We start from the raw sequence: 115,343 nt of genomic DNA on the forward strand, positions 1-115,343 counted from the left end.
AGCTTTAGTAGCGTACACCCTCATGATTGTATCGGGAATTGTTATTTTCCTTGTTGTATTTAGTGGCCCTATTGAGCAATAAAGGATGTGTAGTCGGTAAATGTTACAAAAGGAACAGTCCATACTAGCATGAAAAGGTGATTGTCAGTGAAAAAAATCCATATTATTTTAATATTTTGTTGCATGAGCATTTTAACAGGGTGTATGTATCCAAGAGAAAATATGAAACAAAGTGCTATTCCTTATGAAGACCAGTTGCAAGTTGTACAAAAAGCCATTAATACATATAAGGAGCAAACGGATGGTTTATTACCAATTAAGACGCGTGATATGAGTACGCCGATTTATCAGAAGTATCCAATTGATTTTCAAAAAATTGCTCCAAGGTACATACAAGAGGCGCCAGGGAATGCGTATGAAAGTGGTGGAGTATATCAATATGTATTAATAGATGTTGAAAAAAATCCGACAGTAAAGTTAATTGATGTGAGAATGGCGGAACAAATTCAAGAAGTGGCATTGAAGCTAAGGATGTATCGGGATGAACATCAATATCCACCTTTTAAAAAAGTGATTACAGATGGTGTTTATGAATTAGACTTCAAAAAACTAGGATATAAAGATGTACCACAAGTGACAAGTCCGTACTCAGGAAAAAGTCTCCCTCTTGTAATCAATGAAAAAGGAGAATTGTTTGTTGATTATAGAATCGACTTATATGAAGTGTTGAAAAAAAATGAAGGGCAATTTAAAGAAGGCGAAGATATCCGGAGTATACTATCGAAGGATTCCCCGTTTGTTCCTGCATATTCTTTGCCGTACACAGTAAAAAATGGAGAACCAATTTTTTTAAAATCATAAGTCATGAACCTTTCTTTTAGTGAATAAGTTCTAGAAGAAAGGTTTTTTATGTTATACAACTTGCGATGCAAACAAAAGGTATTTTTAAATAGTCATATGAAATTGGACAAAATTATATGATATATTGTCCGAACTTCTAGAATACCATTATATTATATCAGATATTATAGGCAACGTTAGAGAAGGTATTAGTTGACTATAAACGTGGAATTATTCCCAAAAATATTGAGGGAGGGAATCACTTGGAAAAGGTAGATATTTTTAAAGATATTGCGGAACGCACAGGCGGTGATATTTATTTTGGAGTTGTAGGAGCTGTTCGAACAGGGAAATCAACATTTATTAAAAAGTTTATGGAACTTGTTGTTATTCCCAATATTGAAAATGAGTCAGACCGTCAAAGAGCGCAGGATGAACTGCCTCAAAGTGCTGCTGGTCGTACAATAATGACGACGGAACCGAAGTTTGTTCCAAACCAAGCGGTTTCTATCGAAGTAGATGAAGGTCTTGAAGTGAATATTCGATTAGTAGATTGTGTTGGATATACGGTTCCAGGAGCAAAAGGCTATGAAGATGAGAATGGTCCGCGCATGATTAATACTCCTTGGTATGAAGAGCCTATTCCATTCCATGAAGCTGCAGAAATCGGAACACGTAAAGTAATTCAAGAGCATTCAACAATAGGTGTCGTTATTACAACAGATGGAACAATTGGTGAAATTCCAAGAAGAGATTATATAGAGGCAGAAGAACGCGTTGTAAATGAGTTAAAAGAAGTAGGAAAGCCTTTCATTATGATTATCAATACTGTACAGCCATATCATCCAGATACGGAGCAGTTACGTCAAAGTTTATCAGAAGAATATGATATCCCAGTAATTGCGATGAGTGTAGAGAGTTTAAGAGAAACAGATGTGTATAACGTACTTCGAGAAGCGTTATTCGAGTTCCCGGTTTTAGAAGTGAATGTAAACCTTCCGAGCTGGGTAATGGTGCTAAATGAAGGACATTGGTTACGCCAAAGTTATCAGGAAGCGGTTCAAGAGACTGTAAAGGATATAAAACGTCTTCGTGATGTGGACCGTGTCGTTTGGCAGTTTAGTCAATATGAATTTATTGATCGAGCAAGTCTAGCTGGCATTGATATGGGGCAAGGTGTGGCAGAGATTGATTTATATGCGCCAGATGAATTGTATGATCAAATTTTAAAAGAAGTAGTAGGAGTAGAGATTCGAGGGAAAGATCATTTATTGAAGCTTATGCTCGATTTATCTCATGCGAAAACAGAGTATGACCAAGTGGCGGATGCCCTGCGGATGGTAAAACAAACCGGATATGGAGTAGCAGCGCCTGCATTAGCTGATATGAGCTTAGATGAACCGGAAATTATTCGTCATGGTTCAAGGTTCGGTGTTAAATTAAAAGCGGTTGCGCCGTCTATTCATATGATTAAAGTGGATGTAGAATCAACATTTGAACCGATTATCGGTACTGAAAAACAAAGTGAAGAACTAGTTCGTTACTTGATGCAAGATTTTGAAGATGACCCGCTATCAATTTGGAATTCTGATATATTTGGGCGCTCTCTTAGCTCTATTGTTAGAGAAGGAATTCAAGCGAAGTTATCACTAATGCCAGAAAACGCTCGTTATAAGTTAAAAGAAACGCTAGAAAGAATTATTAATGAAGGATCTGGCGGATTAATTGCGATTATATTATAAGAAAAAAATCCCTCTAATTGCAGAGGGATTTTTTTCTTTTTGAGTTCGTAATAGAAAAATAAACAGTCATTATCTAATATTTTGTTGTAAATTGTCAAGTTTCATCAGAAATTCACATTTTAAGAGTAACAATTTCCTTAAAAATATTGAATTATAAAGGAGAATCGTATAATATAGGCGTTGATAATGATTTATCTACATCTTTGTAGTATAGAATTTGCAAAAATTGCCTACAAATGAAAGTAAGACTCATTTTATGATCATTATACAGTCTTATCTTTGGGAGGAGGTGAATGGCATGAACAAGACAGATTTAATCAATGCTGTTGCAGAAGCAAGTTCCCTTTCTAAAAAGGACGCAACAAAAGCAGTGGACGCTGTTTTTGATTCTATCTTAGAAGCTTTAAAACAAGGTGATAAAGTACAACTAATCGGATTCGGTAACTTCGAAGTTCGTGAGCGTGCGGCTCGTAAAGGTCGTAACCCACAAACAGGTGAGGAGATTGAAATCGCTGCAAGTAAAGTACCTGCATTCAAACCTGGTAAAGCGTTAAAAGATGCGGTTAAATAATCCTTACATATTAACAGGGAAGAAGAGTTTCCTTTTTGGAAACTCTTCTTTTTGCTTTTAAAAACATAAATATGCTAGAATGTGTTCGTATCACTTTTAGGTTTTTCGGGAGGGCTAGCGGATGGCAAAAGTTAATTTAGAACAAATTGAACATGCAGTACGTCTTATTTTAGAGGCAATCGGAGATGACCCAAATCGCGAGGGAGTACTTGATACACCGAAACGTGTTGCGAAAATGTACGCAGAAGTATTCTCAGGGATGCATGAGGATCCGAAAGAGCATTTACACAAAGTATTCGGAGAAGACCACGAAGAGCTTGTATTAGTAAAAGATATACCATTCTATTCGATGTGTGAGCATCATCTTGTTCCGTTTTATGGAGTTGCTCACGTTGCATATATTCCGCAAGGTGGAAAAGTAACAGGGCTAAGTAAATTAGCCCGTACTGTAGACACAATTGCGCGTCGTCCGCAACTACAGGAACGAATTACATCAACAGTAGCTAACTCTATTATGGAAGTACTAGAGCCGCATGGTGTAATGGTAGTAGTAGAAGCAGAGCATATGTGTATGACGATGCGTGGTGTGAAAAAACCTGGTGCGAAAACAATAACGACTGCGGTGCGCGGCGTGTTAGAAAATGATGCAGCAGCACGTAGTGAAATTTTATCGTTTATTAAGACGAAGTAAAGAAAAGCGGGAAACTGCTTTTCTTTTTTTTATATACAAAAAAATGATATAGTTTTAGTGTTAAAGAGCAAGAATATAAAGGGTGAAAATTACTTCTGCCTTTTGTGGAAATGAATGTTTGTAGTTGTTAGAGACGAAGATAACTCGTATGAATGAAAGGTGAGGCTTTATTCGGGGGCAGTTTGGCAGAAGTAGCCAAGTTTTGATTATAGAAAATAGAATGTATGTGTTATAATAAATTTTATGAATTAGAAAACAAGGGTGATTTTTTGTGTGTGACATCTACGGAGGGTATGCGGGTATTAAAGAGAAATTGATGGAGAAATTACGCCATCCTTATTTTATAAACTATATTGAAGAACCATTTATTGATGAAGAAAAAATAGCGCTGTTATACGGTGCATTAAAAAGTGCAAATATACATAAAGAACAAATTGATCATTATGTAGTAACGATTATGCTTGTACAAATTGCTCTTGATACACATGAAAAAGTATCAAATAAAGCAAACGAAGAGACGAGTGGATTCCATAAGCGTCGTCAATTGACAGTTCTTGCAGGGGATTATTATAGTGGTCTATACTATTACTTATTGTCAATGAATTGTGATATTATCTTAATTCGTGCACTTGCTGAAGGAATTAAGGAGATTAATGAACATAAAATTATGCTATATCAAAAAGCACATGTGGCGATTCAAGACATAATGGAAAGTGTAGTAATAATTGAATCTGCGCTTTTGCAAAAAACATGTGATCATTTTCATTTATCTAATTGGAAACCATATATAACTTATGTGTTAGGAAAAAATCGTCTTCAAAAAGAGTGTCAATTGTATGCGGATAAACAAAATTCACCTGTTTTTCAAGCGGTCCAAAAAATCTCATTGGATGACGATAAAAATCTAGAAACAGTTATTAATGAATGGCTTATGGAAATGAGAAAGCAGGAAGAAAATTTTTTAGAGAATCATACAGAAGTTAATGAGATAATTTCTATGTTAAGAGATAAATCAAGGACATAAGCAACTTTACATTGGAAGAAGGTACGAGCATGCAACAATCAAAAGAAGAAAGAGTACATGACGTATTTGAGAAAATTTCTGATAAATACGATGTGATGAATTCTGTAATTAGTTTTCAAAGGCATAAGGCATGGCGTAAAGAAACGATGCGAATTATGGATGTGAAACCTGGGAGTAAGGCACTTGATGTATGCTGCGGGACGGCAGATTGGACAATTGCACTAGCGGGAGCTGTAGGGGAAGATGGGAAGGTTTACGGTTTAGACTTTAGCGAAAATATGCTAGCTGTCGGTAAACAAAAGGTAGAAGCTTTAGAATTAAAGCAAGTAGAACTTATGCATGGAAATGCAATGGAACTTCCTTATGAAGATAATACATTTGATTATGTAACGATTGGTTTTGGGTTACGTAACGTTCCGGATTACATGCAAGTATTAAAAGAAATGACGCGTGTAGTAAAGCCTGGTGGAAAAGTAATTTGCCTGGAAACATCCCAACCAACGATGATAGGTTTTCGTCAAGGATATGTCTTATACTTTAAATATATCATGCCGTTATTTGGAAAGATGTTTGCGAAAAGTTATAAAGAATATTCATGGCTTCAGGAATCTGCTAGTACATTCCCAGGGATGAAAGAGTTAGCAAATATGTTTGAAGAAGCTGGGCTTAAGAATGTGCAAGTGAAACCATTTACTTTTGGTGTAGCAGCTATGCATTTAGGTATTAAACCAGAATCAAAATAGAAAAAAGAAAAAAGACGTTTTAGGTTAAGGTGAACAATATGAAGTTACAACTTATGTACTCTTTTTTACGATCGGATATTAATGTTATAGAAAAAGAATTGAAGAAGATAGTTGCTTCTGAGCAGCCGTTAGTAGAAGAAGCGGCATTACAGCTTATTGAAGCAGGTGGGAAGCGGATTCGCCCTGTTTTTGTTTTGCTTGCAGGGAAATTTGGGGATTATAAGTTAGATGCAATTAAGCATGTTGCGGTTGCATTAGAACTTATTCATATGGCTTCGCTTGTTCACGATGATGTCATTGATGCTGCGTTTTTACGACGCGGTAGCGCAACAGTGAATGCGAAATGGGGAGATCGTATTGCAATGTATACAGGAGACTACTTGTTTGCGAAGTCTCTTGAATGTATAACAAATATAGAAATTCCAGATGCACATCAAGCGTTGTCTCATACAATTTTAGAAGTTTGTAAAGGTGAAATCGAACAAATTAAAGATAAGTATAACTATGATCAAAATTTAAGAACGTATTTAAGAAGGATAAAACGAAAAACAGCATTGTTAATCGCCGCGAGTTGTCAGTTGGGAGCGATTGCTGCTGGTGCTAATCGTGATACTGTAAATCGTCTATTTTGGTATGGATATTTTGTTGGTATGTCTTATCAAATTATTGATGATATTTTAGATTTCGTATCGACAGAAGAGAAGCTTGGAAAGCCTGCTGGTGGTGATTTATTACAAGGTAACATTACATTACCTGTTTTGTATGCCATGGAAGATCCAGTTCTTCGTCAGAAAATTACATCTGTGCATGAAAATACAACAGCAAGTGAAATGAAAGAAATTATTGATGATATTAAAGCGAGCGAAGCTATTGATAAAGCATTTTCGTTTAGTGAACGTTATTTACATAAAGCATTAGAAATAATAAAACCACTCCCTCGTGGACAGGCGAAGTACGCGTTGCAAAATGTTGCAAAGTATATTGGAAAACGAAAATTTTAGTGATTTTTCTAAAAAATAAAATAATCTCTCTATTTCAAAACTATTGCACAATTGTGATAAGGGTGTTACTATGTGTGTGGGGATATACAATTACATACATAATTCAGAAGTGGAGAGATTTTTTATGGAAAAAACATTTCTAATGGTAAAACCAGACGGTGTACAACGTGCATTCATTGGGGAAATCGTAGCTCGTTTTGAGAAAAAGGGCTTTCAATTAGTTGGTGCAAAATTAATGCAAGTTACTCCGGAAATTGCTGAACAACACTACGGTGAGCATAAAGAAAGACCTTTCTTTGGTGAATTAGTAGACTTTATTACATCTGGCCCTGTATTCGCAATGGTATGGCAAGGTGAAAATGTAGTAGATACAGCACGCAATATGATGGGTAAAACACGCCCACATGAAGCTGATATGGGAACAATTCGCGGAGATTTCGGTGTAACTGTTGCGAAAAACATTATCCACGGTTCGGATTCTTTAGAAAGTGCAGAGCGCGAGATTGCTATTTTCTTTAAGGAAGAAGAATTAGTAGACTACTCAAAATTAATGAATCAATGGATTTACTAATTATTTTGAAATAATTTGTAAACGCTTTAATAACTGTGATAATAGTAAAAAGTGCAAGAAGAATAGGGGTATTCTTCTTGCACTTTTTTTTATTTCGATCAGTTACGAAGTTAGGACTGTTATGATATATTGGTATGTAAAGTAAAAGGTCTATTATTATGAAAATAATAGAATAATTACAAGTAGGGAAAGCAAATACTCGATTTACTATATAATTTCTTTGTATTTTAAAGAGTGATGGAAGATAATATAGTTACTTTATGTAGCGGGATAAATACATATGCGAAAAGAGGAATAACGTATGCGATATATTACAGCTGGTGAATCCCACGGTCCGCAACTTACGACAATTTTAGAAGGTGTTCCGGCAGGATTATCTTTAGTAGCGAATGATATAAATGAAGAATTAGCTAGAAGACAAAAAGGATATGGACGCGGTAGACGCATGCAAATTGAGAAAGACCAAGTGCAAATTGTAAGTGGTGTTAGGCATGGGAAGACGATGGGGTCCCCGATTGCACTTGTTGTTGAAAATCGTGATTTTACACATTGGACAAAGGTTATGGGTGCAGAGCCGTTAACTGAGCAGGAAGAGAAAGAAATGAAAAGGCAAGTTACGAAACCTAGACCTGGACACGCAGATTTAAATGGTGCGATTAAATATGGTCATAGAGATATGAGGAATGTATTAGAACGTTCTTCCGCACGTGAAACGACAGTTCGTGTTGCAGCTGGTGCAGTTGCAAAAAAAATATTAGCGGAATTAGGTGTACAAGTAGCGGGACATGTTGTCGAGATTGGTGGTGTACAGGCAGAAAATATCACATATAACTCTATTGAGGAATTACAAAGTACTACAGAAGTATCTCCTGTACGTTGTTTAGATGAAAAGGCCGGTAAAAAGATGATGCAAGCAATTGATGATGCGAAGGCAAATGGTGATTCTATCGGTGGTATTGTTGAAGTAGTTGTAGAAGGAATGCCAATCGGAGTAGGTAGCTATGTACATTATGATAGAAAATTAGATGCAAAATTAGCAGCGGCAATTATGAGTATTAACGCTTTTAAAGGTGTTGAAATTGGAATTGGTTTTGAAGCAGCACATAGACCCGGAAGTGAAGTACATGATGAAATCCTTTGGGATGAAGTGCAAGGATACAGAAGAAAAACGAACAATGCAGGTGGATTAGAAGGTGGCATGACAACTGGTATGCCGGTTGTTGTGCGCGGTGTTATGAAACCGATACCGACATTGTATAAACCGCTTCAAAGTATTGATATTGATACGAAAGAACCTTTTACAGCGAGTATTGAACGTTCAGATAGTTGTGCAGTACCGGCAGCTAGCGTTGTGGCTGAAGCTGTTGTCGCTTGGGAGCTCGCGACAGCTTTAATTGAACAATTTGGATTGGATCGTATCGATCTTATACGTGAAAATATTGAGAAACATAATGAATATGCGAGGGGATTTTAATGGAGAACATACATATTCAAACGAAATCAAAAGAATATGATGTACATGTTGGAAGGGAGGCGTTGTTACATTTAACAACGCTTATTCAAAAAATGAATCCTGCTGTATCTAACATAATGATTATTTCTGATGAAGCTGTTGCATCACTGCATTTACAGACAGTTGTTGATGCATTGCAAGTAGAGCAAAAAGTATTTTCGTTTGTTGTACCGAGTGGCGAAAAAGAGAAGTCTTTTGAAAATTTCTATGAGGCTCACACTTCGGCTCTTGAAAATAAATTAGATAGAAATTCTTTAATCATCGCACTTGGAGGCGGAATGATTGGAGATTTGGCTGGATTTGTTGCCGCGTCGTTTATGCGTGGTATTCGCTTTGTTCAAGTTCCAACGACTTTATTAGCTCATGATAGCGCAGTAGGCGGGAAAGTAGCAATTAATCATCCACTAGGAAAAAATATGATTGGAGCGTTTCATCAGCCAGAAGCTGTTGTATATCATACGCCATTTTTACATTCACTTCCTGAAAAAGAGTGGCGATCAGGTTATGCAGAAGTGATAAAGCATGCTCTTATTGGTGATGTAGAGCTATATCATTGGTTAAAAGAAGAAGTGCAAACATTAACGGATCTTCGTGATGAAAAGTTAATTCATATATTAACGAAGGCGATTCCTGTGAAAGCGAATATTGTGTCGCAAGACGAAACAGAAAAAGGTGTACGTGCCCATTTAAATTTTGGGCATACGTTAGGACATGCTCTTGAAAAAGAGTTAGGATATGGAAATATTACTCACGGTGATGGAGTAGCGGTTGGTATGCTATTTGCCATGTTTTTAAGTGAGCAAGTGTACAAAATTGATCTTTCTTATGAAGAAATGAAGCAGTGGTTCTTGAAATACGGTTATCCAAAAATGCCAAGTGACTTGAATGTAGAACGTCTCGTTCAGTTGATGAAACAAGATAAAAAAGCAAATGCTGGAACAATTCATATGGTGCTTATGCAGGAATATGGGGGAGTGAATGTCGTATCTATTTCAGATGAGACTGTTCATATTGCGTTAGAGGCATTTCAAAAGGATATGGTCTAAAAAAGTTGGTAGAACAGGTATGAAATGCATATTTAAAGGTATTCTCGTAATGGTGACGGTTATGATGAAAGATGACAGTAAGGAATTATAAATCATATCAATGACTGGGGGAATAAAAGTGAGAGTAAAAGAGCAATTGTTAACTTTGAGAGCATATGTACCTGGGAAAAATATTGAAGAAGTAAAAAGAGAATATGGATTGTCAAAAATTGTGAAGTTAGCATCGAATGAAAATCCGTTTGGCTGCTCTGCGCGTGTGACAGAAGCATTAACTTCGTTAGCCAATCAATATGCACTCTACCCGGACGGGGCGGCTTTTGAGCTTCGTGAGAAAGTAGCAGAGCATTTAAGTGTAAAAGCGGAACAACTTTTATTTGGTAGCGGGTTAGATGAAGTCATTCAAATGATTAGTCGCGCTTTGCTACATAACGGAACAAATGTTGTAATGGCGAATCCTACGTTCTCACAATATTATCATCATGCTGTTATTGAAGGAGCGGAAGTTCGGGAAGTACCACTTGAAAATGGTATTCACAATTTAGATGCAATGTTACAGCAAGTAGATGAGAAAACGAAGATTGTATGGATTTGTAATCCGAATAATCCGACAGGTACATATGTAGAAAAACAAAAATTACTTTCATTTTTAGAATCAGTTCCAAAGTCAGCGCTCGTTATTATGGACGAAGCATATTATGAATATGCTGGGGCAGAAGATTATCCGCAAACATTACCCCTTCTTGAAAAGTACGAAAATCTTATGGTGCTACGCACATTCTCAAAAGCATATGGATTAGCTGCTTTTCGTATTGGATATGCGATTGGGGATGCAAAGCTTATTGGGCAGCTAGAGGTAGCAAGACTACCATTTAACACATCAACTATCGCCCAAGCGGTAGCAGTAGCGGCAATAGAGGATCAACAGTTTTTACAAGAGTGTGTGAAGAAAAATGCCGAAGGATTAAATCAATATTATGCATTTTGTAAGGAATATAACGTATTCTACTATCCATCTCAAACGAATTTCATTTTCTTGAAACTCGGTATACCTGGTAATGAAGCTTTCGAACGATTAATGAAAAAAGGATATATCGTTCGTTCTGGTGCAGCATTTGGTATGCATGATGGTATTCGTATTACTGTTGGATTAAAAGAAGAAAATGATGAGATTATTGAATTACTTACGGAACTTGTAAAAGAACAAGTAAAGAAAGAAGAAACGTATTCTTAAGAAATGGTGAAGGCTCCTGTAACAGGAGCCTTTTTCATTTGAACTGCAATAAGGGGAGTTGTTTGCACGTTCAAGAAAGAAAACGTTACAATAGAAGTAGACGTATAAGAAGAACTATTGTACATATAAACTATTTAAAATGTGAGGAGGATACAGTTTGAAACTAGTAGGACGAAAAAATAGTTTGAATGGGAAAATTGTTGTTCCAGGAGATAAATCTATTTCACATCGCTCTGTTATGTTTGGAGCGATAGCGGAAGGGACGACGAAAGTATCAAATTTTTTATTAGGAGAAGATTGTTTAAGTACAATTGCATGTTTTCAAAAACTAGGTGTCCAGATTGAACAGAGTGGGAACGATGTCACGATTTATGGTAAAGGATTAGCAAATTTGCAAGAACCGAAAGAAGTATTAGATGTGGGAAATTCAGGGACGACTATTCGTCTGATGCTTGGAATTTTAGCAAATACGCCGTTCCATAGTACGATAATTGGGGATGCATCAATTGGAAAACGTCCTATGAAACGTGTTACAGACCCGCTTAGTAAGATGAATGCTCAAATTGATGGTAGAGAAAACGGACAATATACACCTTTATCTATTCGCGGTGGTAAGGTAAAAGGTATGCATTATCATTCACCAGTAGCGAGTGCACAAGTGAAGTCAGCAGTTTTACTTGCGGGTTTGCAAGGGGAAGGCGTAACTACAGTAACAGAGCCTATGCAATCTCGTGATCATACGGAAAGAATGTTACGTGCATTTGGTTGTACCGTAGATGTTAATGGACGGACTGTTTCATTACAAGGCGGACAACAACTTAAAGGTGCAGACATAGAAGTTCCAGGAGATGTTTCTTCGGCGGCATTTTTCTTAGTAGCTGGTGCAATTGTCCAAAATAGTAAGCTTGTATTGGAAAACGTTGGTTTAAATCCGACGAGAACAGGGATTTTAGATGTATTAACAAAGATGGGTGCACTTATTTCTATCAATCATATTAGAAATGAAGAGTTTGAGCCGTGCGGAGATATTACGATTGAAACATCTAAACTAAAAGGAATAGAAATTGGTGGAACTCTTATTCCAAGATTAATTGATGAAATTCCTGTAATTGCTTTATTGGCAACGCAGGCAGAAGGAATTACTGTTATTAAAAACGCTGAGGAGTTAAAAGTAAAAGAAACAAACCGTATCGATACGGTTGTAGATGAATTAGGCAAATTAGGCGCGAAGATTGAACCTACACCAGATGGTATGATTATATATGGTAAACAAAGTTTAAAAGGAAATACTGTTAATAGTCACGGCGATCATCGTATTGGGATGATGCTTGCAATCGCATCGTGTATTATAGATGGAGAAGTGAAAATAGAGAATAGTGATGCGGTCGCTGTATCGTATCCGAAATTTTTCGAACAATTAGCTGCGCTATAAGAGCAAATATAGGAAGAGGTAGTTCACTCAAAAGGTTGCGTTCTTACACCTAGTTGCTTATGATAAATGAACAGAAGAGAATATTTTTTGAATTAAAGGAGACGTTTATGCAAAAGTTTGAACAAGCTGTTTCTTATATTGAAAACGGTGAAGCCGAAAAAGGATTACAATTATTAAAAGAACAACTACGAGTTGCTAATGATGAAGAGAAGTATGATATCGCTCGTTACTATCATACACTTGGGTTTATGGATGAGGCGTTAGCAATTATTGATGATTTACGCTTGTTATATCCAGAAGAAAGTGAATTTACATTATTTTTAGCAGAATTATATATTGATTTAGATAAAGAAGATGAAGCGATTGAAGTGCTTCATGATATTCCAGAAAATGATGATCTATATGTTCAATCGCTATTACTTGTTGCAGATTTATTCCAAATGCAAGGTTTTGATGATGTAGCAGAACAAAAACTATTAAAGGCGAAAGAAATGATGCCAGACGAACCTGTTATTACGTTTGGATTAGCAGAATTATATAGTAGTAAAGGTGAAGAGAAAAAGGCGATCACTTATTATGAATCGTTACTAGCAGAACATAAAGTTATGGGCGGTGTTGTCATTGCGCTTCGTCTAGCAGAAACTTTAAGTGCTATTGGAAACTGGGAAGAGGCAATCTCTTACTATGAGGCGGGGTTAGAAGAGCAAAAAGATATTCACTCACTATTTGGATATGCCTTCACATTATACCAAGGGGAAGAATATCAAAGAGCAATTGGTGCTTGGCAAGAATTAAAAGAATTAGATCCTGAGTACGCATCGTTATACATGTATTTAGCGAAAAGCTATGAAAAAGAAGGCATGCTTCAAGAAAGCTATGAAACACTTCAAGAAGGAATTAAAGTAGATGAGCTTTCTGTTCCTTTCTATGTAGAATTAGCGAATATTGCGGCGAAATTAGGTAAAATAGCGGAGGCAGAAGAAGTGCTTCAAAAAGCGCTGGAGCTAGATCCGGGACATTTAGGTGCGACATTAAAATATGCGTATATCTTAAAAGAACAAGAGAAATACGAAGAGCTAATTGCAGTTGTAGAGCGTACAATTGACAGTGGAGAACCAGATACACAACTACTTTGGGATCTTGCATTTGCAAAAAAACAATTAGAAATGTATTCGGATGCATTAAAACACTATGAAAGTGCATATACTTCTTTTAAGAATCATCCAGATTTCTTGGAAGAGTACGGTTATTTCTTATTAGAAGAAGGAATGCGAAAAGAGGCGAAAGAAGTATTTACGCAGTTAATACAACTAGACCCGACACAAATTCATATTGAAGAATTGTTATATAATTTAGAGGATTTTTCGTAAGTTGGAAGGAAACTGAATGCCGCTTCTTGAATCTAAAAAGAAAAGAGCAAGACAGAGGAGGGACTTAATCGCTATGAATACCCCTGTTTCTGTAAACGAGAAGAAGGATTTTGTAAAATGGTTTTTGAATAATTACCAACTGAAACAGCGTGAATGTGTATGGATTTTGAATTATTTAATGAGTCACGATCAATTAATGCATAAAGTCCACTTCGTAGAACATGCAAAATATTGTCCGCGTGGCTTAGTAATGTCAGCGAATTGTGTGAAAGACACACCGTTTCACTTTTTTAAACAAAATGTAATGACAACAGATGCAGAAAAGTCGTTTCATGATATTCGTTTGAATCGAGATGAGGATATTTATATTCAGCTTAATTTTAAATCATCGTTCCAAAATGCAAACTATGTAGCTGTATTAGAAGAAAATCCATATTTGCCAAAGCATATTGAAGTGAATGAAAAAGATCGATTGCTTGCAGAACGATTTTTAGAAGAAAGTGTATTCTCATTTAGAAGAGAGCGTCTTTTGAAACAAATTGATGAAGCTTTGGATAAGCAAGATAAGGAAGCATTTCATAGGTTAACAGCAGAGTTGAAAATTTTATAGAATTCATTTTGATTATGTAATCTTTACGAATTTCAGACTTTTTAAGAAAAACTACTTAATAATAGGTAGTTTTTCTTTTTTTACCTCTTTTAGTATGGTTTAATATATATAAAGTGAAAGTTCTGTCATTTAAGGTGGAGGAGGGGAGAAAAGGTGAAATGGATTGTAAAAGATGTGGAACAGTTTGAGCAAGCGAGGGAGTATGTAGATACAGGGATCATCCCCCTTTTGTCTATTTCGGCAGCAAAAGAAATAAAAATGGTTGTAGAGCAAGGTGAATTTATTGAGGCTTTGAGTATGGAGTTGGAAAGGGAGTATAAAGGAAGAGTGCTTTTACTGCCCGCATTTACGTATTTGGTAGAGAGCCAAAAGAATGAAAAAGACCGTTTGCAAGAATGGACAGATCATTTGCAAAGGCAAGGTTTTAAGCATATTGCCTATGTGACAAGTGATTTTTCATGGAAAGAAGATATGCAAGAGTTGCAGGGTGATTTATTTTGGTTTCCATCGTTATCATTAGAGCAATTTAGTGATCAAGCGAAAAGGGAAGTTATTCGTGCTCACATAAAAAATATTATGGTAATGTTGGAAGAAAGATGGATAAGGTAAAAATAAACAGAAAGTTCTTATTATTATGAGTAGTATGATATTGACCTATACAAGAGGGTATTATATCATGATAGTGTCCTAGTATTTATTTTTTATATAATTTTTTCACGAGGGGACAATTTCTGATAGAGGGGGGAAATTTTCGTGAGCGAGAAAGAACATCGTGTGTCAAGAAGACAGTTTTTAAATTACACACTTACAGGGGTAGGAGGCTTTATGGCGGCGGGTATTTTAATGCCGATGACGCGGTTTGCGCTTGATCCGGTGTTAAGAAAAGAAGCGGGAACAGATATGGTTGCTGTTGGACAAGTAAAGGATATTACAACAGAGCCGAAGCGCTTTGATTTTAAGGTGAAGCAGGTTGACGGATGGTACAAGTCTGAAGAGCCAAAATCTGCTTGGGTGCATAAAGATGAAAGCGGAGACATTGTTGCGTTTTCTCCAGTGTGTAAACATTTAGGTTGCACAGTGAACTGGAATTCGGACAAAGCACATCCTAATCAATTCTTTTGCCCGTGTCACGGGGGACGTTACACAAAAGATGGGATGAACATTAAAGGCACACCGCCTCTTGCTCCACTTGACGTATACGAATCCAAAGTAAAAGATGGAACACTTTATTTAGGAAAAGCGAAGCCAAAAGGGGGTGCAAAGTAGATGCTAAATAAAATTTATGATTGGGTGGACGAACGTTTAGATATTACACCGATATGGCGTGATATCGCTGATCATGAAGTACCTGAGCATGTTAACCCGGCGCATCACTTTTCTGCATTCGTCTACTGCTTCGGAGGACTTACCTTTTTCGTTACTGTAATTCAAATTTTGTCTGGAATGTTTTTAACGATGTATTATGTGCCTGATATTAAAAATGCTTGGGAGTCGGTTTACTATTTACAAAATGAAGTGGCGTATGGACAAATTGTTCGTGGTATGCACCACTGGGGTGCCAGTCTCGTAATTGTAATGATGTTTTTACATACACTCAGAGTTTTCTTCCAGGGTGCGTATAAAAAGCCTCGTGAGTTAAACTGGATTGTTGGTGTTCTTATTTTCTTTGTTATGTTAGGTCTTGGTTTTACCGGATATTTATTACCGTGGGATATGAAAGCTTTATTTGCTACGAAAGTAGGGATTCAAATCGCAGAGCAAACGCCGCTCATTGGTCCTTATATTAAAACATTACTCGCTGGTCATTCTGAAATTGTTGGCGCTCAAACATTAACTCGCTTCTTTGCTATTCACGTCTTCTTCTTACCAGCAGCACTTCTAGGTTTAATGGCCTTCCACTTCATCATGATTCGCAAACAAGGTATTTCCGGTCCGCTATAAGAGATTGCTAAATTAAAGGGGAAAGAACAAAAGGAGGGAGATTATGCATCGCGGCAAAGGGATGAAGTTTGTAGGAGATTCTCGGGTACCGGTAGCTCGGAACCCAAATATTCCAAAAGATTATTCTGAATATCCAGGGAAAACAGAAGCGTTTTGGCCGAATTTCTTGTTAAAAGAATGGATGGTTGGTGCAGTTTTTTTAATCGGTTATTTATGTTTAACAGTGGCGCATCCGTCACCGCTTGAGAGAATGGCGGATCCTACAGATGCAGGATATATACCACTTCCAGATTGGTATTTCTTATTCTTGTATCAGTTATTAAAGTATTCGTACGCTTCAGGCTCATTTACTGTAATTGGTGCGTTTATTATGCCGGGGATTGCGTTTGGAGCGTTACTATTAGCTCCGTTTCTAGATCGAGGCCCAGAAAGAGCGCCATTGAAGCGTCCTGTAGCAACAGGGTTTATGCTTTTAGCAATTGCATCGATTATCTTTTTAACTTGGGAATCTGTAGCACACCACGACTGGGAAGCTGCAAAAAAACAAGGAGCAATTGTAAAAACAGCACCAGTTGATAAAAATGATGACGGCTACAAGTTAATGCAAAAAAATACTTGTTTAACGTGTCATGGTGACAATTTACAGGGCGGGGCGGCAGCACCGGCTTTGCAAAACTTAACTTTAAAACCAGAAGAAATCGCTAAAATTGCGAAAGATGGAAAAGGTTCAATGCCTAAAGGGGTATTTAAAGGTACAGATGAGGAACTGAAAAAGCTTTCGGAATTCGTTGCAAAGTATAATAAAAAATAATAGAAAAGCTGACTACAAAATCTGTAGTCAGCTTTTTATTTTGATGACGGAAAGTTTGCTATATAATAGAGTAGAGTTCGATGAAAGAATTACTTTGTTTGAAAGGTGTTGGACATACAGCTTGGTTTACTTGTATGCAATGTTAAGGCAACGTTCGGTACTTTTATTTTTATTGGTTGTTAACATATTAGGTACAATTTACGGATTCATATGGTATGGAAATCAATTAAAAGAAACCTCACCTATATTTTGGCCGTTTGTACCAGATAGCCCTATGGCAAGTCTCTTTTTTGTCTTTGTTTTAATTGCTTTTTTGATGAAGAAGAACTGGGGGGTAATAGAAGCGTTAGCGATAGTTACTTTAATAAAATATGGTATTTGGGCTGTTGTTGTAAATGCAATTATGATTTATGTAAAAGGTCCTATTGGCCTTATGGGATATATGTTAATGTTATCTCATTTTGCGATGGCAGTGCAGGGGATGTTATATGCTCCGTTTTATCGGATAAAAAAATGGCACTTCACTGTAGCTGGCATATGGACATTACATAATGATGCAATTGATTATTTATTTTGGCAAATGCCGAGATACGGGATTATGCATTTGTTTGTAGAGAAAATTGGTTATTTTACGTTTTGGTTAAGTATGGTTGTACTGTGTATTACATATTATTATTGCTTACGTGAGAACCGAAAACAGTTTTCTTTATGATGATGAGGACATTTAGGGGGAGAAAATGAAGAAAAATAAGAGTGGTATAAACATATTGGATCGATTGATCACTTTAGTAGTTTCCTATAGCATAGCATTTTCTGTTTTCGCTCTCGCGGCAACGATAGTTGTATATGGAAAATGGTTGTATTATTTAGAAATTGATTTTTTAAATATTCCAGATTTAGCGGATATGACGAAAGATGAAATTAAGAGAAACTATGACGTGCTTATTACATATTTATCGCCGTTTTATGAAGGTGCATTACAATTGCCGACATTAGATATGTCCACAAATGGCCGCATTCATTTTGTGGATGTTAAAAATATTTTAGTAAAGATTCAATATATAATGTATGGAACGATTGTAATTGCTGTATTAGGAGGAGCGTATTTATTAAAAAAGAAAAAAGAAAAGTTTTTACTTCACGGAGCGATTCTTACAATTATTTTTCCAATAGCTCTTACGTTACCAATTGCTATTAATTTTGAAAAGAGTTTCGTATTATTTCACAAGCTTTTATTTAGCAATGATTATTGGATGTTTGATATTGAAACAGATCCGGTTATTTTAATGTTACCGGAAGAATTCTTTATGCATGCTGCATGTGTTATTTTATTATTGATTTTAGGCGGTAGCATACTTTGTTACGGTGTGTATAAATATTTAGTGAAAAAGAAAAGGGTTTCAAAGAAAAAATTCTCTGTTTAAAGAGAATTTTTTTGTTTTCATAGAGATAATATATTTTTTGATTTTGTTCTGTTCTATTCTTGTCCAATTCCACATATTTTGTACTAGTAGTTATAGGGGGGACCGGGATGAAGAGAACATTAATTGGACTGATAGCATTTCTAATTATAATGTTTCCAGTACGTATATATGCTGAAGAGTGGAGTGAACTAACTGGATTGCTAGATGACTCTTTGCAGTTAGTGAAGAAAAAAGAAGATGATAAGGCAATACAAGTACTGCATCATTTCTCAGAGCAGTTTCTATCAAAGGAAAATGAAAATAATTCAAAAGTAACTCCGGGACAAATTAGAGTCGTTTCTTTAGCATACGATAAGGCGAAACAATCTCTCGCGGAAGATTTAGATAGGCAAGTTAAAGTTGATAATATGTTAGCGTTACAACTTGCTGTTGATGCACAAGTATCTAAATATCAGCCACTTTGGATGGAAAGAGAAAGAAAGATAATGAATGCTTTTTCTCAAGTAGAAAAAGCGATGGAAAAAGACGATGATGGACAGTTCCAACAGACGCTAAATACACTTTTAAATGAATTTAATATTATTTATCCTAGTTTAATGATTACCCTGCCAGAAAACGAAGCACAGCGTGTAAATGCACATTTATCTTATTTGGATGAATTTCGTAACGTTATGTTAAAAACGAAAGGTGGACAAATGCAACTAGGAATTATTAAAGGTGATTTGCAAAAAATATTTCATACAGTAAAAAAAGATGAGATTGCTCCCTCTCTCATTTGGTTTATGACAATTACTGGAGGACTTATTTTGTTCACTTTAACGTATGTTGGATGGAGAAAGTATAAAGGGGAGAGAGAGAAGCGGAGAAGTAACTTGCATTCTAAAGATAGATAATGCGTATAAATAAAGATACGGATTGTAAGGTTTATTTATTGACAACGGTGGAAGAAAAAAATAGAATGAGAAGTACTATAATTAAAACTTCAATGGAGGTTTATGATGTTTTATTTAATTTACTTCGCGATCATTTTGATCATACCGTTGTATGCACAGTCCAAAGTACGTAGTGCCTATAGCAAGTATTCACAAGTTTATTCAACATCAGGTATGACAGGAGCGGAAGTGGCTCGGAAAATTTTAGATGAAAATGGATTGTACAATGTAGCTGTAGAAGAAACGCCAGGTCATTTGTCAGATCATTATGACCCGCGTGTAAAGACGGTTAGATTATCGACAGATAACTACTATGGTCATTCAGTTGCTGGTACAGCTGTAGCAGCACATGAAGTAGGACACGCAATTCAAGATGCGAAAGATTATAACTTCATGCGTGTACGCCATTCGTTAGTGCCAGTTGCTAATTTTGGTTCAAACATGTCATGGGTTTTTGTCCTAATTGGTGTATTTGCACAAATGTCTGGTTTGTTGTTACTAGGAATTATTTTAATGGCAGCAGGTGTTATTTTCCAACTTGTTACATTACCAGTTGAGTTTGATGCATCAAAACGTGCAATGCAACAAATTGAAGCACTTGGTATCGTATCGACAGATGAGTACGGTCAAGCTCGTAAAGTATTAAATGCGGCAGCATTAACATATGTAGCAGCAGCTGCTGTAGCAGTATTTGAATTATTACGTCTCGTATTAATTTATACTGGTATGCAGCGTAGCGACGATTAAAGACTATCAATTATGATAGTCTTTTTTTGTTTTGTGGATTGAATCTTATAATATGTTACAAATGGAAATAATAGAGAGAATATGGGGTATAGAACTAATTAAAATAAAGATAAGTATGGAATGATGAAAGAAGGTGACAGACATAGAATATCCAGATCATTTAGTTAAACAAGTGAGGGAGCGAAGTGCTACATACCAATTAGAAGGTTTTTTAAGTGGACAGGGCCCTAGAAATCCGAAATTAATGCTTGTTGGAGAAGCACCTGGTGAAACAGAAATTCATAATGGGATTCCGTTTAGCGGGAGAGCAGGAAAGCATTTAATGGAGTTTTTAGAACGTATTCACGTTACAAGGGAAGAAGTATATATTACGAGTGCGGTGCGGAGTAGACCTTATAAATGGAGAGAGAAAAGGGAACGAAATGGCGAAATAATACAGAAAAGGTATAATAGAACGCCAAATCAAGGAGAAATACTTGCCCATGCACCTTTGTTAGATTATGAGTTGGAACTTATACAGCCGCCTGTTATTGTTACACTTGGTAATATTGCATTACAGCGTTTAGTTGGTAAAAATAATAAAATTACGGATGTTCATGGCGAATTGTTAAAGCAACCCGTGCAGCAATTGAAAGATAGTAGCGGTACAGAATTCATATGGACTGAAAAAGAATATAATATATTTCCTACTTTTCATCCAGCTTCAATTTTTTATAATCGTAGTTTATTGGAGCTCATTTATGAGGATTTGGAGAAACTGAAAAGATATGTAATAAAAAACTAGAAAAGCTAAAGAGCTTTTCTAGTTGAATTTAATTATGTAACGGATTTTTATTTTCATCTAATGTAAATCCTTCGCCAACAACATCGTGTACATCACTTACAGCGACAAAGGCGTGAGGGTCTACAGAAGTAATGATATTTTTTAATTTCACGATTTCGTTTTTTGCAACAACACAATATAGTACATTTCGTTCAACTTTTGTATAGGATCCAACTGCTTTTAAAAAGGTTGCTCCGCGCTCCATTTCTGATAAAATTTTTGAAGCAATTTCATCATTTTTATCAGAAATAATAGTTGCTCCTTTTGCTGCATAAGCTCCTTCTTGCATAAAATCAATAACCTTAGCCCCGATAAATACAGCAACTAACGTATACATGCCTTCACGATATGATAAATATGTAAGAATAGAGACAATGATAACGATGGCATCAAACATAAACATCGTTTTTCCCATACTCCAGCCAACATATTTGTGAGCTAGTCTTGCGATAATATCAACACCGCCAGTAGTCCCGCCGTATTTAAATATAATTCCAAGTCCTATACCGATAAATGCCCCAGCGAATAAAGCAGCCAGTGTCATATCATTTTGCAAGTTTAAATGTAAGTTGAGTACTTCGTAGCGTTGGAAAATCCATAGGAATAAAGAGACGCTAAATGTACCGATTAATGTATATAAAAATGTTGTTCGGCCGAGTAACTTCCAGCCAATAAAAAATATAGGGATATTTAAAATTAAGTTTGTATAGGAAGGGTCAAGCGAAAATAGAAAATATAATAATAGCGTAATACCGGTAAACCCACCCTCTGCAAGATGGTTTTCAATATTGATATTTACAATGCCGAAAGAAAAAATAGCGGAACCGATTAAAATGAAAATGATATTTCGAATCTTCAAATTTGCTTTCATATAGAAATCCCCCTAGTTATGTAATGATTGGAATTGCTCCGCTTAAACGGTAAGACATAATAATAAGTTATTTCTAGTTGCTAGTAAAAATAGAGAATAGTATAAGGGCCTAATTAGTTCAGGCTGACCTTTTGCAAAAATCACGCAAAAGAAGTTTCACTTTACCCCGCTCAAACGGCTGGTAGGAGATAAAGCAGAGAAGACAGAGCAAACTAGCCGTAAGAGCCCGATTGGTTCAACTAATCTTTTGCAGAAAAACATTGCAAAAGAAAGTTTCACTTTACCCCGTCCCAACGGCTGGTAGAGGGAAAAGCAAAGAAGAAAAGGGCGAACCAGCCGTAGGGACCCGATTGGTTCAACTAATCTTTTGCAGAAAAACATTGCAAAAGAAGTTTCACTTTACCCCGTCCCAACGGCTGGTAGAGGGAAAAGCAAAGAAGAAAAGGGCGAACCAGCCGTAGGGACCCGATTGGTTCAACTAATCTTTTGCAGAAAAACATTGCAAAAGAAGTTTCACTTTATTATAGTCTATCCAAAAAAGAGTCGTAAATAGGGATATGAGAGAATAATATTTGTCAAATCGCGATGAATTGGCTAACATGAAAGAGGAAGGAATAGAGGTGACAAGTATGGAAGCAAAAACGATGAAAGATATGCAGAAAGAAGTAGATGCATATATCGGTCAATTTAAAGAAGGTTATTTTAGTCCGCTTGCAATGATGGCCCGTTTAACTGAAGAAATGGGAGAGCTTGCAAGAGAGGTTAACCATTATTATGGTGAGAAGCCGAAGAAAACGACTGAGATAGAACGAAGTATTGAGGAAGAGCTTGGAGATGTGTTATTTGTTATGATTTGTATGGCAAATAGTTTAAATATTGATTTAGAAACAGCGCATAACATTGTAATGAATAAATTTAATACACGTGATAAAGATCGCTGGACACGTATTGATGAGGGAGAGAAAGAAGCATGAAAGAAATTAAAGTAATCATCGCTGGACCAAGAGGACGTATGGGACAGGAAGCAGTCCTTTTAATGGAAAGAACAGAACATTTCAATTTAGTAGCAGCAATTGATTATAAGCATGGCGGAGAGAAAATCGCTGATTTACCTGGAATGCCAGCGCTAGATGCACCTATTTATGCGGATTTACATACTTGTTTAGATGAAGTAGAAGCAGATGTATTGTTAGATTTAACAACACCAGAAGTTGGAAAGAAACATGTGACACTTGCAGTTGAACGTGGACTTCGATCTGTTATTGGTACAACTGGATTTACTGAAGAAGAACTAAAGCAATTAACAGAAAATGCAAAAGAAAAAGAAGTAGGAACAATTATCGCTCCAAACTTTGCAATTGGTGCAGTTCTTATGATGAAATTTTCACAAATGGCAGCAAAGTACTTCCAAGATGTTGAAGTAATTGAATTACACCATGATCAAAAATTAGACGCACCATCTGGTACAGCTGTAAAAACAGTAGAATTAATCCGTCAAAATCGTGTACCAAAAGAGCAAGGACACCCTAATGAAACGGAACAATTAGAAGGAGCACGTGGTGCAAATGTGGATGGTATTCACATTCATAGCGTACGTCTACCAGGGCTTATTGCACACCAAGAAGTAATGTTCGGCGGAGATGGACAAATGTTAACAGTTCGTCATGATTCATTCAACCGTGCATCATTTATGTCAGGTGTAAAACTATCAATTGAAACAGTAATGAACCTTGATCATCTTGTGTATGGTTTAGAAAACATTATCGACTAAAGGGGAGACAACGGATGAAAATTGCCTTAATCGCACATGACAAAAAGAAAGATGATATGGTTTCGTTCGCGTACGCATATAAACCAATCTTTGAAAAACATGAACTTTTTGCAACAGGAACGACAGGACTTCGTATTATGGAGGCAACTGGTTTAGTTGTAACAAGATATCAATCTGGTCCTCTTGGTGGCGATCAAGAAATTGGTGCAATGATTGCAAAAAATGAGATGGATATGGTGATTTTTTTCCGGGACCCACTAACAGCGCAGCCGCATGAACCTGATGTCAATGCGTTACTTCGTTTATGTGATGTATACGCCATCCCACTAGCAACGAATATGGCAAGTGCTGAAATGCTAATGCATGCATTAGAGCGGGGAGATTTAGATTACCGAAAGTTAAGAAAATGAGGGGAACAATTATGAGTGGATTACATATATTAGCGTTTGGTGCTCATGCCGATGATGTGGAAATTGGCATGGCAGGTACCATTGCAAAGTATACGAAACAAGGATATGAAGTAGGCATTTGCGATTTAACAGAAGCTGATCTTTCTTCAAATGGAACGGTAGAACTAAGAAAAGAAGAAGCAAAGGCTGCAGCTCGTATTATGGGAGTAAAAACGAGAATTAATTTAGCGATGCCAGACCGTGGTTTGTATATGAAAGAAGAGTATATACGTGAAATTGTAAAGATTATTCGTACATATAAACCAACACTAATTTTCGCACCATATTACGAAGATCGTCATCCAGACCATGCTAATTGCGCGAAACTTGTGGAAGAAGCTATCTTTTCAGCGGGAATTCGTAAATATATGCCTGAACTTCCGCCGCACCGTGTAGAGTCTTTTTATAATTATATAATTAATGGTTTTCATAAACCGAATTTTTGTATAGATATTAGTGAATACCTTTCTAAAAAGGTGGAAGCGTTAGAAGCGTATGAAAGTCAGTTTTCAACAGGGAGTGATGGTGTTAAGACGCCATTAACCGAAGGATACGTTGAAACTGTAATCACTCGGGAGAAGATGTTTGGGAAAGAAGTTGGAGTGCTGTATGCCGAAGGATTTATGAGTAAGAAGCCGGTTTTATTACATGCTGATTTAATAGGGGGATGTAAATGAAATTGAAAATAGGTATTACATGTTATCCTTCTGTAGGTGGTTCTGGGGTTGTTGGGACAGAGTTAGGAAAGCAATTGGCGGAACGCGGACATGAAATTCATTTTATTACATCGGGTGTACCATTTCGGTTGAATAAAGTGTACCCGAACATTTATTTTCACGAAGTAACAGTAAATCAATATTCTGTTTTTCAATATCCACCTTACGATTTAGCATTAGCGAGTAAAATGGCAGAGGTTGCTCAAAGAGAAAACCTTGATATTTTACATGTGCATTATGCAATCCCTCATGCTATTTGTGCATATTTAGCAAAACAAATGATTGGGGAGCGTATTAAAATTGTTACAACCTTACATGGAACGGATATTACTGTGTTAGGTTCCGACCCTTCGTTAAATAATTTAATTCGCTTTGGTATTGAACAATCTGATGTTGTTACAGCTGTGTCACATTCGTTAATTGAAGAAACGAATGAACTTGTAAAACCAGATAAAGAAATTGAGACGGTATACAATTTTGTAGACGAACGTGTTTATTTCAAGCGTGATATGTCTCAATTAAAAAAAGAATATGGTATACGAGAAAATGAAAAAGTGTTGATTCATATTTCAAATTTCCGAAAGGTTAAGCGTGTACAAGATGTTGTGCAGTCATTTGCCAAAATTGTAAAGGAAGTAGATGCGAAATTGCTTCTTGTTGGTGATGGACCAGAGTTCTGTACTATTTTACAATTGGTGAAAAGTTTACATATTGAGGAACGTGTCTTATTCCTAGGAAAGCAAGATAATGTTGCAGAGCTTCTTGCGATGAGTGATTTAATGCTACTTTTATCAGAAAAGGAAAGTTTTGGTCTCGTTATATTAGAAGCGATGGCGTGTGGTGTGCCTAGTATCGGAACGAGGGTTGGGGGCATTCCAGAGGTCATTCAACATGGTGAGACAGGATATATATGTGAAGTTGGAGATACAGATGGAATAGCTAAGCAAGCAATTCAACTACTAGAAAATGAAGAACTTCACCGTAATATGGGAGAGCGAGCGATGAAATCTGTATATGAGCAGTTTCGTTCGGAAAAAATCGTTTCACAGTATGAGGCGATTTATTATGACATACTAAGGGATGACAAGAATGGAAAGATTTAAAAAAGCTAGTTCAATTATTGAGATATTAAAACAGCACGGACATGAGGCTTACTTCGTTGGTGGAAGTGTACGCGATCTTATTATCGATAGACCGATTGGAGATATCGATATCGCAACATCTGCTTTACCAGAAGAAGTAATGGCTATTTTCCCAAGACATGTTCCGGTTGGTCTTGAGCATGGAACTGTAATTGTTGTAGAAAATGGTGAACCGTATGAGGTAACTACTTTTCGAACAGAAAGCGAATATGAAGATTTTCGGAGACCTAGTAGTGTTCAATTTGTCCGTTCATTAGAAGAGGATTTAAAACGACGTGATTTCACGATGAATGCAATTGCAATGACAGAGGAAGGCGAAATGGTTGATTTATTTGCTGGAAAAGAAGCGATTCGTCTGAAGGAAATTACAACGGTTGGAGATGCTGCAGACCGTTTTCAAGAAGATGCACTGCGAATGATGCGTGGTATTCGGTTCGTAAGTACGTTAGGTTTCTCTTTGGAAATAAAGACGAAACAAGCAATTGAAACGTATGGGCATTTGCTCGAACATATAGCGATTGAAAGAATTACAGTTGAATTTGAAAAATTGTTGACCGGTACATATTGTGTGAATGGTCTTCAAGAGTTAGTAGAAACGAAGCTATTTTCTCATCTGCCATATTTGCAAATGTCAGAAGAAAGACTCTTGAAAGCTACGCAGTATAAATGGGATTCTTTCGAAACAGACGTTGAGGCGTGGGCATTTTTCTTATATTGTATCGGAGAAGAGCATCCATCTGTCTTTTTACGTCAATGGAAGTTCTCGAATAAAAAGATTAAAGATATCGTAGCGGTTTTATTAGCAATTCGTTCTAGAAAGGAGAAGGAGTGGGATACAATCCTTCTTTATAAAACTGGAATTCGCATCGCTGAGATGGCGGAAAGAGTATATGAAGCGATAATAGAAAGTTATAATAGTGCGTCTGTTAAGCAAGTACAATCATTATTTCATGCATTGCCGATAAAAAATCGTCAAGAAATGAATGTGACTGGTAATGATTTATTAAGCTGGGCAGATAAAAAGCCAGGTCCGTGGGTTGCCGAAATGCTTCAAAATATTGAAGAAGCAATCGTACAAGGAGATTTAGTTAATAAGAAAGAGAATATAAGGGAGTGGCTACAAAGATGCAATCTACTATAAGAAAGCAGTTATTACAAGTTTTTTCTGAAGCAGATGGTGCATTTGTATCTGGTCAAACACTTAGTGACAAACTTGGCTGTTCGAGAACCGCTGTATGGAAGCATATGGAGGACCTTCGTAATGAAGGGTATGAACTAGAAGCTGTACGCCGCTTAGGGTATCGAATTGCTAGTAAACCAGATAAAGTAACTGCTAATGAGATTCAATTAGGATTACAAACAGAGCGTATCGGTAGAACGGTTTATTTTGAAGAATCGGTTGAATCTACTCAGCATATTGCAGCGAGACTTGCTTATGAAGGCGCAGAAGAGGGAACAATTGTCGTTGCTGAAGAACAAACAGCAGGTAGAGGACGTTTAAGTAGAAAATGGTATTCTCCAAAAGGAACAGGAATTTGGATGAGTATTATTTTGCGTCCATCTATTCCAGTTCATCATGCACCACAGCTTACTTTATTAGCAGCTGTTAGCGTAGCGCAAGCAATTGAAAAATGTACCGGTGTAAACGTAGGGATTAAATGGCCAAATGATATTTTAATTCAAGGTAAAAAAGCTGTCGGTATATTAACAGAGATGCAAGCTGATCCAGATAAAATTAATGCTGTTATTATGGGGATTGGCATTAATGCAAATCAGAAACAAGAACATTTTGATGAGGAAATTCAGCAAATTGCAACTTCATTAGCAATTGAATCGGATAAGCCGATTGTTCGTGCGGAACTTATGCAACAAATTTTCTTGCAACTAGAGAAATTGTATGAAGAGTATTTAAAAAATGGCTTCTCTGTTATTAAAATTCTTTGGGAAAGTTACGCAGTAAGTATCGGAAAAGAAATTACAGCTCGAACGATGAAGGAAACTATTAATGGGCTAGCAAAAGGGATTACGGAGGATGGTGTATTGTTACTTGAGGATCATCAAGGAAAAGTGCACCACATTCATTCTGCTGATATAGAAATTAAGTAAAAGAAGTTCCTATTTTGGAGCTTCTTTTTGTTATTTAGATACTAATAAATTTCACATACCGTAATAGGGATAGAAAATTATTTTTTCGAAAAAATGTAGCAATTCCTTTTCAGAGTTTGCTATAATTAGTTCGAATATGGGCAGTATCAAAGCGAACTGCACCATTATTTCACGCAGTATGAAAAAATAATAATTTGGATTCTGCCTTGATCCAATAACGGACTGGGACAGAGGGATGAATAATGCCGACTAACACACAACCCTTCTGCCCTTTTATGGCCAGAGGGGTTTTTTATATGATTTCGGCCATCTCCTCTCTCCTGCATAAAGGAGGAGTAGTTTTTGAAAACAAAAACAGATTTTTTGAAAATGAAAGAGCAAGGTGAGCCGATTACAATGCTAACGGCGTATGATTATCCATCTGCTAAATTAGCAGAAGAAGCTAAAGTCGATATGATTTTAGTGGGTGATTCTCTAGGAATGGTTGTACTTGGGTATGATTCAACAGTTCCAGTAACTGTAGAGGATATGATTCATCATACGAAAGCTGTACGCCGCGGAGCGAAAGAGACGTTTATTGTAACTGATATGCCATTTATGTCTTATCATGTCTCATTGCAAGATACGATGGTTAATGCACGTCGCATTGTTCAAGAGAGCGGGGCACATGCATTAAAGGTAGAAGGTGCTGGAGAAGTTATATCAACTATTCACTACTTAACGAATGCGGGAATTCCCGTTGTGGCGCATTTAGGTTTAACTCCTCAATCTGTAGGAGTGCTAGGTGGGTATAAAGTACAAGGGAAAGATGCTGAAAGTGCAAAAAAATTAATAGAAGATGCAAAGAAATGTGAGGAAGCTGGTGCGATAGCACTTGTGTTAGAGTGTGTGCCAATGCAATTAGCAGAACTTATTTCAGAGCAGTTAACAATTCCGATAATCGGAATTGGAGCAGGACAAAAAGTAGATGGGCAAGTTCTTGTATATCATGATCTTATCTCGTACGGCGTAAATCGTGTTCCGAAATTTGTGAAGCAATATACGTCTGTTCAAGAGGAGATTGTGCGAGGGATTTCGCAATACGTTACTGAAGTAAAGACAGGGCAATTTCCTGAAGAAAAACATTCATTCACAATGAAAGAGGAAGAGTGCTTAGCGTTATACGGAGGAAAACAATAATGAAAATCATAACTACAGTGCAAGAGATGCAGCAAATTACAAACGACCTTCGTACAAGTGGAAAAAGTATCGGTTTTGTTCCAACGATGGGGTATTTACACGAAGGCCATGCTACGTTACTACGTAAGGCAAGGGAAGAAAATGAAATTGTAGTGTTAAGTGTATTTGTAAATCCACTACAATTTGGACCAAATGAAGATTTAGATCGATACCCACGTGATATTGATAGAGATGAAAATGTAGCAAAAGAAAATGGTATTGATTATTTATTTTATCCGAGTGTAGAAGAGATGTATCCAGCAGAACAAACGACAACAGTAGAAGTTGTGAAGCGTACCGACGTATTATGTGGTAAACAAAGACCTGGTCATTTCGCTGGTGTTGCGACTGTACTAATGAAACTATTTAATATTACATTGCCAACGCATGCTTATTTCGGTATGAAAGATGCACAGCAAGTAGCTGTAATTGAAGGATTCGTAACTGATTTTAATATTCCCGTTACGATCGTACCAGTTGATATTGTAAGGGAAGAAGATGGATTAGCGAAAAGTTCTCGTAATGTGTATTTATCACTAGAAGAACGCGAAGAGGCTCCTCATTTATACCGCAGTCTATGTATAGCGAAAGAACGAATTGAGGCAGGCGAACGTAATCCAGAAATCATTATGAATCTTGTGAAAGAGCATATTGAGAAGTATACGAAAGGCACTGTAGATTATGCTGATTTATATGCATATCCTTCATTAAAAGCAATAGATAAAATTGAAGGAAGAATCATTTTAGCGATTGCAGTTAAGTTTGAACATGTACGATTAATTGACAATATAACATTAATGGGGAAATAAGGGGGAGCATCTATGTTTCGCACAATGATGAGAGCGAAGTTACATCGCGCAACTGTAACAGAAGCAAATTTAAATTATGTAGGTAGTATTACAATTGATGAAGATTTAATGGATGCGGTAAATATTGTAGAAAATGAAAAAGTACAAATTGTAAATAACAACAATGGAGCTCGCTTAGAGACATATGTTATTAAAGGAGAGCGCGGTAGCGGTGTTGTGTGTTTAAATGGTGCAGCTGCAAGACTTGTACAACCGGGTGATAGAATTATTATTATTTGCTATGGTTTAGTGGCAGAAGAAAATATTCATAAACAAGAGCCGAAAATTGCAGTATTAGACGATGATAATCAAATTATTGAAATGTTAGGTGCTGAAAAAGCTGGCACGATATTATAAGTAGGAAGGCTATCTCTAATTAAGGAGATAGCTTTTTTGTGCATCTTTTCATTAAGATGAGGTAAAACGTGGTATAGTAACATTATATAATTTTTGTGTTTGATAGGTAAGAAATTGAGGTGTTACATATATGAGTAAGCGTTATGTCGTTGTTGATTTAGAGACGACAGGGAACTCCTGGAAGGATGGGAAGGATAAAATCACCCAAATTGCAGCTGTTGTAGTGGAAGATGGAGAGATATTAGAGATTTTTTCATCTTTTATTAATCCGAAGAGAGAGATTCCCCTATTTATTACAGAATTAACTGGGATTGATGAAGATCTTGTAAAGCAAGCCCCGTTATTTCGAGATGTAGCCCCGATGATTGTTGAGCTATTACAAGGTGCGGCTTTTGTTGCACATAACGTTCACTTTGATTGGAATTTTTTAAATGAAGAATTAAGGCAGGCTGGATATACAGAAGTACATTGTCCTAAAATTGATACAGTTGAATTGGCACAAATTCTTTTGCCGACAGCTGATAGTTATAAATTACGTGATTTAGCTAAGCAGCATGAGCTAGAGCACGATCAACCACATCGTGCGGATAGTGATGCTCTTGCAACAGCGGAGTTGTTTTTACAATTTTTAAGTGAAATTGAAAAGTTACCACTTGTCACATTACAATCGCTTTATGAATTAAGTGATGTTTTCCAAAGTGATATAGCGGATGTACTTTCTGAAAATATTTTAAAGAAAATGATGCATGGTAAAGAAAGGGCAGAGGAGTATGAAGTGTATCGAAATATTGCGATTCGAAAGCGGAATTATTCTTTAGGCCTCAGTGAAACATGCGCATCTAAATTTGATGCTTTCTTACATAAGGCAATGGATAAACTTGAATTGAATATGCCAAAGTTTGAAAAAAGAGAAAGCCAACAAATTATGATGAAGGAAATATATACAGCGCTAAGAGATTCTAGGTTTTCACTGATTGAAGCAGGAACAGGTACGGGGAAGACGCTTGCGTATTTACTTCCAAGTATTTATTTCGCAAAGAAAAAAGAAGAACCTGTCATTATAAGTACACAAACTGTACAATTGCAACAACAAATACTGGAAAAAGAAATTCCATTATTACAGAAAATAATGCCATTTTCATTTGAAGTGGCTCTTCTGAAAGGAAGAAAGCATTATCTTTGTCTACATAAATTTGAATATGCTTTGCAAGAAGAAGAGAAAAATTATGATATGGCGCTCACAAAGGCAAAAATTTTAGTATGGTTATTGCAAACGGAAACCGGCGATCGTGATGAATTAAATATTCCTGAGGGCGGAAAGTTACTTTGGAACCGTATTTGTAGTGATGCATATAGTCCAGGCGGGATGCAAAGTAACTGGTTTAGTCGTTGTTTTTATCAACGAGCGAAGAATAAAGCATTGTTTGCAGATATTGTTATTACAAATCATGCGTTATTATTTCAAGATTTTTCAAGTGAAGAACCACTGTTTGCTTCATGTGAACATATTATTTTTGATGAAGCCCATCATATCGAGGAAGCGGCGAGTAGAACATTCGGTGAACAGTTCTCATGTATGTATTTTCAATTAGCTTTATCTCGTCTTGGTACGTTAGAAACAGATGATGTGCTTTCTAAAGTATATAAAATGATGAAAAAATCAGAGCAAGCCTCTCGTTCGACTTTCCGTATGGTGAGTCATAGTTTGAAGGAACTTAAATTTGATGCGGATGAACTATTCCAAATGTTACGTGCTTTCATATTTAAACAAACAAAGCAGGAACAAGGGATGAGCAATATGCCGCTCATTTATCGATATAACACGGAAGTAGAGACAGGTAAGTTATGGGATAGTATTACCGAGTTAACAAATCGTTTTGTATATGATGTAAGAAAATTAGTAACTACACTTGAGAAGCAAGTTGATATATTGCAAAGTAAATTAGAATGGGAGATGCATGTTGTTACAGGTGAATTTATGCACTTAATTGAGTTGTTGAGAAAGATGGTACAATCTTTACAATTACTCATTTTAGAAAAAAATTCATACGTGACATGGATGGAGACTGAAACGAAGGGAACGATTCATTCAACAGTTTTATATGCGCAGCCTGTTCATATTAGTGAAAGATTTGCTGATGAATTTTTAACAGAAAAAAAGAGTGTTATTTTCACATCAGCAACGTTAACAGTTAGTGATTCATTCGACTATATAAAAGAAGAGCTAGGTTTGCATGATTTTGCGCCCAATACATTAAAGGTTCCATCACCATTTCGTTTTGAAGAACAAATGAAATTAATGGTTTCAACTGATGTGCCTTTTATTAAGCAAGCAAGTAATGAGGAATATATTGAGTCTGTATCGGCACATATTGCGAAAATAGCGAAAGCTACAAAAGGTAGAATGCTTGTTTTATTTACTTCGTATGAAATGTTGAAAGAAGCGTATACGAATTTGAAAAGTGATGATGCATTAGAAGGATATTTATTATTAACACAAAGTGTGAATAATAAGAGCCGAAGTCGCCTCATTCGTAAATTTCAAGAGTTCGACAAATCGATTTTGTTAGGAACAAGTAGTTTTTGGGAAGGGATAGATATACCTGGAGATGCTCTGAGTTGCCTTGTCATTGTCCGTCTGCCCTTTACGCCTCCTAATCAGCCGATGATGGAAGCAAAAGGAGAGTGGCTAAAAAATCAAGGAGAAGACGTATTCGCTAAGTTAGCGCTCCCACAAGCGATATTACGTTTCAAACAAGGATTCGGTCGTCTTATTAGAACAAATACAGATACGGGAACGGTATTTGTTCTAGATCGCCGTTTGACAAGTTCTTCCTATGGAAAACGTTTTTTACAATCAATCCCAACTGTCCCGCTCTATGAGGGACCGTTAGAAGAATTGTTAGAGCAATTAAAGGAACGACCAAATAAATAAAATTGGAAGAAAAATACGCCTGAAGTACACTTAAACTTCAGGCGTAAAAAATGTGGGTAGGAGGAATTTTATTTTTCTTACTTCTTGTATACAAAATATATTGCTTTTCGATTTGAAACCTTTTTTTGCTGTACATGTCCTGCTATAATAGATGGGTGATGAAGCAGGGGTTGTAAAGAATGTACTCTTATTGTAACCGTATTGTGTTCTTCTATAATTAGAAATTTTTGTGTAACGGAGGAGTTTTTTCATGGATAAGAAAATCGAAGTCCTATCAACGACGCGTATTAAATATTCGTCTGACTTGTATAAAATTGTTGATAGCTTGAATCGTACGTTAAAAGAGCAGGACCTCATGTTCGGATTAGCATTAGACGAAAAAGATAAAGAAATAGCTGTATTTACGATTTACAGAACGTAGTGATACAATGAAAAAGTGGATCTTTGCAATCATTATCGTTATCGTTGCTAGCGGAATATATGGGGCGTATGTTTATAATAAAGCAATGGAAAAGAAAATTCCAAAAGAGTCAAAGTCTGTAGAAATTGCAAAAGAAAAGGCAAAGCTTACAAAGGTAAATGCTGTTGATTATTATAACGGAAAATCTTCATATACAGTCGTGCAAGGTGTAGATGAAAAAGGAGAACAAATTATTGTTTGGGTGCCTGATAAAAAAGGAAATGTCCTTGTGAAGAAAAAGAGTGAAGGTATTTCTGAAAAAGAAGCTTTGCAAAAATTGGCTGAACAGGCGACTGGAGAAGGTGCTGAACCTAAGCCGAAGCCAAAACAAATTGTAAAAGTAAAATTAGGTGCTGAAAACGATATTCCGTTGTGGGAAATTACATATATTGATCAGGAAGATCGTTATACGTATTATTATCTAGAAGTTCAAAATGGTGCATATGCTGGACACTACAGCATTGAAAAATAGATGTAGGGGGAACTACAAATGAAATTAGCAAAGCGAGTAGCTGCTTTAACACCGTCTTCAACTTTAGAAATTACAGCAAAGGCACAAGCATTAAAAGCAGAAGGTCATGATGTAATTGCGTTAGGGGCAGGGGAACCTGACTTTAATACACCAGAACATATTATGGATGCCGCGCATAAAGCGATGTTAGAAGGACATACGAAGTATACACCAACAGGTGGATTACAAGCGTTAAAACAAGAAATTGTGAAGAAATTTACTCGCGATCAAGGAATTGCGTATGATCCATCTGAAATTATTGTATGTAATGGTGCCAAGCATGCATTATATACATTATTCCAAGTGTTACTTGATGAAGGAGATGAAGTTATCATCCCAACTCCTTACTGGGTAAGTTATCCTGAACAAGTAAAACTCGCTGGTGGTAACCCAGTTTATGTAGAAGGTCTAGAAGGTAATGAGTACAAAATTACAGCAAAGCAGCTGCGTGGGGCAATTACAGAGAAAACGAAAGCAGTTATTATTAATTCACCGAGCAATCCAACAGGAATGATTTACAGCAAAGAAGAATTACAACAGCTTGGAGAAGTGTGTTTAGAACATAATATCTTAATCGTTTCAGATGAAATTTATGAAAAATTAATTTATAGTGCTGCAGAATATACTTCAATTGCCCAGCTTTCTAATGCATTAAAAGAACAAACACTTATTATTAATGGTGTATCTAAATCACATTCTATGACAGGATGGCGCATTGGATATGCAGCAGGAAATAAGCAGCTTATTAAAGCGATGACGAACTTAGCGAGTCATAGTACGTCAAACCCTACTTCAATTGCTCAATACGGTGCAATTGCTGCGTATGCAGGCTCACAAGAACCTGTAGAAACAATGCGTCAAGCGTTTGAAGAAAGATTGAACATTATTTATGATAAATTAATTCAAATCCCTGGTTTCACTTGTATCAAACCACAAGGTGCTTTTTACTTATTCCCAAATGTAAAAGAAGCCGTAGCGTTAGCTGGGTATGATACAGTTGATGAGTGGGCAAAAGCATTATTAGAAGAGGAAAAAGTAGCTCTTGTTCCTGGTACAGGATTTGGTGCACCAAATAACGTTCGATTATCGTATGCGACATCTCTTGAGCAAGTAGAGAAAGCATTAGAACGAATTCATACGTTCATGAAAAGCAAAGTACAGGCGTAATCTTCTGTCTTTTGTAGTAAATGGCAAGTAACCTCCCTATATATAGGGAGGTTTTTTTGACGAATTGTGGCAAAAAGAAATGGCTGAAGGTGTGTTATACTAGAGAACGAGGTGTTTGGTGATGAAAAAGAAAATGATGTTACAATGGTTTGAACAGGGAAGCATAGCAATTCCTAAATTGCTTATGATGCATTATAAAAAGCTAGGCTTAAATGAAACGGAATTTATGGTGGTACTTCATGTACACACATTTTTAGAATCAGGTAATTCGTTCCCGACTCCTTCAGAGATTTCAGAGCGGATGACGATAACAGAAATGAAATGTATGGAAGTGATTCAGACATTAATCCAAAAAGGTTTTTTAGCGCTAGAAGGTGGACCAAGATCAGAAGCGATGATGTGTGAAAGTTATTCTTTACAACCACTTTGGGAAAAAATATTGCATTTTTTAATGGATGAATCAATAGAGGAAGAACAGCAAGAAAAAAAGAAACTTCAAGTAAATTTATATACAGTATTTGAAAAAGAATTTGGAAGACCGCTCTCACCGTTTGAATGTGAAACATTAGGAATGTGGGAAGATCAAGATCAACATCATCCGAATTTAATTCAAGCTGCTCTCAGAGAAGCTGTTATGAGTGGTAAACTTAATTTCCGGTATATTGATCGTATTTTATTTGAGTGGAAAAAGAACGGAATTAAAACGGTAGAGCAAGCGCAAAATCAAGGCCAAAAATTTAGAGCGAATCAGCAACGTACACAACAAACAACAAAACAAGAAACAAAATTTACTGGGAAAGTGCCTTTTTACAATTGGTTGGAGCAGTAATGTAGGAGGAAAGACATGTTGAATAAAACGCAAATTCGCTATTGTTTAGATACAATGGCGGATATGTATCCAGAAGCGCATTGTGAATTAATTCATGATAATCCATTTGAACTTGTAATCGCAGTGGCATTATCTGCGCAATGTACAGATGCACTTGTGAATAAAGTGACGAAAAACTTATTCCAAAAATATAAAACACCAGAAGATTATTTAAGTGTGTCTTTAGAAGAATTACAACAAGATATACGTTCCATTGGATTGTTTAGAAATAAGGCGAAAAACATTCAAAAATTGTGCCAGATGTTGCTAGATGATTATAACGGGAAAGTTCCAGAAGACCGTGACGAGCTGACGAAGTTACCAGGAGTAGGGAGAAAGACAGCGAATGTAGTTGTTTCGGTAGCGTTTGGGATTCCAGCGATTGCTGTTGATACGCATGTAGAGAGAGTGAGTAAACGGTTAGCAATTTGTAGATGGAAAGATTCTGTGTTAGAAGTGGAAAAGACATTGATGAAGAAAATTCCAATGGATGAGTGGGGAGTTACACACCACCGTATGATTTTCTTCGGACGTTATTACTGTAAGGCGCAGCGACCACAATGTGAAGAGTGCCGATTACTAGAAATATGTCGCGAAGGAAAGAAACGAATGAAGGGGAAATAAAGGATGGAGCGAGTTATAGAAATACCGAAAGAGTTTCGGTGCGTACCATTTTTTAAAGAGAGTGCAAATTCGATTACGTATCACACAGACCAATCTTTTGAAGAAATAATACAAAATACTTACTTTATATTTGATATTGAAAGACAATATGAGCCATGGAATGAAATTGAAACAAGTATTCCAGCGGTGTTAAATATATGGAAAAGCAAGCATGAAGAAATTGCTATACTATTTCGGAACAGAAAAAAACAAGAAGCTGAGGGTCCAATGACTCTTTTTGCAGCTCATATGTTATCAGTCGTATATTGGTTAAATGAACAACCTGTGCCTAGTTTGCATGAGATACAAAAACATATAGATAAATTAGAAATGAAACCTGTTAATTTTATGGAACGATATTCATTTGTTATAAAGAAACCAGGACATTATCATTCTTATATTCAATTAGCACAGTTATACATCGAAGTAGAAAAGCTATATGCGAAGAAAATCATAACAAAAAAGAAGTCCATTTCTCATTAGGAGAAATGGACTTCTTTTTATTATGATTCTGTTGTAACAACATTTCCATCTGCGTGCGGAGTAGTATCTCCGCCGTGATTCTGTTGTTCTTGTTGGTGATTCTGTTGTTCCTGTTGTTTACGCTCTTCTTCAGCTTTCTTTTTAGCTTCTTCTTCAGCTTTCTTTTTAGCTTCTTCTTCAGCTTTCTTTTTAGCTTCTTCTTCAGCTTTCTTTTTAGCTTCTTCTTCAGCTTTTTTTCTAGCCTCTTCTTCAGCTTTTTTCTGAGCCTCTTCTTGCTGCTTACGCTGTTCTTCTGCAGCTTTCTTTTTAGCTTCGTCTTGTTTTAATTTATCTTCTGCAGCCTTTTTCTGAGCTTCGTCTTGTTTTAATTTATCTTCTGCAGCTTTTTTCTGAGCTTCGTCTTGTTTTAATTTATCTTCTGCAGCCTTTTTCTGAGCTTCGTCTTCAGCTTTCTTCTTAGCCTCTTCCTCAGCTTTTTTCGCGTCTGGAGTTCCTCCAGGAGCGGTAAAGGATGCACCGACTGCTGGACTTGTTCCAGTACCTTTTTTCGCTACTACAGAGAAGCTGTAAGTAACACCTGGTTTAATGCCTCCAAGAGTAGCTGTCGTACCGCTTACTGATAAGCTACCACTACTACCGTCAGTAGCTTTATAGCTTGCAGCATACGCATCAACCTCTGATGGTCCAGACCAATTTAGTGTAACTGTGCTAGCGCCATCGAAAGCGACATTAAGGCCGCTTGGCGAATCTACTTTAATTTCTTTAACTGCATCTTTTTTCGCGCCTTTAATGTACAGTTCTCCATTTAATTCTTGTACAGAAGAAGGGCGCTCGAAACGAGATTTATCCGTAGCAAATTTGCTCATCATTGTTTGGAACATTTGCTGAGCAATTCTAGTAGAACGATCTCCAATGTAATTTTCTGGGCTATCTTTTTCATAACCAGTCCATACAGCCATTGTATATTGTGGTGTATATCCTGCGAACCAACTATCTCTGTTGGCATCTGCTGGAATACCGTATTTTTTAATAACAGATTCATCAAAGTTTTGTGTTCCTGTTTTACCTGCTACGTCTACTCCTGGAACATACGCTGTCGGACCTGTACCGCCAGAGCCAGGTTTTACTACGTCGCGAAGAACATCAGTAATCATGTAGGCTGTATAGTCATGCATCGCACGTTGTTCTTTCGGCTTAAAGTTTTTCTTTTTCCCATCTGGGAAGATAACTTCTTTTACGAAGTGAGGTTTATTATAAACACCGTCATTTCCGAATGCTGCATATGCACCAGCTACTTCTAATGGAGAGCTGTCATTACTACCAATTGCAGTAGATTCATATACCTTGCCCTCTTTAAATGTCATTCCTAAGCCTTGAGCAAATTCTTGTGACTTATTGAGGCCAACTGCTTGGGCTGTTTTTAAAGCTGGAATATTTAACGATTTCTTCAATGCTTCACGAAGTGAAACGTCACCTTTATAACTATTTGTTGCATTTCGTATTTTTTTACCATTAGAGTACGTATACTCTGAATCGTTCAGTTGATGATACGTAGACCATTGTAGGTTTTCTATTGCTGGACCATAGTCGAAAATTGGCTTCATAGTTGAACCTACTTGGCGTTTTAAATCGATTGCCATATTATGACCTTTGAAAGTAGATTTACTTTCTTTACGACCAGCGCCGATTGCTCGAACTTCTCCAGACTGAGTATCCATAAATACGAATGATCCTTGGAATTGATCGTTTGGATACTTGATGAGATTCCCATCCATTATTTTATCAGCATAGTCTTGAGCATCAAGATCAAGAGTCGTTTGGATCGTTAAACCGTCCGAACCGATATTTATATCAGGAATTTCTTTTTCAACTTCTTTTACAACTGCATCTAAAAATGCTTGGTATTTCATTTCAGTTACTTCTGAAGATGGAAGAAGTCCTTGTGTTACAGGGATTTGCATTGCATCATTCATTTCTTGTTTCGTTATATACCCGTGTCGGTTCATTAATGTTAATACGATATTACGACGTTTCGTTGCTCTATCAACGTTATCTGGTTTGGTTGGATCATAAATATTAGGACCTTGGGGTAAACCAGCGAGCATTGCAGCTTCGTGTAGTTGTATGTCTTTTAAATCTTTGCCGTAATATTTTTTGGCAGCTGTTGAAATACCATAAGAGCGATTACCTAAGTTAATCTTATTTAAGTACATTTCTAAAATTTCATGTTTTGAGTACTGTTGCTCTAACTTATAAGATAAGTACCATTCCTGCACTTTTCTCTTTGCAGTTTTGTCCATCGTTAGAAAATAGTTTTTAACTACTTGCTGTGTAATCGTACTACCACCTTGTGAGCCAAAGCCACCAGTGACATTTTCCATAATTGCCATTCCAGTACGTCTAAAATCAATTCCATCATGCTCATAGAAGCGAGCATCCTCAGTCGCAAGGAATGCACTTTCAATTACTTTGGGAATTTGATCGTAAGTAACGTGGGTTCGTTTTTCAGCACCGTATTCATAGAAGAAATTCCCGTTTTTATCAAGGAATTTTGTTGATAAAGGATTGACAAGTTTTGATTTGTCTAATTTCGGAGCGTCCTTTACCATAACAAAGAAAGCCGAAACGCCAGCTACGAGGCCGACGATACCAAGAAGTAGACAACCTATAAGGAATTTCTTGAAAAAGGAACCTTTTTTCTTTGGCTTTTCTTCTTTATGAGTTTCTTTCGTTTGATTTTTCACATGATTTCGTTCTGTACGAGAACGATAATTATCTGACATTATACTTTCTCCTACCTTTCATTCTCTCCCCCAAAAGTCGAAAAAAGAGCCTTAGTGATGACTCTATCACGAAAAATAAACCGTGTCTAGTACGCGGATATAATCAATTCGAGGGTGATAACCGCATGATAATAAAGACCCATGCTCTTCTATTTCTTGTTTTGTAATCGATTTGCGTCCACCAGTATTTTGACGATTCCAAAATGCAATAATATGTTTTGCATCTAATAAATAAAATTCATCAAAAAGTGTAAATTTAATAATAACAAATGCAATTCCATTATGAGCGACTACTTGCTTCATATGTTCAATTTGATGAAGGTGGAAGTTTTGAAGTGGAAAACTGGTTTTATTTTTAGTTTCTTTCGCTTCAAAATCGATATATTTCCCTTTGTATACACCGTTGTAATCTGTTGTAGAAGGTTGTTTGAAATACGCTTCTTTTACCACTGCAGCACTTCGAGCGGGGTAATCTACTTTTACAATTTGAAGAGGTGTAGGTTTTTTATGTACGCATGCAATATTATGGGTTAAGTAATATTGATTGGTTTCATTCAATTCCTCTTCAAGGGACATACCTCTATTACTGTAAGTATGTTTTTTTATTGGTGTTTTATGGGGTTGTGAAGCTTGATCGTACCTTTTTCCATTTGGGTAACGAATGGTCATATTTTGTCCACTCCCAACTTGATAAGATTTACTTACAAAGGTGATTATATCAAAAAATGAAAAAAGATGTGACCTTTTTCAAGAAAGGTATGGTGACTTACTCATGTTTCGATGGAATGATTACGAAAAAATTAAACAGAGCCGTAATGATATTTTTTGTACAGAAGAGGAAAAAGCTATAGTTCTTAATATTAAGGAGAGAACGGATGTAGCTAACGTAGATAATATTTCACGTACACAATCTTACCAAGAATATTATTTGAGAAATAGAGAAATTAGATGGTCTTTTTTAGCAAGCATGGTTTCAAGGAATGGGGGATGGAACATGACAGACTTAGAAGGAGAATATTATTCTAATCTGTTATCTCAAACAGTTAAGAGACGATTATTTCATTTGTATGAGAAAGCCAATTGGCTCATTTTCTTAGATGCATTTCCTCAACTATTACTGTATGAGGAAAGTAAAAAGAGATGTGCGCCGCTCTTTCATTTGTTACAATTTTTCAACATATCAATTTTTATGGAAAAAGAATGGATCGCATTTTGGGGGAAAAAAGATATAAATAGGCTTATGACGGCACTTATTATTAATGAACAAAATAAAATTCAAAAACCAGTAATTGAGAATGCATATTTTCAAAAACATGTATTTGATACTGCACTATTCAAATTTCAAGAAATATTTCACGTTAGTGCAGTTATTTTTCCAATGGTGGAAGGGGGAATGTATGGATTTTCAGTTTATCAATTTGAAACGTTGCAAAAACGTATAGAACTGGGGAAGCAATTAGCTTGGTTATTATTTCATTCAAAGTATAAGGCTTCTTTTTATAAATTTGCAGTGCAAACTAGGCATACAGGATCAAGGATGGATTATGAATGTAATATAAGGGGGATTAGAAAATCAGGTACGCCCGCTCTTAGGGATGTGTATTCTATTGTTATTCATGAAAAATTAATAGAAAAAGATTGGTTTAGTGAAGGATTGGAAATAGATTCTTTATTTTTACTTGAAAAACCTAAGGGGGAAATTAATATAACAGAATGGTATAGAAAGAAGAGGGAGCAAATACATACTCTTTCTATATTAAGTAGTTTTGTTAAAAGAATAGATGAGTTCATGATATAATAAAGAAGTCCCGCCTTCCTAAATGAAGGCGGGGCTTCTTTATTAAAAGTAATATGCTCTACAACAAATTACTTTCTAATCCGCTATTTGCTTGCAGTACGACTTTAGCTTCAACACTTATCGAAAGCGAAGAGGTAAAGTTAGACTAGAAAATAGCTGTTTGTAAAAGCCACTTTGATTAAAGTGGCATTTTATCCCGCTATTTGCGGGCAGTAAAACTCCCACCTCAAAATTCAGCTGGAGAAGTTAGGTGGGAGTCGGGCTGCCCGTAAACGCCCGATTGGTGCGGGCTGATAATCAGTGGGGGATGAACAAAACCCCCGCTGATTAAAGTTTCATTTTATGTAGCGGGGAAATTTGGACCATCAAGCTTTGGATTACCAGTCTCAGGTTTGTTTTGTTGTTTGTTTTGCTGTTTCTTTTTTTCGTTTTTATTTTTTGCCATCGTAATACACCTCCTTTTTGTATTGTTACCATTTCTAAAAATGGCATACTAAATGATTTCTTTGACGAATATCAACTAGTTTTGTCATGTGAGAAGGAGTAATCAATCAATCGGCGAAATTACATGACAAAGGAAAGGCAAAGAAGGGGGCGTTTTAAATATGGCGATGGTTCAGAAGGAAGATGTTATGAAAAAAATGGATCAAATGTTAAGTTCTCTCGATTTGCTGGAAATGAATATTGGGATTAGAATGAATCATGCATTAAAGGGTAAAGGTGAAAAAATATGCAATAAGATAGAAATAACAGAAATGCATATAGAACATATGGAAAATAAATTAGTGCATCACGAAGAAAAAGGGAGCTGGGTAAAAACATTTCAAAACGTCGTAGTGAGTGCATAATAAGGTGGGAACAAAATGGGATATGAAGCATTAATCCAGTCCTCGGAGAAGTTAATGCAGTATAATGATGAAGCGAATGTGAAAAAAAGAGAAATGGCTGAATATGATTTTTATAAGGATATGAAGCCATTTGTTGATATTGTAGATGCGGAGTTAGAGATGTGGAAAGAATTAGCTTATAGGTGGATAAAGGAAGAACGACCTAAGTATATACATGTACAACAAATTGATCAAGTGTATGATAATTTACAAACTAATGTGCTACAATGTTTTGTTAATAAGGGAAAAGGTAAACGTTTCTTTGAAACTCATCAAGCTATTTCGTATACTTTGCAAAATATCGTAGATCAATGTAAGTAACAAGAGGGAAAACCCTCTTGTTTTTTTATGCCTCTGTCACTGTTGTAGGTTTTGTTGCACCGTTTATTTCTAATTCTCGTATTAATGTTCGGTAATCTGATATGCATACTTTTCCTTCAAGATAACAATGTCTCGCAAAGTCTAACAGTTCATTCGAATTTTCTGTGTAATACCCCTTTTTTTGAGAAAACGCTTGTTTTAAATCCCCTAATACCATGTTGATTCCTCCCCAATGAGAATCTTCTTCCTTATTATCATAGCATGGAAGGGTTTACTTTCTAATTTTTTTAAAAATTTAAACTTCCGACAAAAACAGACAGATACTCCGTCACACATTTTATTTTATAGGTACATATTCTATATGTAGAAACTTATGCGAAGGAGGAGAGAATGCATGTTTCAACAACCTAATGTATATCAGCAAACAAATCCATATGCACAGCAAAATATGTACCAATATAATGAGGATACATATTTACGATATAATATGTATCCTTTCGAGCCTCATTATGGAAACCAAAATTATTATCAACCATTTGAAGTGTCGTTTGGGAATCAGCAGCAAGCGCATATGAATCAACCACAGCAAGCGCATATGAATCAACCACAGCAAGCGCATATGAATCAACCACAGCAAGCGCATATGAATCAACCACAGCAAGCGCATATGAATCAACCACAGCAAGCGCATATGAATCAACCACAGCAAGCGCATATGAATCAACCACAGCAAGCGCATATGAATCAATCACAGCAAGCGCATATGAATCAATCACAGCAAGCACATATGAATCAATCACAGCAAGCATATATGAATCAACCACAACAAGCGCATATGAGTCAGCCACAGCAAATGTATACGAATCAACCACAGCAAGCGTATATGAATTCACAAAACTACATGTCACCAGCTCAATATGTAAATCAACAAGCTATGTTTTATCCACCAAAACAACCATATCCAACGATGAATAAACAAAAGCAACAACAACAACAACCAAGTCAGTTTTCTAGTTTTGTTTCACAATTTAAATCATCAGATGGTAACTACGATGTAAATAAAATGATGAACACAGCTGGACAAATGATGAACGCGATGAATCAAGTAACAGGGATTGTTAAGCAAGTCGGGGGCTTTTTTGGTAAATAATAGTAGGGGGTTGTCTATAATAGGTATTACGTATGAAATTGGATACTAGACAAATTTCCATGAAATAAATGGGTATATATAACAAGCGGCTTTACCCCCTCGCTCATATTGTAAAGTGTAGTCAGATTTTTTTAATGAGAGAGGAGAGAAAAAACTATGCATCATTGTCATCCTTGCTTTGGAGGGCATAAGCCTGTAGGACCTATTTGTACAACTGCTCCTGTCATTCATCCGGCAAAACAGTGCGTAACACATTCTTTTTCAACAACGGTGGTGCCACACATTTTCCCAACGCATACAACACATGTACATCATCAACAAATTAAAAATCAAAACTTCTTCCCACAAACAAACTCGAACGTAAATGTTGTAGACCCTGGTGATCCAGGATCTGTTGGTGGATTTGGCGGTGGATCTGTTGGTGGATCTGTTGGTGGATTTGGCGGTGGATCTGTTGGTGGATTTGGCGGTGGATTTGGCGGAGGATGTGGACCATGTGGTCATGGTCATCATCACCATGGGCATCAAATATCACCATTTGGACCAGGACCGAATGTGTCACCATTTGGACCAGGACCGAATGTATCACCATTTGGACCAGGACCGAATGTATCACCATTTGGACCAAATATCGGACCAAACGTTGGTGGAATGTTTAAAAAGTAAATGATATGTTAGAACTAGCAAAATGCTAGTTCTTTTTTTGTAATTGGAGTGTTGATATGAAAGTTGTTGCTGTAACAGGATATAAGCCGTTTGAGCTTGGAATATTTAAAAATGATCATCCAGGAGTAGAATGTATAAAAAAGGCGCTGCGTCGCAAATTAACTGCTTTTGTAGAAGAAGGTTTGGAATGGGTTATTATAAGTGGTCAATTAGGAGTCGAGTTATGGGCTGCTGAAGTTGTTTTTGAAATTCAAGTAGAATATCCAGATTTAAAATTAGCGGTATTTACTCCTTTTTTAGAACAAGAAGAAAATTGGAAGGAAGATAACCGTGAATATTACGAATTTATTCTTTCGCAAGCAGATCACATTGATAGTATTACGAAACGGAAGTACGAAAGCCCAGAGCAATTTAAATTAAAGAATCAATTTTTTATTGAAAAAAGCGATGCACTTTTAGTTGTATATGATGAAGAAAAGTCTGGGAGCCCTAAATATATTGTAGAAGCAGCTAAGAAAAAAGGAGAAATAGAAAATTATCACAGTTATTTCATTCTTTTTTCTGATTTACAAGATATAATGGAAGAGGAACAGTGGAATAATGCAGAGTAATATGTAATATAGTACTCGTATATTTGATTGACAAAAGGCATTGTTTCTGAAAAAATTTAGTTAATGAAAGCTTTGGCAAAAATTTGAGGTGAAGAAAATGATTTCGGATAAAATTAAATTAACAGCGAAAGATATTTTAGAAAAAGAATTTAAAACAGGTATGAGAGGTTATCAACAAGAAGAAGTAGACAAGTTTCTTGATACGATTATTAAAGATTATGAAGCGTTTCATAAGGAATTTGATCAATTAAAACAACAAAATGCTCGTTTGAAACGTGAATTAGAAGAGCAGAAAGTAGCGGCAACACAAGTTCCGCAACAACCGGTACAAACACCAGTTGCACAACCAGTATATAACAATACGAATACGGATATTTTAAAACGTCTATCTAATTTAGAAAAAGCTGTATTTGGAAGTAAGTTATACGAATAAATTAAGGTAACAAAAAGGTTAAAGTATTTTACATAGAAAAAAACATTGCAAAATCTTTTTGTTTCCACTATACTAATGTTTGTCATAACGTTTGGGTAATCGCTGCAACGCCAACGTTGTAGAGGAAAGTCCATGCTCGCACAGCCTGAGATGGTTGTAGTGTTCGTGCCTAGCCAAGTCATAAGCTAGGGTATTCTGGCTGTGAGGCTGGTTTAACGGCAGGGAAAAAACCTAAGTCCTTTCGGATATGGTTTGACTACCTTTAAAGTGCCACAGTGACGAAGTCCTTGAAGAAATGATAGGAGTGGAACGAGGTAAACCCCACGAGCGAGAAACCCAAATAATGGTAGGGGAATCTTTTCCAAGGAAATGAACGACGGAAAAGGACAGGTTTTCGTAACCTGTAGATAGATGATTACCACCGGAGTACGAGGCGTGGGCCGTTTGCAGTACAAAGGAACAGAACATGGCTTACAGAACGTTATGAACCAACTATGAAATAACTCAGCTCTCCTTTGTTAGAGGAGGGCTTTTTATTTGTATGAAGTTATAAGTTGTGAGTTAAAATGGTAAGTGAGAATATTCTTCGTAATATGTGATAATTAATAGGACAACATGTTATTAATTATTGTTTGATTATACATAAGAGGTGAATGAAAATGGGAAAAGTTACTTTAATTGCAACAGCGGCAATGGGTATTGAAGCGTTAGTTGCCCGAGAAGTTCGCGATCTTGGTTATGAATGTGAAGTGGAAAACGGAAAGGTAACGTTTGAAGCGGATGAAAAAGCGATTTGTCGTACGAATTTATGGTTACGTACTGCAGACCGTGTGAAAATTAAAGTCGGCGAATTTAAAGCAACAACATTCGATGAGTTATTTGAAAAAACAAAAGCGTTAAACTGGGGAGATTATATTCCAGAGAACGGTGAATTCCCTGTTATTGGGAAATCTTTGAAATCAACATTATTTAGCGTTTCAGACTGCCAACGTATTGTTAAAAAGGCTGTTGTTGAGAAATTAAAAACAACGTATAGACGCACAACATGGTTTGAAGAAGATGGTCCGTTATTCCGTATTGAAATTGCAATGTTGAAAGATATTGCAACGTTAACAATTGATGCGAGTGGTGTAGGTCTTCATAAACGTGGATACCGTCTTGAGCAAGGTGAAGCGCCTTTAAAAGAAACATTAGCTGCGTCTTTAATTAAGTTAACAAACTGGAAGCCGGATCGTCCTTTCGTTGATCCTTTCTGTGGATCTGGTACAATTCCAATTGAAGCGGCATTAATTGGACAAAATATCGCACCAGGATTTAACCGAGGCTTTGCATCGGATGAATGGGGCTGGGTTGGTAAACAAAATTGGCGTGAAGCTCGTCAAGAAGCTGAAGATTTAGCAAATTATAATCAACCATTGCAAATCATTGGATCAGATATCGATCACCGTATGATAAGAGTTGCCCAAGATAACGCAGATGAAGTTGGATTAGGGGATCTTATATCATTTAAACAAATGCAAGTAAAAGATTTCACGACAAAAGAGGAATATGGCTATGTTGTAACGAATCCTCCATACGGAGAACGTTTAAGTGAAAGAGCGCTTGTTGAAAAATTATATAAAGAAACGGGAGAGGTATTCCGCCCATTAGATACGTGGTCAATGTATTTATTAACAAGTTATGAAGCATTTGAGAAGTGTTACGGAAAAGATGCATCGAAAAAGCGTAAACTGTTTAACGGATTTATCCGTACAGATTACTATCAATACTTCGGAAAACGTCCACCGCGTAATTCATAGTATAAAACTCCTCCAGCGCGCATATACTGGCTATTATGTAATGCGTAAAGGAGGAAGTGATATGGATAGTTTCCAATTATCAATGATTCAAAAAGCTATTCACCGTACGTATGATGAGCTCGGAAAAGAAGTGGATAGTCAAGGTGCGATTGTAGATGAAATACAAAAAGCGCAGGAAGAATATTTGTCAGCTCTTTCACATGAAACAGCGATTGATAAACGGTATTTAAAGTCATTAATATAGAAAAAAATTTTCCTTTTTCGAAAGGGAAATTTTTTTTCGTGTATTTCTATGTATTGCAACAGGGGAAAGTGGCTGCACACATGTGAGTAGCAGTTGCTATATCTTTTTATAGAAAAACTGTTTGGTTGGAGGCTAAGGATGTTTACTGAGAATAGGTTACCATTTGAAGTAGGGAAACAAGATAATTTTTATGATAAGTTGAATGAGTGGATTGGAGATGTGTTTTACGACATTCTTCCGGAAAAAGGCTTTGAAGAGCGTGATGAACAGATTTTTATGGCGTTTCAGTTAGAACGCGCTTTCCAAGAGAAGAAAGTTATGTTTGCAGAAGCAGGTGTAGGAACAGGGAAAACAATTGTATATCTTCTATATGCAATTTGTTATGCACGTTATACAGGGAAGCCAGCTATTATCGCTTGTGCAGATGAAACGTTAATTGAGCAGCTTGTGAAAGAAGAAGGAGACATTGCTAAGTTATCTGAAGCATTAGGGCTATCTGTTGATGTTAGACTTGCGAAATCAATGGATAATTATTTATGTTTGCGTAAACTTGAAGATGTTATGAGTGGACGAGCTCCAGAAGTAATTGAAGATGTATATTACGAATTACCTCAGTTCGTATTCGATCATGGTACGATGCAGAACTTTACTCACTATGGTGATCGAAAAGAATTTCCACTGTTAAATGACGAGGAATGGTCAAAGGTAAACTGGGATTACTTCCAAGATTGCTTCACTTGTGATTCTCGTCATCGTTGTGGTCAAACACTTTCTCGTGAACATTATCGTAAAGCTGCAGATTTAATTATTTGTTCTCAAGACTTCTATATGGATCATATTTGGACATATGATGCACGTAAACGTGAAGGGCAAATTCCGTTATTACCAGAAAGTAGCTGCGTTGTATTCGATGAAGGACATCTTGTAGAGTATGCAGCTCAAAAAGCTTTAACGTACCGTTTAAAACAAACGATGATGGAGCAACTTTTAACGAGATTATTACAAAACGATATTCGTGAAGAGTTCGCACATTTAGTAGAAGAAACAATTTGGCAAACTGAACAATTCTTTGGGGTACTACAAGAGAATAAAAAGGAAATTGAAGGTTCTGATCGTTTAGAAATTACTGTGACAGAAAAGGTAACTGCAGAAGCGAAAAGACTTTATGCGAAAATCGGTGAAGTCGGTGATGCATTAGTATTTGAAAGTGAAATGCATACAGTAAACACATACGATTTAAATATTGTTGATGAGCATTTAGATGTGTTAGAGCATTCACTTCGTCTTTTCATGCACGAGAAAAATGTAATTACGTGGGGTGAAGAAAGTGATGGTGCTTTCACGTTAGTTATTATGCCACGTGCAGTTGAAGAAGTGTTACAAGAAAAAGTATTCTCGAAGAAAATTCCGTACATTTTCTCATCTGCAACATTATCGGATAACGATTCGTTCGCATTTACAGCAAATAGTTTAGGGGTAAAAGATTATTTATCATTCTCAGTTGCCTCACCGTTTGATTATGAAGAGCAAATGGCAGTAAACTTACTATCGCATACGAAAGAAAATGAATGGGAAAGAAAGTGTCAATATACACTTGAAAATATCCAGAAAACAAATGGACGTACGCTTGTATTATTCCGTACAATGCAAGAACTTGCAGCGTTCAAAGAGTATGTAAGTAAAGAGCAAATGTCAGTTCCGTTCCTATATGAAGGAGATCAAGAAATTAGTCAGCTCGTTTCTCGTTTCCAAAATGAAGAAGAGACTGTACTTTGTGCTGTGCATTTATGGGAAGGTTTAGATATTCCTGGTTCATCATTATCACACGTTATTATTTGGTCATTACCATTCCCTCCAAACGATCCTGTGTTTGAAGCGAAGCGTAAACATGTGAATGATCCATTCTGGGACGTAGATGTGCCTTATATGATTTTACGTCTTCGCCAAGGAATTGGACGTTTAATTCGTACAAGTGAAGATAAAGGTGCTATATCATTATTCTTATCAGATAATGAAGATGAAAAAGTGATAGAAGCAGTGAAGAAAGTGCTTCCGGTAGAAGGAAAAGTACTTTAAGCGAAAAAATGTTGTAGGGAAAAGCTTGGCACTTGCCAAGCTTTTTTTTCTATTAGAAAAGGAATTTATGTTTTAATGTCGAAATAAGGTTGAGGTAGAAAAAGGAGGTTTTTTATACTATGACAGTTGCTACATATGAAGTAGAAAAACAATTTTTAACATATGTGAAGAAGATAGAGAATTACGGAGAAGCATTAAGCTTAATGTTTTGGGATTTAAGAACAGGTGCACCAAAGCAAGGAGTAGACCAGCGTTCAGAAGTAATTGGAATGCTTTCATCCGAAGTGTTTGCGATGTCGACTTCAGATGAGATGGGGAACTATTTAACTGAACTAGAATCTTTAATTGTTGAAAATAAACTTTCTGAAACGACAAAGAAAATGGTTGAAGAGTGTCGTAAAGAATATGATAGAAATAAGAAAATTCCACAAGCGGAATATGAAGCGTATGTGAAATTAGAAGCGAAAGCGGAAAGTGTATGGGAAGAAGCTCGCGAAAAATCTGACTTCGAAATGTTCCGTCCGTATTTAGAAAAAATTGTTGAATTCAAAAAGAAGTTTATTACATATTGGGGTTACGAAACGTACAAATATAACACGCTATTAGACATGTATGAGCCGGGAATCACAGTAGAAGTGTTAGATCATGTATTTGGTCAACTGCGTGAACGTATCGTTCCGCTTGTGAAAGAAATTTCTGAGTCTAAAAAAGAATTAAAAACAAATGCTTTAGCTGAACATTTTTCAAAAGAAAAACAAAAGAATTTTACTTTAGAGTTATTAAAACAATTGAACTATAACTTTGAAGCGGGTCGTCTTGATGAAACGGTACATCCTTTTGAAATTACATTAAATAGAGGGGATGTTCGTATTACGACTCGTTACGATGAGAAAGACTTCCGTATGGCTGTTTTCGGCACGATTCATGAATGTGGTCATGCTGTATATGAGCAAAATGTTGCAGAGGAACTAGAAGGAACACCGCTTTGCAGTGGAACATCAATGGGAATTCACGAGTCACAATCGTTATTCTTTGAAAACTTCATTGGCCGTAATAAGTCGTTCTGGAAGAAAAACTATGATTTGTTAAAGCGATATAGTGACGGTCAATTTGACGGCGTATCAGTAGACGAGTTTTATGATGCGATTAATGAGTCAAAACCATCCTTTATCCGTATAGAAGCAGATGAACTTACATATCCGCTTCATGTTATGGTTCGCTATGAGCTGGAGAAAGAATTATTTGATGGCACACTGCAAGTAAAAGACTTACCAGCGGCATGGAATGATAAGATGGAAACTTATTTAGGTATTCGTCCAGAGAATGACGCACAAGGTGTATTACAAGACGTTCACTGGGCTGGCGGTTCGTTTGGATATTTCCCATCTTATGCGCTTGGTTATATGTATGCAGCGCAATTTAAACATAGGATGCTAAAGGATATTCCAAACTTTGATGCATTATTAGAAGAAGGAAACGTGACGCCAATTCGTGAATGGTTAACAGAGAATATTCACCAATACGGCAAAACGAAAAAACCACTTGAAATTTTAAAAGATGTGACAGGTGAAGGTTTAAATGCAAACTACTTAGCTGATTATTTAGAAGCTAAATATAAAGAGATTTATGAGTTATAAAACAGGAGCTGCTTAATTGCAGCTCTTTTTTATGAGGGAGTGAGAGAAATGGGCTATATGTTTACAGTAATGTCGCAAACGGAAGCGGAAGAAATTGCATACAACTGGCATTATGAAGGGGAGTATTCTTTTTATGATATAGAGGCAGATCAAGAAGATTTAATGGAGTTTTTAAATGCTCATATGAGAGGAAATACTACATTTGTCGTGAAAGAAAACGATAGTATAATTGGCTTCTTTAGTTTTGGTAAAATAAATAATCAAACGATTGATATAGCACTTGGAATGAGACCTGATATAACAGGAAATGGATTAGGTTTACAGTTCGTAAAAGCTGGATTAGATTTTAGTAAAGAAAAATATAAATGTGACTATATAACATTATCAGTAGCGGCATTTAATGAAAGGGCAATCAAAGTATATAAAAAAGCAGGGTTCGAAGCAGTTGGGACGTTTATTCAAAAAACGAATGGCAGCTGTTTTGAGTTTTTGAAAATGAACTATATATGTAAAAATGATTAAGAAACAGAAAGGGGCTTCTGTTTTTTTATTTTGATGCAGAAATAAATGATGTTTGTTTTTGTACTTGTTGTAATTAGAAGTTTTGAAATTTTGGAAGAGGATGTGTATGATTGAAGTTTAGTAGCAAATAGCAAGTTTAGTAAGGAGAGGTAGAGGTAGTATGATTACAATTAAAACGAAAAATGAAATAGATTTGATGCATGAATCGGGGAAGTTACTAGCTTCTTGTCATAGAGAAATTGCAAAAATGATGAAACCAGGTATCACTACACAAGAAATTGATACGTTTGTTGAAGCATATTTAGAAGAGCATGGTGCCAGGTCCGAACAGAAAGGGTATAAAGATTATCCATACGCAATATGTGCATCTGTGAACAATGAAATGTGTCATGGGTTTCCAACAGATGTTCCTTTAAGTGAAGGCGATATTGTGACAATTGACATGGTAGTAAACTTAAATGGTGCGCTCTCGGATTCTGCATGGACGTATATAGTTGGAGATATTTCTGATGAAGCAAAAAGGTTATTGTTAGTAGCAGAGAGTGCTTTATATAAAGGGATTGAGCAAGCGATAAGTGGTAACCATGTTGGAGATATTGGATACGCAATTGAAAGTTATGTAGCTTCTGAAGGGTTTTCTGTTGCAAGAGATTTTACCGGACACGGAATTGGCAAAGAAATTCATGAGGAACCAGCAATTTTTCATTTTGGTAAGTCAGGGCAAGGACCAGAATTACAAGAAGGAATGGTAATTACAATTGAACCTATTGTAAATGCCGGTATGCGATATTCTAAAGTAGATTTAAACGGATGGACTGCACGGACGATGGATGGGAAATTATCTGCACAATATGAGCATACAATTGCGATTACGAAGGATGGTCCTATCATATTAACAACGTTGTAATATGAAATGTGAAAGTTGGGAAAACTCGAACGAAAACGGTGTTTCCATAAAATTTGTACGTGTTTTTTTCGATAAATGCTTTTCAAAGTGAAAAAAGTGCGTTATAATCCTTCTATAAATAAATAAGTTAGCTACACTCATATAATCGCGGGGATATGGCCTGCAAGTTTCTACCGAAGTACCGTAAATACTTTGACTATGAGTGAGGACGAATATATTTGCTTGTTTAGCATTCTTTTTTGCGAAACTCCAAAAGCACGTCTCTCACTTGTAACGAGTGGTGGCGGCTTTTGGAGTTTTTTATTTGCATAAGAGGAGGAACTAACATGAAAGTATTACACGAAAAGATTTTGAACGAAGGAAAGGTTTTATCTGGTGATGTATTAAAGGTAGATGCATTTTTAAATCATCAAATTGATCCAGTACTTATGCAAGAAATCGGAAAAGAATTTGCTAAGCGTTTTAAAGAAGAGAACATTACAAAAATCGTGACGATTGAATCTTCAGGCATTGCACCAGCGGTTATGGCTGCTTTAGAGCTTGGTGTAAAAGTAGTTTTTGCAAGAAAGCGTAAATCGTTAACGTTACAAGATAATATGTATGTTGCGGAAGTATACTCATTTACAAAACAAGAAACGAACGAGATTTCATTATCTCGAAATCATATTGATGAAAATGATCATGTACTAATTATTGATGACTTCTTAGCAAATGGTCAGGCTGCTTTAGGTTTAATGAATTTAGTAGAGCAAGCCGGGGCAAGTATTGCGGGAATTGGCATTGTTATTGAAAAAGCATTTCAAGATGGAGGAAAGAAGCTGCGTGAACAGGGTGTTCGTGTTGAATCACTAGCAGAAATTGCATCACTTGATAACGGCACAGTTACATTTGTACAGCAAGAAACTGCGGAGGTGAACTAAGGATGAAGCAGCACCCATTTAAAATTGCATCGCTTGGCATTCAGCACATGCTTGCCATGTACGCTGGCGCAATTATTGTTCCGCTTATTGTTGGCGGGGGACTTGGTTTAAATCAACAAGAATTAACGTATTTAGTATCGATCGACTTATTAATGTGCGGCGTAGCAACGATTTTACAAGCATTATCAAATCGCTTTTTCGGTATTGGGCTTCCGGTTGTACTTGGTTGTACATTTACAGCGGTTGGACCGATGATTGCAATTGGTAAACAATACGGCGTGTCCTCTATATATGGAGCAATTATTGCTGCGGGATTATTTGTTGTTATTTTCGCGAAATTATTTGGGAAACTTGTAAAACTGTTTCCTCCTGTTGTAACAGGATCTGTCGTTACAGTCATTGGGGTTACACTTGTTCCAGCAGCTATTAATGATATGGCTGGAGGAGTTGGAAGCAAAGATTTCGGAAGTCTAGAAAATTTAGCTTTAGCATTTGGTGTTCTATTATTTATCATTATTATGTATCGTTTCTTTGACGGATTTATCCGTTCAATCTCTATATTACTTGGTCTTTTGTTCGGTACAATCGTTGCAGCATTTATGGGGAAAGTAAGCTTGCAAGCGGTTGGAGAGGCAGATTGGTTCCACGGTATTCAGCCGTTTTACTTCGGTACACCAACATTTGAATTAACGCCAATTATTACGATGATTCTCGTTGCTTGCGTAGGGATTGTGGAAGCAACAGGTGTATATTTTGCATTATCTGATATTTGTAATAAAAAGATTGGTGAAAAAGAATTAACAAAAGGTTATCGCGCAGAAGGATTAGCAATGGTTCTAGGTGGTATTTTTAACGCATTTCCATACACAACATATTCTCAAAACGTAGGCCTTGTTCAATTAACTGGAGTAAGAAATCGCGTTATTATCTATACTTGTGGTGGCATGTTAATTGCTCTTGGGTTTATTCCTAAAATCGCAGCCATTACAACAATTATTCCGAAATCAGTACTTGGCGGTGCGATGTTAGCAATGTTCGGCATGGTAATGGCGTATGGCATTAAAATGTTAAGCAGTGTTGATTTTGGAAAACAAGAGAATTTATTAATCGTTGCATGTTCTGTCGGAATCGGACTTGGTGTTACAGTCGTTCCAACGTTATTCTCACAGCTTCCGGAAAATATTCGTATTTTAACTGATAACGGAATTGTACTTGGAAGTGCATCAGCAGTACTTTTAAATATTGTATTTAATATGGTGCCGCAGCGTAAAGTGAAAGTAAAAGAAGAGCCAGTTTCGATGCAAAGTGCAGTAAGAGAAGCATAGAAAAGCAAGGTCTCATTAGGAGACCTTGCTTTTCTTTTTAAGTGGCATCATCTTACCGTACGTACCAAGGCGCCATATATATTCAAGTGGTCCGTATTGATAACGAGAAAGCCACCAGCGGCTAATGAAAATTTGTAACGTGTAGAAACCGATGCAAAATAGTGGTCCGACCCATAATGGAGCGGGATAATAATTTTTGAAAAATAGACCGAATACAAGTAACGTAACAATTGTATGCGTGATGTAATTTGTTAACGCCATTCGTCCGACATATTGGAATGGTCGTAATAATTTTTGCCATCTTTCTTTTTGTAATAAGCGCATGAGTGTAAAAATGTAGAAGATGAATAATGTTTTTCCGCTTATCATCGTAATGCCCATAAGGGTAAATGGTGTATAAGGTTGGTTGTTAATAAAGAAGTGAATCATAATAAACCACATCGGCAATGTTAAAATGAACATAATAATTTGCCATTTTTTTAGTTTTGGATCTAATTCTTTTGCACGACGGAAAATATCTTTTTTACCAGCGTATAATCCGAGTAAAAACAACCCTAGTGTTTCAGGAAGCATAATGAAACTGTTTCCTATTGCTTCCGAATAGAATGAATGGAATCTGTCTTCGATTTGTAAGCCCCAGTTTTCTAACGGTATAATTGCTGAGGAAAGGTCTAATTCATTTAACGGCACTAGTGCCATTAGAAGAGAACCTAATAATGTGAACAATTGCATGAAACTTAATAGTACAATTGACCATATTAAAATAGTACGTGGCTCTCTCTTATAAAATAGAAATAAGAAAAACCCAGTGATTGCATAAGTATGTAAGATGTCTCCATCCCATAAAAGAACGTAATGCAAGAAACCAAACAATAATAAAATGAGAAGACGGCGAACAAACAAAGTTTTTGGATGATCTGTTTTCGCCTCAGCACGATTCATAAAGATATAAAAACCTAATCCGAATAAAAACGAAAAAATAGTATAAAATTTCGTTTGAATAAACATATCGTAAAATAGGCGGATGTAGCTGTCTACTCCTTCGTAAATCCCTGAAATTTCACTTGAGTCAACTCCGGCAATAACTGGCCAGTTAACAAGAAAAATACCTAGTACAGCTATTCCTCTAATGATATCAATTGAGTGTATCCTCTCGCCTTGTGGAATATTTCGTGTCATTATTTTCCTCCTTATTAAGTAAATCCCTTTTATTATACAAAATGTAAGGTGAAGGGTATAGGGTAGATTTCCAATTTTTAAAACTGTTAAGATGTGTATTATGAGATATAATAAGAGTGCACAGCAAGTTTTAAACTTCTTTAAAACAGGCAGTAAAGCTCCTTTTCCCGAAGGAGCTTTCTTTTTTAGAAAATTGTTGATAATGATTCTCTTTAATGGTAAAATGTATTTAAAATTGATAATCATTATCAAAAAAGGTTGGTGTGTTAATATGGTGTATGCACTTGTTGCAGGAACGATTGCTATATATGTTGGTGTTACAAAGTATGTATTAAATGGAGTAGGAACAACAAAATGAATAATATTACATAAAATCCCTTTCATTTGTAAAAAGAATGAAAGGGATTTTTTATTTTTGATGTGAATATGCTGAAAATTTAGTATGATAATAAAGTGAAACTTTAATCAGCGGGGAGGTCTATCCCTCATTGATTATTATACCGCACGAAACGGGCCTTTACTGCCCACAAATAGCGGGATAAAGTATATACATCTTGGATAAAGGGGAACAAGGGGATGACAAACATAGTACAGACAAACGGTATGAAAAAACTTGTTTGTTTTTATGAAGAGTGGCAAAAAAACGGCGATGTAGAGAATAGTTTGAAGTTGTTTGAATTGATTCAAAAATATAAACAAGAGCAGCTTATGCTAGCTTTTTGTGGTCATTTTTCTGCGGGGAAATCGACAATGATGAATCACCTATATAAAGCGCAATTATTACCGACAAGTCCGATTCCAACGAGTGCTAACGTCGTTAAAATTGAAAGAGGATCTGATCGCGTTGTTGTAACGATTAAGTCTGGAGAACAGTATGAATATGACGGCGCATATTCAGCAGAAGAATTAAAACAAATATGTAAAGACGGTGATGAAGTAATTGGTGTTCATATTTATCGAAATGATGCGCCAATTCCTGATGGGGTTATGTTAGTTGATACGCCCGGAATTGATTCTACGGATGATGCCCACCAATTAGCGACAGAATCAACACTGCATTTAGCAGATGTTATTTTCTATATGATGGATTATAACCATGTCCAATCAGAGGTTAACTTACAATTTGTTAAAGAATTGAAACAACGTAATAAAACGGTTTATCTCGTTGTAAACCAAATAGATAAACATAAAGAAAATGAGTTATCGTTTGAAGAGTATAGAGATAGTGTAAAACAGTCTTTTTCTAACTGGGATATTGAAGTGGATGGTATTTTTTATACATCATTGCGAATGATGAATCATCCATACAATGAAATTCAAAGTTTAGAAGCATTAATTTTTTCTATCATGAAAGAAAAAGAGCAGTATGTAAGAAAGGGAATGGAGCGAGAAACAGAATATTTACTGCAAGAACATTGTTCGTTTATTCTTTCTGAAAATGAAAAACATCTTATGAAATATGAAGAAGAATTAACATCACCACTGTCACTTTCAGAGATAGTTGAAAAAAAGGAAGAGTTAACTGAAAATAAAAATCGCGCGGCTAGTAAAGAATCTGATGTGAGAAATGAATTTATAAAAGGTTTACAAGCCATATTAGATAACGCGTATTTAATGCCATTTGAAATGAGAGAATTGGCAAATGAATATTTAGAAACGAAATTAACGAAGTTTAAAGTTGGTTTGTTATTTGCGAAAGGAAAGACGGAGCAAGAAAAACAGAGACGTGTAGATGCTTTTTATTCTGCTCTTCAAAAGACTGTTGAAACGCAACTTGATTTTCATGTGAAAGAATTTATTGTAGCCTTCTTAAAAGAAGAAGGGTTATTTACAGAAGAAATAGGGAAAGACATATATGCGTTAGAGATTGCTTTCGGACCGGAAGTGTTGGCTGAAACAATTAAACAAGGGGCTGGATTTACCGGTGATTACTTACTTCTTTATACTGCTGACGTTGCAAATGAGTTAAAGAAAAGATACTTTATGAAATCTCAGCAAATTTTCGGGAAAAGTACGGGTATATTGCAGAAGAAAGTGAAGATAGAGATTGCTCGTATTGAAGAAGAAATTGAAAAATACACGATGTTACAAACAGCAAAAGAAACGAAATTACAATACATTAAGAAGTATGAGGAATATGAGATCTATTTAGGAGATATTTGGAATGAACATGTTTCTATACCAGATGAATTACAAATAGACGAAATATTACAAAGTAAAAAACAAATTGTTAGTGAGAAGTTTACACTACAAGAGCAAGAAATTGTAAATGACAACGTAGCGGCTAGTGAAGAAGAGATTAAAGGAACGAAAGCTTTAAATATTCAGCGTATATTAGAAAAAGTGAAGAAAGCTGAAACGATATTAGATCCATTGCCTACAATGAAACATTTACAGCAAGAAGTAGTTGGAAAAAGACAGCGTGTAGAAACGAAGCAATTTACAGTAGCGTTATTTGGAGCTTTTAGTGCTGGGAAATCATCATTTGCTAACGCATTGCTTGGTGAAAAGGTACTTCCTGTATCGCCAAACCCAACGACAGCAACAATAAATCAAATTTTGCCAGTTACAGAAGATAAACAACATGGAACGGTAATTGTCCAGTTTAAATCAGAGCAAGCGCTGTTAGAAGATATGAAAGCTGTTTATAAAATGTTTCACTATGAAATTGCTACATTGGAAGAAGCGTTAACGCAAATTGATAAAATTATGAAATATCCTTCACCAAGCGGGAAGCAAAAAACAACATTTAGCTTTTTACGAGCGGTACAAAAAGGATATGAGGCAGTTGCTAATCACTTTGGGGAACAAGTACAAGTTACGTTAGAGGAGTTCTCTGATTATGTAGCTAATGAAGAAAAATCATGCTTTGTTGAGCATATGGAGCTTTATTATGATTGTGCTTTAACAAGGCAAGGGGTAGCTCTTGTAGATACACCAGGGGCGGATTCTATTAACGCTCGCCATACGGATGTTGCATTCCAGTATATTAAAAACGCAGATGCTATTTTATTCGTAACATACTATAATCATGTTTTCTCTCGCGCAGATCGTGAGTTTTTAATTCAGCTCGGTCGTGTAAAGGATACATTTGCACTTGATAAAATGTTCTTCTTAATAAATGCTGCCGATTTAGCACAATCCGAAGAAGAACTTGAAATGGTAAAAGGTTATATTGCGGATCAGCTCTTACAATACGGTATTAGAAATCCACGTTTATTTGCAATTTCAAGTTTATGTGCACTTGAAGAAAAGCAAGGGAAAAGTATTGATAAAGAAAAGTATGGTATTTTACAAAACTCTGGGATTGCTAAGTTTGAAGAATCATTTACGTCCTTTATGATGAGGGATTTAATGCTTGTATCTGTGCACGCTTTATATAGTGCATTGCAAGGAGCGAATCAGCTTCTTGTAAATATGATAAATGGCGCGAAGCAGGGAAATGATGAGAAAGAGAAGCAAACAAAAAAATATGAAGCAGAGCGTGATCAGCTACTTCATATTATTTCATCATATAGTGTACTTGCTGAAGAGCAAGCAATGCAAAATGAAGTGAAAGAATTGCTTTATTATGTACACCAACGTCTATTTTTACGCTATAACGATGTGTTTACTGAATTTATTAATCCGGCGTCGTTACGAACAGACGGGAATGTGAAAATGCAGTTGCAACAATGTGTAATGGAATTAGTTTCATTTATTCAACATGATTTATTACAAGAAATGCGTGCGACATCATTACGTCTTGAAAAATGGATAGATGAAGCGATGAAGCGTGCAAAGGATGAAATTGTTGTGAATTGCAAAGTGGAAAATGAATCGATTTCTATGGGTGGAACAGTGGATTATGAATATAAAGTTATTACACATAAAGAGCCGTTTCCTTCAATAGAAATAAAAGATTTTAAAAAGGCACTGGCACATTTTAAAAATGAGAAAAGCTTTTTTGAAAAAAATGATAAAGCTTTTATGCAAGAAGACGCTAAAGGAGTGTTAGAACCTTTCGTATCAAACTATGTAGCTGATGAAGAAGATTTATTCGTTCATCATTATAAGCAAGAGTGGGATGCAAAATGGAACCTATTCCAAAAAGTGATGCAGCAAGATGTTGAGAATTATTATGAAAGTATATTATTCGCTTTAGCTGAAACAATTGATGTATCACTATATGAACAAAGTAAAGAAGAGCTACAAAAGCAGTTAGTAGAAATTGAAAAAGAAATTTATATTAAATAGCCGTTATGAAAAAAAGATTCGTTCAATTTTCTTTTGTAGTACAGTATCTAAAGATTTTACAAACCCTGCAAACTCATCAGTAGAAATCATATGGGTAAGAACTAAGCGTCTGCCGTCTGGTGTTTCACCGCATAAGACGAATGAAGAAAACTCATACGTTTTGTTTTCTACTACTAATTTTGGATAGGAATATGTGTCGCTCTTCTTTTTCTTTCCATCAATAGAGATGACGTTGCATTTTTTCTCATTGTTGTCCATGGTGAATCCCTCCTTTCTATTATCTATGGTAGACAAGGGGGGTTTAGAACAATAGGGAAGGGGGAATTTTTATGTCTGTTGTAATAGAGCGTATTTCGAAAGAAGCTATACCGAAATCTTTATTGCTCCTTGCTGATCCAAGTGAACGCCAAATTGATGCATATGTACAGAGAGGGTTTACGTATATAGCTAAACAAGAAGAAAGCATTATCGGTGTATATGTGCTTTTGGAAACAAGACCAAAGACAATGGAAATTATGAATATTGCGGTTGTAGAACATATGCAAGGAAAAGGTATTGGTAAGGGGTTATTGTTGCATGCAATAGAAAAAGCTAAAGAATATAATATGTACAAACTTGAAGTTGGTACAGGTAATTCTAGCATTTCACAACTTGCGTTATATCAAAAATGTGGATTTCGTATTTTTTCTATTGATTTTGATTACTTTTCAAAGCATTATGAAGAAGAGATTATTGAAAATGGAATTGTATGTCGTGATATGATTCGGCTTGCAATGAAATTAAACAAATAAGTATAAATTATTAGGGGGAAGAGAAGATGGAAGTACATAAAGCAATTACAGCACATTCTCGTAAACAAAATGAGATTGTAAAAATATTTTTACAATTAGATGCGCAACGCGAAGCAGCAATTGAGGCTGCGATCGCACTTGCATCAAATGGAAAACATTTCTCAGTTGATGCAATTAATATGGTAACAAAGCAAATTAATGACCTTGCAAAACGCGGCGTTGCGCCGCAGCGTAAACTTGTTACAACAGATATGGTTATGGAGTATGTAGGTCGCGTGAACGAGAAAGAAGGGCGTTAAGGATGATTGTTACAGTCGAATGGTTGCGTGAGCATTTAGAAGATGAACATGTCCGTATAGTCGATTGTCGTTTTGATTTAGCGAATCCAAATTGGGGTAAAGAGAAGTATGAGGAAGAACATATTCCCCATGCGTTATATTTTGATTTAAATTTAGATTTATCAAGTTCTGTAATAGAGCATGGTGGTCGCCATCCATTACCAAATATAGAGCAGTTTGCAGACAAGCTTTCACAGGCTGGGATTGATGAACATACGACAGTAATTGCGTATGATAGTCAAGCTGGTGCAATGGCTTCTCGTTTATGGTGGTTATTAAACTATGTAGGACATGAGAAAGTGTATATATTAGACGGTGGATTTCCAGCTTGGAAAGAGAATGGATTACACACAACGCCGAATATCCCAGTTATTGCACGAAAACCTTTTATACCGGAAATACAAGAAAATATGCTTGTAACGATGGAAACGGTCAGAGAGAATATTCATGCAGGTATAGATATTACGTTAATTGATTCTAGAGAGCCGAAACGTTATGCAGGTGCGGAAGAGCTCGTTGATCCGAAGGCAGGGCATATTCCGACGGCAGTAAACTATTTTTGGAAAGATGGAATTTTAGAATCGGGACACTTTAAAAACGAAGAGGAACAGCAAGGGCGTTTCCAAAATCTTGATAAAGAGAAGGAAACAATCGTATATTGTGGTTCTGGTGTTACAGCGTGTCCGAACATAGTTGCATTAAAATTAGCTGGTTTTCAAAATGTTAAATTGTATACAGGTAGCTGGAGTGATTGGATTTCTTATCCAGAAAATCAAATTGCAAAAGAAGAAGATTAATCACTTGCATGCAAAAATAATTTGTATTAAAATAAGGTCACAAGCAAGAGATTGCTTCAAAAATATTATATTTTACACATTGGAAACAATGTGATAATATAACGACAAGTAAATAATACATCCTGCGGTGTGCGTAACTTATTTATGTCTAAAACCGATGTTAGTTTTACGGAAGCTCAATATTTAGTGACCATCATCAAGCCTTCCTTGTGGAGGAAGATGTACGGTAACTGTGAGGGCATCCACCTGCGAGTAGCGGGTTTTTGGACATTTACGAGGAACGGCACTTGCGGGGGTCTTATTTCAACTAACATTATATAAAATTCCTACGGTGTACGTAGCTTGTGTATGTCTTAAACCAATAAGTATAATATGGAAGTTCAATATTTAAATGTAGATAGCAGGCCATCTTTTTAAGAAGGAAGTTACAAACATTTGTGAGAACATCCACCTGTGAGAGCAGGTTTATGGACATCTATAGATAACGGCATATGTGGGACTATATAAAAAACCTTACGTTTTATACGTAAGGTTTTTTTGTTGAATAAATATGCTCATGTTATCTCGATTTACCTGTAAAGTTTCCATAATAAATATAGCACTTGCGGTCTTCATCAATTTCTCTTGAATCTAGGGTGAATTCCAAATGTATTCCATCCCGTTGAATATATATAATATCTGAATGGAGAGAGGGTAAGATGTCCTCGTAATTCCACACATCTTTACTTTCTATCATAATTGAGCTTGCTTCCTTTAGTTCTCGAATTTCAAAACCTATGTGCGAGTATGTAGGATCTGAAGGGTCGTTGAAAAAAACTTCTTTTTGTATATATAACACTGCTGTCCCGTTTGGATCTACTGAAGTTGCAGTAACGACATATGTATTTCCATCTTTTATAAAATATTCACAAGTCATGCGCGCGACAATTTCAGAATTAGAAATATTTGCGTAGTTCCATAAAGCCGGATACCCGTTAGTTTCATCATAGAGCCGATATTCCAATCGCATTTTATCCCTCTTCTTCCTTTTTCTTCTACTTTATCATGACATCTTATATAATAGAAATATAATTTAAAAAGGGGAGTGCAAAGGTGACAAAAACGAAATGGCTAGTAGGTGGTGTTCTGACATCTTTAATGACGGGCACTTTATTTGGCTGTGCGCAAGATATTCCCCCCGAACCGAATGATAATAGTTGTTCTGATTGGGATTGGGATGATGAGCTTGGTGTTTGGCAGTGTGATGATAGTAGTTCAGGTTATCGTGGACATTACTTTTATGGTGGTAAATACTATCAAAATAAATCCACCTTCAAAAATTCATCAGCGTTTAAAACTTATCAATCTTCGGCCGAATTTAAAGGTGGAATTGGAAGCGGTTCAAAAGGTGGATTTGGAGGTTAAAATATGTCGCAATACATAAAGAAACGAAAAGGATTTTATTCGAATTATCCGCATTTCTGGTCGGATTTATATGAATGTGAGTATAGTTTGTTTCATGTTTTTCCAATAACAGAGCAAACGATGAAACAATTACAATTAGCAACTGAACGAATGGGGAAAATATTTTTTAAGACTGCTAGACTTCTTCGGGATTTATCTAATGAACAGCTTCTTGAACTTGGTTTTCCAGATGCAAGCTTGCCTTTTATTAGACTGAAAGGAATGTATCCTGAATCTGTTATTTCACGATTTGATTTTGCTTTAACAGATGATAATCGTATTAAAATGCTTGAGTTTAATAGTGACACTCCAACTTTTATTGTGGAATGCTTTCAAATGAATGGAAAAGTTTGTGAAAAATTAGGCTATGATGATCCAAATGCAAATCAAGAGCGCTTACTTTCTTCCGGTATTACAAAAGCCGTAATGGAGTTTACAAAAGGAATGGAAGATCCAAATGTTGTTTTCACAGCTCATCATGAACATATAGAAGATTGGAATACGACTATGTATTTGAGTGGGCTATGTCATGTTGAAAATAAAGTGATGCCAATGACAGAACTTAGAATTACAGATGATGCTTTAGTAGATAGAGATGGTGTACCAATTGATGTTTTGTATCGCCAAACATATCCAATTGAAGACTTAATTGAAGATCAAGATCCCGAAACGGGGGATTTGGTGGGAGTAGAACTTTTGCAACTTGTAAAAGAAGGAAAGCTTTTTATTATAAATCCTTTGTCGGCCTTTTTAATTCAGCCGAAATCAATTCAATGTCTTATTTGGGGATTAGCAGAAGAAGGTGCTTTTTACACAAGTGAGGAACAAAAGTGGATTAAAGAATATATGCTTCCTACATATTTTGAGCCGGATTTATTTTTTGGGAAAAGTCCTTTCGTTCAAAAACCTTCGTTCGGTAGGGAAGGTGACACGATTACGATTCGTGATAAGGATACAAATATTATGATTCGAAATGCACATGAAACGTATAAATCGTCACTTCCTATATTTCAGAAATATACAGAGCTTCCAGTTGTATTTTTGGAAACTGAAAAAGGAATTGAGAAGCTGTCATACGTGTTTGGGGCTTTTTTAATTGCTGGAAAAGCGAGCAGCATCGGTATACGTGCCGGAGAAAAAATTACGGGAAATGAATCGTATTATTTACCGGTAGGTATTAAGAAGGAGGAAAATAAATGATTAATTTTTTACTATATTTAGCAGTATCACTTGCACTTTTATGTATCGGTCTTTTTCTTATGGAAGTGACAACGAAAGTTAAGGAATTTAAGTTAATGGCTCAAGGGAATAAAGCGGTAAGCTATGTACTTGGAGGAAGATTACTTGGTCTTGCTATCGTTTTATATTCAACGGCTGCTAATTCTATTTCAATTCTTGATATGGTTTCATGGGGAGCTGTTGGGATATTAGCTCAAATTATTGTCTTTTATTTAGCAGAATGGCTTACACCACGTTTTAATATTAATAAAAGTCTTGAAGAAGATAATCAAGCAGTTGGTCTTTTCCTTATGTTTTTATCACTTTCCATCGGAATTGTAATTGCTGGTTGTGTAACATATTAAAACCCTTACATTTTAACGTAAGGGTTTTATTTTTCATGTGCTAATTTTTTGCAATATGTGCTTAATTAATTTATCCCGCTATTTGTGAGCAGTAAAACTTCCACCTCAAAATTCAGCTGGAGCAAAGAAGTTAGTTGGGAGATTAACTGCCCGTAAAAGCCCGATTGGTGAAGGGTAATAATCAGTGGGCGATGAACAAAACCCCCACTGATTAAAGTTTCACTTTATGTAGCCGAACGCTGAGAAGGATGCGTATTAGTGTACTAAACTCGAGATAGTTGTTGTAATAAGGAAAAGTTTCCATACAAAGTGTTGACATCTATTTTAAATAGGAGTAACATTTTCTATATAATTAAAATAAGTCTCTGTTAGGTGAGGCTCCTGTATAGAGAAATGCTACTGCCCAAAAATGTCGAGAGACGCCAATGGGTCAACAGGAATGATCGAATTAAGGTTTTTCTTAACGTAGCTGGTAATGAACCTATGCTATACAGTGCTAAAACTCGGCGAGGGAGAGGTCCGTAGATTTCTAATTATATTATATTGGGAATCGCTTATTTGTGTATGCAATGACCTTTGCTCTCTTATGAGTAAGGGTCTTTTTTGTTACCAAGCTATGAGTAATTTCATAGTATAGATTATAACTAAAAAATTAAAGAGGAGGTGAGGAGCATGTCAAATTCTGACTCGGTTCCGTTACCCATATACTTCAAATCAAAAATATATGATGTAGGCAGGAAACGACTTGTTCCTCCCTTTATATTTATCATAATGTAGCGTTTATTCGAGTATTTAAGCGCTAGACACTTTCACGGTGAAGTGGATAAATTGAGAAACAAAGCGTTTCTTCCTATGTTGTAAAGGAGGAGACGATAATATGTTATATGTAAATAAAAGTGTGGGTAACACTCCGTATAAATTAAGTAAAAAAGCAATGAAAGAACAAACAATGCTTCAAAAAAATAAAGATTTATTAATTGAAATCGCAACAAGAGATGTAAAATCTGTATTTGCGTATTTTAAAACAACAAGAGACGGACTATCTATGAAAGAGGCACAAAAACGTATTCAAGTATACGGCCGAAATGAATTAACTTCAAAAAGGGCGCGTATTGCGGAAGTAATGATGAAGCTAAGTGGAATGATTCCAGGTCTTTCAAAACAAAATGTGCATGATGAATTACAATGTGAAACAGTTACTGTTTCTAGAGTAGTTGGCTGTAGCGTAACAGGACTAAACAGTGAACTAAAAATGATGAAATTACCAGTACAAGAGCTTGTACCTGGAGATATGATTTTTCTTGCAGAGGGCGATACAGTGCCAGCAGATGTACGTATTATTTATGCAAATGATTTATTAGTAAATGAATCTATGCTGACAGGAAACGATGCTAGTATTGAGAAATTTGAAAGTTGCTATCATCTTGAACGTAAACGATTTATTCCATTAAAACGGATGAAAGACTATAATCCACTTGAACTTGAAAATGTATGTTTCAAAGGTACGTATATTGTTGACGGAAATGCAAAGGCTGTAGTTGTTTCGACTGGTAAAAATACGTATTCAGGAATACTTCATACTTGTTGCGGTAGAATGTCTTAATGTGTTAATGATGCTAAATATACAAAAACAATGTATAATAGACAAAGTTGAACAAAAACGTAGAATGGTAATCTATATATAACCTTACGTGATAACGTGAGGTTATTATTTTTTGTTAGTAGGAGAGGAATTATGAAAAAAGTATTATTAGTTGATGGTATGGCACTATTATTTCGTGCTTTTTACGCAACAAGTGTATATGGACAATTTATGAAACGACAAGATGGTACCCCAACGAATGGGATTCATGGTTATATGAAGCATTTATTAACAGCAACACAAGCAATCGAACCAACGCACATTGTAACGTGCTGGGATATGGGAAGTACGACATTTAGAACGGAATCTTTCTCGAATTATAAAGCAAACCGTGCAGCACCGCCGGAAGAATTAATTCCGCAATTTGATTTAGTACAAGAAATGACCGCGAAATTATCTATGCCTGTAATCGGTATGAAAGGTTATGAAGCGGATGATTGCATCGGTACGCTTGCAAAACAATATTGCAATGAAGCGGAAGTTTATATTTTGACAGGTGATACAGATTTACTTCAACTTGTTGATACGAATGTTACAGTTATGCTTCTTCGTAAAGGAATTGGAAATTACGAGTATTACACACCGGAAAAAATCATGGAAGAGAAAGGTGTAGAACCTTGGCAAATCGTGCATGCGAAAGCTTTCATGGGAGATACAAGTGATAATTATCCAGGTGTAAAAGGTATTGGTGAAAAAACAGCGTATAAGCTTATTCAAGAATACGGCACAGTATCGGCAGTACTAGAAAATATAGCATCATTAACGAAAGGGCAGCGCACAAAAATTGAAAGTGATTTAGAGAATTTAAATATCTCTTTACAATTAGCGCAAATTCATTGTGAAGTTCCAATTTCATGTTCGTTAGAAGAAGGGTTACACACAATGAACGAAGAAAAACTACGATTCGTTTGCGGCGAAATGAATTGGGGAAGACCTGAAATATTGATTAATATGCTTTAAAGGGTATGGAAAGGTAGATCAAACATAATTTTGATCTATCTTTCTTTTTTGTTCACAAAGTTGTCAGAATATAAACTCAGTTTTCATATGAAGTTCAAATGGATTTCACAACAATCAATTATTATAAGTCTACACAGATAATTACTTATCTTTTAAATAAACCATCCTTTGATAAGTTATTTGTAATCGTTAAGGAGGAAACTGACAATGCGAAAAAAAGTGAGAAAATCTTTTAAACAATTATTAATAGAAAATAAACAATCACTATTAAGTAATAAAGAAAATATGAAAGAAATTGAAGAACGGATTGAGAAACGGCATGTGTCGTATAGTGGTGCTAATAATTAAATAAAGTAAAAAAATTTAACTTTATTTAAATTAAAAATTTTCAAATCGCAATATATTTGAAAATAGAATATGTAGATGATATTAATACACCTTGTTGGATTAATGCAAATGTATTTCAATCTATTTTTATTGATGGTTGCCAGTATGGAATAGAAGTCGATGGAAATAGCGATTTACCAAATGAAAGTTCAGGAAATACATTTCATGATATTCAAGTGCAATGTAGACAACAAACGAAAAAAGCGTAGCCTATGGCATGAAAAAGAGATTGTAGTTTGGTTTAAATCAAACTACAATCTCTTTTATTTATTTGAATTAATTCCACCAAATCCAAGGCCCGAAATATTTTCGTATGTTCCGAGGAGTAATTCGTATAAAGCGTTCACCGTCAAAGAAGCAACTTAAGTTTGGTAAAACACGCTCTATATTTGGTGGGAGGAAAGAGACGATGTTTTTGTTACTTACAATTGTTATTGTTATAGGTGGTTCGGCAGGAGATGTTTGAAGTTGTAAGGAAATATTAGCGGTGTTTATAAATTTATTGTTTACTGGCTGATCCATTACTTGTACTGTGAATGACACAATAATTACTTCATTTGGTTCAAAGTTAGTTGCAACTAGGAATCCGAAATTTGGATCAGCTAAAGGAAGTGATATGCCGTCAACTATAACGGATCTGCCAATAAATCGTAAACCTGCAGGAATGGTGTCTTGTAAAGAAATGTTTGTAATTGAAAATTCCGAGGTATTCGTAATATGCACCGTATAATCAAAGTATTGGTTTAAATAAGCTGAGCTAACGGAAGCGTTTTTAAGCACAGTTGCAGTTATAAATTGAACTGGTATGCGAACAATGTTCGAATTAACGATGAAAGTAATAATCGGATCCTGTGGCGTCAGTTGGAAAGCAGCTGTAACTGTTGCAGAATTGATAATTGTACTGTTTGAAGGGATAGAAGTTACGAGAACTTTAAATGTTATAGTTACTACTCCATCTGCAGGTAAAGCTCCGATATTAATACCAGTATCTGGACGGATATTTGGGATTTGGGTACCGTTAATGGTTACACTATTTTCTATAAATGTTGTACCAGCTGGAATCATATCTAAAACGGAAGTATTTACTGTAGGAATTGGGGAATGATTAAATATCTCTAATGTGAATGTAATAATATCTCCTATAACGACAATAGATTTGTCAGCGTTTTTCTCAATGCGCACCATTGGATCGATGAGTGTTGTTGTAACGGTATTTGTTTGCTTTGTAATTGTAATAGGTGGTTCATTCGGATCAATGGTAACAGTATAGGAAACAGAAGCATCGTTATTGATTGCAGATTGAAGAGTCGAAGAAGATATTGTTATTTGGAACGTAATGATAACAGATTCATTAGGAGCAAGATTTCCTAATGTAATACCATTTTCGGGATTTGCATTAGGCTGATTGATTCCGTTAATTGTAACACTGTTAGTAACGAAGGTTGTATCTACTGGTACGGTGTCTATGGCAAGAAGATCTTCAATCGTCACATTACCGCTATTAGAAATTGTAATTGTATACGTTAAAGTTTGACTAGGTAATGCATTCGTGGCATTAACAGATTTTATGGCAACAACATTATCATTTTGGACAGTTGTTGTGACAGTATTTGTTGTAGTCGTATTTGTAACAGGTAAGTTATTTGGGTTGACTATATATTTAAAAGTAGTAATTGCTTGGTTGTTGAGTTCATTTGGTGTTGGAATAGAAGTCACAGTTACTTGGAATGAAGCGATAGCACTTTCGCCTACAATTATAGTACCAATTGGTATGCCGCTTATTGGATTAACTCCCGGAAGAGTTTCTCCGTTTACAATGACGCTATTTTCTATAAACGTAGTACCTTGAGGAATAATATCTTGAATGATTACATCATTTGCTGAAACATTACCAGTTTGATTTAGTGTAATCGTATACGTTAACGTATCACCGACCGTTGCAAATGCAAGGTCAACAGCTTTGTTACTAGTCAAATTTGCGTGATTAATTTCTGTTACGGCAGCTGCTGAAATAATAGTTTCGGTAATAGGCGGTCGATTCGGTAACGTGTATTCATATTCAATTGTACTCGTGTTAGAGATTGGATTTATTTGCGGAATCGAAGTAACCCGTACTTGGAATAGAATAGTTGCTGTCGTATTAGGCGGAATGTTATCAATTTGTATACCGCTAAGTGGGTTGTCATTTGGACGAGCGTTGCCATTCACAATAACACTATTCTCTATAAAGCTCGTATTTGCTGGAATGATATCTGTAACAATAATGTTTTCCACTTGTATATTTCCGTTATTTATGATGGGAATTGTATAAGGGATGATAGTTTGTAGGTCAGCGTATTGGATTGGCGTTGTTTTTGTCGCAATTACATTAACAGAAATAACTTCAGTGAAGGTAATATTACTAGTTGATATTTTTTCTTCACCATTTATTGTATAACGAGAAGTTGATTGATTTTGAATGTGACCGCTAGCTGGAAGAGCTACCACGGTAACAGAAAATGTGACTGGGATAGAAATGTCAGGAGCAATCGTTCCTACAAGTATACCGGCACTTGGATTGGCGTTAAGCTGAGGAATATTATTTACTAAAACGCTACCGTCTATAAAGGTTGTTCCATCAGGAATATTGTCTGTAAATACAACAGCAGTAGCATCCGTATTCCCTGTATTTGTTAAAGTTGTTGTATAAGTTAAAATGTCACCAATTGTTACAGAAGTCAAATCAACAGTTTTAAGTGAAACGATATCAGCATCATTAATTTGAACGAAAGTAGTATTGGAAGTAGTAGATTTTTGAATTGGTGCAAAGTCAGGGTTGAAAATAAAGTCGTAGACGATGTTTGCAGTATTAGGTGTTGGATTTACAGCTGGCAAATTCGTAACGGAAACTTGGAATGTTATTGTAGTCGATTGCCCTGACGCGATGTTAGGAATGGAAAAGCCGATATTTGGATCTGCTGCAGGAAGTACCGTATTGTTAACTATTACGCTTCCTGGAATAAATACTGTTCCATCCGCTATAGTATCTGTAAAAAAGATGGAGTTAGTTGTAGTGGATCCGTTATTTTGAATGAATACTGTATATTCAATGGTTTCGTCAATATTAGCTAATACTTTATTAGCGGATTTTGTAGCGATAAGAATAGCATCAATAAATTGTATATTTGTACTATTGGAAGAGGTCGTTTCTGAAATAGGTGGTAAGCTTGGGTCTGGTTTATATTCATAGTGAATGACGGCGATATTATTAATGTTATTTTGAGAAGGTATAGAGACTACATTTACTTGGAACGTAACAATAATCGTATTATTTGGAAGAATTATATCAAGGGCGATTCCGGTAATTGGATTTTCGTCAGGTCTTGGTATGCCATCCACAAGGATGCTATTTGGAACGAATGTGGTCCCAGCTGCAATTGCGTCAATTAGGAGAGTATTTGTAATAGGTACTGTACCAGAGTTTGTAACTGCGACTGTATATGTGATGATTTGACCGATGCGTGTAATGGATCTATTGGCGGATTTAATTGCACTAACATTTGCCGTCCGCACTTCAGTGTTTACTGCATTTGGTAACGATCTACGCTGAATAATTGGAGAACTAGGGTCAATTTGGTATTCATACGAAGTGTCTGAAATATTAATGACTGTATTGCCCGAAGGTATACTTGTAAGTTGTACTTGGAATGAAATAGTGACTGTTTCATTTGGTTGTATCGTGCCGAGAGTTACTCCGTTTTCAGGATTCGCGCCAGGCTGAATCACATTATTTATTGATAAGCTATCTTCAATGAATATAGTACCTTCTGGAATGTTATCAATGAACACAGTATTATTAGCTGGAACGGTTCCTATATTTTGTAGTGTATTTGTATAGGTAATATTTTGCCCGATTGATATGAAAGTTACATCAGCACTTTTAACAGAAATAATATTTGCGTTTTGAAGCGATGTTGTAACAACGTTAGAATTTGCAGAGCGATTCACTGGTGGGGCTGTAGGGATACTTACATATTGGTAATTTGCAGATGATTGATTTACAATTTCGGTTTCAGTAGGTGGATTATTTGTATGCACTTGAAATAGTATCGTTTTGGAACTGTTTGATGGAATCGTTTCAATCGGTATTCCGTTTTCTGGATTTACACCTGGCTGAAGGACACCGTTAATTGTGACACTATCGGGAACGAATGTAGTCCCAGCTGGAATAGAATCTGTGAAAATAATATTTATTGCGTCAACATTGCCGATATTTTTCACTTCAGAAATATAAAGTATAGTTCCACCAATATCTACAGTTATTGGATTGGATGTTTTTGTAATTGTCAATTGTGCTTGCACGAAATTTGTAATGACGATATTACTTGTAGATGTTTCAGTAATAGGCGGTTGCCCTGGGTCTGGTTGAATTGTATATGTTGTATTGGATTGATTTGTAATCGATTCTTGCGAGAATGGATCGTTAATAAGAATTTGGAACGAAATAAGGTGAGTAGCGTTTGCTGCTAGGTTAGGCAAAGTAACACCTACATTTGGGTTGGCACCAGGTATAGCTGTTCCGTTAAGTGTAAAACTATTTTCTACGAATGTAGTACCATCTGGAGTAGAATCTAAAAATGAGAGATTAGTTGCTGAGATATTTCCGGTATTTTCTAATGTGATCGTGTAGGTCAAAATATCGCCCGTTGTTGCTTGTTGTACATTGACTGCTTTTAAAGAAAGGATAGTCGCATCTGAAATTTGTGTGAAAGCTGGATTAGACATAATTGTTCGAGAGATGATTGGAGTAGTTGGATCGGCGATAAAAGTATAGTCAATACGGGCTGTATTAGAAATTGGATTCACACTTGGAATGAATTGAACGATAACTTGGAATGTGACGGTGACGATTTCTGATGGCGCAATGGCGTTTAATGGTATTCCTACGTTTGGATCGGTGCCTGGAACGGAAACGGTATTAATGGTCACGCTATTAGGAATAAGTGCAGTTCCTTCTGGGACCAAATCTGTTAAAATAACTGTATTTGTAGTTGTATTTCCGTTATTTCGAACGACTACTGTGTAAGTGATTGTACCGTTTGTAGATTGTACGAGAGAATCTGTATTTTTAGTTGCGGATAACGATGCATCAACGACAGCTGTATTCACCGTATTAGATGAGGATGTTGCTGTAACTGGAGGTTGACTCGGATCTACAATATACGTGTAACTTGTAATGGCTTGATTTATAATCGCCCCTTGCGGTGGAATAGAACTAGCAAGAAATTGGAACGTAATAGTAGCAGAATCACCTGGTGCGATAATACCAACTGGAATACCGAGAGTTGGACTTGCATCTGGAAGCGGAATTCCATTTAACGTAACACTATTTGGAACGAATACTGCACCTACAGGAATTCCGTTAATGAGTAATACAGAATTTGCAGGGAAGTTTCCGGTATTCGTTAATGTTGCTGTATACGTAATTACATCTCCGATAGATACAATTGTTCGATTTGCTTCTAAAACAGTTGTAACAGTAGCGTTATTAATTTGTGTTGAAGCGCTATTAGAACTTATTGTGCCTGTAACAGGAGGAGCAGTCGGATCAACAATGAATGCGTATTGAATAGATGCAACGTTTGTAATTGGGTTTGAAGGTGGAGTAGATGTAACTATGACTTGGAAAGTAACAGTTAATGAACTGTCTGCGTTAACGGTTCCAATATTAACTCCGTTATTTGGATTTTCCCCTGGAATGGTACTTCCATTTACAGAAAAACTATTTTCAACAAAAGTCGTTCCAGCTGGAATAATGTCTGAGAAATTTAAATTCGTAGCGTTTGTATTGCCGCTATTTTGAATCAAAACTGTATAAGTGATCGTGTCTGCGATATTTGCAAAGGCTGTATTAGCAGTTTTTACAGCTGAAAGTATTGCTGAATTAATAGAAGTAACGAAGACGTTCGTTTCCACATTACCAGGTTGAGCCTGTAATGAATTGCCTACGTTATATTGGAAGTTAACAAATCCTAAGTTTTGGAGTTCAGGTGTGAAAGTTGTTGGATTGCTTACGATTTGAACTTGGAATACAATTGTTACGATTTGATTTGGATTGATTGTATTTATGCCAACACCGTCAATGATAGAAACGGATGGTAATGAAGTGCCATCAACAATGACTGATCCTGCAACAAATTGTGTCCATGTCGGTAAAGGGTCTGAGAAAATAACGTTGTTAGCAGGAATATTTCCTGTGTTGGTTATAGTAGTTGTATACGTAATCGTATCACCAATAGTGGCAAAAGTTTTATCTCCTATTTTAATAGTAGTTAAAATAGCACTTTCAATTTTTGTTGTAACGTTGTTAGAAGTAATGTTTTTTGAAACTGGAGGATTTGCTGGATTAACGATATGTTGAAAGCTAACGCTAGCCTGATTGGTAATTGGATTTATAGGCGGAATTTCATTTGCATTAATATGAAATGCTACGATGACAGATTGGTTTGGCGCGATATCACCAATTGGAACGCCTGTAATTATGTTTGCATTTGGGATGCTAGTTCCGTTAAGTGTAAAACTATTCGGTTCAAAGGAAGTTCCGTCTGGAATAAGGTCGGTAAAAATAACATTAGTTGCACTAACATTTCCGCTATTTGTAATTGTAACGGTGTAGACAATATCCTGCCCGATATCTACCGTAGATACATTTGTGCTTTTTTGTGCTGTAAGAATAGCGGTATTAATTTGTGATGTCGTTGTATTAGATTGATTGGAAGTTATAGTAGGTGGCTGGTTAGGATCAACGACATAATGATATGTGCTAGAAGCAGAATTGGTAATTGGATTAAGTGCTGGAAGTGTAGTAACAGTTGCTTGGAATGTGACAATTGCCGCATTACCACCATTAATTGAACCAATATTTACACCGGTAGATAAATCGGCATTTTGGATGGTTTGCCCGTTAACTGTGAAACTATTCGGAACGAAAGTTAAATTGCTATCAAGAATATCAATAATGGTTACATCAGTTGCAGTTGTATTCCCTGTATTAGGAAGGTTAAGTGTAAATGTTATTGTATCACCAACATCCGCAAAAGTAAGGTTTGCTGTTTTTGTGCTAATAATATTTGCGTTGTTTATTTGAAGAAGTGTAGTGTTGGAGGTAGCTGTATTCGATACCGGCGGGTTACCTGGATCAACAGTAAACTCATACGTCGTTGATGCTGTATTCGGTGCTGGATTTATAGGTGAAATACTGTTAACTATAACTTGAAAGACGATACTATATATTTCAGTTGGTGGAAGTGTTGCAAGTACTACCCCTGTATTTGGATTCGCATCAGGTTGTAAAATGCCATCGACAGTTAATGTGCTCGGGATAAATGTAAGCCCAGATGGTAATACATCTGTGAATACAATGTTAGTAGCATCGGTATTACCCAAATTCGCAATAGAAGTAGTGTAAAAAGCAGTTTGCCCGATATCTGCATAGGATACACTTTCATTTTTCGTCATAGATAATATTGCTTCTTTAATTTGAGTTGAAACAGGATTACTAATTGAAGTTTCCGCATCAGGTGGTGAGACTAATTGGTACGATGTCGATGAGAAGTTTACAATTGGGTTTTCAGTTGGTAATGAGGTTATGGTCACTTGAAATGAAACAGTTACTGTAGTCCCAGCTGTGATAAGTCCGATATCTACACCATTCGCAGGATTTGCTCCCATTTGAGGAACACCGTTAATAGAAAATGTGTTTGCAATAAATGTAGTTCCACTCGGCATTGTATCTGTGAAAATAACATTTTGTGCGGATGAGTTTCCATTGTTTGTTAAAGCAACAGTATAGGTGAGTGTGTCTCCGATGCGGCTAAATGATTTATCGACTTGTTTTAATGAAAGAATGGTAGCTGTATTAATTGTAGTGAACACTGTGTTTGAAATAACAGTCCTTGAAACAATAGGGGCATTTGGGTCAGCGATAAATGTGTAAGAAGCACTAGCGGAATTGGCAATAGGATTTTGAACAGGTGTAGAAGTAGCGGTCACTTGAAATGCTATAGATATTGAGTTGTTAGGAGCAATTGCTCCAATCGTTATACCTGTATTAGGATTAAGTCCAATTTGCGTGATGCCATCTATTGTAACGCTATCAGTAATAAACGTTGTACCATCTGGTATAAGATCAGTGAAAGTAATGTTAGTTGCATTTGTATTACCACTATTCGTTAAAACGGTCGTATAGGTAATGGTATCACCAAGTGTTACAAGTGTTTGATCGACTGATTTTACCATCGTTATCATAGCGTCAAGTACAGGGTTTGTAACGATATTAGTTGAAGTAGAAGTTGTAACAGGAGTTCCGTTTGGATCAACAGTATAAGAATATAAAATTGTGTCATTACCCATAATCGAATTTGAAGGAGGAACAGAAATAACATTTACTTGAAAAGTAACAGTTACTGTTTCGCCAGGTGCGATATTTGGTATATTTACTCCAAGTGCTGGTTGTGCGTCAGGTTGCTGGATACCATTTATTGTGACCGAATTGGGTATAAATGTAGTGCTAGCCGGAATAGCGCTTGTAAATGTTACATTTGTAGCTGGTGTATTTCCTGTATTCGTAATAGTAGTTGTATACGTAACTGTATCACCAACAGAAATAATAGATTTATCAACACTTTTTGTTGTAGTTAATATTGCGCTATTTATTGTCGTAGTAACGGTATTAGATGAAGCGGTTTGTGTTATAGCCGGTTGACTTGGATCGACAATATGCTGAAATTGTACAGAACTAAAATTAGAAATTGGATTTATACTTGGAATGTTTGTAGCAAGTACGTTTATCGTAATAGTAGCCGTACTACCGGGATTTATATTTCCAATCTGAATCCCGTTCGCTGGATTGCCTATTTGCTGTGTACCAGAATCATTTGTAAGAGTTCCGGATATAAATGTCGTTCCGTCAGGTAAAGTATCCGTGAAAATTATATTTTGTGAAGTGACATTTCCTGGATTACTTAATGTAATTGTATAAGAAATTGTATCGCCGATCGTTGCAAAAGTTTTATCTACAGATTTAACCAGTGCAATTTCCCCGGAATTTATTTGTGTCGAAACAGAATTGGATGTTGTACTTCGTGAAACAAGTGGTAAATTAGGTCCTGTCATAAATTGATAATTAATAGAAGCACCGTTTACAACCGGTGAGTTTGGCCCACCGGGTCCGATTGTAAAAATTGGATTTGGAATACTAACTACTTGAACGCGGAAGGTGACGTTTATAAAGTCCTCTGCGATAATATCCCCAATTGGTATCCCGTTCGCTGGGTTTACCCCAGGTAATAAAACTCCTCCTACTCGAACGCTATCTTCTATAAATACTGTATTATTTGGAATCAAATCTGTAAAAATGATATTAGTAGCAGTCGTGTTTCCGATATTTTCTAATAAAACTGTATACGTTAAAAATGAATTTCCGGGTGCTATGTCAGAAAATAGTCGATCCACACTTTTTGTTGCTTGAATAATTGCTTCGTTAATTTGAACTAAGACCGGATTACTAGTAGCTGTTTCTGTAACAGGCGGCTCGGTAGGGTCAACAATGATAGAGTATGTTGTGCTAGATTGGTTCATCGTAGGGTTTGAAGCTGGTATTGAACCGACAATAGCTTGGAAGGTAATGGTTGTCGATCCTCCAACTGGAATTAGGTCTAAAGGAACCCCACTATCTGGCCTAAATCCAAGTTGTGGGATGGTATTAATTTGTACGCTATCAGGAACGAAGGAAAGTTCAGTAGGTAATATATCTATAAAAATAGGTGTATTTGCAGTTGTATTTCCGCTATTGGTAAGGGTGGTTGTATACGTAATTGTATCTCCAACAGCAGCAAATGCACTGCTCGCAGTTTTTGTTGCGATAACGGAAGCAGTATTTACTTGTGTAAAAGTTTTATTGGATTGAACTGTTCGTGAAACAGGTGGTTCATTTATATCTACAATAAAACTATATTGAAGCGATGATTTGTTAGGAATTGGATTAGGGTTTGGAATCGTTGTAATGTTTACTTGAAAACTGAGTGTAACCGATGCATTTGAATTCATGTTACCAATATTGATACCGTTTTGTGGATTTGCATTCGGGACGGTTACACCATTTATCTTAAAGCTATTTGGGACAAAGGCAGTACCATTTGGAATCGAATCTGTAAAAACAATGTTGTTCGCAGTTGTATTTCCTGTGTTTGTAACAGATGAGGTGAATGTAATCGTATCACCAATCGTAGCGAAAGTTGTACTCGCATTTTTATTTAAAACTAAAGTAGCATCAACAATCGGAGTAGCGGTCGTGTTTGTTACAGTGCTACCAACAGCAGGTGACTGGTTTGGATTAACTGTATACTCATAATTTACAAGGGCATTATTCGTTAAAGCACCACTAGGGGGAATTGCGAGTATTTTTACTTGGAATGTAATGAATATAGTATTTGCTGGTGGAATATCGTTTAACGGAATTCCTAGTGAAGGATCTAACCCAGGTTGTGAAACGTTATTTATCGTAACAGAATCCGGGACGAAGGATGCACCTGGTCCAAGTCCATCTGTTAAAACTGTAGCACTAGCAGGGATATTTCCTGTATTTGTAACTGCAATCGTATAGGTGACGATATCTCCAATTGCAGCTTTCGGTGTATTCACTGACTTAGTAGCGATGATCGTAGCATTATTAATTTGCGTTGTTATTAAGTTGCTTAACGCATTGGCGGATGCTGGAGGTAAGTTAGGGTTTACGATATATTGGTACGTTGTATTACTTTGGTTCGGGATTGGATTTGGATTAGGGATGGAATTCACTTTTATTTGAAACAAGATTATAGTATTTGCATTCGGATTGATTGGATCAATTGCAATTCCGTTAGCAGGATTTGTATTCGGGAGTATATTCCCGTTTACTGTGACACTATTAGGAATAAACGATGTCCCGTTTGGAATTACATCTGTAAATATCACGTTTGATGCAAGTATGTTCCCATTATTCGTTAAGGTAGTCGTGTACGTAATAATATCATTTACGTTAGCAAACTGTTTATCTACAGATTTTGTAGCGGCAACCGTAGCATTATTAATTGTTGTCTGTACAGTGTTAGAAGAAGTCATTTGCATTACGGCTGGTTTGGATGGATCGTACGTGTATTGGAATGTAGTGCCTGATTGATTAGTAATGGGATTAATGGATGGAATAGCTGGTACATTCACTTGAAAGGAAACAGTACGTGAGGAGTTTGCTCCAATTGTACCGATGGAGATGCCGTTTGCTGGATTAACATTAGCTACAGGCACATTATCAATTGCTACACTATCTGGAATGAAAAGTGTACCACTTGGAATAACATCCGTAAAAATAACATTAGTAGCCGGAATATTCCCGTTATTTGTTAGTACAGTTGCATACGTAATGCTATCACCGACATCAGCAAAGTTTGTACTTGTTAATTTATTCGCTACGATAGTAGCAGTATTAATTTGTGTAGTTACTATATTGCTAGAGGCGTTTTGAACGACAGCAGGTAAACTTGGATCAGCGATAAAGCTATATTGAAGTGAAGCGCTATTTTGAATTGGATTTGGTGAAGGTATCCCATTTGCACTAATTTGGAAGACAATTGTTGTAATTCCGCCTGCTGGAATTGTACCAACTTGAAGACCGGCACTTGGATCTGCGCCTAGCTGTAAAGCACCGCCTATAAAAATACTATTTGGTACGAGAGTAGTTCCAGGAGGCAGTATGTCGGTAACAACAACAGTATTTGCTGTAGTATTGCCAAGATTAGCTAAGGAAATTGTATATGTGATTGGTTGCCCGACATCGGCGATAGTTAAATCGACCTCTTTGACAATAACTACATTTGCTAAATTAATTTGTGTACTTACAGTGTTACTTAAAGATATTTCTATAGTTGGTGGGTCGCCCGGATTTAGAATAAAGCTATACTGTGTACTAGAGGAATTTATTGTTGGGTTTTGTGTTGGTAAAGAGGTGACAGTTACTTGATAAGAGACGGTAAGTGAGCCGTTAGCAGGAATGGAAGGTAACGGAACACCGATATTTGGATCTGCGTTATTTTGGAGTACACCATTAATAAGGAAAGTGTTTGGGATAAAGATAGTGCCATCGGGATTTGTATCTACGAAAGTTGGACTATCAGCAGAAACACTTCCTGCATTCGTTAAAATAACGGTATAAGTTAATATATCCCCAACGGTAGCGAACGCTCGATCCACTGTTTTTGCCGAAATGACATTTGCATCATTTACTTGAGTAAATGTAGTGGTTGAAGTTGTGTTTGCACTTACAGGGGAAGCGTTTGGATCAACGATAAAGTTATAGGAAATGGAAGCGCTATTTGAAATAGGGTTAGGATTTGGAATACTAGTTATTAATACTTGGAATGAAGCTGTAATGGTAGTGCCAGCGTTGATACTGCCAATATTGATGCTAGCTGGTGTAACGCCCGGCTGAGTAACACCGTTAATCATAACACTGTTTGGCACAAAGGAAGTACCATTCGCAATGGAATCGGATAGTAATACATTGTTCGCTGCAACGTTTCCGTCGTTTGTAAGAGCAAATGTGTAAGTTAATACATCTCCAACTTCCGCAAACGTTTTATCTACAGATTTAATAGCATGAAGATTTGCTAGTCTAATTGTCGATGTAACAGAATTAGAATTTGTTGTTTTTGAAGTTGGTGGCAGGCTTGGATTTACAGTGTAAATATAAGAGGCGAAAGCGTTATTAATGATAGGGTTTTGTGCAGTAATGTTAATGACTGTTACTTGGAAGGATAAGGTGAAAGTAGCTCCGCCAGGAATTGTGCCGATAGGTAAGGCAACGAGAGAATCTACATTTTGCAAAACGCCATTAAGAGTTACAGAACCTAGAGTCAATATCGTTCCGTTTGGAAGTGGATCTGTTAGTTGAACGTTATTAGCCGCCGTATTTCCACTGTTTGTAATAAGGATTGTATAACTTATAGTTTCGCCAATTGTGGCAAATTGTTTGTTTGTAGATTTTGTTAATGTTAAATTCGCATTGTTAATTTGAGTGGAAACGAGATTGGAAGAAATGTTTTTTGTAACGGGTGATTGGCTAGGGTTGACGGTGTATTGATAAGAAGCGCTTGATCCGTTAGATACGACATTTGACGCGGGTATTGTGTTAACTACTACTTGAAATGAAATATTTTTGGTTGTGCCAGTTGGGATGGATCCTATGTTCACACCATTAGCGGGATTTGCTCCAACTTGTGTCGTGCCATCTATTGTTAAACTGTTTAAGACAAAAGTAGTGCCAGTGGGAATGATATCCGTAAAAATAACATTGTTAGCAGTCGTATTACCTGTACCTACAAAGGAAACTGTATAGGTCAGTGTATCGCCAATATCAGCAAAGTTTTTATCCACTGCTTTCGCCATAGTTACAGTAGCATTATTGACTTGAGTAGATACGGTATTGGTCATATCAGATCCATTTACTACTGGTTGGTTTGGGATAGGAACGTATTGGTAAGTTGTCGTACCACTATTTAAAATTGGGTTTGTTTGAGGAATAGTCGGGACAGTTACTTGAAATGCAATAGTAGCGGTAGAATTTGCAGCGATGGTTCCAACTGATATGCCGTTTGCGGGATTCACTCCAGCTTGAGTAACGCCGTTAACAGTGACACTCCCTGGAATAAAAGTAGTCCCGCTTGGAATCGGATCCGTATATATAACGTTCGTTGCCGCAATATTTCCTACATTAGCTAGGGAAATACTGTAAGTTAACGTTTCGCCAATATCGGTAAAGAGTTTGTTAACTGATTTTGTTCCATTAATATCTGCGAGGTTAATTTGTGTTCCGGCAGAGTTGCTTGTTGCAATACCGTTAAAAGTCGTTCCCCCAGCAATTGGTGTATATTGAAATGTAATAGTAGCGGTGTTAGAGATAGGGTTTTGGCTTGGAAGAGAAACGACAGTCGCTTGGAAAGTTATTGTACGAGAAGCATTATTATTAATTGTCCCTAAGGATATACCGGCGATAGGATTTGCGTTTGTTTGTGGTACGTTATCTATCGTTACGCTTCCAGGTATAAAGGAAGTGCCGTTAGGGAGAATGTCTATAAAAGTAACGTTATTTGCGGGAAGAAGCCCAGTGTTAGGGACAGTAACTGTATAAGTAAGAACATCCCCAATTGCAGCAACACTTTTATTCACGCTTTTCGTTGCTTGTATATTAGGTGAATTTATATTAATTTGTAAGCCAACTGTATTCAACATATATGCATCGCCGTTAGTTGTTAAACGGATTGCAGCGGAGACTTGGGAATTTGTTAAATAAGGAGAGATATCAATAGAAGTAATGTCCCAGCCTTGTCTACCAGCGGAGATGTTTGTACTTGTAGAAGCACTTTGATTTCGCGTTCCAAATGTACCTGTTGTATCTAAGTTTCCTGCAGCATTATTAATTTGAGAACCAAAGAAATTATTAACAGCGTTATTTGGCCCGGATAAAGCATTTAATGAACTGAAATTTGGTCCAAATAATGCTTGATCCCCAGTTAAATCAGCATCCCCTTCAGTAGAACTTATAAATAATCTCCCGCTTACAGGTCCCCCTGCAGGTGTTAAAAACCCTGAGACAGATACATCTGCACTACCAGTTTCTACAGAAACACGGTTACCAGCTACGTAAATTGTTAAATTTCTTGCGGGTAAGGAACCGTTTTGATAAGCGACAATGAGCGTCCATCCAGAAGAATTGATAGCCCCGTTAGAAGCATCTAAAGGATCAACCAGTCCAGGGACAGAGCCGGTTGTATAAGATCCAGATCCAGCAGCTTGAACGAGTGAGGTTACATCTGCTGATCGTGTATAAAATCCAAATGTGACAGATCCAGAAACGAAAGTTTGATTTGAAGCTGTAACAGCTGAAGGAGTAATCGAGTATGTTGAAACAGGCGTTGTGAAAGAAACTGGGTTTCCTAATACACTCGTAATGTTTTGATCACGAGATAAATAGTTCCCGCCCCAAACGAGTTCGGCGTAAAGAATAGTACTACCAGCAGGGATATTCAAAATAGCGGTAGAACTATTTTGTGTATAGTTTAATGTTGTACCGGCAGGAAAAGTAGTTACTTGTAAAGCGGTATTCGTAGTTACGAATGCACCAATTGCACCGATTGTACCAGCACGGTTTTGATTACTAATTTTACTTAAACCGAGTGTGTTTCCTGTAATAGCGAGTGCGCCGTTAGTGGTGGTAGAAAATCGATTCGTAATGGGCATGTGGTCACCTCATTTACATTATAGTCTTGGTCAAAATAGGATATGTGTATGACAGATAAAGGGAAACATGTACAAGTTGATTCGGAAAGAATGATTCAAACGTCTAAATAATGAGGTGGAGAATGATTGAATTGGCGTTTAGAGTGGAGCGTCTTAGGGAAGAAAAAATAGGGGATATTGTAGCATTATCTTCTTATATTGGGTGGGATTATAACAGAGAAGAAATTGAGACGATTTTGAATACGGGTATAGTATATGGTGTGGTAAATGCGAAGGAAGAGCTTATTGCTAGCGCGGCAATTATATTATACGGGGAGGCATTAGCTTCTATCGGAATGGTAATTGTACATCCAGATTATAAAGGAAGAGGGATTGGAAAGATAATAACGGATTCATGCGTTAAAAGCGTATCAACTCAAATCCCAATTATGCTTATTGCTACGGATGAGGGGAAGCCTTTATATAAAAAACTAGGATTTAGAGCTGTTAGTTATGTTTCTAAATACATATGTAACTCGTACAATGCGAATTATCATTGTGTAGGAAATGAAGAGCATATTGTGAATTATGAAGAATGTGATTTAGAAGAAATAATACAAATAGACGAAGATGCATTTGGAACAAATAGAGAAGAGTTTTTAAAGTATCGAATTATACAAAGTGAACAATGTATCGTTATAAAGGATACAAAACAAAATGTATTAGGATATGGTATAAGTATACAAACGCCAGAAAATAAAATAATAGGACAGTTGTTGGTAAAAATGATGCGATGGCAATGAGAATGGTACATTATTTAGCAAAAGGGCATAATGGTAAATTAAGAATGGATGTACCAGAGGGAAAGAAAGATTTCGTGAAAGAATTAGAGATTAATGGTTTTCAAAAGGTGAATAAACCACCAATTATGATAAAAAATAGTGATCAATTATTAAAAAGGAATAGTGAACTATATAGCATTACAGCGCAAATTTTTGGATAAAAAAGAATCCTTTTCACGTAAGGATTCTTTTTTATGGTAAATTTACTCACGATATTGGTCATGAGTTGGTTGAAAGAGGTCTTCCTCGATAGGTCTTACCATAGAAAAATGATCAACGTTATAATGGCCGTGTAAAGTTTTATTATGATGATTAATGATTTGCTCTGCAGACAATACGTTAGAATCAGTTGTTGAATGGCCATTTGTAATTAATGTAACATCAAAGCCTTGTACAGTTGCTGTCCTAACAGCGGTGTCAATGCAATGTTCTGTTTTACAGCCACCTATAACGAGATGATTAATCTTCTCTTCTTTTAAAAGTTCATACAAAGAAGTACCGTAGAATGAATTTGTTGCTGCTTTATTAATGAATATTGCAGATTGAGGTGCTTTAATTTGATTATGTACTTCAAAGCCCACGCCGCTACCAGAAGCAACATCGGTATCTCTTACGAAAATAATAAGGGCATTTGAATCTATTGCTTTCTGTACAGCTGTATTTAGTGTAGCTAATAGCTCAGTTTTACGAAAAACTTCATTTTCTTGTTCATTTCCATCAATAAGTTCTTGCTGAGCATCGATAATTAATAGTGCTTGTTTCATCGTGTCTCCCCTTTAATATAAAATAAGTGCCACTGTACATATTCCTTCATGTTGTAAGGAAATCCTCCATTGTTAACGAAGTAGACGATTGCTTTACAAAGTTGTCAAAGAAATTTCATTCTCATAGAGTATAAAAACATGTATGATAGGAAGTGGAGAATTTTTGAGTAGGTGGGAATATCATGCAAACAGTAGAAGATTATCTTTCATTCTTACATACGAAAGGATTTAAATTATCAGAGGAAGCACACGGGTTTATTATGTTTGGACAAGGATATACTGGTGCATCTGATGGGATTGTGAACGTAGCAATAGAAGCGACAATTAAACATCAGTTACAGTTTGATGGCAGTTATTTTGTTGCGTTATTAGAACGATTGAAAGAAGAAGAAATTACAGATAAAAAAAGCGCTAAGGCTTTTATGCGGAAGTTGCAAGCGTAACTTCACGCAGCCCGCGCTTCTTTTTTTGTTTTTGAAGGTAATTCAACAAAAATCATACCTAGGAAAATACATAGACACCCAATAACAGCAGAAATAGAAAGCTGTTCATTTGCTACTAGAACGCCTGTTAATGCTGCAAAAACAGGCTCCATTGCGAAAATAATGGCTACTCTCGTTGGAGAAGTGTGTTTTTGTGCAGATGTTTGAATGAAAAAGGCAATTGATGTCGCAAACAGAGAAGTTAGAAATAGAGCGAATAAAAAGGAATGATTTGTCCATAGTGATACTGAAAATAATTTTTCCCAATCTTCAAACAAAAAAGCGCAAATAGAAGAAAATATACCGACAGCTAATACTTGAGAAGTGCTTAGTAATAAAGGTGATATTTTCTTAGAAAAGAAACCGTTAACAAGAATATGGGCAGCGAAAGCGACAGCACAACCGAGAACGAGTATATCTCCAATGTTTAATTGAAAAGAATCACCAGCCGTTAATAAATATAAACCTGCTGTTGCTACAGTAATACCAAGTGCAATGAAAATTGTAGCTCGCTGTTTTAAAAAAATAAAAGACAAGATTGGAACCATAATGATACTAAGCCCTGTTAAGAAACCAGCTTTTGAAGAGGTTGTATAAAGTAAGCCGAATGTTTGTAGTAAATAGCCAACACATAAAAAGAATCCAACAATCAATCCAGCGAGACTACTCTGTTTTATATCTTGTGTTGAAGTTTTTTGTGAGAAAATAATTTGAACGAATAATAAAATAATTCCAGCGAATAAAAAGCGAATAGCATTAAAAGTAAATGGTCCAACAAAAGACATAGCATTTTGAACGACAACAAACGTAGCTCCCCAAATAAAAGAGACGAATAATAATGCGAGAGGAGCAATCCACCCTTTTTTCACACTCATACCCCCGTTAATTTTGTGAAATAGCTTTTCTAGCTAATTCATCAGCGACTTTATTTTGACTACTTGGAATCCACTTAATAAAAAAGAGATCGAAATTTTTTATGTACTGCAGTGCTTCTTCTAGAAGCGGTGCAAACATTTTATTTTTTGCGTATTCTTTTTCAACAGCCCGTTCAACAAGTTGGGAATCTGTACGAAAAGATACAATGCTATAATTATGCGTTGCGCAATACTTTAATGCTGCAAGTAAAGCGTGGTATTCTGCTTCATGGTTGGACATTGTTCCAAGTGGTAATGACAATTGTACAGGTGGCTGTACCCCTTTAATAAAAACCCCGGCGCCAGAAGGTCCAGGATTTCCTTTTGATGCACCATCGATATATACTTCAATCAAAATGAGAACCTCCAGTTATAAGGTTATCCCCTACTTGAAAATTTTTTTAGAAGTAGGGGATAGAGTACTTATCCCGCTATTTGCCGGGCAGTAAGACTCCCACCTCAAAATTCGGCTAGAGCAAAGAAGTTAGGTGGGAGGTCAACTGCCCGTAAACGCCCGATTGGTGTGGGCTAATAATCAGTGGGGGATGAACACCCCCCACTGATTAAAGTTTCACTTTATCCAATTGTAATGCTATAACGACATGTAAATGTTTCATTCGCTTGTAACGATTGAATTCCTTTTTTTTCTTTAAAATCTTTTGCTTGCTTTACTTCATCAGCAATTCCGTACCAAGGTTCAATACATAAGAAAGGTGCGTTATCTCCTGGTGTCCATACGCCGACAAATGGGAACCCATCAAATGCTACTTTTACAAATTTATTATGTTTATGTGAGCGAATAGAAATTTCATTCGTATTGATATGTTCAAAAATAAGCGCGTCATTTTTGAACATATCATATGTAAGTGGCAATTCTTTCGTATTTTCAGCGATTAGTTGCTTTTCATTTGAAAGAAAAGGACCTTCTAATATGCTAGTTTCTAAACGTTCAGATCCGTTAAATGATAGATGATAATCTGTAAATGATTCACCTTCTAATAAAGGACAGTTGAATCCAGGATGTGCTCCGATTGAAAAGAACATCTCTTTTGAAGAGGGATTGTTTACTTCATATGTAACATGTATATTTTGTTCGTCTACTTCATAAGAAACGAGTAATTCAAATTCATATGGATATTTTTGTAACGTCTCTTCATTACTAGTAACGACATAAGTGATTTTTGTTTCACTTTGTTCTTTAACAGAGAACGAAAGATCACGGGCAAAACCATGCTGTGTTAATGAATAAGGTTTACCTTCTACGTAGTATGTATTCTCTACTAATCGACCGACGATTGGAAACAAGATTGGTGCACGACGTCCCCAATAAGTAGAATCACCTTGCCATAAATATTCTGTGTTGTCTTTTTTTAAGCGAACGCTTTGTAATTCTGCACCTTTGTCAGAGATGGAAACGATCACTTTTTCATTTTGAATTGTTGCTGTCATGAAGTGAAACCTCCTAAATCTTTCATATGTTTTATCCCGTATTAACTGTCCGTAAAAACCCGATTGGTACGGGCTAATAATCAGTGGGGGATGGACAAAACCCCCGCTGATTAAAGTTTTACTTTATTATACGTTGTCTAAAAGAAAAAAGGTAGTAAATGATAGGAATCTATTGACGAAAGAGTACCTATTGCGTAAAATATAATCTTGTTGCTTAAAAACGAATAACGTGGTTCGAAACCATCCCACGTAAAAAAACTAAGGAGATTTTGTCATGAATATAAGAATATTAGTCGGTAATGGTATTTTAGCGGCATTATATATTGCTGTTTCTATGCTTATTCAGCCATTTGGCTTTACGAATGTACAGTTTCGTATTTCAGAGATGTTTAATCATCTCGTTGTCTTCAATAAGAAAGCAATTTACGGGATTGTATTAGGTGTATTTTTAACGAATCTCTTTTTCTCACCTATGATCGCTTATGATTTAGTATTTGGAGTAGGGCAATCAATTCTTGCACTACTTGCAACTATTATTTCTATGCGCTTCATTAAAGGTGTTTGGGCTCGCATGATTTTTAATACAGTTATCTTTACAATTACAATGTTTATGATAGCAATTGAACTTCATCTTGCATTTGACCTGCCATTTTTATTGACATGGCTAACATGTGCAGTTGGTGAATTTGTTGTAATGGCGATTGGTATGCCTGTAATGTACTGGATTAATAAGCGAGTGCAATTTGAAAGATTTATGCAATAGATGAAAGAGCTGTCCTTACTTAGGATGGCTCTTTTTGTATGTGATTAAATTGTATATAATACTGTGACTCTTGATAAAATATAATAAAATAAAGTGAGGCTTTAATTAGTCGGATAAATATAAGAAGTCTTATAAAAGGGGAATCTAGTATGAAATATAAAATACATTGGTTGTATAAAACGAAGCGTGGTTTACAAACTGAATTAGCAACAGATTATATGAACATAGAAGAAGTGCTTCAATTTGCGGAGGATTTTGAGAAAACAGGTAGGGTGAAAGAACTTTTATTTTACGATGAAATGGACGCGGAATGGTCATTAAAAGAAATGAAAAAACTGAGTAAGCAAGTGGAGGAAGATCCGCAAGAAATTCAAGTTTATTTTGATGGTGGTTATGATGTACAGACGAAAGAAGCTGGGGTGGGTATATGTGTATACTATAAAAAAGGAAATACAAATTACCGAATTCGTCGCAATGCATACATAGAAGGCATATATGATAATAACGAAGCGGAGTATGCAGCATTATTATACGGGGTGAATACACTCGAAGAATTAGGAATTAAATATGAAGCGGTTACACTTCGTGGAGATTCTCAAGTTGTACTGCAGCAATTAGCTGGTGAATGGCCTTGCTATGATGAACATTTAAATCATTACTTAGACCAAATTGAACAAAAAGCGAAGCAAATGAAATTAAAACTTGTTTGTGAACCGATATCTAGAAAACAAAATAAAGAGGCACATCAATTAGCAGCGCAAGCATTAGAAGGGACGACAATTGATAGTCATAAAGAAATAACCGAATAGAGAGGTGCACACGTGAAGAAGAAGCAACTCATTACAGAGGTAAATGACTTATTAGAAACGTATTGCGGAGGGTGCTTCCTGCAGGAACATAATCGGAAAAATCATAGTAAATACTATGCCCATTCTTTTTGTATACGGCAATGTACGGTTGGAGAGAAGTTGAAAAAGTATGGGGAGCAATTGTCATAAAAAACATCCAGAGAATTTTCTCTGGATGTTTTTTTAGTGCTTCGCTTCGTGTAATTGATGCTCGCATTTACTTAATTTTTTTTCTTCATTCATTAGAAATGGCTCATCTAAATCTGTTGCAACGGATTTCATGACTTCAAGCTGAGAACGAGCCGATTCTACTGCAGTAGTGGCATGCTCTAATGTGTCTGGATCCATTGAAATTGTTGCAGAACCTACCATTTTTTGTGCAGTTTCTACACGGAATTTTACTTCTTCAAAATCATTTACATGTGACCCCATTGTTATTGCCTCCTTTGGATTTTGCGCATTTCACATAGTTTTTGCTCTGTAAAACGGAAATATACAAAGGAATAACAAAGGAGGTTACCAAGTAAGGTAACCTCCTGTCATATGTGGGATTAAAGTTTTGCTACGTTAGCAGCTTGAGGTCCACGGTTTCCTTCAGTAATGTCGAAAGATACTTCTTGACCTTCCTCTAAAGCTTTGTAGCCGTCGCTTTGAATAGCAGAGAAATGTACGAATACATCTTCAGAGCCTTCCATTTCGATAAATCCAAAACCTTTTTCATTGTTAAACCATTTTACTTTTCCTTGCATGTCACAATTCCTCCTAAAAACGATTCCTTTTTTCATTTAGTGAAATTCATTTTAAAAAATAATATAAATAAAAAATGCTATTTTCTCGAATATTCTGCTAAATGATTAATTTAAATATACACGAATTGGTAGAATTTAGTCAAGTAAGCGCTTTGAAATTTTTGTATTTTTAAATAACTTTTTCTCGAATTTTTAAAAAGGTATAGGACAAGCCGAGTATGTAATATTCTTAAGTGAATGCTGTACATAATGAGGTGAAAGAATGGATGAGTCTTATTTATTAGATAATGAAGGAATGAAAAATAGAGGCGACATACCGAATTGGGTTGCAAAAGAATTTCAAAATTTTTCGAGTGTCGTGTTAGAACCAACTTTTCCATGTTATTTCGGTTTAACAGCTTTGAAAAAGAATGAACTTCGTTATTCATTTCTCTCTCATAATGATTGGGGGCATTTACCCAATACAATGTTATCTTTTTTAGAGTTAATGAGAGAGCGGCCGATTGTAAGAAGGGGATTTTTTCTTTTTGTGGAACCGGAATGTGAAGAAAAATCAATCGAATATTATCGAGATTATTTTTGGAAAGTACTACAATATTTACATGAACAAGATAATCAATTATGGCCAAAGCAAATCCCGAAAAATCCAGAGCATTATTTATGGGAATTTTCATTTGGTGGTGAACCAATATTTGCATTTGGGAATGCGCCAGCTTATAAACAGCGAAAGACTAGGCATTTAGGAAATTCTCTCGTTATTGGATTCCAGCCACGAACTATTTTCGATGGCTTAGAAGGAGATCGTCCTAAAGGGTCGTATTCAAGACAAATGGTCCGTGAACGAGTTGAAAAGTGGGATCAGTTGCCGAAACACCCTAACATTAGTCACTACGGCGATCCTAATCATCGTGAATGGAAACAATATTTCATAGGGGATGATATTGAGCCGATTAAAGGTAAATGTCCTTTTCATCATAGAGTAGAGAAATAAGAGCCATCAACAGGATGGCTCTTTTGTATATTTTGGATAAAAAAGGGTACTGTATTAGTGAATAATTTTTATGAAAGCTAGTCTATTTTCTATATTTACATCATTACTTAATAGTAAAAGAAGTAGAAAGGATAGAGCGATGTTTGGAGCAATTATACAACAAATAGTATTAGGTATTTCATTAGCTGCGCCTGTAGGTCCGATTAATATTGAAATGTTAAAAAGGGGAATTGAACGTGGATTTTGGCATGCATGGATTGTTGGAATTGGAGGAATGACTGCTGATATTTTGTTTATGCTTCTTATTTATTTCGGTTTATCTTCTGTGTTTATGTATACATATGTACAAGCTTTTATGTATTGCACTGGGTTTTTCTTGTTGTTTTATTTAGGGTTTCAAAGTGTGAAACAAGGAATTTCTCACTCTAATATGGAATATAAACAAGAAGAGATAGGTGGACTTAAACAATCTTTTATGGCAGGATTTTTTATCGCGATATCCAATCCATTAAATCTCGTTTTTTGGTTTGGCATATACGGAAGTACACTTAGCTCTTTGCTTACAAAAGTAACGAAACAAGAAGCTTTTTTGTACAGTCTTTGCATTATTGTTGGTATTATTTTGTGGAACTTAAATATTGCTTTTTCTGTACATTTCGGAAGAACTTTATTAAAGCAAAAAGCACTTGGCTATATTACAGCCGGAGCAGGTATTATTTTAGTAGGATATTCTATCCATTTTGCATACAAAGCTTTACAGTTGTTCATATAAGATTGAAGGGGAGATTTTTATGTATCGAACCACTATTGACGGAAAAGAAATTATCATCACTTTAGCACCAAAAATCCGAAAAGAAATTACTGATAGGAATCCACTATATGAAGCGGTATTTAAAAATGCAGCAAGGTTGCTGCAAACGAAACAACCAACGTTTGCGGTAAACCATGAAGTATTTGGGCTTATTATTGGAGAAGTACAAAGGGGTGAAGTAACAGTGTTTGCAGTAGAACACATTATCCCAAAGCAAAATATATTTGGTCCGAACACTTTTTTCTCGACAATAGAACAGCAGGCAAATTTGTAAAGTGAATAGAATAAGAATAAAATAGAAAAGAAATAGTCGTAACGATATGTTGCGGCTGTTTTTGTGGAGAAGGGGGAAGAAAGATGAAGAGAGTGGTAAAGGAGTTCTTTTTGCAACATGATATTGTTATTATGTATAGTGTTCTATTAATTTTTATCATTATTTTAAAAATGCAATTTTTTACATGGATCGGTATGTTAGCGTGTGTGTTGGGGATTGTTTTTTATACGCTTAACGAATATATGACACATCGTTTTTTATTCCATTTAAAGCCGCCTAAAAACGGACTTTTATTAAAAATGTTAAGAAGATTACATTATGATCATCACGTCTATCCAGATGATTTAAAACTTTTATTTTTGCCTGTATGGTTTAGTATACCTAGCTTTACTATCTATTTACTTATATCATATGGTATTACAAAAAGTGTTACTGTTACACTTTCATTCGGAATCGGAATGATTATCATGCTCCTCGTTTATGAATGGAAACATTATATTGCACATAAGCCGATTCGTCCCTTCACTAAGTTTGGAAGATGGCTAAAAAAACAGCATATATTACACCATTATAAAAATGAAAAGTTTTGGTTTGGTGTTTCAAATCCAGTATTCGATTTTATATTTGGAACGCTTAAAGATGGAAAAGACGTTGAATTAAGCGAAACAGCTCGTAATTTAGAAAAGGAGACAAAGACAGAAGTAGTGCGATAAGCACTACTTTTTTTATCCCTCTATTTGCGAGCAGTAAGACTCCCACCTCAAAATTCGGCGAATACGAAGAAGTTAGGTGGGAGTCGTGCTGCCCGTAACCCCCCCACGCTGATTAAAGTTTCACTTTATTCTGTTTTAACGGGAATAAAAGTTTAATCGAATCAATCAAATTTTATGTTGAAAAAGTATATTGAAAATTTAGGAGAAAATGACGAAAAATGTCTATCGAAAAATCTTTGCAGGAATGTACGGATTGTCTAAAATGAAAATAAGTTTCTAAATATTTATAAAATTCAGTCTTTAGGTATGCAAGGAGAAATTGTATTTTAAGTTAAGAGAGGGGACCAGAGAATGAAACGAGATGATACGTCAGCACGTAAGTTACAAAATGAGGTGAATTATACAGAAGTTGTTCAGTCGGAAGAGTTTCAATTGTTATTAAATACGAAAAAGAAGTTTATCATTCCGATGAGTATTTTCTTTTTAAGTTTTTTTATTACATTACCTATTTTAACATCGTATTCAAAGGTGCTTAATACACCGGTATTTGGTGATGTTACATGGGCGTGGGTATTTGCTTTTGCGCAATTTATAATGACATGGGCATTATGTATGATTTATAGCAAAAAAGCAGAATCCTTTGATGAAATCTCGCGAAAAATTCTGCAAGATATGCAACAAGGGAGGGGCTGACTTTGAATACAACCGCCTTTGCGCTATTTTTAATTATCGTCCTTGGTACACTTGTTATAACTTATTTCGCATCGAAAAAAACGAAAAATGCGAGTGAATTTTATACGGCTGGAGGGGGATTAACTGGCTGGCAAAATGGCCTGGCGATTGCCGGGGATTACATGTCTGCTGCGTCATTTCTTGGCATCGCCGGAGCGATAGCTTTAACAGGATTTGATGGGTTCTTTTATAGTATAGGTTTCTTAGTTGCTTACTTAGTTGTATTATACCTAGTTGCAGAACCGCTTAGAAATTTAGGGAAGTATACGTTAGCGGATATGATTGCGGCGCGTTTTGATGCGAAAAAGGTTCGTGGTATTGCAGCACTTAATACGATGACGATTTCGATTTTTTATATGATTGCACAATTAGTTGGTGCGGGTGCACTTATTAAATTATTATTAGGAATTGAATATACGACATCTGTTTTAATCGTTGGTACACTAATGACAGTTTACGTTATTTTTGGAGGTATGACTGCTACAAGTTGGGTACAAATTGTAAAGGCTGTACTACTTATGGCAGGTACATTTATTATTTCTGTTATCGTTTTCTCCAAATTTAATTTCAGTGTGACAGAAATGTTCGCTCAAATGAAAACAGCTACTCCATTGAAGGAATCGTTTTTAAATCCAGGAGTAAAGTATAAAGATGGTCTGGATACACTTTCTTTAAATTTAGGACTAGTTCTTGGTACGGCAGGATTACCGCATATTCTTGTCCGCTTTTTCACAGTACGTGATGCAAAAACTGCACGTCAATCAGTTGTGTACGCTACGTGGTTAATTGGTGCATTTTATATTATGACGATTTTCTTAGGATTTGGTGCGGCGGCGTTTGTAGGGAATGAGGCAATTATTCAAGCAAATCCAGCCGGTAATATGGCAGCACCTTTATTAGCTAAAGCATTAGGTGGAGATTTCTTATTCGCATTCGTATCGGCGATTGCTTTTGCAACAATTTTAGCTGTAGTAGCAGGTCTTGTATTAACAGCGGCTTCCGCATTTGCTCATGATTTTTATAACGAGATTATTCGCAAAGGAAAATCAACGGAAAAAGAGCAAGTTTCAATGGCTCGTTATGCGTCTATTGGAGTAGCGATAGTATCTATTATACTTGCTTTATTTGCGCAAACATTAAACGTAGCATTTTTAGTATCACTAGCATTTGCAGTTGCAGCGAGTGCAAATTTACCAGTTATATTATTTACAATATATTGGAAGCGTTTTAATACAACGGGTGCAATTTGTGGTATGATTGTTGGTCTTGTATCAGCAATTGTTCTTGTTGGGTTAAGTCCAAACGTTTGGAATCCTGTGGTAGGGAAAGCTATATTTGTTGGAGAGGCGATATTCCCATATACGACACCTGGAATTGTTTCTATTCCGCTTGGATTCCTTGCAGCATATTTAGGAACTGTTTTCTCTAGTAAGAAAGAAGATGCAGCAAAGTTTGATGAAATTCTTGTGAAATCTAATACTGGTCATGGTATTAGTGATGCTTCTTCACATTAAAAAAATAGGAGCTTTTCGAAATATAAGAAAAGCTTCTATTTCTTTTGGCATTTTCTTATAAAGTGAAACTTTAATCAGTGTGGGGGATTGTTCATCCCCCCACACTGATTATTAGCCTTCACCAATCGGGCGTTTATGGGCAGTTAATCTCCTACCTAACTTCTTTGCTCCAGCTGAATTTTTGGGTGGGAGTTTTACTGCCCGTTAATGCGGGATAAATATTACTTTATTTTTGGTAGGATTTGTCTTGTGTTTGTGGAATGAAAATAGGCAGGGAGAAATTTAACTCATCATGGCACCAGCGCAGCTTTGTGAAAAATAAGTTGTTATGGAAGGTGGAAGAAATGATGAAGACAAAACAAACCGATGAATTATTAGCAAAAGATGAGCAATATGTTTGGCACGGAATGCGTCCTTTTAGCCCAAGTAGTACAATGGTAGGGGCAAAAGCAGAAGGGTGCTGGGTTGAAGATATACAAGGAAAAAGATACTTAGACGGTATGAGTGGTCTTTGGTGTGTGAATAGTGGATACGGAAGAAAAGAGCTCGCAGAGGCAGCTTATAAGCAATTGCAAACATTATCATACTTTCCGATGTCACAATCACATGAGCCAGCAATTAAGCTCGCTGAAAAGTTAAACGAGTGGCTTGGTGGAGAGTATGTTATATTCTTCTCTAATAGTGGATCAGAAGCGAATGAAACAGCTTTTAAAATAGCAAGACAATATTATGCTCAAAAAGGTGAACCGCATCGTTATAAATTTATGTCACGTTATCGTGGTTATCACGGAAACACAATGGCAACGATGGCAGCGACTGGACAAGCACAGCGTAGATACCAATATGAGCCATTTGCGTCAGGGTTTTTACATGTAACGCCTCCAGATTGTTACCGCATGCCAGAAATGGAATCGCAAAATATTTATGATGTAGAATGCGTAAAAGAAGTAGATCGTGTTATGACATGGGAATTAAGCGAAACAATAGCGGGATTTATTATGGAGCCAATTATTACAGGTGGAGGTATTTTAATGCCGCCACAAGACTATATGAAAGCTGTTCATGAAACGTGTCAAAAACACGGTTCGTTACTTATTAGCGATGAAGTTATTTGTGGTTTCGGGCGTACAGGAAAAGCATTTGGATTTATGAATTATGACGTTAAGCCTGATATCGTTACGATGGCAAAAGGTATTACGAGCGCATACTTACCATTATCAGCAACAGCTGTGAAAAAAGAAATTTATGAGGCATTTAAAGGAACAGGAGAATATGAATTCTTCCGTCATATTAATACATTTGGTGGAAATCCAGCGGCTTGTGCATTAGCGCTTAAAAACTTAGAGATTATGGAAAATGAAAATTTAATTGAGCGCTCTGCCCAAATGGGTTCACTTTTATTAAATCAATTAAAAGAAGAAATTGGGGAACATCCGCTTGTTGGTAATATTAGAGGGAAAGGGTTATTAGTTGGAATCGAACTAGTAAATGATAAAGCGACGAAAGAACCAATTGATAACGACAAAATTGCAAGTGTTGTAAATGCTTGTAAAGAAAAAGGACTTATTATTGGGCGTAACGGTATGACAACAGCGGGGTATAATAACGTTTTAACATTAGCACCGCCACTTGTTATTTCAAGTGAAGAAATTGCTTTTGTTGTTGGAACGTTGAAGACAGCGATGGAACGTATTTAATAAATAGAACGAGAGGAGCGAGCTGTAATATAAGGCTCGCTTTTGTTTACTAGGAGGAGCTTTTAATGGAGAAATATGATCCTAACAAACATTATCACATCGGATATTATGAAGACGGATATGATTTAGAAGTGACAGCGTACAAAAGAATAAATGAGCCAGTTTGGGATGCTTATATTCCAAAATATGAGGCAGACGATTTTTATAAAAAGGTGGAGGAAATGAAACTTGGGGAATATATAGATGACTATGGCATAAAAGTATATTCATTTCGTGATGATATCGATGATGAAGAAGCACGAACTATTTTTGAAAAATGGTTAAAGACGAATGAGAGTGTTTAAAGGTGAAACGAAAAAGGAGATTGCTATCTTATAAGATAGCAATCTCCTTTTATTATAGTAAACTTATTTACTTGCTTTCATTGCTGTATCTTTTGCACCAAAAGTGTATTTTAACATTGGTGGTGTAATCATCGTAGTTAAAATAACGACAATAACGATTGCTGTAAAGTAATCTTGTGCTAATAGGCCAGAAGAAAGTCCTGTTCCTGCGATGATAAGTGCAACTTCACCACGAGAAACCATACCAGCACCGATAATTGCAGAAGACTTTGCATCAAATCCAGTCATTCGTGCACCGAATCCACAACCGATTAGTTTTGTGAATACAGCGATTACTGTTAATGCTAAAATGAACCAAATTTGATCACCAATACCGTCAAATGTAATATTCATACCGATGCTAACGAAGAATACTGGTACGAACATAGCATAAGCGATTGGTTCTACTTTCTTTTCTACTTCATGTTTGTAGTTCGTTTGAGAAATAGCGATACCAGCTGCGAAAGCACCGATAATACCAGCAATTCCTAATAGTTCGCCGAAATATGCGAATGAGAAACAGATGATAAGTGCTGCGCTAACGATAGACTCAGATACGCGTAGTGGTGATAACCAACGCATAATCGCTGGAACACCTTTCCATCCGATTAAAATAATAGAAGCAAAGAATACTACTTTCTTCAAGATAACCATTGTTAAATTCACATCATCTGTACCTAAGAAGCTCATTGCGAATGCTAATAAAATAACAACCAGAATGTCATCAAATACAGCTGCTCCAAGCATTGTTGTACTTTCACGTGTTTTCATCTTACCTAAATCGCGAAGTGTTTGAACGGAAATACTAACACTTGTCGCACATAGAAGTAATCCTAAAAAGACAGCGTTCCCTTGTTCCATGCCCATAACAAGACCGGCAACGTAACCACCTACAAATGGAAGAACGATACCTCCAATTGCGACTGCTAAAGAAGAATTACGGTTTTCATTTAATTCTTTTAAGTCTGTTTCAAGTCCAGCCATAAACATTAAAAGAATAACCCCGACATTACTTAATTGCGTTAGAAGTTCTGAATTCTCAATCCAACCTAATAAAGCTGGACCGATAACGATACCGACAATTAATTTACCCAGTACAGAAGGTTGACCTAATCTAACACTAAGGTCACCAGCGAGCTTTGTACTTAATAAAATAAGTGCAATTTGAAAGAAAAATTCGAATTCCATCTAATCCTCTCCTCATCATTTTTAGTTTTATCATACGATTTCTCGGAATTTGCCTAATGAAAATATGTAAAAAACCATTAAACAAAGGGTCTGATTACAAGTTCTTTTGAACTTGTAATTTGAACCTGTAATTAATATATAATAAAATTTACTAAAAATCAATGAAAAAATAGCAGATTTTCATGATAGGATTCGATTTAGGTATGGAGGGAATCACTATATAATAAGAAGAAATAAGGCTACATTTTTAATGAATTGGAGAAGGGCATATGTTATTAAATAAACGTTTTACAATTGGGGAAATGGCAAAAATGCATAATATAGCGGAATCTACATTACGTTATTATGATGAGAAAGGGATTTTTCATCCGTCAATTGTGGACCCGCAAACGAATTATCGCTATTACACAATTGATCAGTTTTCACTATTAGACACGATTAAATTTTTACGCCAATTGAATATCCCGTTAAAGGAAATAAAGAAATATATTGATGAACGAAATCCGTCTTATGCGCTGAATTTACTTGAAAAACAACAAGAAATGATGCTGAAAAAGCAAAGAGAAATCGAGTATGTTTTGGCAAAAATGGAACATAAAATCCATTTAATGAAGAAAGCGACGGAATCAGAAGCGAATCAAATTATTTATAAAACGATACCGAAGCGAAAAATAACAGCGATTGCAGTTGCACCAAATACAACGGATGATATGTTTGAATATTATATCCATTCGCTACAAAAAAATATGAAGCAAATTGATAATAGTTTATTTTCTGGAGATATCGGTGTAACAGTTTCCAAAAAAGCATTACTTCAAAATGAGTTTCAAGCATATAACAGTGTGTTTATTTTATTGGATTACATGCCTTTTCAATTGCATACCTCAGATGAAATAAAAGAAGGGATATTTGCTTGTTCTTATCACCATGGACCATATGAAGAAACAGACGCAACGTATACGAAATTATTAAAGCATATTGATAACGAAGGATACGAAGTATGCGGAGATGCGCTTGAGCTTGCGTTAATTGATTGGTCTGTAACAGAAAACCCGAAGGAGCAAGTAACGGAAATTCAAATACCTGTTGTTAAAAAATAGGCTTATATATTTTTCGATTCTCTATTGACCTTCAAGTAACTTGAAGGTTTAAACTGTGAACAGAGCATTGAAAAAGGAGCATTTATATGATGGAAACAACAGAAAAATTAAGAGAAAAACCTATTAAAAGTTTATTTATCACTTATTTAATACCAGCTGTTCTTGGGATGGTATTAATGTCGGTTAATATTGTGATTGATGCGGTCATGATTAGTAGAGGAGTTGGAGCGAACGGTTTGGCTGGAGTAAACGTAGCTATTCCAGCGTTTTCAATTTTCTTTTCTATTTCATTATGGATTGGAATGGGCGGAGCAACGCTATATTCCATTGCACTAGGGGAAAATAAACTGGAAAGAGCAAGGTCTATTTTTACTCAATCTATGACAGTGGCAGTTATTATCGTAGGTGTTTTAGCGGCTATTTGCTTATGGAGAATAGAAGATATAGCATATCTATTCGGTGCAAATGAAGTGATTTTGCCATATGCGTTAGACTATTTACAAGTGTTATTAACATTTGGAATGATATACGTTTTAGAAAATATTTTAAGCACATTTATACGAAATGACGGAAATCCTAATTTAGCAATGGCAGGTCTTGTCGTAACAGCTGTATTGAATATTATCTTTGACTATATCTTTATCTTTATCTTTGGATGGGGCGTAACAGGTGCTGCCTCAGCAACTATTCTTTCGGCGGCAATTGGTTTCCTTGTATTATTAACTCACTTCTTTAGAAAAAGTAGTGTTTTAAAGTGGACGAAATTCCATTTTGAATGGGATACGGTTAAACAAATTATGGTGATTGGTTTCCCAAGTTTTACAACTGAGATTACAGTAGCGATTGTAACGGTTGGTTTTAATATCGCTTTTGTTCAATATGCAGGAGAAGTAGGTGTCGCTTCTTATGCGATGGTCAATAGTATTCATGCAATGACATTATTATTGTTCTTCGGTGTTGGAGCCGCATTACAACCTATTGCTAGTTTCCACTATGGTGCAAATTTACCAGAAAGACTGCGTGAAGGATTACGGTTAGCTGTAAAAACTGCAGTTGTACTCGGAGGCGTAGCAATTGTTGTCGGTTTATTCTTCGGGAAATATATAATTGGTTTGTTTGATGTTCAATCCCCAGAACTATTGGAGTTAACGTTAACAGGTATTAGTTTATTCTTTATCCAATATGTATTTTTAGGCTATAACATTGTGTATGGAGAGTATTTCCAATCAGTGCGACAAACGACAAAATCAGTTCTTATTATTTTGAGCCGTGGTTTACTATTTATTATTCCATTGTTATGGATTATGCCGAAATTATTTGGTGTAAATGGAATTTGGCTCGTTATGCCAGTAGCGGAAATATTGACAGCAATCATTGTATTTACGATGAATCGTATGAAACATCCTGTTCCATTAAACTTGGCAGGAAAGAAAGAAGCAATATAGTGAAGAAAATCCCCTTGAACAAGTTAAGGGGATTTTTTTATTCTTTTAAACTAATCGCAAAAGATCCATCTGTCTCCTGAACAGAAGCGAAGGCCACATTTTTAATATTTGTAACGCCTTTCTCCATTAACTCTGCATGTAACCACTTTTCATTTTTATGGATTAATTTTAAGTTATCGTATTGAATTTGTGAATCAACGATAAGAGCGATTGGTAACCCTGCATACTTAACATCTATATTCATATCTTTTGGAGTCAATGGTACGAGTTCTCTCTTTGGCAAAATACTTATAGATCCATTTGATTCTAAAATTGCATATTCAATTTCATGAACACTTGGATATCCTGCTACTCGGAGGTTTGAGAGTAATTCGGCAATCGGGTATCTACTTTTCTTTAAGTTCTCAAAAATAATATCCCCATGTTTTATTAAAATAATGGGATGCCCAAGAATAAAGCGATTTAATTTATTGAATAAGCTTAGTTTTGTAAGAAGTAGATGTAAGCATGTAATGGTAACCATGCCGAAAAATGCTTGTAAAGCACCGTCAACTGGTATTGCTTGAAAGGCTAAATAAGATAAAAAAATAATAGCGCCAAAATCATGAGGGGTTAGTTGTGCTAGCGCGGATTTCCCCAATAACTTAAGTGACATTAAAAATAAAATAAAAAAGAACGATACATTACATAAAAAAACGAGCAATATGTACACTCCTTCGTGCGAAGTTGTACTTACTATTCCCAAAGATATGATTAATATTACTTTAGAGGGGAATTTATGCTGAATTGGAATTTATCTGTATACAAACGAATAAATGGATATTATCATGAAGGAAGTAAAGGAAATAGGAGTATATGAATATGAGAAAGAAGAAAATAATTAAGTACATTTTAGTTGTTATAATGATTTGCGCCGTGTATGCGGGGTTTTTACAATATAACATCTATAAGCATGGGCATATGAATGCAATTGACGATGCGGATTATATAATTGTACTAGGCTCGAAAGTAAATGGGACGAAACCATCTTACTCATTGCAATATCGTATTGATAAAGCAGCTGAGTATTTAAAATCACATGATAAAACAATTGCTATCGTATCTGGAGGCCAAGGAAAAGGTGAAGATATTACAGAAGCATTAGCGATGAAACAAGGATTAATGGAACAAAATATTGCAGAAGACCGCATTATAATGGAAGACCGTTCGACGAGCACAGATGAAAATATTAAATTTTCAAAACCTCTTATCCCGGAACATATGAAAAAAGGGATGATTGTAACGAACGATTTCCATATGTTCCGAGCAAAAAAGATTGCAGAAAAACAAGGAGTGACATTAGAAGGTCTTCCGGCGAAAACACCGAAGCCAATTGTTATTCAATCGAACGTTCGAGAATATTTAGCAATCACACAATATTGGTTATTAAATCGAATATAATGAAACTCAAACTAAAATCCACCTGGAATCAGGTGGGTTTTAGTTTGAGAAAAATCTTACAAAGATGTCATGTTCATGAAAGGTAAAGCGATAGTTTCTAAAGTGGTTTCCTGACATAATGAAGGTAACAAAAAACTTTAGAGGTGAATCGGATGAAAGGAAATAATATTTTATCTTCGCTATGTTACTTTAGTATCTTTTTTGCACCATTTTTACTGCCAATTATCGTGTACTTCGTTGCGGAAGATGAAGTGAAATATCACGCAAAAAAAGCATTTTGGTCACATATTTTCCCGTACGCAATCTTATTTGGCGGATTAGCTTTATCAGGGGTATACGGTTTAAGTTTCAATCAATCTGAGAGCGTTGGAATTGGAATGGTTATAACGTATGCAGTGTTTATTCTTGTAGGAATTTATTACTTCATTTGGAATATTGTCAAAGGAATTAAAGTTTTGAAAGCAGCTTAACAACAATTGCATAATAGCATATAAATCTTTCGTTATTTGTTGATAAGTCGATATCCTTTGTCGAAACGACCGATATAATTTCATATACCGTATTAATAGACATTAAAAAAGGAGTAATTCACAAAGAATTGCTCTTTTCGTGCTTATAAGTTGTGAATAATGAAAAAGATATGTTAATTTTTCATTATGAAGAGAAAGAAGGAGTGATTTTCATGAATGAGATGATACATAAAATGGAGCAACACGTTTCAGTTCGTAAATATAAAGAAGAACCAATTTCAAAAGAGATAGTAGAAAGAATAGTGCAAGCTGCTCAGCATGCGGCTTCCTCACATTTTGTACAGGCGTATTCTCTTATATATGTAACAGATCAAGAACTAAAGGCTAAACTAGCTGAATTATCCGGGAATCGTCATGTGAAAGACTGTGCAGCATTCTTTGTATGCTGTGCGGATTTAAAACGTTTAGAAACTGCATGTGAGAAACATGGAACAGAAATTAAACATGAGGGAGTAGAGGACTTTATTGTAGCAACAGTAGATGCCTCATTATTTGCACAAAACTTAGCACTTGCAGCTGAATCATTAGGATACGGCATTTGTTATATTGGCGGAATTCGTAATAACCCGAAAGAAGTGAGTGAATTGCTTCATTTACCGGATAAAGTATATCCGGTATTCGGAATGACAGTTGGCGTACCAGATGAAGATCATGGAGTTAAGCCACGTTTATCGGTAGCGGCCATTCTTCATGAAAATGGATACGATGAAAAGAAATATGATGAATTATTAAACGAATATGATGAAACGATGAGTGCGTATTACAAAGAAAGATCGTCAAATCAAAAAAACGTAACATGGACGGAATCAATGAGCACATTTATGTCAAAAGAGAAGAGAATGCATATGAAAGAGTTTTTGAGTGAGAAAGGATTAAATAAAAAATGATTGAAAAGACAAACCTGAGATGTGGGTTTGTCTTTTTTTGGAGGAGAAATGTATTTGTTTTCGAATTGGTTAGAGAGGGAGGGGATAAAATGAAGAAAGCTTTAATCTTTTTATTTGATGGATTTGCAGAATTTGAAGTGAATATAGCGAGTTTATTTTTGACAAGTAAGGAATTCGAAATAATAACAGCAACTGTAGACGGAAAAACAGTTGCAGGAGAAGGCGGATTTTTGTGTCAACCACATGTCTCTATAGAGAATATTGAAGTAGTGGATTACGAAGTGTTTATTGTACCAGGAGGACATATTTTTCGCCATTTAGAAAATGAACAACTGTTATCTATCGTGAAAGAATTACATAAGCAAAATAAATGGATAGCAGGCATTTGTGCAGGGACAGCTCTACTACATGCAGCCGGAGTGCTTAATAAGAAGAAATTCTCAACATCATTAACTCTAGATGAAAAACACTTAGCGCATTTACATGAATGGGAATATAAACAAAATAAAGATGTAACTGTGGATGGGAAAGTCATAACAGCAGTAGGATCTGCGTATGTTGAATTTGCTGTTGAAATTATGAAACAGCTCAATTTGTTTGATGAAGGTGAAGGTAATGAAAACCTTCACTACTTTAAAAATATAAAAACAGTATGTGGTGAGACGTTAGTTTAAGTAATAAAATCAAATAAAAAACCGAAGCTAAGAAAGTAGGACTCGCTTTCTCAACTTCGGTTTTTATTTGTTATTATATAAAATGAAAATAAAAATTAATAAATTTTTACAAAAGTGATAGAAAATGAGAATGAAATGCCAATAGTAAGTAAAAGCAGCTGCTAAAGGGGAACTGAGGAAGGAAGATGTTTATGATTTTCGATTCTGAAGAGGATTTAATTATAGCTATGAAAAAACGTGATCAAGATGCTTTGAAAGAAGTCATTGATCAATATGGAAAATTAATTTTATATATTATTCATAAATCATTAAGTACCCCTATTGAGAAACAATATGTGGATGATTGTTATAACGATGTATTTACTGTCATTTGGTTTAATATCGACCAATTTGATATAGAAAAGGGAAACTTAAAATCTTGGATGATTGGTATTACTAAATTAAAGGCATTGGAATATAAAAAGAAAGTATATAGAGAGAACAAAATGGATAAAGACGTAGAAATAGATAAAGGTATCCATGATAGTTATGAAATAGAACAAGAAGAAGAGATTATGGAAATAGTGCAAGATTTAAATAAAAAGGATCGTTATATCTTTTTAAAGAGGTATATTGATGGATATTCCATTGACGATATTGCAAAAGACTTAAAAGTAACAGCGGATTATATATACAACCGAATTTCTCGAGGGAAGAAAAAACTTCAAAAACTGTGGAAGGGGAGTGTGTAATATGGATAAAAGATTATTATCGATGTTAAATGAGCTCCAATATTCAGAAGAAGAAATTACACGTTTAGAGAAAGAAGCGAATGATTCTATAAATATAGATAAGTATTATGTGAGAAATGGAGAGTTATTAAAAAAATTAACTTTACAAATGTTAGAAGAGTCAATTCGCAATGAATTACAAGCTGGTGAAGAAATTGAGAAGGAACTGTTAGTAGACGAAGGATATATGGCAAATAATAAAGTAATACCAAATATATATTACGTAGGAGCTACTTTTTATTATTATATCGTTTTAACAAATAAAAGAGTGATCATGAAAGGATTAGATTGTTATTTTAAAAAAACAAATGAACATAGCATGCCAATAGAAGATATACAATCTATTTCGCAACATAAAAAAATGAAAAATGTCTTTGAGATTAAATATAATAACAGCTATATACAATTTGGAAGTATTGAGTATGCACAAGAAATTGCAATGATTATTATGGAGTTAAAAAAACGAGGAGTAAAAGTAGAAAAGTATACAGATTTTGAAAAAGGATTTTTCTTATTCTTTAATATATTCGTGATAGTAAGTTCAGGTCTTTGCTTTATAAAATATTTAATGTAAAAAGCGGCCTAATAGCCGCTTTTTATGGTTTAGTTAGTATTCTATTGATGAACTTGTAGCTTTAAAATATTCTTCTCATGAAAGAATCATCAGTGGGATTACTAATTGTAAACTGACAATAAAGTTATTTAATTTAAAAACTTAAAACACGTATAACCCCGTTCTGATTTTAAGACGGGGTTAAAAAAAATTTGTTTAATTTTTGATGTAAAATACTCCACGGCACTTAAAAATACACCAATAAATTCGTTTAGATCTATGTTATTGCAAACTCTAAAGCACCTTCTAATTTGAAAAACTTATTTATAACAAATTAAAACTTTCAATAAGGAGATAAATACCTGTGCAACTCAAAAGGATATATGTAAATATTTTAAAAATCCGTTGATTAAGCCATTTAAAAATAATTTGGCCTATAAACAAACCTAGAAATATGATTGGAATTGCATAAAAACTTGATTCCCAAATTGTTCTGTTCATTCCAGTAAAGAGTATTTGAGTTATGAGACTAATGAAATATATAAACAGATAAAAAGCCAAAGTAGTTGCTCTTAACTTCCCTTTTTCAGTATCAGTTCCTGTAAAGTATAGTAACAAGGGAGGTCCTGGCATACCAATACTTGTCGTTAAAAGGCCTGATAAGCCACCAACTACGAAATCCCTAGATTGTGTTGATTTAATCTTAAATTTGCATATTAGCATCAATGTTAAGATTAAGAGCAGGATGCTGATTGCTAATTTAAAAGCGTTTATGTTAATAGAAGTGAAGATTAAAATACCAAAAGGTACACCAACTATACTTCCAAAAGTTAATCTTTTCAGTAGAATAAAGTCAATGTCCATTCTTATTTTCCAAATGAGTGATATTGAAATAATTAATGATAAAATAATGTTTATTTGTATAGCTTCTTGTGGTAAGAATAACATTAGTAAGAAAGGTGTTGCCATTATGGAAAAGCCAAAACCTGTACTTGTTTGCAAAACAGAAGCCACTAATATAATACATATGAAAATTAATGTAGTCTCCAAAATAACCCCCTATTTAATCAAATTTAATAAATATTTTTTCACTATGAAAATCGAATTTAACTGATTCGAGCCTATAGATTAAGTGTAATACTTCACAATCTCACTTTTATTTTAACATAAATATTTAGTTTCTTCTCAAATGGTAGCACTTACATTTTTAAATAATTTTATTGTTACTCAGCACTAATGAATGGTATCAACTAAAAATTAGCGATGCTTGTACTTGTTTTTTCCATTCGCTTAAATACATTTTTTCTGCCTTGAGTAGTTCAACAGGTAATTTTGCAATAAATTCTAAACTGTTTCCATCAGGATCATTAAAATATATAGAGGCGTGTGCTAGCTCGGGAAAAACGATTGGCTCAATTGGCTCCATTCCAAAGTCTTTTTGCACTGGAATTCCTTTCTGTTTGAGCCAGTGTATCGCGTTTTCTAAATCGTGTAAGCTTACTTGGAAAGCGATATGTCGTAAGGATGGATGATAATTAACTTTGTATTCTTTTCCTTCCCAAAGACCAATCCAACTTTCATTTTCTACAATCCAAAAGAAGGCGATATCTTTGTCTCTTTTATATAATTTGAGCCCCAGTGATTCATAAAAAGGTATCGAAATTTCTAAATTACAGACAGGTAAATGTGCTTCATAAAGACCTTTAATCATTATAATCCTCCTTAGTAAAAATGTTTCTTATTTTATATTAAACGATGCTTTGTTTATTGAAATCACTTAAAAGAAGGATATTAATTCATACGAAAGTATGAAAAAACAGCTCAAATATGAGCTGTTTTCGTATAGTTTTTAGTTAACATATTTTATTCATTTAGGGTTTAGCGAAAAGGATACGTATTATATTTAAAACCCTCCGCCGCCACCCCAACAGCTACATCCGATAATGATTAGAAGGATGAATAGCACGATGAGTAAAGCAAATCCACCGCCGAAACCAGCGCAACTACCACCAAAGCTCATGTTTTTTCCTCCTTTTTAGGAAATTAATCTATATAACTAATGGATTACTTTATAAGATATGTTTTTATTTGGAAAAGGAGCAAGTCTTACTTCTAATTAGACAAGAGCCTTTGATCTGATTTAAATATGATATTCACTTTGTTTCATAGCGCTTTTTTGAAAATGGTAAAACAATATGGAAGTGGTATGTAACTTACAATTACATTAAAATTTCTTTTCATAAATATAAAATTTGTAAAAAAAACCATTTTTTTATTTTTTTATGAGTGAAAATGTACTATAATTTTACAAGTAATATTATGGGAAAAGGGAGTTTTAGTATAGAGATGGAGATGGGACAATTACACAATAAAATAGAACACAAAAAGAAAGAGTTAATTCAACTTGTTGTCCAACATGGATTAGATCATAATAAAGTTTTGTTATTTAGTCGAGATTTGGATATACTAATTAATAAGTTTATGAATATAAAAGACAAAGTATATAAGTGATTAATCTTTATTTTTTTATATTAGGATTATTTATTTGTAAAGGGGAGAACATTTATGGAACACTTACAAGAAGAGTTGTATAAACAAATAAAAGAAGAAAAAGGTGCAGTTACTACATTTTTAAAGAGCGGAGTAAGAATAGTAGGGGAAGTAGTTGGAGTAGATAGATTTACAGTCTTAATGTTAGTAGATGGAAAACAACAACTTATTTATAAGCAAGCAATATCAACAATTATGAAATAAGACACTCAAAATGAGTGTCTTATTTCATAATTAAATGGTTACTGTTTGCATGCTTCAACATCAATGCCAGCAGCGATTAATTTTTTTTCTCCGTCTTGTTCAATGATTTTTTGTAATTTAGACAAGAAAGAGTCAAAATCTGTATGTTTACCAACTTGGAAAGTCATTTTATGCTCAATTGGTAGCCAGGTATCAATATCAGCTTCGTTATGCTGAATTTTCACTTCAAGTTTATCAAGCGCGTTAGCAACTTTTGCTTCATACGTTTCTTTCGCTTCGAACTCCATCCATAAATCGTATAATTCTTCACCAAGAGAACCTTCTAGTGTATGTTTAATATTTAAAATAGCCTTTTGCTCATTTTTTTGTTTTTGTAATTGTAATTCACGGCTATTCATTGTATCAAAGGCAGGAATATCACCCGCTTCTGCTTCAACAAGATCGTGAATTATGACCATTTTAAGTAATTTTTCTATGTTTACTTTTTGATCTAAATAAGGCTCAACTAAGATAGCCATTAAGGACATACGCCACGTATGTTCAGCGACACTTTCTTGACGTCCGTTAGAAATCCAACTATGACGCATTTCATATTTTAGTTTTTCTGCTAATGCAATGACTTGCAAAATTTTACGTTCCATCGTGATCCTCCTCATATTTCCATACTATAATTCTAATATGGAAATGAAATGTGTCAATTTTATGAGTATATTGCGATAAATAGATGATAAGCGTATAATGAATGTTATATGTGAAAACGCATTATTAAAATAAAAAAATGTTTTATAAAAATGAAAAGGAAGGGCAGGAATATGGGAGACGAAAATCAAGTATTAGCTAGACCACAAAGAAAAAAAAGGAAGTTTGACATTTCTAGCCCAATTGGCATTATAGTAGGTTTTACGATTGTAATAGCGGCAATCATGCTTGGCGGCGGTGGAATAAAAGGTTTTAAAAACTTCTTAGATGTTTCATCTATTTTAATCGTTATAGGAGGAACAACAGCGACAATCGTTGTGGCATATAGATTTGGAGAAATAAAAAAATATACGAAAAGTATTTTTACTGTTTTACATAGAAGAGAAGAAGATTTAGAACAGTTAACGGATTTGTTCGTTGATTTTTCGGAAAAGTCTAAAAAACACGGCTTACTTTCTTTAGAAGTTGATGGAGAGCAAGTAGACAATCCTTTTATTCAAAAGGGAATTCGTTTAATGTTAAGCGGCTATGATGAAGCTGAATTAAAAGAAGTGTTAATGAAAGATGTTGAAACTGAAGTGTATGAGTTAAGAAAAGGAGCGACATTATTAGATAAAATTGGTGATTTCGCTCCAGCATGGGGCATGATAGGAACATTAATTGGTCTTATTATTATGTTGCAAAACTTACAAGATACCTCACAAATTGGTACAGGGATGGCAGTTGCGATGTTGACGACATTATATGGATCTTTGATTGCAAATATGATTGCAATACCGTTATCTGAAAAGGTGTATCGCGGTATTGAAGATTTGTATACAGAGAAGAAGTTTGTAATAGAAGCAATTTCAGAGCTGTACCGAGGACAAATTCCTTCCAAATTAAAGTTAAAACTTGATACATACGTATATGAAACGAAGATAAAAAAAGAAAAACGAGCAGCCTAGTAGTTTGAGGAGTGGTATGATGAGCAAGCGACCGCAAAAAGGATCGCCTCGTTGGATGACGACTTTTACTGATTTAACGATGTTATTGCTAACTTTCTTTGTATTACTAGTTGCGACTTCAAAGCAAGATACAGTAAAATTATCAAAGATGCTTGAAAAGTTCAGTGACGCGGAGCAAGTAAATGCAAAAGTAATGGAAAATACAATACCAGATATTTCACATGAAAAAAATGATGAAAAAGCAGTTTCAAAAAAGCGCATGGATGAATTGTATAAAAAGTTAAAAGCATATGTGGATAATAATGGTGTTAGTCAAGTGAATGTATATCGAGAAGATACAGGTGTTAGCATCGTTATAGTAGACAATTTAATATTCGATACGGGTGATGCGAATGTTAAGCCGGAAGCGAAAGAAGTAATTAGTCAATTAGTAGGGTTCTTCCAATCGGTACCAAATCCAATTGTTGTAGAAGGACATACAGATAGCAGACCGATTCATAATGAAAAATTCCCTTCCAACTGGGAATTATCTTCAGCACGTGCAGCTAATATGATTCATCATTTAATTGAAGTGTATAATGTGGATGATAAAAGGTTAGCAGCGGTAGGGTATGCAGACACAAAACCAGTAGCACCAAATGATTCACCACAAAATTGGGAGAAGAACCGCCGCGTTGTAATATATATTAAGGAATAATATATTTCTATTTTAGTAATAAAATAATAAAAATACAGAAATTCTTTTAAAAAAATATTAAATTTTATCGTTTTATTTTGTATAATGAGTGAGAATGATAAGGTGAAATATTAAGATATTTTTATACATAGTAAGGAGAGAACCGAAAAGAATGGCACATAAAATTTTAGTTGTAGATGATGCGATGTTCATGCGAACAATGATTAAAAACTTGTTAAAAAGTAATTCTGAATTTGAAGTTATCGGTGAAGCAGAGAATGGGGTAGAAGCGATTCAAAAGTATAAAGAGCTTCAACCTGATATTGTAACACTAGATATTACGATGCCTGAAATGGACGGACTTGAAGCATTAAAAGAAATTATGAAAATTGATTCGAGTGCAAAGGTTGTCATTTGTTCCGCAATGGGACAACAAGGTATGGTGTTAGATGCGATTAAGGGCGGGGCAAAAGACTTTATTGTAAAGCCATTCCAAGCGGATCGTGTTATTGAAGCTTTAACAAAAGTAGCAAACAGCTAATATAAGGGGTGCCACAAGGAATCAAAACAATGATAGTAGATAGATATGTGGCCCCCTTTTTTCTTGTTTTAAAACACTAAATTGTTATACATAAATGAAATGTTTGTTAGACAGGTAGGGGATTAAAGTGCAAACAGATCTATTAAATATATTTTTTGAAGAAGCAGAAGAACATTTACAGTCGCTAAATGAAAATGTGCTAAATTTAGAACGGAATCCTGCCGATATGGGTGTTGTAGGAGAAATATTCCGCTCAGCTCATACATTTAAAGGTATGTCTGCGAGTATGGAATTTACAGAAATGGCGGATTTAACGCATAAGATGGAAAGTGTTTTAGACGAAATCCGTCATGGAAATATGATGGTGAATGCTAATATTATTGATGTTATTTTTGAATGTATTGATAATTTAGAAAAGATGGTTGCAGATGTGCAGCAAGGCGGAATGGGTAATATAGATGTTGTATCAACGAAATTTAAATTAGAAGCATTATTGAACGGAAATGTAGAAGCTTCTATGGAAAATGCAGAGCAAAGTAGTATAAATAATGATGATACAGTTTCGCATGAAGTATATATAACTGTTGAACAACAAGCTATTTTAAAAGCAGTACGTGCCATTATGTGTATTGAAGCATTACAAAATTTAGGTAATATACAAAAAACGGTTCCAAGCATTGAAGAAATTGAAGCGGATGCTTTTGGATTTGAGTTTACAGTATATATGAATACCGATCATAGTGTTGAAGAATTGAAACGAGTAGTGCTTCATGTTTCTGAAATTGAGAAAGTAGAAGTGAAGCAAGGTAGTCATAAAGTACAAGAAGGCGTACAGCTGGAGTCATCGTTAGAACTGCCTATTCAACCGGTGAGCAATACGTCAACTAAACGTACTACAAAAACGAAAAATGCTAAAGTGGAGAATCGTTCTATTCGTGTTCAGTTAGAAAAAATCGAAACATTAATGAATATGTTTGAAGAAAGTGTAATTGAGCGTGGACGAATTGATGAATTAGCAGAAACGATTCAAAATAAGGAGTTAATCGAGCATTTAAATCGATTAGGGGATATTTCAAAAGATATTCAAAATGTACTATTAAATATGCGTATGGTACCAATTGAAACAGTTTTCAATCGTTTCCCGCGTATGGTACGCATGTTAGCGAAAGATTTAGGGAAAAAAATCGATTTACAAATTACAGGTGAAGATACTGAAGTTGATAAAATAGTTATTGATGAAATTGGTGATCCACTCGTTCATTTAATTCGTAATGCAATTGATCATGGGATTGAGACTGTTGAAAAACGCCGTGATGCCGGCAAAAATGAAACAGGTACTATTAAATTAGAAGCGTTCCATAGCGGAAATCATGTCGTAATTCAAATTACTGATGATGGAAACGGTATTTATAAAGAGAAAGTATTAGAAAAAGCGATTAAAAATGGTGTTATAACAGAAACAGAGGCAAATAAATTAACGGATCGTGAAGTGTATGATCTTATTTTCCAACCAGGATTTAGTACAGCTGAAGTTGTGTCTGACCTTTCTGGACGTGGTGTTGGATTAGATGTTGTTAAACATACGATTCATAGTTTAGGTGGGCATTTAATTATTGATTCTGAGGAAGGAAAAGGAAGTACATTCAGAATTGAACTTCCGTTAACATTGTCTATTATTCAATCAATGCTTGTTCAAACAAACGATACGCGTTATGCGTTGCCTCTCGGTAATATAGTCGAAGCGATTCGAATTCAAAAGGAAGATATTCAATCGTTACAAGGAAAAGACGTTTTAAATTATCGCAATCAAATTATTGAAGTAAAACATTTAAACACTGTATTTGGTGAAAAAACAGTAGATGATGCGTTTGCATCATATGATAGTCAAATGGTTCCTGTATTAATTGTTCGTAATTCACATCGTAGCTATGGACTTATTGTCAACACAATTATCGGTCAAAGAGAAATAGTCTTAAAGTCATTAGGCGACTTCTTTGCAGAGAGCTCTAACTATTTCTCTGGTGCGACAATTCTCGGTGATGGACGAGTGGTCCTCATTTTAAACCCAGAAGGTTTATAATAGGAATGAAGGAAGCTCCCCACTTGTATACAATTGGGGAGCTTTTTGGTTAGAACTATTCATTGAGTGTGTAACGATAGTCGTTTGCAAATATTGCGGGAATAATACGTTTGATAAATATAACGAGTGTAATAGAAAGTTTATCCCGCTATTTGTGGGCAGTAAAACTCCCACCTCAAAATGCGGCTGGAACAAAGAAGTTAGGTGGGAGATTAACTGTCCGTAAACGCCCGATTGGTGCGGGCTGATAATCAGTGGGGGATGAACAAAACCCCCACTGATTAAAGTTTCACTTTATATCGTTGAAAGAAAAACAGAAATGAGGAGGCAGGGAAAATGCCTGAGCAACACACAAAAGGGGATACGAGCACGATTGTGCTAGAAAAAGAAAATGAGCGTTTAACGCCTCAAGAATGCGATATTCTTGGCGAGATTGCAAATATATCATTTGGTTCAGCTTCGACTGTATTATCAACAATCTTAAATAGGCAAGTAAGTATTACTGCTCCTCATATTGAATTGGTGGATTTATATGATACAAGTAATGTTGAAATTCCGCATGTTGTATTAAATATCCATTTCACAAAAGGATTAGATATGGAAAATCTACTTGTCTTAAAGCAAGACGTCGCTTTATCTATTGCGGATTTAATGATGATGGGAACAGGGGTAGTTGAAGAAGGGAAAGAGCTTAGTGAATTAGAGCTAAGTGCAGTACAAGAAGCAATGAATCAAATGATGGGATTCGCAGCAACGTCTATGTCGGAATTCTTCCAGGATAC

The 115,343-nt window shown here is 35.7% G+C and carries 115 protein-coding genes, 3 other RNA genes, 2 pseudogenes and 3 riboswitches (2 of these 123 only partly in view); of the genes and pseudogenes, 99 read left to right on the forward strand and 21 right to left on the reverse strand.

All coding sequences use genetic code 11. The features are described from left to right. From NSQ47_RS02455 to NSQ47_RS02570, 24 genes are all read left to right on the forward strand, one after another. On the forward strand, positions 1–82 hold the 3' end of the coding sequence (locus NSQ47_RS02455) for a DUF2768 domain-containing protein (protein WP_002011815.1). Its footprint begins 122 nt before the window's first position; only the last 82 of its 204 coding nucleotides appear in the window; its start codon lies beyond the left edge, outside the window; it ends in the stop codon at positions 80–82. A 65-nt stretch (positions 83–147) separates the two neighbouring features. Further along, positions 148–861, forward strand: coding sequence for a hypothetical protein (locus tag NSQ47_RS02460; protein ID WP_341036006.1), 714 nt, complete (start codon positions 148–150; stop codon positions 859–861). 242 nt (positions 862–1,103) lie between these two features. After that, entirely contained in the window at positions 1,104–2,582 is a 1,479-nt protein-coding gene (gene spoIVA / locus NSQ47_RS02465) for a stage IV sporulation protein A (protein ID WP_000416521.1), read from the forward strand. A gap of 298 nt (positions 2,583–2,880) precedes the next feature. Further along, entirely contained in the window at positions 2,881–3,153 is a 273-nt protein-coding gene (locus tag NSQ47_RS02470) for an HU family DNA-binding protein (protein WP_001043860.1), read from the forward strand. Between the two features lie 121 nt (positions 3,154–3,274). Then, entirely contained in the window at positions 3,275–3,844 is a 570-nt protein-coding gene (gene folE, locus NSQ47_RS02475; RefSeq protein WP_001151479.1) for a GTP cyclohydrolase I FolE, read from the forward strand. Between the two features lie 271 nt (positions 3,845–4,115). Beyond that, positions 4,116–4,868, forward strand: a complete 753-nt coding sequence (locus tag NSQ47_RS02480; protein ID WP_002117667.1) for a heptaprenyl diphosphate synthase component 1 — start codon at positions 4,116–4,118, stop codon at positions 4,866–4,868. Between the two features lie 29 nt (positions 4,869–4,897). Further along, positions 4,898–5,611 (forward strand): 2-heptaprenyl-1,4-naphthoquinone methyltransferase, encoded by a 714-nt coding sequence (menG, locus tag NSQ47_RS02485; protein WP_002158591.1) that lies wholly within the window; start codon positions 4,898–4,900, stop codon positions 5,609–5,611. Between the two features lie 38 nt (positions 5,612–5,649). After that, positions 5,650–6,612 (forward strand): heptaprenyl diphosphate synthase component II, encoded by a 963-nt coding sequence (hepT, locus tag NSQ47_RS02490; RefSeq protein WP_341036009.1) that lies wholly within the window; start codon positions 5,650–5,652, stop codon positions 6,610–6,612. A gap of 124 nt (positions 6,613–6,736) precedes the next feature. Continuing rightward, a complete protein-coding gene (ndk, locus tag NSQ47_RS02495) occupies positions 6,737–7,183 on the forward strand; it encodes a nucleoside-diphosphate kinase (protein ID WP_002064527.1) in 447 nt (148 codons plus the stop codon). A 301-nt stretch (positions 7,184–7,484) separates the two neighbouring features. Further along, the gene (gene aroC / locus NSQ47_RS02500) at positions 7,485–8,657 is read left to right on the forward strand and encodes a chorismate synthase (RefSeq protein WP_078181440.1); all 1,173 of its coding nucleotides are present in this window, start codon (positions 7,485–7,487) and stop codon (positions 8,655–8,657) included. After that, a complete protein-coding gene (aroB, locus tag NSQ47_RS02505; RefSeq protein WP_002158589.1) occupies positions 8,657–9,742 on the forward strand; it encodes a 3-dehydroquinate synthase in 1,086 nt (361 codons plus the stop codon). The genes aroC and aroB overlap by 1 nt, the downstream gene beginning before the upstream one ends. Positions 9,743–9,860: 118 nt before the next feature. Further along, positions 9,861–10,973 carry a histidinol-phosphate transaminase gene (gene hisC, locus NSQ47_RS02510; protein WP_016104331.1) on the forward strand — a complete coding sequence of 371 codons (1,113 nt, stop codon included), beginning with the start codon at positions 9,861–9,863 and terminating at the stop codon, positions 10,971–10,973. 157 nt (positions 10,974–11,130) lie between these two features. Then, positions 11,131–12,405: a 3-phosphoshikimate 1-carboxyvinyltransferase gene (gene aroA / locus NSQ47_RS02515; protein ID WP_002158587.1), complete on the forward strand. Its 1,275-nt coding sequence runs from the start codon at positions 11,131–11,133 to the stop codon at positions 12,403–12,405. 107 nt (positions 12,406–12,512) lie between these two features. Continuing rightward, positions 12,513–13,775 (forward strand): tetratricopeptide repeat protein, encoded by a 1,263-nt coding sequence (locus NSQ47_RS02520; RefSeq protein ID WP_002202607.1) that lies wholly within the window; start codon positions 12,513–12,515, stop codon positions 13,773–13,775. A gap of 73 nt (positions 13,776–13,848) precedes the next feature. Next, positions 13,849–14,385 carry a ReoY family proteolytic degradation factor gene (locus NSQ47_RS02525; protein WP_002086615.1) on the forward strand — a complete coding sequence of 179 codons (537 nt, stop codon included), beginning with the start codon at positions 13,849–13,851 and terminating at the stop codon, positions 14,383–14,385. 153 nt (positions 14,386–14,538) lie between these two features. After that, positions 14,539–14,994, forward strand: coding sequence for a YpiF family protein (locus NSQ47_RS02530; RefSeq protein WP_341036012.1), 456 nt, complete (start codon positions 14,539–14,541; stop codon positions 14,992–14,994). A gap of 144 nt (positions 14,995–15,138) precedes the next feature. Next, the gene (qcrA, locus tag NSQ47_RS02535; protein ID WP_002158584.1) at positions 15,139–15,651 is read left to right on the forward strand and encodes a menaquinol-cytochrome c reductase iron-sulfur subunit; all 513 of its coding nucleotides are present in this window, start codon (positions 15,139–15,141) and stop codon (positions 15,649–15,651) included. After that, positions 15,652–16,326 (forward strand): menaquinol-cytochrome c reductase cytochrome b subunit, encoded by a 675-nt coding sequence (gene qcrB, locus NSQ47_RS02540; protein WP_000932700.1) that lies wholly within the window; start codon positions 15,652–15,654, stop codon positions 16,324–16,326. It begins immediately after the preceding gene. A gap of 43 nt (positions 16,327–16,369) precedes the next feature. Continuing rightward, complete coding sequence (gene qcrC / locus NSQ47_RS02545) at positions 16,370–17,137, forward strand: menaquinol-cytochrome c reductase cytochrome b/c subunit (RefSeq protein ID WP_002158583.1); 768 nt, start codon at positions 16,370–16,372, stop codon at positions 17,135–17,137. Positions 17,138–17,258: 121 nt separating this feature from the next. After that, a complete protein-coding gene (locus NSQ47_RS02550; RefSeq protein WP_341036014.1) occupies positions 17,259–17,849 on the forward strand; it encodes a DUF1405 domain-containing protein in 591 nt (196 codons plus the stop codon). Positions 17,850–17,874: 25 nt separating this feature from the next. Next, the gene (gene lit, locus NSQ47_RS02555; RefSeq protein WP_016104335.1) at positions 17,875–18,561 is read left to right on the forward strand and encodes a lipoprotein intramolecular transacylase Lit; all 687 of its coding nucleotides are present in this window, start codon (positions 17,875–17,877) and stop codon (positions 18,559–18,561) included. Positions 18,562–18,668: 107 nt separating this feature from the next. Further along, positions 18,669–19,454, forward strand: a complete 786-nt coding sequence (ypjB, locus tag NSQ47_RS02560; protein ID WP_341036016.1) for a sporulation protein YpjB — start codon at positions 18,669–18,671, stop codon at positions 19,452–19,454. A 105-nt stretch (positions 19,455–19,559) separates the two neighbouring features. Then, positions 19,560–20,240, forward strand: coding sequence for a zinc metallopeptidase (locus NSQ47_RS02565; protein ID WP_002086606.1), 681 nt, complete (start codon positions 19,560–19,562; stop codon positions 20,238–20,240). Between the two features lie 133 nt (positions 20,241–20,373). Further along, the gene (locus NSQ47_RS02570; RefSeq protein ID WP_002201128.1) at positions 20,374–21,024 is read left to right on the forward strand and encodes a uracil-DNA glycosylase; all 651 of its coding nucleotides are present in this window, start codon (positions 20,374–20,376) and stop codon (positions 21,022–21,024) included. Positions 21,025–21,052: 28 nt separating this feature from the next. Here NSQ47_RS02570 and NSQ47_RS02575 read toward each other — a convergent pair whose 3' ends face one another. Further along, positions 21,053–21,934, reverse strand: coding sequence for a YitT family protein (locus NSQ47_RS02575; protein ID WP_002158577.1), 882 nt, complete (start codon positions 21,932–21,934; stop codon positions 21,053–21,055). 629 nt (positions 21,935–22,563) lie between these two features. Here NSQ47_RS02575 and NSQ47_RS02580 point away from each other — a divergent pair. The 17 genes from NSQ47_RS02580 (at position 22,564) to NSQ47_RS02660 (ending at position 37,628) form a co-directional block, all read left to right on the forward strand. Continuing rightward, positions 22,564–22,908 (forward strand): nucleotide pyrophosphohydrolase, encoded by a 345-nt coding sequence (locus NSQ47_RS02580; RefSeq protein WP_002158575.1) that lies wholly within the window; start codon positions 22,564–22,566, stop codon positions 22,906–22,908. Beyond that, on the forward strand, positions 22,905–23,705 hold the full coding sequence (gene dapB, locus NSQ47_RS02585) for a dihydrodipicolinate reductase (RefSeq protein WP_002158574.1): 801 nt from the start codon (positions 22,905–22,907) through the stop codon (positions 23,703–23,705). Before NSQ47_RS02580 ends, dapB begins: the two co-directional genes overlap by 4 nt. A gap of 14 nt (positions 23,706–23,719) precedes the next feature. Further along, entirely contained in the window at positions 23,720–24,115 is a 396-nt protein-coding gene (mgsA, locus tag NSQ47_RS02590) for a methylglyoxal synthase (protein ID WP_000684753.1), read from the forward strand. Positions 24,116–24,126: 11 nt separating this feature from the next. Beyond that, positions 24,127–24,831 carry a bacillithiol biosynthesis deacetylase BshB1 gene (gene bshB1, locus NSQ47_RS02595; RefSeq protein ID WP_341036019.1) on the forward strand — a complete coding sequence of 235 codons (705 nt, stop codon included), beginning with the start codon at positions 24,127–24,129 and terminating at the stop codon, positions 24,829–24,831. After that, positions 24,828–25,973, forward strand: a complete 1,146-nt coding sequence (bshA, locus tag NSQ47_RS02600) for an N-acetyl-alpha-D-glucosaminyl L-malate synthase BshA (RefSeq protein ID WP_002086596.1) — start codon at positions 24,828–24,830, stop codon at positions 25,971–25,973. Before bshB1 ends, bshA begins: the two co-directional genes overlap by 4 nt. Next, a complete protein-coding gene (locus tag NSQ47_RS02605; protein WP_002202602.1) occupies positions 25,960–27,153 on the forward strand; it encodes a CCA tRNA nucleotidyltransferase in 1,194 nt (397 codons plus the stop codon). Before bshA ends, NSQ47_RS02605 begins: the two co-directional genes overlap by 14 nt. Further along, the gene (locus NSQ47_RS02610) at positions 27,138–28,118 is read left to right on the forward strand and encodes a biotin--[acetyl-CoA-carboxylase] ligase (protein ID WP_016104338.1); all 981 of its coding nucleotides are present in this window, start codon (positions 27,138–27,140) and stop codon (positions 28,116–28,118) included. The genes NSQ47_RS02605 and NSQ47_RS02610 overlap by 16 nt, the downstream gene beginning before the upstream one ends. Before the next feature lie 342 nt (positions 28,119–28,460). Next, on the forward strand, positions 28,461–29,297 hold the full coding sequence (panB, locus tag NSQ47_RS02615) for a 3-methyl-2-oxobutanoate hydroxymethyltransferase (protein ID WP_002201124.1): 837 nt from the start codon (positions 28,461–28,463) through the stop codon (positions 29,295–29,297). After that, positions 29,297–30,145 (forward strand): pantoate--beta-alanine ligase, encoded by an 849-nt coding sequence (panC, locus tag NSQ47_RS02620; protein ID WP_341036021.1) that lies wholly within the window; start codon positions 29,297–29,299, stop codon positions 30,143–30,145. Before panB ends, panC begins: the two co-directional genes overlap by 1 nt. 12 nt (positions 30,146–30,157) lie before the next feature. After that, entirely contained in the window at positions 30,158–30,541 is a 384-nt protein-coding gene (gene panD, locus NSQ47_RS02625) for an aspartate 1-decarboxylase (RefSeq protein ID WP_341036023.1), read from the forward strand. A 130-nt stretch (positions 30,542–30,671) separates the two neighbouring features. Then, the gene (gene dinG, locus NSQ47_RS02630) at positions 30,672–33,476 is read left to right on the forward strand and encodes an ATP-dependent DNA helicase DinG (protein ID WP_002158567.1); all 2,805 of its coding nucleotides are present in this window, start codon (positions 30,672–30,674) and stop codon (positions 33,474–33,476) included. Between the two features lie 250 nt (positions 33,477–33,726). Continuing rightward, entirely contained in the window at positions 33,727–33,897 is a 171-nt protein-coding gene (locus NSQ47_RS02635) for a YpmA family protein (RefSeq protein WP_000358351.1), read from the forward strand. A 7-nt stretch (positions 33,898–33,904) separates the two neighbouring features. Beyond that, positions 33,905–34,408, forward strand: coding sequence for a cell wall elongation regulator TseB-like domain-containing protein (locus NSQ47_RS02640; protein ID WP_204207954.1), 504 nt, complete (start codon positions 33,905–33,907; stop codon positions 34,406–34,408). An 18-nt stretch (positions 34,409–34,426) separates the two neighbouring features. Beyond that, complete coding sequence (gene aspB / locus NSQ47_RS02645; protein WP_199660026.1) at positions 34,427–35,614, forward strand: aspartate transaminase AspB; 1,188 nt, start codon at positions 34,427–34,429, stop codon at positions 35,612–35,614. 121 nt (positions 35,615–35,735) lie between these two features. Continuing rightward, positions 35,736–36,443 (forward strand): DNA replication protein DnaD, encoded by a 708-nt coding sequence (dnaD, locus tag NSQ47_RS02650; protein ID WP_341036026.1) that lies wholly within the window; start codon positions 35,736–35,738, stop codon positions 36,441–36,443. A 15-nt stretch (positions 36,444–36,458) separates the two neighbouring features. Next, complete coding sequence (gene nth / locus NSQ47_RS02655) at positions 36,459–37,106, forward strand: endonuclease III (RefSeq protein ID WP_002158563.1); 648 nt, start codon at positions 36,459–36,461, stop codon at positions 37,104–37,106. A 3-nt stretch (positions 37,107–37,109) separates the two neighbouring features. Further along, positions 37,110–37,628, forward strand: coding sequence for a YpoC family protein (locus tag NSQ47_RS02660; protein WP_078181041.1), 519 nt, complete (start codon positions 37,110–37,112; stop codon positions 37,626–37,628). 20 nt (positions 37,629–37,648) lie between these two features. Here NSQ47_RS02660 and NSQ47_RS02665 read toward each other — a convergent pair whose 3' ends face one another. Together NSQ47_RS02665 and recU are read right to left on the reverse strand one after the other, a co-directional pair. Then, the gene (locus NSQ47_RS02665; protein ID WP_341036027.1) at positions 37,649–40,411 is read right to left on the reverse strand and encodes a PBP1A family penicillin-binding protein; all 2,763 of its coding nucleotides are present in this window, start codon (positions 40,409–40,411) and stop codon (positions 37,649–37,651) included. Between the two features lie 66 nt (positions 40,412–40,477). Beyond that, positions 40,478–41,080, reverse strand: coding sequence for a Holliday junction resolvase RecU (recU, locus tag NSQ47_RS02670; protein ID WP_000155584.1), 603 nt, complete (start codon positions 41,078–41,080; stop codon positions 40,478–40,480). A gap of 103 nt (positions 41,081–41,183) precedes the next feature. Between recU and NSQ47_RS02675 the strand changes: the two genes are divergently transcribed. After that, complete coding sequence (locus NSQ47_RS02675) at positions 41,184–42,209, forward strand: DUF2515 domain-containing protein (RefSeq protein ID WP_002158560.1); 1,026 nt, start codon at positions 41,184–41,186, stop codon at positions 42,207–42,209. A 340-nt stretch (positions 42,210–42,549) separates the two neighbouring features. Here the strand turns inward: NSQ47_RS02675 and NSQ47_RS02680 are convergent, their stop codons facing one another. Continuing rightward, on the reverse strand, positions 42,550–42,696 hold the full coding sequence (locus tag NSQ47_RS02680; protein WP_306292139.1) for a phage portal protein: 147 nt from the start codon (positions 42,694–42,696) through the stop codon (positions 42,550–42,552). Positions 42,697–42,814: 118 nt separating this feature from the next. Between NSQ47_RS02680 and NSQ47_RS02685 the strand changes: the two genes are divergently transcribed. Together NSQ47_RS02685 and NSQ47_RS02690 are read left to right on the forward strand one after the other, a co-directional pair. Continuing rightward, positions 42,815–43,057, forward strand: coding sequence for a hypothetical protein (locus tag NSQ47_RS02685; protein ID WP_002158558.1), 243 nt, complete (start codon positions 42,815–42,817; stop codon positions 43,055–43,057). 15 nt (positions 43,058–43,072) lie between these two features. Further along, positions 43,073–43,417, forward strand: coding sequence for a YppE family protein (locus NSQ47_RS02690; RefSeq protein WP_002158556.1), 345 nt, complete (start codon positions 43,073–43,075; stop codon positions 43,415–43,417). Between the two features lie 25 nt (positions 43,418–43,442). Here the strand turns inward: NSQ47_RS02690 and NSQ47_RS02695 are convergent, their stop codons facing one another. Continuing rightward, the gene (locus NSQ47_RS02695) at positions 43,443–43,634 is read right to left on the reverse strand and encodes a YppF family protein (protein ID WP_002030817.1); all 192 of its coding nucleotides are present in this window, start codon (positions 43,632–43,634) and stop codon (positions 43,443–43,445) included. A gap of 177 nt (positions 43,635–43,811) precedes the next feature. Here NSQ47_RS02695 and NSQ47_RS02700 point away from each other — a divergent pair, with 177 nt between their 5' ends. The 13 genes from NSQ47_RS02700 (at position 43,812) to pbuX (ending at position 55,707) form a co-directional block, all read left to right on the forward strand. Continuing rightward, on the forward strand, positions 43,812–44,567 hold the full coding sequence (locus NSQ47_RS02700) for a YppG family protein (RefSeq protein WP_341036028.1): 756 nt from the start codon (positions 43,812–43,814) through the stop codon (positions 44,565–44,567). A gap of 156 nt (positions 44,568–44,723) precedes the next feature. Next, complete coding sequence (locus tag NSQ47_RS02705; protein ID WP_341036029.1) at positions 44,724–45,233, forward strand: CotD family spore coat protein; 510 nt, start codon at positions 44,724–44,726, stop codon at positions 45,231–45,233. A gap of 56 nt (positions 45,234–45,289) precedes the next feature. After that, entirely contained in the window at positions 45,290–45,844 is a 555-nt protein-coding gene (locus tag NSQ47_RS02710) for a DUF1273 domain-containing protein (RefSeq protein ID WP_341036030.1), read from the forward strand. A 97-nt stretch (positions 45,845–45,941) separates the two neighbouring features. Beyond that, positions 45,942–46,277 carry a cell division regulator GpsB gene (gene gpsB / locus NSQ47_RS02715; RefSeq protein WP_002149280.1) on the forward strand — a complete coding sequence of 112 codons (336 nt, stop codon included), beginning with the start codon at positions 45,942–45,944 and terminating at the stop codon, positions 46,275–46,277. A gap of 87 nt (positions 46,278–46,364) precedes the next feature. Beyond that, positions 46,365–46,756: RNase P RNA component class B (gene rnpB, locus NSQ47_RS02720), an RNA gene on the forward strand. Between the two features lie 180 nt (positions 46,757–46,936). Then, positions 46,937–48,076: a THUMP domain-containing class I SAM-dependent RNA methyltransferase gene (locus NSQ47_RS02725; RefSeq protein WP_002149278.1), complete on the forward strand. Its 1,140-nt coding sequence runs from the start codon at positions 46,937–46,939 to the stop codon at positions 48,074–48,076. 61 nt (positions 48,077–48,137) lie between these two features. Continuing rightward, the gene (locus tag NSQ47_RS02730; RefSeq protein ID WP_000376895.1) at positions 48,138–48,320 is read left to right on the forward strand and encodes a DUF3921 domain-containing protein; all 183 of its coding nucleotides are present in this window, start codon (positions 48,138–48,140) and stop codon (positions 48,318–48,320) included. A 138-nt stretch (positions 48,321–48,458) separates the two neighbouring features. Next, positions 48,459–50,396 (forward strand): ATP-dependent DNA helicase, encoded by a 1,938-nt coding sequence (locus tag NSQ47_RS02735; protein ID WP_002158552.1) that lies wholly within the window; start codon positions 48,459–48,461, stop codon positions 50,394–50,396. 119 nt (positions 50,397–50,515) lie between these two features. Next, complete coding sequence (gene ypwA / locus NSQ47_RS02740) at positions 50,516–52,033, forward strand: carboxypeptidase (protein ID WP_088078189.1); 1,518 nt, start codon at positions 50,516–50,518, stop codon at positions 52,031–52,033. Between the two features lie 48 nt (positions 52,034–52,081). Further along, positions 52,082–52,555: a GNAT family N-acetyltransferase gene (locus tag NSQ47_RS02745; protein WP_088078190.1), complete on the forward strand. Its 474-nt coding sequence runs from the start codon at positions 52,082–52,084 to the stop codon at positions 52,553–52,555. A gap of 160 nt (positions 52,556–52,715) precedes the next feature. Beyond that, on the forward strand, positions 52,716–53,462 hold the full coding sequence (locus NSQ47_RS02750; protein WP_341036031.1) for a type I methionyl aminopeptidase: 747 nt from the start codon (positions 52,716–52,718) through the stop codon (positions 53,460–53,462). Between the two features lie 117 nt (positions 53,463–53,579). Further along, positions 53,580–53,681, forward strand: a riboswitch (purine riboswitch). 107 nt (positions 53,682–53,788) lie between these two features. Further along, complete coding sequence (locus NSQ47_RS02755; RefSeq protein ID WP_002158546.1) at positions 53,789–54,382, forward strand: xanthine phosphoribosyltransferase; 594 nt, start codon at positions 53,789–53,791, stop codon at positions 54,380–54,382. A 2-nt stretch (positions 54,383–54,384) separates the two neighbouring features. Continuing rightward, positions 54,385–55,707, forward strand: coding sequence for a xanthine permease PbuX (gene pbuX, locus NSQ47_RS02760; RefSeq protein WP_002158545.1), 1,323 nt, complete (start codon positions 54,385–54,387; stop codon positions 55,705–55,707). Positions 55,708–55,722: 15 nt separating this feature from the next. Here pbuX and NSQ47_RS02765 read toward each other — a convergent pair whose 3' ends face one another. Continuing rightward, positions 55,723–56,886, reverse strand: coding sequence for a DUF418 domain-containing protein (locus NSQ47_RS02765; RefSeq protein WP_341036032.1), 1,164 nt, complete (start codon positions 56,884–56,886; stop codon positions 55,723–55,725). Positions 56,887–56,986: 100 nt separating this feature from the next. On the opposite strand from NSQ47_RS02765, the gene NSQ47_RS02770 reads away from it, so the two are divergent. After that, entirely contained in the window at positions 56,987–57,244 is a 258-nt protein-coding gene (locus NSQ47_RS02770) for a hypothetical protein (protein ID WP_002158543.1), read from the forward strand. A gap of 218 nt (positions 57,245–57,462) precedes the next feature. Then, positions 57,463–61,122 carry a dynamin family protein gene (locus NSQ47_RS02775; protein ID WP_341036034.1) on the forward strand — a complete coding sequence of 1,220 codons (3,660 nt, stop codon included), beginning with the start codon at positions 57,463–57,465 and terminating at the stop codon, positions 61,120–61,122. A 3-nt stretch (positions 61,123–61,125) separates the two neighbouring features. On the opposite strand, the gene NSQ47_RS02780 is transcribed toward NSQ47_RS02775, so the two are convergent. After that, entirely contained in the window at positions 61,126–61,380 is a 255-nt protein-coding gene (locus NSQ47_RS02780; protein WP_000369740.1) for a DUF3931 domain-containing protein, read from the reverse strand. A 71-nt stretch (positions 61,381–61,451) separates the two neighbouring features. Between NSQ47_RS02780 and NSQ47_RS02785 the strand changes: the two genes are divergently transcribed. The 5 genes from NSQ47_RS02785 (at position 61,452) to ssrS (NSQ47_RS02805) (ending at position 63,552) form a co-directional block, all read left to right on the forward strand. Next, positions 61,452–61,913, forward strand: coding sequence for a GNAT family N-acetyltransferase (locus NSQ47_RS02785; RefSeq protein WP_002158541.1), 462 nt, complete (start codon positions 61,452–61,454; stop codon positions 61,911–61,913). Positions 61,914–61,939: 26 nt separating this feature from the next. Beyond that, a complete protein-coding gene (locus NSQ47_RS02790; RefSeq protein ID WP_002149260.1) occupies positions 61,940–62,212 on the forward strand; it encodes a DUF2533 family protein in 273 nt (90 codons plus the stop codon). Positions 62,213–62,214: 2 nt separating this feature from the next. Then, entirely contained in the window at positions 62,215–63,048 is an 834-nt protein-coding gene (locus NSQ47_RS02795; RefSeq protein ID WP_002201106.1) for a sulfurtransferase, read from the forward strand. A gap of 116 nt (positions 63,049–63,164) precedes the next feature. Next, positions 63,165–63,347, forward strand: a non-coding RNA gene (gene ssrS, locus NSQ47_RS02800) — 6S RNA. A 21-nt stretch (positions 63,348–63,368) separates the two neighbouring features. Beyond that, a non-coding RNA gene (gene ssrS, locus NSQ47_RS02805) (6S RNA) lies at positions 63,369–63,552 on the forward strand. A gap of 55 nt (positions 63,553–63,607) precedes the next feature. Here the strand turns inward: ssrS (NSQ47_RS02805) and NSQ47_RS02810 are convergent. Further along, a complete protein-coding gene (locus NSQ47_RS02810) occupies positions 63,608–64,057 on the reverse strand; it encodes a hypothetical protein (RefSeq protein WP_341036035.1) in 450 nt (149 codons plus the stop codon). A gap of 83 nt (positions 64,058–64,140) precedes the next feature. On the opposite strand from NSQ47_RS02810, the gene NSQ47_RS02815 reads away from it, so the two are divergent. The 7 genes and pseudogenes from NSQ47_RS02815 to NSQ47_RS02845 form a co-directional block, all read left to right on the forward strand. Continuing rightward, complete coding sequence (locus NSQ47_RS02815; RefSeq protein ID WP_002158538.1) at positions 64,141–64,452, forward strand: hypothetical protein; 312 nt, start codon at positions 64,141–64,143, stop codon at positions 64,450–64,452. Positions 64,453–64,455: 3 nt separating this feature from the next. Further along, positions 64,456–65,691, forward strand: a complete 1,236-nt coding sequence (locus tag NSQ47_RS02820) for a glutathionylspermidine synthase family protein (RefSeq protein ID WP_341036036.1) — start codon at positions 64,456–64,458, stop codon at positions 65,689–65,691. Beyond that, on the forward strand, positions 65,688–66,074 hold the full coding sequence (locus NSQ47_RS02825) for a DUF350 domain-containing protein (RefSeq protein WP_002117799.1): 387 nt from the start codon (positions 65,688–65,690) through the stop codon (positions 66,072–66,074). The genes NSQ47_RS02820 and NSQ47_RS02825 overlap by 4 nt, the downstream gene beginning before the upstream one ends. A 357-nt stretch (positions 66,075–66,431) precedes the next feature. Then, positions 66,432–66,597, forward strand: a riboswitch (M-box (ykoK) riboswitch). Positions 66,598–66,951: 354 nt separating this feature from the next. Then, entirely contained in the window at positions 66,952–67,677 is a 726-nt protein-coding gene (locus tag NSQ47_RS02830) for a P-type ATPase (RefSeq protein ID WP_204207937.1), read from the forward strand. A gap of 132 nt (positions 67,678–67,809) precedes the next feature. Beyond that, positions 67,810–68,676: a 5'-3' exonuclease gene (locus tag NSQ47_RS02835; protein ID WP_078173021.1), complete on the forward strand. Its 867-nt coding sequence runs from the start codon at positions 67,810–67,812 to the stop codon at positions 68,674–68,676. 207 nt (positions 68,677–68,883) lie between these two features. Beyond that, positions 68,884–69,024 (forward strand): FbpB family small basic protein, encoded by a 141-nt coding sequence (locus NSQ47_RS02840; protein WP_002158534.1) that lies wholly within the window; start codon positions 68,884–68,886, stop codon positions 69,022–69,024. 29 nt (positions 69,025–69,053) lie between these two features. Beyond that, positions 69,054–69,269: pseudogene (locus tag NSQ47_RS02845) on the forward strand (hypothetical protein); the annotation flags it as partial. A 70-nt stretch (positions 69,270–69,339) separates the two neighbouring features. Here the strand turns inward: NSQ47_RS02845 and NSQ47_RS02850 are convergent. After that, a complete protein-coding gene (locus tag NSQ47_RS02850) occupies positions 69,340–84,372 on the reverse strand; it encodes a DUF7507 domain-containing protein (RefSeq protein WP_341036037.1) in 15,033 nt (5,010 codons plus the stop codon). Positions 84,373–84,494: 122 nt separating this feature from the next. Here NSQ47_RS02850 and NSQ47_RS02855 point away from each other — a divergent pair. Continuing rightward, positions 84,495–85,354: pseudogene (locus NSQ47_RS02855) on the forward strand (GNAT family N-acetyltransferase). Positions 85,355–85,396: 42 nt separating this feature from the next. Here the strand turns inward: NSQ47_RS02855 and NSQ47_RS02860 are convergent. Beyond that, positions 85,397–85,957 carry a cysteine hydrolase family protein gene (locus NSQ47_RS02860; RefSeq protein ID WP_341036038.1) on the reverse strand — a complete coding sequence of 187 codons (561 nt, stop codon included), beginning with the start codon at positions 85,955–85,957 and terminating at the stop codon, positions 85,397–85,399. A gap of 182 nt (positions 85,958–86,139) precedes the next feature. Here NSQ47_RS02860 and NSQ47_RS02865 point away from each other — a divergent pair, with 182 nt between their 5' ends. Continuing rightward, a complete protein-coding gene (locus tag NSQ47_RS02865) occupies positions 86,140–86,400 on the forward strand; it encodes a DUF6123 family protein (protein WP_002158528.1) in 261 nt (86 codons plus the stop codon). A 2-nt stretch (positions 86,401–86,402) separates the two neighbouring features. Here NSQ47_RS02865 and NSQ47_RS02870 read toward each other — a convergent pair whose 3' ends face one another. From NSQ47_RS02870 to NSQ47_RS02880, 3 genes are all read right to left on the reverse strand, one after another. Further along, entirely contained in the window at positions 86,403–87,308 is a 906-nt protein-coding gene (locus NSQ47_RS02870) for a DMT family transporter (RefSeq protein ID WP_341036039.1), read from the reverse strand. 13 nt (positions 87,309–87,321) lie between these two features. Then, entirely contained in the window at positions 87,322–87,708 is a 387-nt protein-coding gene (locus tag NSQ47_RS02875) for a reverse transcriptase-like protein (RefSeq protein ID WP_002158525.1), read from the reverse strand. 221 nt (positions 87,709–87,929) lie between these two features. After that, entirely contained in the window at positions 87,930–88,802 is an 873-nt protein-coding gene (locus NSQ47_RS02880) for an aldose 1-epimerase family protein (protein ID WP_341036040.1), read from the reverse strand. Between the two features lie 223 nt (positions 88,803–89,025). Continuing rightward, positions 89,026–89,070, forward strand: a riboswitch (PreQ1 riboswitch). 6 nt (positions 89,071–89,076) lie between these two features. Here NSQ47_RS02880 and NSQ47_RS02885 point away from each other — a divergent pair. From NSQ47_RS02885 to NSQ47_RS02895, 3 genes are all read left to right on the forward strand, one after another. Then, on the forward strand, positions 89,077–89,565 hold the full coding sequence (locus tag NSQ47_RS02885; RefSeq protein WP_341036041.1) for a QueT transporter family protein: 489 nt from the start codon (positions 89,077–89,079) through the stop codon (positions 89,563–89,565). Positions 89,566–89,714: 149 nt separating this feature from the next. After that, entirely contained in the window at positions 89,715–90,374 is a 660-nt protein-coding gene (locus NSQ47_RS02890) for a ribonuclease H family protein (protein WP_341036042.1), read from the forward strand. Between the two features lie 12 nt (positions 90,375–90,386). Then, positions 90,387–90,563, forward strand: a complete 177-nt coding sequence (locus NSQ47_RS02895) for a zinc-finger domain-containing protein (protein WP_002011906.1) — start codon at positions 90,387–90,389, stop codon at positions 90,561–90,563. Positions 90,564–90,596: 33 nt separating this feature from the next. Here NSQ47_RS02895 and NSQ47_RS02900 read toward each other — a convergent pair whose 3' ends face one another. Both NSQ47_RS02900 and cspB read right to left on the reverse strand, forming a co-directional pair. Further along, the gene (locus tag NSQ47_RS02900; protein ID WP_002158521.1) at positions 90,597–90,845 is read right to left on the reverse strand and encodes a DUF2564 family protein; all 249 of its coding nucleotides are present in this window, start codon (positions 90,843–90,845) and stop codon (positions 90,597–90,599) included. 119 nt (positions 90,846–90,964) lie between these two features. Then, entirely contained in the window at positions 90,965–91,162 is a 198-nt protein-coding gene (gene cspB / locus NSQ47_RS02905) for a cold shock-like protein CspB (RefSeq protein WP_002011904.1), read from the reverse strand. 262 nt (positions 91,163–91,424) lie between these two features. Here cspB and NSQ47_RS02910 point away from each other — a divergent pair, with 262 nt between their 5' ends. The 8 genes from NSQ47_RS02910 to NSQ47_RS02945 all read left to right on the forward strand — a co-directional run bounded on the left by NSQ47_RS02910 (position 91,425) and on the right by NSQ47_RS02945 (position 98,238). After that, the gene (locus tag NSQ47_RS02910) at positions 91,425–92,153 is read left to right on the forward strand and encodes a YqcI/YcgG family protein (protein WP_002158520.1); all 729 of its coding nucleotides are present in this window, start codon (positions 91,425–91,427) and stop codon (positions 92,151–92,153) included. Positions 92,154–92,292: 139 nt separating this feature from the next. Further along, positions 92,293–92,925, forward strand: coding sequence for a LysE family transporter (locus tag NSQ47_RS02915; RefSeq protein WP_016104364.1), 633 nt, complete (start codon positions 92,293–92,295; stop codon positions 92,923–92,925). A 19-nt stretch (positions 92,926–92,944) separates the two neighbouring features. Then, positions 92,945–93,238 (forward strand): hypothetical protein, encoded by a 294-nt coding sequence (locus NSQ47_RS02920; protein WP_002011898.1) that lies wholly within the window; start codon positions 92,945–92,947, stop codon positions 93,236–93,238. 83 nt (positions 93,239–93,321) lie between these two features. Continuing rightward, complete coding sequence (locus tag NSQ47_RS02925; RefSeq protein ID WP_341036043.1) at positions 93,322–93,951, forward strand: sterol desaturase family protein; 630 nt, start codon at positions 93,322–93,324, stop codon at positions 93,949–93,951. A 351-nt stretch (positions 93,952–94,302) separates the two neighbouring features. Next, positions 94,303–94,644 (forward strand): DUF485 domain-containing protein, encoded by a 342-nt coding sequence (locus NSQ47_RS02930; RefSeq protein ID WP_002158517.1) that lies wholly within the window; start codon positions 94,303–94,305, stop codon positions 94,642–94,644. A 2-nt stretch (positions 94,645–94,646) separates the two neighbouring features. Beyond that, positions 94,647–96,197, forward strand: coding sequence for a solute symporter family protein (locus tag NSQ47_RS02935; RefSeq protein ID WP_002201091.1), 1,551 nt, complete (start codon positions 94,647–94,649; stop codon positions 96,195–96,197). 347 nt (positions 96,198–96,544) lie between these two features. Beyond that, the gene (locus NSQ47_RS02940) at positions 96,545–97,894 is read left to right on the forward strand and encodes an aspartate aminotransferase family protein (RefSeq protein ID WP_002158515.1); all 1,350 of its coding nucleotides are present in this window, start codon (positions 96,545–96,547) and stop codon (positions 97,892–97,894) included. A gap of 65 nt (positions 97,895–97,959) precedes the next feature. Continuing rightward, complete coding sequence (locus NSQ47_RS02945; protein WP_340822918.1) at positions 97,960–98,238, forward strand: DUF3986 family protein; 279 nt, start codon at positions 97,960–97,962, stop codon at positions 98,236–98,238. Between the two features lie 63 nt (positions 98,239–98,301). On the opposite strand, the gene NSQ47_RS02950 is transcribed toward NSQ47_RS02945, so the two are convergent. Then, a complete protein-coding gene (locus NSQ47_RS02950) occupies positions 98,302–99,465 on the reverse strand; it encodes a cation:proton antiporter (protein ID WP_341036044.1) in 1,164 nt (387 codons plus the stop codon). Between the two features lie 269 nt (positions 99,466–99,734). Between NSQ47_RS02950 and NSQ47_RS02955 the strand changes: the two genes are divergently transcribed. After that, the gene (locus NSQ47_RS02955) at positions 99,735–100,565 is read left to right on the forward strand and encodes a MerR family transcriptional regulator (protein ID WP_341036045.1); all 831 of its coding nucleotides are present in this window, start codon (positions 99,735–99,737) and stop codon (positions 100,563–100,565) included. Positions 100,566–100,654: 89 nt separating this feature from the next. Beyond that, a complete protein-coding gene (locus tag NSQ47_RS02960; protein WP_088098964.1) occupies positions 100,655–102,010 on the forward strand; it encodes an MATE family efflux transporter in 1,356 nt (451 codons plus the stop codon). A 37-nt stretch (positions 102,011–102,047) separates the two neighbouring features. Here the strand turns inward: NSQ47_RS02960 and NSQ47_RS02965 are convergent, their stop codons facing one another. Next, positions 102,048–102,713 carry a DUF421 domain-containing protein gene (locus tag NSQ47_RS02965; RefSeq protein WP_341036046.1) on the reverse strand — a complete coding sequence of 222 codons (666 nt, stop codon included), beginning with the start codon at positions 102,711–102,713 and terminating at the stop codon, positions 102,048–102,050. A 158-nt stretch (positions 102,714–102,871) separates the two neighbouring features. Here NSQ47_RS02965 and NSQ47_RS02970 point away from each other — a divergent pair, with 158 nt between their 5' ends. From NSQ47_RS02970 to NSQ47_RS02995, 6 genes are all read left to right on the forward strand, one after another. Beyond that, positions 102,872–103,450 carry a YdcF family protein gene (locus NSQ47_RS02970; protein WP_341036047.1) on the forward strand — a complete coding sequence of 193 codons (579 nt, stop codon included), beginning with the start codon at positions 102,872–102,874 and terminating at the stop codon, positions 103,448–103,450. 152 nt (positions 103,451–103,602) lie between these two features. Further along, entirely contained in the window at positions 103,603–103,920 is a 318-nt protein-coding gene (locus NSQ47_RS02975) for a DUF4870 domain-containing protein (protein WP_002158508.1), read from the forward strand. A gap of 212 nt (positions 103,921–104,132) precedes the next feature. Beyond that, positions 104,133–104,867 carry an oxygen-insensitive NADPH nitroreductase gene (gene nfsA / locus NSQ47_RS02980; protein WP_341036048.1) on the forward strand — a complete coding sequence of 245 codons (735 nt, stop codon included), beginning with the start codon at positions 104,133–104,135 and terminating at the stop codon, positions 104,865–104,867. An 89-nt stretch (positions 104,868–104,956) separates the two neighbouring features. Next, entirely contained in the window at positions 104,957–105,541 is a 585-nt protein-coding gene (locus NSQ47_RS02985) for a DJ-1/PfpI family protein (RefSeq protein ID WP_033710417.1), read from the forward strand. 185 nt (positions 105,542–105,726) lie between these two features. Continuing rightward, entirely contained in the window at positions 105,727–106,272 is a 546-nt protein-coding gene (locus NSQ47_RS02990; RefSeq protein ID WP_341036049.1) for a sigma-70 family RNA polymerase sigma factor, read from the forward strand. Position 106,273: 1 nt separating this feature from the next. Further along, positions 106,274–106,885 carry a PH domain-containing protein gene (locus tag NSQ47_RS02995; RefSeq protein WP_002202562.1) on the forward strand — a complete coding sequence of 204 codons (612 nt, stop codon included), beginning with the start codon at positions 106,274–106,276 and terminating at the stop codon, positions 106,883–106,885. A 303-nt stretch (positions 106,886–107,188) separates the two neighbouring features. Here the strand turns inward: NSQ47_RS02995 and NSQ47_RS03000 are convergent, their stop codons facing one another. The 3 genes from NSQ47_RS03000 to NSQ47_RS03010 all read right to left on the reverse strand — a co-directional run bounded on the left by NSQ47_RS03000 (position 107,189) and on the right by NSQ47_RS03010 (position 108,884). Continuing rightward, entirely contained in the window at positions 107,189–107,914 is a 726-nt protein-coding gene (locus tag NSQ47_RS03000; protein WP_341036050.1) for a sulfite exporter TauE/SafE family protein, read from the reverse strand. Positions 107,915–108,110: 196 nt separating this feature from the next. Further along, complete coding sequence (locus NSQ47_RS03005) at positions 108,111–108,575, reverse strand: VOC family protein (RefSeq protein WP_341036051.1); 465 nt, start codon at positions 108,573–108,575, stop codon at positions 108,111–108,113. Positions 108,576–108,767: 192 nt separating this feature from the next. Next, complete coding sequence (locus NSQ47_RS03010; RefSeq protein WP_000007805.1) at positions 108,768–108,884, reverse strand: YjcZ family sporulation protein; 117 nt, start codon at positions 108,882–108,884, stop codon at positions 108,768–108,770. Positions 108,885–109,156: 272 nt separating this feature from the next. Here NSQ47_RS03010 and NSQ47_RS03015 point away from each other — a divergent pair, with 272 nt between their 5' ends. Continuing rightward, positions 109,157–109,375, forward strand: coding sequence for an aspartyl-phosphate phosphatase Spo0E family protein (locus tag NSQ47_RS03015; RefSeq protein ID WP_088078210.1), 219 nt, complete (start codon positions 109,157–109,159; stop codon positions 109,373–109,375). 54 nt (positions 109,376–109,429) lie between these two features. After that, positions 109,430–109,618 carry an RNA chaperone Hfq gene (gene hfq / locus NSQ47_RS03020; protein ID WP_078180501.1) on the forward strand — a complete coding sequence of 63 codons (189 nt, stop codon included), beginning with the start codon at positions 109,430–109,432 and terminating at the stop codon, positions 109,616–109,618. 38 nt (positions 109,619–109,656) lie between these two features. Here the strand turns inward: hfq and NSQ47_RS03025 are convergent, their stop codons facing one another. Next, positions 109,657–110,259, reverse strand: a complete 603-nt coding sequence (locus NSQ47_RS03025; protein ID WP_341036052.1) for an HD domain-containing protein — start codon at positions 110,257–110,259, stop codon at positions 109,657–109,659. A 171-nt stretch (positions 110,260–110,430) separates the two neighbouring features. On the opposite strand from NSQ47_RS03025, the gene NSQ47_RS03030 reads away from it, so the two are divergent. The 5 genes from NSQ47_RS03030 to NSQ47_RS03050 form a co-directional block, all read left to right on the forward strand. Beyond that, positions 110,431–111,264 carry a flagellar motor protein MotP gene (locus NSQ47_RS03030; RefSeq protein WP_341036053.1) on the forward strand — a complete coding sequence of 278 codons (834 nt, stop codon included), beginning with the start codon at positions 110,431–110,433 and terminating at the stop codon, positions 111,262–111,264. Between the two features lie 19 nt (positions 111,265–111,283). Then, positions 111,284–111,961, forward strand: coding sequence for an OmpA family protein (locus NSQ47_RS03035; protein ID WP_341036054.1), 678 nt, complete (start codon positions 111,284–111,286; stop codon positions 111,959–111,961). 151 nt (positions 111,962–112,112) lie between these two features. Next, entirely contained in the window at positions 112,113–112,481 is a 369-nt protein-coding gene (locus NSQ47_RS03040; RefSeq protein ID WP_000940577.1) for a response regulator, read from the forward strand. Positions 112,482–112,608: 127 nt separating this feature from the next. Further along, a complete protein-coding gene (locus tag NSQ47_RS03045; RefSeq protein ID WP_341036055.1) occupies positions 112,609–114,561 on the forward strand; it encodes a chemotaxis protein CheA in 1,953 nt (650 codons plus the stop codon). A gap of 336 nt (positions 114,562–114,897) precedes the next feature. Next, positions 114,898–115,343: the beginning of a flagellar motor switch protein gene (locus NSQ47_RS03050; RefSeq protein WP_341036056.1), read on the forward strand. It continues 1,201 nt past the right edge of the window; only the first 446 of its 1,647 coding nucleotides appear in the window; it begins with the start codon at positions 114,898–114,900; the stop codon falls past the right edge of the window.

Origin of the sequence: Bacillus sp. FSL R10-2780 (assembly GCF_038006125.1) — a bacterium.
Lineage (GTDB): Bacteria > Bacillota > Bacilli > Bacillales > Bacillaceae_G > Bacillus_A > Bacillus_A cereus_U.

What these genes read in the sequence shown, in the direction of transcription:
- NSQ47_RS02565 (WP_002086606.1), top strand. Translation starts at nt 19,560, where the DNA reads ATGTTTTATTTAATTTACTTCGCGATCATTTTGATCATACCGTTGTAT.
- aroB (WP_002158589.1), top strand. Translation starts at nt 8,657, where the DNA reads ATGGAGAACATACATATTCAAACGAAATCAAAAGAATATGATGTACAT.
- NSQ47_RS02685 (WP_002158558.1), top strand. Translation starts at nt 42,815, where the DNA reads ATGGCGATGGTTCAGAAGGAAGATGTTATGAAAAAAATGGATCAAATG.
- nth (WP_002158563.1), top strand. Translation starts at nt 36,459, where the DNA reads ATGTTGAATAAAACGCAAATTCGCTATTGTTTAGATACAATGGCGGAT.
- NSQ47_RS02930 (WP_002158517.1), top strand. Translation starts at nt 94,303, where the DNA reads ATGAAACGAGATGATACGTCAGCACGTAAGTTACAAAATGAGGTGAAT.
- ndk (WP_002064527.1), top strand. Translation starts at nt 6,737, where the DNA reads ATGGAAAAAACATTTCTAATGGTAAAACCAGACGGTGTACAACGTGCA.
- NSQ47_RS02790 (WP_002149260.1), top strand. Translation starts at nt 61,940, where the DNA reads ATGGAAGTACATAAAGCAATTACAGCACATTCTCGTAAACAAAATGAG.
- dapB (WP_002158574.1), top strand. Translation starts at nt 22,905, where the DNA reads ATGAAAGAAATTAAAGTAATCATCGCTGGACCAAGAGGACGTATGGGA.
- NSQ47_RS02865 (WP_002158528.1), top strand. Translation starts at nt 86,140, where the DNA reads ATGCAAACAGTAGAAGATTATCTTTCATTCTTACATACGAAAGGATTT.
- NSQ47_RS02660 (WP_078181041.1), top strand. Translation starts at nt 37,110, where the DNA reads ATGGAGCGAGTTATAGAAATACCGAAAGAGTTTCGGTGCGTACCATTT.
- NSQ47_RS02810 (WP_341036035.1), bottom strand. Translation starts at nt 64,057, where the DNA reads ATGCGATTGGAATATCGGCTCTATGATGAAACTAACGGGTATCCGGCT.
- aspB (WP_199660026.1), top strand. Translation starts at nt 34,427, where the DNA reads ATGAAATTAGCAAAGCGAGTAGCTGCTTTAACACCGTCTTCAACTTTA.
- NSQ47_RS02825 (WP_002117799.1), top strand. Translation starts at nt 65,688, where the DNA reads ATGATTAATTTTTTACTATATTTAGCAGTATCACTTGCACTTTTATGT.
- NSQ47_RS02610 (WP_016104338.1), top strand. Translation starts at nt 27,138, where the DNA reads ATGCAATCTACTATAAGAAAGCAGTTATTACAAGTTTTTTCTGAAGCA.
- NSQ47_RS02665 (WP_341036027.1), bottom strand. Translation starts at nt 40,411, where the DNA reads ATGTCAGATAATTATCGTTCTCGTACAGAACGAAATCATGTGAAAAAT.
- NSQ47_RS02820 (WP_341036036.1), top strand. Translation starts at nt 64,456, where the DNA reads ATGTCGCAATACATAAAGAAACGAAAAGGATTTTATTCGAATTATCCG.
- NSQ47_RS02795 (WP_002201106.1), top strand. Translation starts at nt 62,215, where the DNA reads ATGATTGTTACAGTCGAATGGTTGCGTGAGCATTTAGAAGATGAACAT.
- NSQ47_RS02920 (WP_002011898.1), top strand. Translation starts at nt 92,945, where the DNA reads ATGTATCGAACCACTATTGACGGAAAAGAAATTATCATCACTTTAGCA.
- NSQ47_RS02690 (WP_002158556.1), top strand. Translation starts at nt 43,073, where the DNA reads ATGGGATATGAAGCATTAATCCAGTCCTCGGAGAAGTTAATGCAGTAT.
- NSQ47_RS02995 (WP_002202562.1), top strand. Translation starts at nt 106,274, where the DNA reads ATGGATAAAAGATTATTATCGATGTTAAATGAGCTCCAATATTCAGAA.
- NSQ47_RS02990 (WP_341036049.1), top strand. Translation starts at nt 105,727, where the DNA reads ATGTTTATGATTTTCGATTCTGAAGAGGATTTAATTATAGCTATGAAA.
- aroC (WP_078181440.1), top strand. Translation starts at nt 7,485, where the DNA reads ATGCGATATATTACAGCTGGTGAATCCCACGGTCCGCAACTTACGACA.
- NSQ47_RS02775 (WP_341036034.1), top strand. Translation starts at nt 57,463, where the DNA reads ATGACAAACATAGTACAGACAAACGGTATGAAAAAACTTGTTTGTTTT.
- dinG (WP_002158567.1), top strand. Translation starts at nt 30,672, where the DNA reads ATGAGTAAGCGTTATGTCGTTGTTGATTTAGAGACGACAGGGAACTCC.
- NSQ47_RS02840 (WP_002158534.1), top strand. Translation starts at nt 68,884, where the DNA reads ATGCGAAAAAAAGTGAGAAAATCTTTTAAACAATTATTAATAGAAAAT.
- NSQ47_RS02695 (WP_002030817.1), bottom strand. Translation starts at nt 43,634, where the DNA reads ATGGTATTAGGGGATTTAAAACAAGCGTTTTCTCAAAAAAAGGGGTAT.
- NSQ47_RS02710 (WP_341036030.1), top strand. Translation starts at nt 45,290, where the DNA reads ATGAAAGTTGTTGCTGTAACAGGATATAAGCCGTTTGAGCTTGGAATA.
- NSQ47_RS02605 (WP_002202602.1), top strand. Translation starts at nt 25,960, where the DNA reads ATGGAAAGATTTAAAAAAGCTAGTTCAATTATTGAGATATTAAAACAG.
- NSQ47_RS02945 (WP_340822918.1), top strand. Translation starts at nt 97,960, where the DNA reads ATGGAGAAATATGATCCTAACAAACATTATCACATCGGATATTATGAA.
- hepT (WP_341036009.1), top strand. Translation starts at nt 5,650, where the DNA reads ATGAAGTTACAACTTATGTACTCTTTTTTACGATCGGATATTAATGTT.
- NSQ47_RS02705 (WP_341036029.1), top strand. Translation starts at nt 44,724, where the DNA reads ATGCATCATTGTCATCCTTGCTTTGGAGGGCATAAGCCTGTAGGACCT.
- NSQ47_RS02755 (WP_002158546.1), top strand. Translation starts at nt 53,789, where the DNA reads ATGAAAGTATTACACGAAAAGATTTTGAACGAAGGAAAGGTTTTATCT.
- NSQ47_RS02575 (WP_002158577.1), bottom strand. Translation starts at nt 21,934, where the DNA reads ATGAAAGCAAATTTGAAGATTCGAAATATCATTTTCATTTTAATCGGT.
- ypwA (WP_088078189.1), top strand. Translation starts at nt 50,516, where the DNA reads ATGACAGTTGCTACATATGAAGTAGAAAAACAATTTTTAACATATGTG.
- NSQ47_RS02525 (WP_002086615.1), top strand. Translation starts at nt 13,849, where the DNA reads ATGAATACCCCTGTTTCTGTAAACGAGAAGAAGGATTTTGTAAAATGG.
- NSQ47_RS03015 (WP_088078210.1), top strand. Translation starts at nt 109,157, where the DNA reads ATGTACTATAATTTTACAAGTAATATTATGGGAAAAGGGAGTTTTAGT.
- bshA (WP_002086596.1), top strand. Translation starts at nt 24,828, where the DNA reads ATGAAATTGAAAATAGGTATTACATGTTATCCTTCTGTAGGTGGTTCT.
- NSQ47_RS02730 (WP_000376895.1), top strand. Translation starts at nt 48,138, where the DNA reads ATGGATAGTTTCCAATTATCAATGATTCAAAAAGCTATTCACCGTACG.
- NSQ47_RS02780 (WP_000369740.1), bottom strand. Translation starts at nt 61,380, where the DNA reads ATGGACAACAATGAGAAAAAATGCAACGTCATCTCTATTGATGGAAAG.
- NSQ47_RS02940 (WP_002158515.1), top strand. Translation starts at nt 96,545, where the DNA reads ATGAAGACAAAACAAACCGATGAATTATTAGCAAAAGATGAGCAATAT.
- NSQ47_RS02970 (WP_341036047.1), top strand. Translation starts at nt 102,872, where the DNA reads ATGAGAAAGAAGAAAATAATTAAGTACATTTTAGTTGTTATAATGATT.
- mgsA (WP_000684753.1), top strand. Translation starts at nt 23,720, where the DNA reads ATGAAAATTGCCTTAATCGCACATGACAAAAAGAAAGATGATATGGTT.
- NSQ47_RS02635 (WP_000358351.1), top strand. Translation starts at nt 33,727, where the DNA reads ATGGATAAGAAAATCGAAGTCCTATCAACGACGCGTATTAAATATTCG.
- NSQ47_RS02880 (WP_341036040.1), bottom strand. Translation starts at nt 88,802, where the DNA reads ATGACAGCAACAATTCAAAATGAAAAAGTGATCGTTTCCATCTCTGAC.
- NSQ47_RS02985 (WP_033710417.1), top strand. Translation starts at nt 104,957, where the DNA reads ATGAAGAAAGCTTTAATCTTTTTATTTGATGGATTTGCAGAATTTGAA.
- qcrB (WP_000932700.1), top strand. Translation starts at nt 15,652, where the DNA reads ATGCTAAATAAAATTTATGATTGGGTGGACGAACGTTTAGATATTACA.
- NSQ47_RS02745 (WP_088078190.1), top strand. Translation starts at nt 52,082, where the DNA reads ATGGGCTATATGTTTACAGTAATGTCGCAAACGGAAGCGGAAGAAATT.
- NSQ47_RS02860 (WP_341036038.1), bottom strand. Translation starts at nt 85,957, where the DNA reads ATGAAACAAGCACTATTAATTATCGATGCTCAGCAAGAACTTATTGAT.
- NSQ47_RS02675 (WP_002158560.1), top strand. Translation starts at nt 41,184, where the DNA reads ATGTTTCGATGGAATGATTACGAAAAAATTAAACAGAGCCGTAATGAT.
- NSQ47_RS02955 (WP_341036045.1), top strand. Translation starts at nt 99,735, where the DNA reads ATGTTATTAAATAAACGTTTTACAATTGGGGAAATGGCAAAAATGCAT.
- NSQ47_RS02925 (WP_341036043.1), top strand. Translation starts at nt 93,322, where the DNA reads ATGAAGAGAGTGGTAAAGGAGTTCTTTTTGCAACATGATATTGTTATT.
- NSQ47_RS03025 (WP_341036052.1), bottom strand. Translation starts at nt 110,259, where the DNA reads ATGGAACGTAAAATTTTGCAAGTCATTGCATTAGCAGAAAAACTAAAA.
- NSQ47_RS02700 (WP_341036028.1), top strand. Translation starts at nt 43,812, where the DNA reads ATGTTTCAACAACCTAATGTATATCAGCAAACAAATCCATATGCACAG.
- NSQ47_RS02885 (WP_341036041.1), top strand. Translation starts at nt 89,077, where the DNA reads ATGAATATAAGAATATTAGTCGGTAATGGTATTTTAGCGGCATTATAT.
- NSQ47_RS03030 (WP_341036053.1), top strand. Translation starts at nt 110,431, where the DNA reads ATGGGAGACGAAAATCAAGTATTAGCTAGACCACAAAGAAAAAAAAGG.
- dnaD (WP_341036026.1), top strand. Translation starts at nt 35,736, where the DNA reads ATGAAAAAGAAAATGATGTTACAATGGTTTGAACAGGGAAGCATAGCA.
- NSQ47_RS02830 (WP_204207937.1), top strand. Translation starts at nt 66,952, where the DNA reads ATGTTATATGTAAATAAAAGTGTGGGTAACACTCCGTATAAATTAAGT.
- NSQ47_RS02890 (WP_341036042.1), top strand. Translation starts at nt 89,715, where the DNA reads ATGAAATATAAAATACATTGGTTGTATAAAACGAAGCGTGGTTTACAA.
- NSQ47_RS02735 (WP_002158552.1), top strand. Translation starts at nt 48,459, where the DNA reads ATGTTTACTGAGAATAGGTTACCATTTGAAGTAGGGAAACAAGATAAT.
- menG (WP_002158591.1), top strand. Translation starts at nt 4,898, where the DNA reads ATGCAACAATCAAAAGAAGAAAGAGTACATGACGTATTTGAGAAAATT.
- folE (WP_001151479.1), top strand. Translation starts at nt 3,275, where the DNA reads ATGGCAAAAGTTAATTTAGAACAAATTGAACATGCAGTACGTCTTATT.
- NSQ47_RS03010 (WP_000007805.1), bottom strand. Translation starts at nt 108,884, where the DNA reads ATGAGCTTTGGTGGTAGTTGCGCTGGTTTCGGCGGTGGATTTGCTTTA.
- ypjB (WP_341036016.1), top strand. Translation starts at nt 18,669, where the DNA reads ATGAAGAGAACATTAATTGGACTGATAGCATTTCTAATTATAATGTTT.
- NSQ47_RS02640 (WP_204207954.1), top strand. Translation starts at nt 33,905, where the DNA reads ATGAAAAAGTGGATCTTTGCAATCATTATCGTTATCGTTGCTAGCGGA.
- hfq (WP_078180501.1), top strand. Translation starts at nt 109,430, where the DNA reads ATGGAACACTTACAAGAAGAGTTGTATAAACAAATAAAAGAAGAAAAA.
- cspB (WP_002011904.1), bottom strand. Translation starts at nt 91,162, where the DNA reads ATGCAAGGAAAAGTAAAATGGTTTAACAATGAAAAAGGTTTTGGATTT.
- gpsB (WP_002149280.1), top strand. Translation starts at nt 45,942, where the DNA reads ATGATTTCGGATAAAATTAAATTAACAGCGAAAGATATTTTAGAAAAA.
- NSQ47_RS02975 (WP_002158508.1), top strand. Translation starts at nt 103,603, where the DNA reads ATGAAAGGAAATAATATTTTATCTTCGCTATGTTACTTTAGTATCTTT.
- NSQ47_RS02785 (WP_002158541.1), top strand. Translation starts at nt 61,452, where the DNA reads ATGTCTGTTGTAATAGAGCGTATTTCGAAAGAAGCTATACCGAAATCT.
- NSQ47_RS03035 (WP_341036054.1), top strand. Translation starts at nt 111,284, where the DNA reads ATGAGCAAGCGACCGCAAAAAGGATCGCCTCGTTGGATGACGACTTTT.
- bshB1 (WP_341036019.1), top strand. Translation starts at nt 24,127, where the DNA reads ATGAGTGGATTACATATATTAGCGTTTGGTGCTCATGCCGATGATGTG.
- NSQ47_RS02910 (WP_002158520.1), top strand. Translation starts at nt 91,425, where the DNA reads ATGGATGAGTCTTATTTATTAGATAATGAAGGAATGAAAAATAGAGGC.
- NSQ47_RS02835 (WP_078173021.1), top strand. Translation starts at nt 67,810, where the DNA reads ATGAAAAAAGTATTATTAGTTGATGGTATGGCACTATTATTTCGTGCT.
- qcrC (WP_002158583.1), top strand. Translation starts at nt 16,370, where the DNA reads ATGCATCGCGGCAAAGGGATGAAGTTTGTAGGAGATTCTCGGGTACCG.
- NSQ47_RS02765 (WP_341036032.1), bottom strand. Translation starts at nt 56,886, where the DNA reads ATGACACGAAATATTCCACAAGGCGAGAGGATACACTCAATTGATATC.
- NSQ47_RS02915 (WP_016104364.1), top strand. Translation starts at nt 92,293, where the DNA reads ATGTTTGGAGCAATTATACAACAAATAGTATTAGGTATTTCATTAGCT.
- NSQ47_RS03005 (WP_341036051.1), bottom strand. Translation starts at nt 108,575, where the DNA reads ATGATTAAAGGTCTTTATGAAGCACATTTACCTGTCTGTAATTTAGAA.
- pbuX (WP_002158545.1), top strand. Translation starts at nt 54,385, where the DNA reads ATGAAGCAGCACCCATTTAAAATTGCATCGCTTGGCATTCAGCACATG.
- NSQ47_RS02520 (WP_002202607.1), top strand. Translation starts at nt 12,513, where the DNA reads ATGCAAAAGTTTGAACAAGCTGTTTCTTATATTGAAAACGGTGAAGCC.
- NSQ47_RS02950 (WP_341036044.1), bottom strand. Translation starts at nt 99,465, where the DNA reads ATGGAATTCGAATTTTTCTTTCAAATTGCACTTATTTTATTAAGTACA.
- NSQ47_RS02470 (WP_001043860.1), top strand. Translation starts at nt 2,881, where the DNA reads ATGAACAAGACAGATTTAATCAATGCTGTTGCAGAAGCAAGTTCCCTT.
- NSQ47_RS02725 (WP_002149278.1), top strand. Translation starts at nt 46,937, where the DNA reads ATGGGAAAAGTTACTTTAATTGCAACAGCGGCAATGGGTATTGAAGCG.
- NSQ47_RS02770 (WP_002158543.1), top strand. Translation starts at nt 56,987, where the DNA reads ATGAGATATAATAAGAGTGCACAGCAAGTTTTAAACTTCTTTAAAACA.
- panC (WP_341036021.1), top strand. Translation starts at nt 29,297, where the DNA reads ATGAAAATCATAACTACAGTGCAAGAGATGCAGCAAATTACAAACGAC.
- recU (WP_000155584.1), bottom strand. Translation starts at nt 41,080, where the DNA reads ATGACCATTCGTTACCCAAATGGAAAAAGGTACGATCAAGCTTCACAA.
- NSQ47_RS02850 (WP_341036037.1), bottom strand. Translation starts at nt 84,372, where the DNA reads ATGCCCATTACGAATCGATTTTCTACCACCACTAACGGCGCACTCGCT.
- panD (WP_341036023.1), top strand. Translation starts at nt 30,158, where the DNA reads ATGTTTCGCACAATGATGAGAGCGAAGTTACATCGCGCAACTGTAACA.
- nfsA (WP_341036048.1), top strand. Translation starts at nt 104,133, where the DNA reads ATGAATGAGATGATACATAAAATGGAGCAACACGTTTCAGTTCGTAAA.
- NSQ47_RS03040 (WP_000940577.1), top strand. Translation starts at nt 112,113, where the DNA reads ATGGCACATAAAATTTTAGTTGTAGATGATGCGATGTTCATGCGAACA.
- lit (WP_016104335.1), top strand. Translation starts at nt 17,875, where the DNA reads ATGAAGAAAAATAAGAGTGGTATAAACATATTGGATCGATTGATCACT.
- NSQ47_RS02750 (WP_341036031.1), top strand. Translation starts at nt 52,716, where the DNA reads ATGATTACAATTAAAACGAAAAATGAAATAGATTTGATGCATGAATCG.
- NSQ47_RS02960 (WP_088098964.1), top strand. Translation starts at nt 100,655, where the DNA reads ATGGAAACAACAGAAAAATTAAGAGAAAAACCTATTAAAAGTTTATTT.
- NSQ47_RS02580 (WP_002158575.1), top strand. Translation starts at nt 22,564, where the DNA reads ATGGAAGCAAAAACGATGAAAGATATGCAGAAAGAAGTAGATGCATAT.
- NSQ47_RS02900 (WP_002158521.1), bottom strand. Translation starts at nt 90,845, where the DNA reads ATGGGGTCACATGTAAATGATTTTGAAGAAGTAAAATTCCGTGTAGAA.